Source organism: Actinomadura sp. 9N215 (assembly GCF_044326345.1).
Lineage (GTDB): Bacteria > Actinomycetota > Actinomycetes > Streptosporangiales > Streptosporangiaceae > Spirillospora.
This window is the reverse complement of the sequence record NZ_JBIRBA010000002.1, coordinates 173,014-287,229: the sequence shown is the minus strand read 5'-3', so window position 1 is coordinate 287,229 and position 114,216 is coordinate 173,014. Positions and strand designations below refer to the sequence as shown.

The window sequence follows — 114,216 nt, the reverse complement described above, 5'->3', positions numbered from 1 at the left end:
TCGGCCGACAGCCGCTCGGGGGCGCTGAGCTTGACCCACACGTCGCCGGTGTCGAGCAGCCGCCGCAGCGCCCGCACCTGCGGGCCGTCGAGCCCGGTGGCGAGGTCGACCCGCGCCATGTGGTCGACGACCGCGGGCAGCCCGGTGAGGCGGATCGTGTCGAACATGTCGACGACCGCGTCGCCGCCGATGTGGAACGCCACGTGCCAGGCGTACGGCCGGACGAGGTCCACCACCGCGCGCAGCTCGTCGGGCGTCGGCCCGGGCCCGAGATGCGGCATGAACTGCACGCGCACGCCGCGCACTCCCGCCGCGTGCAGCGCGGCGACCTCGGCGGGCGTGCTGCGCGGGGTCAGCAGCGCCACGCCCCGGTACCGGTCGGGGTAGGTGCGCAGCGCGTCGAGCAGCGCCGAGTGGTCGTGGCCGTGCGCGGCGGACTGGACGATGATGGCGCGGTCCAGGCCGAGCAGGTCGTGCCGGCGGCGCAGGTCGTCCTTGGAGACGTCGGGCGGGTCGTACGCGCGGTCCTCGGGATAGGGAAAGACGTCGCCCGGGCCGAAGATGTGGCAGTGCGCGTCGCAGCTTCGCGGCGGCAGCCGCAGGTCGGGGACCTTCGGGTCCGGGTGGGGTGGGGCGGCGACCCTCCGGCCGCCCCGCGTCGCGCCTTGGGATGCCATGGAACTCGATTCGCGTGGACAGGTGTCAGGGAAATCGGGAAGGTAGAAAAGAAGGGGTGGACTATCGAATATAGTTCGCCCGTCGCACAATTGTGCGCTGGTTGAAGCGAGTCTGCACGACCGGGCATGGCTGGTCAAGGGGTGAATCGGCCGCCGGAGACGAACGAAGGGCCCGGCCGCGCCACGGCCGAGCCCTGTTCCCCGTCCCGCGTACGCGCCGCGTCAGTCCAGCTTCGCGAGGATTCCGGCGACCTGGTCGGGCATCGACAGGAACGGCGAATGCGAGGAGTCGAGCGTCACGACCGACGTCGGATTCCCGGGGAACGCGGCGTCGGCCTCGGCGATGAGCCTCCGCTGGACCGCCGGCCGGAGCGCCCAGTCCTGCTCGCAGACGACGAACGTGCGGGGCACCGAGCCCCAGCCGTCTCGGGTCAGCCGGGTGGCGTCGGTCTGCATCGCGAGCGGGCTGTCGGGCGTCAGCAGCCCGATGGCCGCCTCTGCCGCGTCCGGGGCGATGTCGTCGAAGAACGCGGCCCGCAGCAGGCGGCGGTAGCCGGCGTCGGCGGAGGCGAGATCGAGCCGCAGCGCGCCGATCACGGCCGGATCGGCGCGCATGGCCTCCGCGACGCGGCTGTCCGCGTTCTCGGGCGACTGGGCGTACTCGGCGGACGGGACGTCAGAGGCCGGCATGAACGCGGCCAGGTAGACCGCGTGCGCCACCAGCTCCGGCACCTCCTGCACCGCGCGCGTCAGCACCGCCCCGCCCATGCTGTGCGCCACCGCCGTGACCGGCCCGTCCTGGGCGAGCCGCCGGATCTGGGACACCAGCAGGTCCCCCGCCTGGTCGAGGCCCACGTCCGCCACCGGCGAGACTTCGGTGGCCACCTCGCCGGGGTCGAACGGACGCTTGCTGAGACACGCGGGCCGGCGGGCGCGCAGCCCGTGGCCCGCCAGATCGACCGGCTGCGCCACGCGGCCCGCGGCGGCCACCCGCGCGATGACCTCGCTCCAGCACCAGGAACCGAACCAGAATCCGTGCACCAGCAACAGCGGCGTAGGGCGTGGGGGCATGGTCACTCCTCGTGACATTCGGGGGGATGCCGCCCTGACGATCTCACGACCGCGACCAGAACACGCCGACGGACCGGCGCCCCCGGGCCGGCTGAATGCGGTCTTCGACGCCGCGGCGGCGGTGCCGCCGCCGGGGCTTGATAGCTTGACCGGCGTGAAGGTGGCATTGATCGACTCGGGGCTCGGGCTCCTCTCCACCGCCGGTTGGCTGCGGCACCTCGCCCCGCAGCTCGATCTGCTCCTCCTCATGGACCCCGAGGGCGCGCCCTGGGGCCCGCGAACCACGTCCTTCATCACCGACCGGCTGCTCAGCGCCGCCCGCGCCGCGGTCGAGCGGGACGCGGAGGCGATCGTGGTGCCCTGCAACACCGCCACGGTCACCGCGATCGACGTCCTGCGCGCGGAGTTCGAGCCCGGCGTTCCGGTGGTCGGGACCGTTCCCGCGGTGAAACCGGCCGCGGCGGCGGGCCGGAGCATCGCGGTGTGGGCGACCGTCCGGACGACGGCGAGCAGCTACCAGACCCGCCTCATCGCCGACTTCGCGAACGGCAAGCCGGTCGAGCGGGTCGCCTGCCCCGGCCTGGCCGAGGCGATCGACCACGGAGACGTGGCCGCCGCGTCCGCGGCGATCGGCGACGCGGCCGAGCGGACCCCGCACCACTGCGACGCCGTCGTCCTCGGCTGCACGCACTACCCGCTGGTGGCGCCGGAGATCCTGCGGCGCCTGCCCGCGGGCACCGTCCTGTACGACAGCGCGGAGGCGGTCGCCCGCCAGACGCTGCGGCGCTTGCACCGGCCCACCGTCCCGGACGGCACCGTGGGCGCCGTCGACGTCATGCTCAGCGGACGCGGCGGAGACCTCCCGGCGAGCGCCCATGCCTACCCCGTCGGCCACGCCCTCGCCGCCGCGGGACGGGTGTCCCGCGAGGCCCTCCTGCCCGAGGCGAGCCAGGCGCCGCCCGTGGAGGAACGGGCCTAGGCCCGCACGTACCGCAGGAACATGGTCCCCGAGGCGAAGGAACGGTGCTCGACCAGGCGCAGCGGCAGCTCCTTCCCCACGGGCAGGAACGGCTTGCCGCCGCCGACGATCACGGGGAACGCGTACACCCAGAACTCGTCGATCAGGTCCAGCAGGGACGCGGCCAGCTCGGGACCGCCGATCTCCAGGGTGCCGTCGATTTCCCGCTTGAGGCGCGTCACCACGGACACGGCGTCCTCGCGGCGGACGAGCGTGACCCCCTCAGGGACGGTCTGGAGGGTGTCGGAGAAGACGTAGCGCGGCGTCTCCTTGTAGAGCCGGGCGAACTCCCGCTCGACGGCCGGGGCGCCCTCCTTGCCGAGCTGCCGCGTCCAGGGCTCTTCCATCATCTCGTACAGCCGCCGCCCGAACAGGAACGCCGCCGCCCGGCGGGCCTGGTCGTTCGCCGCCTGGTGAACGTCCTCGGCCGGGTCGAGGAAGCCGATGCCGCCGTCGAGGTCCTCGATGTAGCCGTCGATCGAGGTGTGCATCCCGTAGATGACCTTGCCCATGGATCTCCTCCTAAGCCGTAGAGCCGCAGCCTGCCATTGTCGTGTCCTAGGGCCTCTTCCGCGGGGTGGTGAAGTGTTCGACCAGGCGTGAGTAGTTGTCGCCCGCGTGGCCCTGGTCGATGGCCTCGGCCACCAGGGACAGGGTGTAGCCGGGGAGTTCGTCGTCGATGCCCCGCGCACGGCTCTCCTGGAGGAGATCCTGCACCGAGGGGAGGTGGTGCTTGAGCGCCCCGTACTCCACGGCGTGCTCGTCCCGGTCGACCGCTTCGGCGATCGACGGGAGGAAGGACAGCAGGGCGGAGACCGGCGCGGTGGCGTCCTCCAAGAAGCGGCTCACCTGGATGCCCTCGCTCGACAGCAGTGCGGCCGCGTGCAGGAAGCCGTTCAGCGTGCCCCACATGGTGCCGTGCACGGCCATCCCGTACAGCACGGGCGCGCGCGGGTCGTCGGCGATCAGGCTTCCCCGGCCGCCCAGGAGCCGCAGAGCCGGATGGAAGCGGTCGTAGACGGCCTTCGCGCCGCCGTAGAACACGACGGCGTCCGGGTGGCCGATGCCTGGGGCGATCGTCATGATCTGCCCGTGCAGGTACTGCGCGCCCTGTCGGGCGGCCCAGCCGGCGAGCGCGCCGACCTCCGCGGACGTCCCGTCGGTGAGATTGACCACGGCGCGTTCTGCGAGAGCGTCGCCCGCGGGCTCCAGGATCTCGCGGGCGGCGGTGTTGCCCTTCACGTTGACGACCACCAGCGGGCTGGCTGCGACGGCCTCGCGGACGGTCGCGGCGCGCACCGCTCCCTTGGCCACCAGGGCGTCGGCCTTCTCCGGCGTCCGGTTCCAGACCGTGGTGGGGTGCCCGCCGTCCAGGAAGGCGCCCGCCAGCGCGGAGCCCATCTCTCCCAGACCGATCACGGTCACGGCCGGTCGGATGTCGTCGTTCTCGGAAGTCGTGGCCATCGTCGTCCTCCCCCCTAAGGCGGCGGCCGGGCCGCCGCGGCTTGTCGATCGCCGACCACGCTAGAAACTCGACCGGGCTTGAGGTCAAACGAGCGTCCCGAACGCCCTGGAACAGGGCGTTGACGGGGCGGGCCGACCGCTGGATCCTGGCGATCATGAAACGGGGGCCGGTCGGCGGCGACCGTCCTGACCAGTGGTGGTCGGTGGCTCCCCGCGCTGGATCGGACTGAGGAGGGCGCCCTGTGAGGGTCTGCGTGTTCGGGCTCGGCGCGATCGGCGGGCTGGTCGCCGCGCGGCTCGGCCGCGCGGGCGTCGACGTGGTGGCGGTGGCGCGCGGGGCGACGTCGAGGGCCGTCCGGGAGCGGGGCGGGCTGGTCCTGGTGGAGGCGGCCGGAGGGTCCGAGCGGATCCCCCTGGACGTGGTCGAGGACGCCGCCGAGCTGGGCGGCCCGCCGGACGTGGTGGTGATCGCGGTCAAGGCGACCGCGCTGCCCGGCGCCGCCGCCGCGATCGGACGCGCCGTCGGGCCGCGCAGCGTGATCGTCCCCGCCATGAACGGCGTCCCGTGGTGGTTCTTCCATGGCCTCGGGCGGGACGTCCGGCTGGAGTCGACGGACCCCGGACGGTCGGTGTCGAGCGTGCTGCCCCCTGGGCAGGTCGTCGGGAGCGTGCTGCATCTGGCGGCGTCGTGTCCCGGGCCCGGCGTCGTCCGGCACACGGCGGGCGAGCGGATCATCCTGGGCGAGCCGCTCGGGGGCGGGTCGGAGCGGGTCGAGGCGATCGCCGGGCCGCTGCGGCGGGCCGGGTTCGACGTGGAGGTCGCGGAGCGGATCCAGCGCGCCGTGTGGTTCAAGCTGTGGGGCAACATGACCATGAACCCGCTGTCGGTGCTGACCGGCGCGACCATGGACCGGATCCTGGACGATCCGCTCGTGCGCGCGTTCGCGACCGCGTGCATGCGGGAGGCGGCGGACGTCGGGGCGCGGATCGGCCTGCCGATCGACACCGACCCCGAGGACAGGCACGCGATCAGCCGCGGGCTCGGCGCCGTCCGGACGTCGATGCTCCAGGACGCCGAGGCGGGCCGTCCCGTGGAGCTGGACGCGCTGGTGACGTCGGTGACCGAGCTGGGCCGCGCGGTCGGCGTCCCGACGCCGTCCATCGACGCGCTGCTGGGCCTCGCCCGGCTGAACGCGCAGGTACGCGGGCTCTACCCCGCCGGGTGACCTACCGTTGGAGGCGTGACCGAACGTCCCGAGAACAGCGAGCTGGTGGCCGCGCTGCGGCGGGCCGGGGTCGGCCGGGTGGACGACTCCGCGCTCGCCCGGTCGATGTACTCGTCCGACGCCTCGCTGTACCGCGTCCCGCCGCGGGTGGTGGTGACGCCGCGGGAGGCGGGCGAGCTGCCGGCCGTGCTCGGCGTGTGCCGGGACGCGGGGGTGCCGCTGACGATGCGGGGCGGCGGGACGTCCATCGCGGGCAACGCGGTCGGACCCGGCGTGGTCGTGGACGTCAGCCGGCACCTGAACCGCGTCCTGGAGATCGACCCGGAGGCCGGGACGGCGCTGGTCGAGCCGGGGATCGTCCAGGCGCGGCTGCATGCGGTCGCGGCGGTGCACGGGCTGCGGTTCGGGCCCGATCCGTCGACGCGGACGCGGGCGACGCTCGGCGGGATGATCGGCAACAACGCGTGCGGGTCGCGGGCGCTCGGCTACGGGCGGACCAGCGACAACGTGCTCGGGCTCGACGTCGTCGCCGGGTCCGGGGAGCGGCTGCGGCTGGGGGACGTGCCCGGCGCGGGCGCGCAGAGCGCGGTTCTCGACCGGCTCCGGGGGCTGGTGGGCGAGCGGCTGGCGGTGGTCCGGACGGAGTTCGGGCGGTTCGGACGGCAGGTGTCCGGCTACTCGCTTGAGCATCTGCTGCCCGAGAACGGGTTCGACGTCGCGCGGGCCCTCGTGGGGAGCGAGGGGACGCTGGCGCTGACGCTGGCGGCGCGGATCCGGATGGTCCGGGAGCCCGCGTGCCGGCTGCTGGCCGTCCTCGGGTACGGGTCGATGGCGGAGGCGGCCGACGCCGTCCCGGCGATCCTGCCGTTCGGGCCGGTGGCGTGCGAGGGGCTCGACTCGCGGATCACCGGGGTCGTGCGGGAGCGGCGCGGGCCCGACGCGGTGCCGCCGCTGCCGCGCGGGTCCGGGTGGATGCTCGTGGAGCTCGCCGGGACGGAGATCGGGGCCCTGCGCGCCACCGCCCAGCGGGTGGTCAAGGAATCCGGCTGCGTCGACTCGATGTTCGTCGAGGACATGGCGCTCGGCGACGCGCTGTGGCGGATCCGGGAGGACGGCTCCGGGCTCGTGGCCCGGACGCCCGGCGGCGAGCAGGCTCATGCCGGATGGGAGGATTCGGCGGTTCCGCCCGAGCGGCTCGGCGAATACCTGCGGGAACTTGAGGCGCTGCTGAGCGGGCATGGCCTTTTCGGAGTCCCGTACGGGCATTTCGGGGACGGCTGCATCCACGTCCGCATCGACTTCCCGTTCGGGCGGGCGGACGGCACGCGCGTCTTCCGCAATTTCCTGAACGAGGCGGCGACGCTGGCGGCACGGCACGGCGGCACGATGTCGGGTGAGCACGGCGATGGACGCGCCCGGAGCGAATTGCTGCCGCACATGTATTCGGCCGAGGCATTGGCCTTGTGCTCGGCCGTCAAGGACGTCTTCGACCCGGATGACGTGCTCAATCCCGGCATCATCGTCCGTCCGGCCGCGGTGGACGCCGATCTGCGCCCGCCGCAGGTCGTCCCTTTGAAACGCGGCCCAGGCCTCGCCTTCCGGGACGATCGCGGCGACCTTTCCCGGGCCGTGCATCGCTGCACGGGAGTGGGCAAATGCCGCGCCGACAACACCGGGGCGGGCGGCGTCATGTGCCCGTCCTATCTGGCGACGAGAGAGGAAAAGGACTCCACGCGCGGACGGGCCCGGGTATTGCAGGAGGTCGTCAGCGGGAAACTCGGCCCGGACGGCTGGAGGTCCGAGGCCCTGCACGACGTGCTCGACCTGTGCCTCTCCTGCAAGGGCTGCGCGTCCGACTGCCCGACCGGCATCGACATGGCGTCGTACAAGGCGGAGGCGCTGCACCGGCGGTACCGGCGGAAGATCCGGCCGCGCTCCCACTACGCGCTCGGCCGGCTCCCCCGCTGGACGCGCCTCGCCGCCAGGACCCCCGCCGCGATCAAGATCATAAATGCGGCGATGCGGTCGCGGGCGCTGAAACCCCTGGTCGCATGGGGCGCGGGCATCGACCGCCGCCGCACGCTGCCCGCGTTCGCTCCGGTGACGTTCCGGCGCTGGTTCGCGTCCCGCAACGGCGTCGGGGGGCGCAGCGGCGACGTCGTCCTGTTCGTCGACAGCTTCACCGACGCGTTCTCCCCCGAGGTCGGCAAGGCGACCGTGCAGGTCCTGGAACACGCGGGATACCGCGTGTCCGTCACCGAACGTCCCGTGTGCTGCGGGATCACCTGGATCTCGACCGGGCAGCTGGACGGGGCGCGCGCTCAGGCCAGGCGCACCGTCCGGGCACTGCTCCCCCACGTGCGGCGCGGCGCCAGGGTCGTCGGCATGGAGCCGTCGTGCACGGGCGTGCTGCGCTCCGACGCCGAGGAGCTGCTGAGCGGGGTGGACGCGGCCGCCGCCCGCGAGGTCGCCGCCGCGACCCGCACCCTCGCCGAGCTGCTCGCCGAGACCCCCGGCTGGACGCCGCCCGACCTGTCCGGCGTCGCCGGGATCGCGCAGCCGCACTGCCACCACCACGCCGTCATGGGCTGGACGAAGGACGCCGCCCTGCTCAAGGAGGCGGGCGCCGACGTCGACCGGCTCGGGAACTGCTGCGGGCTCGCCGGGAACTTCGGCGTCGAGAAGGGCCACCACGACGTGTCGGTCGCGGTCGCCGAACAGCAATTGCTCCCGGCCGTAAGGAGAACAGGGGAAAAAGACGTCGTCCTGGCCGACGGGTTCAGCTGCCGCACCCAGCTCCGCGAGCTCGCCGGCCGCGAAGGCGAGCACCTCGCGCAGCTCCTCGCCCGCCACCTACCGGACAAGGAAGGTTAAGGCTCGCCGCCCAGCGTGCGCGACAGGGTGAGCGCGGCGGTGTGGACGGCCGGGGCGACCACCGCCAGCCGCATCTTCGTCGACCAGCCCGACACTGACAGCGCGCCGAGCGCCAGGCCGTCCGGGCCGAGGACGGGGCTGGCCGCGCACACGATCCCCTTGCCCGACTCCTCCCGGTCGTAGGCGACGCCCTCCCGCCGGATCCGCTCCAGCTCCTTCGCGAGCAGCCCCGGCGCGGTGACGCTCCGCTCGCTGGTCTTGACGAGATCCGCCTCCAGGACGCCTTTCACCACGTCCGGCGGGGAGAACGCCAGGATCGCCTTGCCGACGCCCGTCACGTGCGCGGGCAGCCGCCCGCCGACCTGCGACGGCAGCCGCGGCCCGCCCGACGACCCGAGGATCTCCACGTAGACGACCTCGCCGCCCTCCAGCACCGCCAGATGGACGGTCTGCCGCGTCGCCTCCCGCAGGTCGGACATGTACGGGACGGCGGCGTCGCGCAGCACCCGCTGCCGCGGCACCCGCTGCCCGATCTCGAACAGCTTCAGGCCGAGCCGCACCCGCGTGCCCCGCCGCTCCAGCAGCCCCGCCTCCACCAGGTCGAGCGCGATCCGGTGCGCCGTCGACTTCGGCAGGCCGCTGCGGCGGGCGAGCTCGGCGGCGCCGAGTCCGTCGTCGTCCGCGCGGAACGCGGCCAGCACGGCGACGGCACGGCGCAGGAACGAGTCGCCGGACGTCATCGAAGGCCCCATGGAAGAAGTGTCCCACCACGCGGGACGGCCGCGTTGCCCGCGTCGGCCCAGGCGGGAGAGGCTCGCCGTGCGCCGGTAACCGACGCGCGCCGACGACGAAAGGACGGTCCATGGACCCGGGTTCCGTGGAGAAGGCCGCGGCCGCGCTGCTCGACGCGTACGCGACCCGCACCCCCATCGCCCCGCTGACGGCGGGCCATCCGGACATGTCGGTGGCCGACGCCTACGCGGTCCAGCTCGCCCAAGTCGAGGCGTGGATGGCGGCGGGCGCCCGGATCAAGGGCCACAAGGTCGGGCTGACGTCGGCCGCGATGCAGCGCCAGATGGGCGTGGACCAGCCGGACTTCGGCGTCCTGCTCGACACGATGTTCTTCCAGGACAGCGCCCCGATCGACACCGGCCGGTTCCTGCAGCCGCGGATCGAGCCGGAGATCGCGTTCGTGCTGGGGCGTCCGCTGGCCGGGCCCGGCGCGACGGCCGCGGATGCGGTCGCCGCCGTGGAGTACGTGCTGCCCGCGCTGGAGGTCATCGACTCCCGCATCGCCGACTGGAAGATCACCCTGCCGGACACGATCGCGGACAACGCGTCCAGCGGCGGGGTGGTGCTCGGGACCCGTCCCGTCCGGCTGGACGGCCTGGACCTCTCGCTGATGGGCTGCCTGCTCCGCCGCGACGGCGACCTGATCGACACGGGCGCGGGCGGCGCGGTGCTCGGCTCGCCGATCAACGCGCTGGTGTGGCTGGCGAACGTCCTCGGCGAGCGCGGCGCGGCCCTTGAGGCGGGGCACGTGGTGCTGCCCGGCTCGATCACGGCGGCCGTCCCGGTCGCGCCCGGCGAGACGCTCACCGCGGAGTTCGCCGGGATCGGCACCGTCACCGCCCGCTTCGGAAGTTCCGGAATCGGAAAGAGGGAAGCGTCATGACCAGGCTGACCGCCGCGATCGTCGGGCCCGGCAACATCGGCACCGACCTGCTGGTCAAGCTGATGCGCAGCGAGCTGATCGACGTCCACTCGATGGTCGGGGTCGTCCCGGAGTCGGACGGCCTGGAGCGCGCCCGCAAGCTGGGCGTCCCGGCGTCGGCGGAGGGCGTGGACTGGCTGCTGAGCCGGCCCACGCTCCCCGACATCGTGTTCGAGGCGACGTCCGCGAAGGCGCACCTGGCGAACGCGCCGCGCTACGAGGAGGCCGGGGTCACCGCGATCGACCTGACGCCCGCCGCGACCGGGCCGCTCGTGTGCCCGCCGGTGAACCTGGACACGCTGTCGGACGCCCCCAACCTCAACATGATCACGTGCGGCGGGCAGGCGACGATCCCGATCGTGCACGCCGTGTCGTCGGTGGTGCCGGTGCCGTACGCGGAGATCGTCGCGTCGATCGCGTCCCGGTCCGCCGGGCCGGGCACCCGCGCGAACATCGACGAGTTCACGCAGACCACGGCCCGCGCGATCGAGCGGGTCGGCGGCGCCGGACGCGGCAAGGCGATCATCATCCTGAACCCGGTCACGCCGCCGATGATCATGCGGGACACGGTGTTCTGCGCGATCCCGGCCGACGCCGACACGACGGCCGTCGCCGAGTCGGTCGAGAAGATGGTCGCCGAGGTGCAGACCTACGTCGCCGGTTACTCACTGCGCGCGGAGCCGCAGTTCGACGAGCCCCGCGACATCTGGAACGGGATGGCGCGCGTCGCCGTGTTCCTGGAGGTGCGCGGCAACGGCGACCATCTGCCGGAGTGGGCCGGGAACCTCGACATCATGACCGCGGCCGCCGCCCGCGTCGGCGAGCAGCTCGCGCGCAGGAAGGCGACCACATGACCGACGCCCAGAAGATCAGGATCACCGACTCGACGCTGCGGGACGGCAGCCACGCGATGGCGCACCGCTTCACCGAGGAGCAGGTCCGCGGGGTCGTGCACGCGCTGGACGGCGCCGGGGTCGAGGTCATCGAGGTCACGCACGGCGACGGGCTCGGCGGCTCGTCGTTCAACTACGGCTTCTCGCTGGAGGACGACGTCAAGCTCGTCGCCGCCGCCGTGGACGAGGCGACCCGCGCGAAGATCGCCGTCCTGCTGCTGCCGGGCCTCGGCACGGTCGAGGACCTGAGGCTCGCGCACGACGCGGGCGCGTCCGTCGCGCGGATCGCGACGCACTGCACCGAGGCGGACGTGTCGCTGCAGCACTTCGCCGCCGCCCGCGACCTCGGCATGGAGACGGTCGGCTTCCTGATGCTGTCGCACCGCGTCGGCCCGGACGAGCTGGCGAAGCAGGCGCGGATCATGGTGGACGGCGGCGCGCAGTGCGTCTACGTCGTCGACTCGGCGGGGGCGCTCGTCCTCGGCGACGCGCAGGAGCGGATCAGCGCGCTGGTGAAGGAGATCGGGCACGAGGCGCAGGTCGGGTTCCACGGGCACCAGAACCTGTCGCTGGGCGTCGCGAACTCCGTCCTGGCGCAGCAGAACGGCGCGCTGCAGATCGACGGGGCGCTGTGCGCGCTCGGCGCGGGCGCGGGCAACTCGCCGACCGAGGTGCTCGTCCCGACGTTCGAGCGGCTCGGCGTCCCGACGGGCGTGGACGTGCAGGGCGTGATGGCCGCCGCCGACGAGGTGGTGAAGCCGTTCCTGCACCGGCTGCCGTTCGCCGACCGGGGCGCGATCACGCAGGGCTACGCGGGCGTGTACTCCAGCTTCCTGCTGCACGCCGAGCGGGCCGCGGAGCGCTACGGCGTCCCGGCGCACGAGATCCTGCAGAAGGTCGGCGAGGCCGGGTACGTCGGCGGCCAGGAGGACATGATCATCGACGTGGCGCTGCAGCTCGCCGCCGAACGCGACCGCGCCTCGTGACCGGCCGCCGGGCCCGGGCCGCGGGCCGGGCCCCGGCCGGGGCTAGGTGAGCCAGGAGTGCAGCTCGTCGATGGCGTCGTGGACGGTGGCGCGGGTCTCCAGGACGGCCCGTCCGGCGAACGCCTCGCAGGCGTCGGGATAGTGGGCGGCGATGAGGAAGCCGCCCGACTTGCGGATGCGTCCGGCGCCGTCGACGAGCGCGTCGACGCCCGTGGAGTCGCAGCCGACGACGCCGTGCAGGTCCATGGCGACCAGGACGCGGCCCTCCAGCCGTCCGATGCGGTTGATCCACCGGTTCAGCCGGGGCACGTTGCCGATCACGAGGTGGCCGCCCAGCCGCACGACGAGGCAGCCGCGCTCGATCGTGATGTCGATCGACATGGGCAGACCGGCGGCCGCGTCGTCGCTCACCTCATGCCTCCGAGCGGGACCGCGCGCCAGATCTTGGGGGCCTCATCCTTGCACAGTGCAATGAGGCCCCGCCCGCGCAACCGGCCAACTCACCGGCGACGATCTTTGCACCCTGCAACCGTTGGGATAGCTTGGGCGGCATGACCCACGAGGACCAGGCCGGCGCGCGGCGCCCGGCGACTCCTCGCGGGCGGGCCCGCCGCGACCAGCTGGTGCGGATCGGCCTCGATCTGCTCGCCGAGGGCGGCTGGCCCGCGATCACGGCCCGGGCCGTCGCGGACCGCGCCCGGATCAAGCCGGGCCTCCTGCACCACTACTTCAACGGCCTGCCCGGGCTGCACGTCGCGGTGGCGCAGCGGGCCGGCGAGATGATCATCGAGCCGGTGGTGGACGCGCTGCTCGCCGCGCCGGACACCCCGGCCGCGGTGCAGGCGCTGCGCGATGTCGTCCCGGACATGATCGCCGGCGAGCGCAAGCTGCGGCTGGCGGCGGAGCTGCTGGTCAGGGCGCTGCGCGATCCGCGGATGGGCGCGGAGCGGCGGGACTGGGCGCGCGCCGTCCGCGGGCGGGTCGCCGCGCGGCTGGCGGAGGTCTGCCCGGACTGGGCCGCGGAGCGCCGCGAGGGAACCGCCATGCTCGTCACCGCGCTGCTGGACGGCCTGATGTTGCAGCTGATCCTCGACCCCGGCCTGCCCGCCGACCCGGCCCTGGACGCGACCGCCGCGCTCGTCGGCAAGCCATGATCGTTTCTTATCGGTTATCCGGTGGAACGAGCCATGGACCGATATCCTGAGATGCTGGATAAATCCGCTTTTCCGGAACGCTCAGGAGGGCGCTGTGGCCGCGGACGAGGACTTCCCCGTCGAGATCCCCTACGACGTGCCCACGCCTGCCCGCATCTACGGCTGGGCCCTGGGCGGCAAGGACAACTACGAGGCCGACCGGCGGTTCATGCTGCAGAACCTGCCGGAGTTCCCCGAATTCATCGACCTCGCCCGGCACAATCGGCTTTTCCTTTACAGAGCCGTCCGGTACCTGGCGGAGGAGGCCGGCATCCGGCAGTTCCTCGACATGGGGTGCGGGCTGCCGACCAACGACAACGTGCACCAGGTCGCGCGGCGGTTCGCGCCCGACGCCCGCGTCGTCTACGTCGACATCGACCCGATCGTGCTCGTGCACGCCCGCGCGCTGCTGGCCGGCGACGGCTCCACCGCCGTGATCACCGCCGACATGTGCGACCAGGAGGCCATCCTCGCCCACCCGGACGTGGAACGCCTCATCGACTTCGGCGAACCTCTCGCCGTGCTGTTCCTGTCCATCGGGCATCACCTGCTCGACGACGACGACCCGCGCAGCGTCCTGAGCGCCGCCATCGGCCGCGCCGTCCCCGGCAGCCACCTGGCGTTCACGCAGATCGTCTGCTCCGACCGCGAGCGCGCCGCCGACATCGACGCCCGCTCGAACGGCGCCGGGCTGCGCTGGCGGACCCGCGACCGCGCCGAGGTCGACGCGCTCCTCCCGGACGGTCTTGACGCCGTCGAGCCGGGCCTGGTCGACGTCGTCGACTGGCGTCCCGACCCGGCGCAGCCGCCGCTCGCGCCCGTCCCCGCCGAACTGCGGCAGTACGCGGGCGCGTCGCGGCTGGGACGCGACCTCACCGAGTACGGCGGCGTCCTCCGCAGGCCCTAGCCGCACGGCGAGCGGCCTGCGGTCCTGTCAGCCGGGCGGCCTGCAGCCCTGTCAGCCGGGCGGCCTGCGGCCGGGGACGATCGCGACCGGGCACGGGGCGCGGCGGAGCATCCCGCTGCTGGTCGCGCCCAGCGGGTCCAGGCCGGTGCCGCGGTCGCCGAGGACCAGCAGCCCGGCCTCCTCGACCGCCTCCCGCAGCGCCTCGCACGGGCGCTCCAGCAGCAGCGACACCGTCACGCCGATCTTCGGGTGGCGCTCCCGCCACGGCGCGACGGCCTCCTCAAGCTCGGCGGCGCGCGTCTTCTCCAGGAGCTCCCGGTCGTTGAACAGCGCCAGCTCGGAGTCGATCACCGCACCGGGCTCCCAGCAGCCGTAGACCACGTGCAGGTCCCAGTCGCGCAGGGCCGCCTCGTCGAAGGCGAAGCCGAGCGCCGCGCCGCAGCGGGCCGTCCCGTCGACGCCCGCCACGACCAGCTCCGGCGGACGGCCCGTCCGGCCCGGTCCGTTCCCGTCCCGGACGACGACCACCGGGCGGTCCGCCCGCGCCGGGACCTCCAGGGCCGTCGCCCCGGCGTCCAGGTCCTCGTGCGCGCCGATCACGATCAGCTCCGCCGTGCCGGACGCGCCCAGCAGCGCCTCGGCCACGGGACCGCGCAGCAGGCGCGCGTGCACCGCGCCCGGCGCGCCGAGCTCCCGTGCCCGGCGGACGCCCCGCTCCAGCAGGTTCTCCCCCGCCCGCTTCATGATCGTCTCGGCGTCCCGGTCCACGTGGCCGCTCGCGTAGGGCCAGTGCCAGCAGTGGCACATCACCAGGTCGAGGCCGCGCCGCGCCGTCTCGTCGACCGCCCAGCGCAGCGCGGCGTCGTTCTCCGCCGTCCCGTCGTAGCCGAACAGGACGTGCGATCGCTGAATCCTTTCTGCGTCGTCCATGTGCCTGCCCTCCTTCTGCCAAGTCTGCGCGCTCTCCGCGCGCAGTAGAAGAGGGGGCCCTAGACTCCGGCGACATGATCATCCGCAACCTCGGGGTGGCCGTGCTCCTCGCCGGGTGCATGGTCGCCGGCGGCGCGGGCGCGCTCCCCGCCGGCGCCGCACCGCCCGCCGATCTCGCCGCTGACCTGGACGGAAGACCGGCCAGGAGCCTGGACGGAGACCTGGCGGAGGACCTGGACGCCATCCTCAAGGACGGGCGCCTCAGGGGCGCGGCCGTCGGCGTGGTCGTCCGCGACGCGGAGTCCGGCGAGGTCCTGTTCGACCGCGACGGCGACGGCCAGGTCATGCCGGCGTCGAACAACAAGTTGCCGACCTCCGCGGCCGCCTTCGGCATCCTCGGCGCCGGGTACCGGTTCCGGACGACGGTCAGCGCCAAGGGCGGAAATCTTTACCTCAAGGGTACCGGCGACACCACCATGCGGGCGGCCGACTACGACCGCCTCGCCGCGGCCGTCGCCGGGAAGGGCGTCACGGAGGTCGAGGGCGACCTCGTCGCCGACGACACCTGGTTCGACGCCGACCGCGTCCCCGGCGGCTGGGACCTGGCGGACCTGCAGTACGCGTACGCGGGGCAGACGTCCGCGCTCACCGTCTCGCCCAACGCCGACTTCGACGCGGGCTCGATCGACGTCACGGTGGCCGCCACCCGGCCGGGCAGGCCGGTCAGGGCCCGTCTCCGCCCGGCCACCGGCGTCGTGAAGATCGACAACAGGGCGGCGACCGGACGGGCCGGTTCGCCGTCCACCCTCGCGGTGAAGCGGCGGAACGGCTCCAACACGATGGTGATCACGGGCTCGCATCCGGCGGGCGCGCCCGCGGCGAGCGTCCTGCGGGCCGTGGAGCGGCCCACCCTCTACGCGGCGGACGTGTTCCGCCGGGCGTTGAAGGCGCACGGCGTCCGCGTGGCGGGCGCGACCGAGCGGGGCAGGACGCCCGCGGGCGCCAAGACGATCGCCACACGCACGTCCATGCCGCTGTCGCGGCTCGCCAAGCCGTTCATGAAGCTGAGCAACAACGTCATGGCCGAGACCCTCGTCAAGGCGATCGGCCGGAAGGCGCGCGGCGAGGGCTCCTGGGCTGCCGGGCTGCCCGCCGTCACCGCCTACGCCGAGCGGCTCGGCGTCGACGCCGAGCAGGTGACCATGACGGACGGCTCGGGCCTCGCCCGCTCGAACCGGACGACGGCCAGGCAGCTCAGCATCCTGCTCAGGCACGCGCGGAAGCAGGCGTGGTTCCCGGCCTGGTACGCGTCGCTGCCCGTCGCCGGGCGGTCCGATCGGCTGGTCGGCGGGACGCTCGCGAAACGGATGAGGGGCACGGCCGCGGCGGGGAACGTCCACGCGAAGACGGGGACGCTGACCGGCGTCACGGCCCTGTCCGGCTACGTCAGGTCCCCGGACGGCCGCACGCTGATCTTCTCCAGCGTCTTCAACGGCTACTCCGGGGGCGCGCCCAAGGACGTCGAGGACAGGATCGCCGTCCGGCTCGCCGCCGGTGACGGGGCCGGGGGCGGGGCCGCCCCGCGCAGCGGGACGCCGGTCGACGGCGGCGGCCTCGAATCGACCTGGAGGCGGAGCCGCTAGGGGCCGCGGCCGGTCGCGGTCCGGAGCGCGCGGTAGAGGAGGCCCGGGTCGCCGAGGCGGTGGCGGAGCAGCTTCTCCAGGCCGCCGATCGGGACGAGGTTCTGCGGCGCCCGCGGGTCCTTGTAGTCGACCCCGGCCAGCCCGGGGATGATCGCCGCGCTGTGGTCGGCGAGGTCCACGACGGCGTCGCGGGGCAGGTCGGGCGCCGCCTCGCAGCGGGCGATGCCCGCCCATGGCGCGGCGGACGGCGTCGGCAGCCGCAGGTACCAGGAATGCCGCGCCCAGCCCGTCGTCATCAGGAAGACGGGCGTGCGCTGGCCCGGCCGCAGCGCCGTGAGGACGGCCAACTCGTCGCCGGTCAGGTAGGCGGCGTGGTGGGTCTTCACGTAGCCGATGGTGCGCGGGAGGTGGGCGCGGCCCCGGAGCGGGCCGTCCACGATGAGCAGGTCGTCGTCGTGGCCGGACGCCGTCCGGTAGCGGGTCGCCAGGCCGACCTCGACGTCGCTGAGCTGCCGCTGGAGCGCCAGCGACAGCTGCTCGGCCGTGCCGCCTCCCGCCCGGACCGCGGCGTACGTGCCCGCCCACGTGGACAGGTCGGCGGCGTGCCGGGACGGCGTGAACAGCGAGCGGCGCACGTCCACCTCGGCCAGCTCGGCGGGGCCTCCGGGCGTGCAGCGCACGAGCCCGGCGGCGCAGGACGCGGCGATGCCGGGGTGGGGCATGTCGTCGTCCGGGTGCTGGACCCAGACGCGGGCCTCGACGCGGCGCACCCCGTCGGCGACGATCAGCCCGGCGGGCGGGAGGCCCTCGGCGGCCGGGGTGATCGGGCGCCACTCCCCGGCCGGCAGTTCCACGCCGAGGTCGAGCCGGACGGACGTGGCGTCCAGCTCGCCGATCGCCTCCGCGGTCAGCGAGGTCGCGTACCCCGGGTCCCAGGGGTCGACGGTGATGGCGGCGGCGGTCCCGGCCGGCGGTGCCGTGGTCACGTGGTCTTCTTCTCCAGATGCGAGCCGGTGTGGTCGCGTGACACGTCGAACCGGACGGGGACGCGCTCGGCGAGCGCCGGAACGTGCGTCACGATGCCGACCATACGGTCACCCCCCGACGTCAGCCGCTCCAGCGTCGTCGCGACCGTGTCGAGCGTCGCCGGGTCGAGGGTGCCGAAGCCCTCGTCCAGGAAGATCGAGTCCAGGCCGCGTACCCCGCGCCCGCCACCGAGCCGGGCGATCTGGTCGGAGAGCGCCAGCGCGAGCGCGAGGGACGCCTGGAACGTCTCCCCGCCGGACAGCGTCCGCACGCTCCGCCGCAGCCCCGCCTCGGTGTGGTCGGTCACCTCGATCGCGTTCCTCTCGTCGAGGACGAACTCGAACTGCCCGCCCGACAGCTGCCGCAGCGTCTCGGACGCGGCGTCGACGAGCAGCGCCAGCGCCTCGCCGCACAGCCAGTTCTCGAAGTTGTTGGCACGCAGGTGCCGGGCCAGTTCCTGCGCGACCGCGGCGTCCTGCCGGTGCGTGCGGATCTCGTCCGCCAGCTCTTCGGCGCGCTTCCGGTCGCGCTGGACGTCCGCCAGCCGGTTCTCCGCCTGGTTCCGGGCGTTCAGGACGGCTTCGCGGACGGTCTCCGGGTCGGCGGACGCGGGCACGGCGATCTCGTGGCCGTCCAGCTCGGCGGCGAGCGCGCGGCGCCGGTCGTCCCGCCGGGCCCGCAGGTCGCTCAGCTCGTTCGCCAGGGTCTCGGCGGCTTCGCCGCGGCGCGCCGCCTCCTGGTCGCGCCAGGCGAGCAGGGTCGTCCAGGCGGCGTGCGGGTCGGCCCGGTCGACCGCCGGCGCGCCGAAGGCGACGACGGTGTCGCGGGCCTCGTCCAGCTTGCGCCGCGCTCCGCTCGCCTCGTCGTTCAGGCCGGCGAGGAGCCGCTCGGCCTTGGCCAGGTCGTCGCGGGCGGCGCGCAGGTCCCGCCGTGCCTGTTCGGCGTCCTCTTCGGCCGTGCGGATCGCGTCGAGGCGTCGGCGCACATCGTCCGCGTCCGGATGCGCGCGGATGTGCTCGTCCTGCGTGCCGAGCTGCCGCCGCAGCCCGTCCAGCTTCTCGTCGAGCCGGGACGTCTCGCGGTCGAGTCTCCGGTGCGCGTGCTGCACGGTTTCGAGGTCGCGGGTGCGGGCCTTCACGTTGCGGTCGGCCGCGCCGAGGGCGGGCGGGGCGTGCGGCTCCGGCGGTTCGGTGACCTCGCGCAGGCACACCGGGCACGGTTCGCCGACGGCGAGCCGCTGGACGAGATCGGCGGCGGTGTGGGCGTCGCGCGTGCGCTGCAGCTCGTCCTGGGCCTGCTGGAGATTCGCCTGGGCGACGGCGGCGTCCGCTTCGGCGTCGGCCGCCGCCCTGCGCGCCTCGTCCGCCTCGGCGTGGACGGTCTCGATCTCGGCAGTGAGCCGGGCGTGCTCGCGGTGCGCCCTGGCCGCCAGGTCCAGGACGGCCTTGTCGCCGAGCCCGGCGAGCCGCTCGCGCGCGGCCGACTCCGCCTCCTCGTACCGGGCCGCCTCGCGCGCCGCCCGTTCCGCCGTGCCGGTCGCGGCCTTGAGGTCGTCCGCCAGGGTCGGGACGTCCGCGGGCATGGCGAGGGCGGTCAGCGCGCCGAGTGAACGCGCGGCGTCGGCGGCCTCCGCGTTCCGGTCGCGGATCGCGTCGTCCGTGCGCCGCAGGTCGTCCAGTGCCGAACGGACCTGGTCACCGAGGGTTTCCAGCCGTTCCACACGCTGCCGCGCCGCCGTCTCGGCGGCCTCGTCCGCGCCGCCGACCTTCGCCAGCTGGGCCTCGGACGCCTGCGCCCGGGCCTCGGCGGCCTTCGCCTCCTCCCCCGCCCGCCGCATGACGACCTCGAAGGTCCCGGCGTCGAGGAGCTGGACGAGGAGGTCCTGCCGCTTCCTCGGCTCGGCCTGCAGGAAGTCCGCGAACCGGCCCTGCGGCAGGACGACGCACTGCGTGAAGTAGCGGAACTCCAGGCCGGTGACGCGCTCGACGGCGGCGGTCACGCGGTCGCCGTCGGCGATCGTCCTGACCTGCGCGGCCAGCATCTCCTCGATGCCGTCCGCCGGGTCGACGGACGGGTCGAGCTCGTCCAGCCGCGCCTCCTTCGTCGTCACCGACTGCTTGGTGCGGGCCAGCGCCCGGACGACCCCGTACCGGCGGCCCGCGGCCTCGAACACCAGCGCCACCCTGCCGGAATTGGCGGACGGCGCCAGCGCCAGCCGGATCACGTTCTCCTTCCCCCACCGGGGAACCGACCCGTACAGGGCGAAGCAGATCGCGTCGATGACCGTGCTCTTCCCCGACCCCGTGGGCCCGACCAGGACGAAGTAGTCGACGTCGTGCAGGCCGACGGAGGTCGGCTCGCGGTAGCTGCAGAAGTCGTCCATGTGGACGCAGAGCGGACGCATCGGCTCAGCCCTCCCGCGTGTCGTGCTCGTGGCGCCCGTCCAGCTCGTCGTACAGGCGGTCGAACAGCGCCACGACGCGTTCGTCCTCGTGGCCCTTGTGGTCGAGGTAGGCGCGGAACAGCTGCCGCGGCGTCGGGGCCTCCCCGCCGGCGCCGGTCGTGCGGCGCCGCGCGGCCGTGGGCCGGAACGCGTCGGCGATGTCCACGGTCAGCGCGTTCGGGAGGACCTCGCGGACGGCGTCGGCGAGCCCGGCGCGCGGCTTCTCCGCGACGACGACGCGCAGCCAGGCGTCGCCGAGCCCGTCCGCCATCGCCTCCAGCTCCCCGAGCGTGCCGGTGACGGTGCGCAGGACGCGGGCGCTCCGCAGCGTCACCTCGCGGACCTCTGCGGGACGGCCGGGCGACGCGTCCACCACCAGCGCGCCCGGCGTGTTCTGCTCCTCCCCGAAGTCGACGGCGATCGGCGAGCCGCTGTACCAGATGGGGCACGGGCCGGGCATCCGCTGCCGCCGGTGCAGGTGGCCCAGCGCCGCGTAGTGCGCGGACGGCGGGAACGCCGCCGGCTCGAAGTAGTACGAGAAGATCGTCTGCGCCTCCCGCTCGCCGCCGCCGAGCCGGCCGCCCGGGAGCGTGCCGTGCGCCGCGATCAGGTTCACGGTGTCGGCCCCGAACCCCTCCGTCAGCGCCTCGGCGAGCCGCGCGAACCGGTGGGCGTACTCGCGGTTGTGCTGGTCGGGCGTGCCGGTGAGGGCCTCCAGCGCCCGGACGACGTACCGCTGCGACAGGAAGGGCATGGCGGCGAGCCTGACGGGCTCGCCGGTCCTGGCCGTCCAGGACAGGAGGCCGCCCGCGTCCGGCCGCCGGAACCTCCCGATCACCTGGACGCCGAGCTGCCGCAGGACCGGGCGGTACACGTCGTCCAGCAGGCGGGGGTCGTCGTGGTTCCCGGCGAGGACGACCACCTCCCGGCCGCCCTCCTGGAGCGCCAGCAGCGTCCTCATCACCAGCGCCTGCGACGGCGGCGTCGGGACGGCGCCGTCGAAGACGTCCCCGGCGACGACGACCGCGTCGACGTCCTCCTCGCGGGCGACGCCGACCAGCTCGTCCAGCACCTTCGCGTGCTCCTCGGCCCGTGAGCGGCCCCGGAGCACCTTGCCGACGTGCCAGTCGGCGGTGTGCAGGAACTTCATGTCCGCTCCCTATGGATCAGAAGGGGGGTACTTCGTCGTCGTCGGGCGCGCCGGCGAGCCCCTCGAACGGGTCGCGCGACGCCCGCGCCGACGGCCGCGACGCCGAGCGCGACGGCTCGCGCGGCTCGGCCTCCGCCGGGCGGGTCGCCCACGCGGGGAACGGGAACTCGACGGCGAGCGGCACCGGGATCTCCGGCTGGCCGACGAACATCGTCCCGGGCCTGGCGATCGTGGCCCGCGCCCGCGCCGCCGGAGGCAGCCACCCGTACTCGCCGCGCGCCGCCTCCGCCGCGTCCAGGCGTCCCGCCACGCGCACCGCGCAGTTCGCGACGATGCGGCGCTCGACCTCCGACGCGGTCTGCTGCGCGCCGATGAGGATCACGCCGAGCGACCTGCCCCGCTCGGCGACGTCCAGCAGGATCTCCTTGATCGGGGAGCCGCCCTCGCGGGGCGCGTACTTGTTCAGCTCGTCCAGCACCACGAACAGCAGCGGCCGGGCGCTGCCCGTGCTCTCCTTGCGCGCGAACTCGCCGCGCAGCACCACCCCGACGACGAACCGCTGCGCGCGGTCCGGCAGATTGTGCAGGTCGACGACGGTGACCTGCGCGCCCGTGTCGATCGACGCCCTGGCCGACAGGTCGCCCCGCACGATCGGCGACAGCGGCCTGACCGACGACCGCAGCCGCCGCAGGAACGCGTTGACGGTCCCGAGGCCCATCAGCCCGGCGCCCCAGGCGTGGCGCGTGCCCTCGTCCGTCAGGGTCTCCTCGATGAACCGCACCAGGTCGTCGAAGGTGCGGCAGACCTGCGGCTCCGCGTCGTCGGAGATCCGCAGCGCGACGGCGCCGCCGACCGGCTCCGCGACCCGCGCCAGCCGGGCCGCGACCTGCCCGATCAGCATCGTGTACTGGGCGCGCTCGTCCTCGGCGTCGGCGAAGACGAACCGCAGCAGCTCCGCCTGGCAGAACTCGGCCAGCGTCCAGTAGAACGGGCTCACGTCCTGCGTGCGCGCGGACACGTGGGGCGTCCCGTTCGGGTCGCCGGGGCGCGGCGGCGCGAACACGTGCACGCTGCCGAACGGTCCCGGCTCCAGCCCAAGCTTGCGGTACGCCGCCCTGGCGTTCTCGTCCAGCCGGTTGTTGGCGTGATCGAGGAAAAGCAGGTCCTCGCCCTTCACCGAGAAGATCAGCGCCTTCGTGTTGTGCGCCTCGGCGCCCAGCGCCCCCGAATTGAAGATCGAGTAGAGGAGGAAGGTCGCGAACGACGTCTTGGTCGCCACCCCGGAGATCCCGGAGATCGACACGTGCGCGCCGCGCGTCCCGTCGAGGAAGTCCAGGTTGACGTGGATCGGCTCGCCGTCCCGTCCCAGCCCGACCGGTATCCGCCGCTCCATCACGTCGAAGTACAGCGCCCGTTCCCGCTCGTGCTCGACCGCCCTGCGCGCGACCGTGCCGGGCAGCGGCGGCACGTACACCTCCGGCTCGACGCGCGTCACCGTGACCTCGGCCGACTCCACCACCGCCGCGGGCAGCACGCCCTGCACGATCAGGAACACGTCCGAGTCGTACGCGGCGCCCTCGTGCCTGGCCTCGACGTTCGTGACGACCCCGGCGATGAGGACCGCGCCGCGTCCCGGCACCTCCCGGGTCGCCGCGATCACCTCGTCCAGCTGGACGACGGTCCCCGGCTCAAGCCCGACCCAGAACGACAGCGGCGTGGCCGACTGCGTCCCCAGCACCCGCCCGACGGGCCGTCCCGTCCCCTCCTCGGCCATGCACCCCACCCCGACCACACGTGAACCACCAGATCACGGCAGGGTAACCACACACCCGGACAAACTCGCACCACTCCCGCCAACTTGGCCCGTCGGTCACCGGTCGATCAGCGACTCGAAGGCGGCGCGCACATCGCCCTTCGACGGCTTCACGTACCGGTCGGGGTCGGGACTGGCAAAGGCCGGGGATCTGATGACGGAGGGGCAGCTCCTGCCGCCGATCTGCACCTTGCCACTGGACACGAGTTTCCCGGTCCGCAGCTCGTACGCCTTCACCGGTAGCGCGACCTTGTGGAAGGTCACTTGGCTCAGCTTGCCGGTGCGCTCAGCCCGGTAGGTGCACGTCTGCACCGCGCTTCCCAGTTTCTGTTCGCCCACGCAGACGACGAGGACGGCGCCGGCCGCGTCCTTGGCCCGCCACCGGCCGGGGAGCCTGTCCGTGTACTCGTCGTTCCCGTAGTACAGCGCCCGATTGGTTCCCTTGCCGTAGCGGGCGGCGCCGCTGTACTTCGCGGGTGACTCGCAGTATTCGGGCTGCTCGTCGTCGGACGCCCCTTCCAAAAGGGTCCGGACGTTAGCCAGCTCGATCGACAGCGTGGCCTGCCTGACGCCCTTCTTCGCCGCGTCGGTGCGTCCGTCCTGGGGGAACTGGTCGAGCAGTTGCTGGTATCTCGCGCGGGCGCCCTCCCAGTCGTCGGCCTTCATCAGGGTGTCGCCGCAGCCGACGAGCGCCGCGGGCGCGGTCCGCGCGACGGCGGTCGCCGACCGGTCCAGGTCGTTGCGGGTGGGCGGCCGCAGGCGGAGCCAGTCGGTGACCGTGACCGTGCGGCACGCGTCCTGAGTGGGCAGGCGGCCGAGGAACCGGTCGAGGACCGTCGCGACCGTCCTCCCCTGGCCGGGTTCGGCGAGCACCGACGCGAGAGTGCCGAACCCTGTCCGCAGCGATCCGGTGTCACCGGTGGCCAGCGCGGCGATGAGCTTGGCCTCGGCCGTCCGCAGCCGGCGGCACGCGTCGACGGCCTCGTCGCTGCGCCTGACGTCCGGCGCGCCCGCGACGCGGTGGCCGAACCACACGTCCTCCCCGCCGCTCAGCACCCGCGCGCAGGCGCCGTCCTCGCGGGCCTCGGCGACGCGCCGCTCGATCCTGGACGCGTCGAACCGCAGTAACCCCACCGCCAGCAGCACCAGCGCGGTGACGGCGAGCGCGGTTATTCGCTGGCTGCGCACCGCGACGCCGCCGGTGCGTCCACCCGCCGCGCGCCACCCGTGCGCGATGACGGCCGCCCACCAGAGGAGCACGACGACCTCGCACCACCATCGGCCCACCGAGACGAGGACGGAGACGAGGGCGATCGTCACCGCTCCGGCGGCCACGGCGGTCCTGCGCCGTCCGAGCATCAGGTAGCCGATGCCCAGCAGGGAGGCGTTGCCGAGGGCGACGGCCAGCGGATCGCGAACCGGCGGCGGGGGCGGCGGGGGCGGGGGCTCCGGCACGGCGAACATCGGGTGATCCATCTTGGGCTCTCCCAGCACGGCATTCGGCGCGGACGTTCGCCATTGTTCGTCGCAGCCCCCGGGAGGGGTCCCGCGTCGTCCCGTGACCCGGCGTTCCCCGTCCGCTCAGCCGCTAGACGAAGGCCGTGACGCCCTCGTACTCCCCCACGGCGGCGGCGCCCGCGCGCTCGTACTGGAGCAGCAGCAGGCCGTTCGCCGTCACCTCGTGGTGGACGAGCCGCAGCCCGACGGGCCCGCCCGGGTGCTCAAGCAGCCGGCGCCCGGACCCGATCACGGTCGGCGCGACGGCGAGCCGGAGCGTGTCCACGAGCCCCGCCGCCAGCAGCGAGTTCCCGAGCCGCGCGCTCCCGTGGATCTGGAGCTCCCGTCCAGGCCGCGCCTTGAGCTCCCCCACGGTCTCGACCGGGTCGCCGCGCAGCACGGTCGTCGGTTTCCAGGTCCCCTCGGTGAGGGTGCTGGTCACCACGTACTTCGGGAGCGAGTTCATCCGCTCGGTGAACGGGTCGTCCGGGTCGGTGATCTGCGGCCAGTCGCGGGCGAACGCCTCGTAGGTCCGCCGCCCGAGCAGCAGGCCGTCGGCGAGATCCAGCCATTCGGAGGTGCGCCGGACGAACTGCTCGTCCAGATGCGGCACGAGCCAGCCGCCCCTCCCGAAGCCGTCGCTCGTGTCCTCGGACGGCGAGCCGGGCCCCTGGCTGACGCCGTCCAGCGTGACGAACTCGGTGAGAACGATCTTCATCGGGCTCCCTTCTCCGCGAGCTCGGCGAGCTGCTCGGTGACCGAGCCCCAGCCCTCGGCGAAGCCGAGCTCCGCGTGGCGCGCCCGCGCGTCCGGGTCCCCGTGCCGGACGATCACCCGGTAGTCGGTGCCGTCCGGATGGTCGCCCAGCGTGATCTCGGCCGTCATGGGCACCGGCGCCGGGTCGGCGGGCCGCCAGGCGCTGTCGACCGCGTTCGTGAACACGATCCGCTCCAGCTCCTCGACGACGAGGAAGCTCGCGTCGACATGCGGGACGAACGCGGCCCCGTCGTCGCTCATCCGGGTCACGAACGCGCCGCCGGGCCGGACGTCCAGCCGCTCGACGCGGCACAGGGTAGGCGCCGGCAGCCACCACTTCTCCAGGCGGACCGGATCGGTCCACGCGTTCCACACGGTCGCGCGGGGCGCACGGATGACGCGCTCCAGCGCCAGGTCGAGGTCAGGATTCATCGGTCTTCTCCTTCGCATCGGTGACGAGCCGTTCGAGCCGGTCGGTGCGGCCTTCCCAGATCCGGCGCTGCTCGGCGAGCCAGTCGTCGACGAGGGCGAGACGGTCGCGGTTGAGCACGCAGGTGCGCACCCGGCCGACCTTGACCGTGCGGATCAGCCCGTTCGCCTCCAGCGTCCGCACGTGCTTCATGAACGACGGAAGGGTCATCGGGAAGTCGCGGGCCAGCTCGCCCACGCTCGTCGGCCCGCGTCCGAGGCGCCGGATGACGCCGCGCCGCGTCGGGTCGGCGAGCGCGACGAACACGCCGTCGACCTCCGCCGAATACTGTGCCATGGAGCTAAGTATTACTCGCCAAGACACTTAGCGCAAGGGCAAAGTATTGGGCTCCGCCCAGCTCAGCCGCGGTGCCGGCGGCGAATGCGGAACCTTCGCCGGCCGGTGCTCGGCTTGTCGCCGCCTCGCGCCGTCGCGTCCTGTGGACCGTCGCCGTCCTGCTCGCGGGCCTCGCGCCACGCCGCCACGACCGCGTCGACGTCGATCAGCCGGTACCCGAGCGGAGGGCCGGGCGGCGGCATGCGCAGGTTGGCGGCGATCTTCTCGTTGACCGGTTCCAGCATCCGCCGGACGCTCCGCTCGGACGGCGCCTCGGCCGCCGCCGCCAGGACGTCCTCGATCTCCTTGCGCAGCGCCAGCGTCGGATGGACCATCGCGATGAGGCCCTCACTGGCCAGCTTCTGCTTGATCCACCAGTTCTCGTCCAGCGGCCGGTTCGCGTCGGGCAGGGGCTTGCCCGCGCCCGGCAGGTCGTCGAACTCGCCGCGCTCCTCCGCCTCGCGGATCTGCCCGTCGATCCAAGACTCGAAGCTGAGCCCCGCGGGCTTTCGCTCAGTCATGACCCCATTGTCCCATTCCCGGTTCCGGCCGCGAGGACGACCCGGCTCCCCTCGCGCGCCAGCGGGGCGGACCGGCGGAGGAGGAGGACCGTGTGCCGGTCGGGCGCCCGCACCCTCCGTTCGTGGTTGCGTCCGGTGGGCTCGTGCGTTAGTCAGGGTGGTCATGGATCTGAAGTCGCTGGCGCGGGACGAGCGGGCCGAGCTCGCCGCGTTCCTGGAGACGCTGACGCCCGAGCAGTGGGAGGCTCCGTCGCTCTGCGCGGAATGGCGGGTGCGCGACGTCGTCGCCCACATGATCAGCTACGAGGATCTGCGCGCACGGGACGTGGCGGCGCGGCTGGCCAAGGGCCGGTTCAGCCTGAACCGGACGAACGCCGTCGGCGTCGACGACGCCGGCGCGCGGACGCCCGACGAGCTCCTGGCGATGCTCCGGGAGCGCCTCAGGCCGAGGGGCCTGACCGCCGGGTTCGGCGGCTTGATCGCGCTGACCGACGGCGTCATCCACCACCAGGACATCCGGCGCCCGCTGGGGGTCGCCCGGGAGATTCCGGCGGAGCGGCTCCTGCCCGCGCTGCGCGGCGCGCTGAACACCCCGGTGATCGCCGGCTTCTGGCGGGTCCGGGGGCTGCGCCTCGTGGCGACCGATCTGGACTGGTCGCGGGGGTCGGGGCCGGAGGTGCGGGGGCCCGCCGAAGCGCTGCTGATGGTCGTCGCGGGACGGCGCGGCATCATCCAGGAGCTCTCGGGGCCAGGACGGAAGCGCCTCGCCGAGCGCGTCGAATAGAGCCGGGCAGCGGCGGACGACGGGGAACGCCGCCTCAGCCGCAGTAGGGCGGGGCCTTGTCCGCGTTCTCCCTGGTGATGACGGTTTCAGGCACGTTCTCGATCTTCTTGGCGGACGGGTCCCTGCGGAGCAGCGCGACGACGTTGTCCACCGCCATCTCCCCCACGTCCTTCGGCGTGTTGCTGACCGTCACGGCGAACCGCCCGGTCTTGACCGCCTGGACGCCCTCGGCCGTCCCGCCGTTCGTGAGGATCTTGATGCGGGTGTGGCCCGCCGCCCGGAACGCCGCCTCGACGCCGAACGCCATGTCCTCGTTCTGGACGAGGACGTACCGCACGTCCGGTTCGGCCTGGAGGAGGTTCTCCGCCACGTCCTGCGCCTTGGACCGCTGCCAGAACGCGGGCTGCTCGAACACCACCCTGGCCTTCGTCCCCATGCTCTTCTTGAACGCGCCGGTCATCAGGTCGGCGGCGGCGCCCGGCGCGCCCCCGATGATCGCGACGTCGGCGGGCCGGCCGCCGCTGTCCTTGGCCAGCCACGCGCCGAGCGAGCGTCCGACCTGCTCGACGTCGGCGACCACCGCGCCGAGGATCTTCGACCGGTCGACGCCGGAGGCGACCCCGGTGAGGAAGATCGGGATCCCGGCCCGGCCGGCGCGGGCGACGCCGCCCTGGAGCGCGTCGATGTTCACGGTCTGCACGACGATGACGTCGACCTTCTTGACGATCATGTCGTCGATGTTCGACAGCTCCTTGCCCGGGTCCATCGCCGAGTTGGCCGTCAGGACGTCGACGCCCTTCGCGGCGGCCCGGGCCTTCAGCGCCTTCTGCAGGCACGTGTGGAACTGGATGCTGTTCCCGTTGACGAAACCGATCGTGATCTTCTCGCCGGACGGGGCGGCCTTCTTCCCGCCCTCGTCCACCGAGCAGCCGGCGGTGAGCCCCAGCGAGACCGCGAGCCCGAGGCAGACGGCGAGCGCCGTGCCCGGACGCGCCGAACGGAGGCGTCCGCGCGAGGAATCGGACATGACAGAGCCTTTCAGCGGGCGCGTCCGCGCAGATGGTTGGTGATGGCCGCGACCAGCAGGACGCCGCCGACCGCGACGTCCTGGAAATGCGCGTCCACCTGGAGGAGGTTGAGCGAGTTGGCGACGACGCCGAGCAGCACGACGCCGAGGACGGTCCCGGCGACCGTGCCGCTGCCGCCGTGCAGCGCGGTCCCGCCGATGACGACGGCCGCGACCACGGTCAGCTCCAGCTGCAGCCCGCCGGTGCCGGGGCTCGCCGCGCCGAGCCTGGCCACGAGCATGACGCCGCCGAGCCCGGCGAGCAGGCCGCCGAGCGTGTAGAGCAGCAGTTTGGTGCGCGCCACCGGGATGCCCGCGAGGCGCGCCGCGTCCTCGTTGCCGCCGATGGCGAAGGCGTTGCGGCCGAACGCCGTCCAGCGCATGACCAGCCCCGCCGCCAGGCAGACGGCCGCCGCGACGACGACCGGCGCTGGCACGACCCCGAGCACCTCGCCGAACCCGAGTTCCACGAGGTGGTCGCCGATCGAGACGCTCTGCCCGTCGATGATCAGCAGCGCCGCGCCGCCGAGGACGGTCGACGTCGCCAGCGTCGCCACGAACGGCGCGACGCGGAACACTGTCACGACCGCGCCGTTGCCGAAGCCGATCGCCGCGCCGACCGCCGGGCCCGCGAGCGCGGCCGCCCACCCGTCGGCGCCGGCGGCGATCAGCTGGGCGACGACGCCGCTGGACACGGCCGCGATCGAGCCCAGCGAGAAGTCGATCCCGCCCGCCGTCATCAGCAGGGTGAGCCCCGCGGCCAGGACGGCGGTGACGGCCACCTGCTGCGAGACGTTCAGCACGTTCGCCCCGGTCAGGAACGCCGGGCTCCTCAGCGCCGTGATCAGGCCGATGAGCAGCAAGACGGCCAGCAGCCCCAGATGCCGCGTCAGCCCGGCCGGGAGACTCACGCCGGCGCGGCCGCGGACGGTGCCGGCAGTGGTCATGGCGCCTGTCCTCTCGCGGTCAGCGAGACGAGCTCGTCGCGGGTGGCCTTGGCGGCGGGCAGGTCCGCGACCGTCCGGCCGTGCCGGACGACCACGACCCGGTCGGCGATCCCGACGACCTCGTCGACGTCGCCGGACGCGAGCAGCACCGCCGCCCCGCGGGCGGCCAGCCCGCCGACCAGCCGGTGGATGTCGGCCTTCGCCGCCACGTCGACGCCGCCCGTCGGCTCCTCCAGCAGGCACGCGGTCACCTCGGTGCCGAGCCACGCGGCGAGCAGCACCTTCTGCTGGTTGCCGCCGGACAGCGCGGCGACAGGCGGGTTCGCGTGGATGGCGGTGATGCCGTACCGGTCGCGGGCGGCGCGCCCGTGCCCGCGCATCCGGTTCCACCGCACCAGCCAGGGCCGCCGGAGCCCGCGCCGGACGAGGTCGAGGTTCTCGTCCACCGTCAGCCCCGGGACGAGGCCGAAGGCGAGCCGGTCGCCGGTGACGCAGCGCAGGCCCGCCGCCAGCGCCGCGCCGACGCTCCCGGACGGCACGTCGCGGCCGCCGATCCGCACCCGTCCCGACTCCGCCCGGCGGAGCCCGCTGAGCAGCGGGAACAGCTCGGACTGGCCGTCACCGGCCGGACCGAGCACCGCCGTGACCTGCCCCCCGCGGACCTTCAGATCGAACCCGCGCAGCCGTCCGCCGGTCAGGGCCCGGAGCTCCAGCACCGGTTCGCCGACGCTTCGAGCACGGCCGACGCCGTCGTACGGAAGCTCATTGCTGGACTGGGCGTGCCGGTCGGATTGGACGTGGCGGTCGCCGGTCATGGCGTGGATCAGGGCGGGCAGGTCGGCGTCCGCGGCCGCTACGGTCACGACCCGGCGGCCGTCCCGCAGCACCGTGATCCGGTCGGCGAGGCCGAGGACCTCGTCCAGGTCGTGCGAGATGTAGACGACGCCCGTGCCGCGGGAGCGCAGGGCGCGCACCAGCCGGTGGATCCGCAGGGCGTCGGCACCGCCCAGCGACGCGGTGGGCTCGTCCAGGATGAGGACGCGCCCGCCCAGCCGCGCCTCCCGCGCGATCTCGACGAGGGTCCGCTCGGCCGGGCCGAGGTCGGCGGCGATCCGGCCGGTGGGGAGGTCGATGCCCAGTTCGGCGAGGGCGCGGGCCGCCTCCCGGTGCGCGCTCCGCCAGGACACCGCGCCGAGGCGGGTGGGCAGGCGGCCGAGGAGCAGGTTCTCGGCGACGGTCAGCCCGGGGACCAGGGACCGCTTCTGGTGGACGATGCTCACACCGGCCGCGCGGGCGCGCCTCGGATTCAGCGCCGGGTGGCGGCGTCCCGAGATGTGGACGGCGCCGCGGTCGGGGACGATCGCGCCGCACATCGTCTCCACGAGGGTGGATTTGCCGGCGCCGTTCATGCCGACGACGGCATGGACCTCCCCGGCCGATAACGAGAAGTCGACGTCGGTCAGCGCGCGGGCGCCGCCGAACGCCTTGCACACCCCGCGCAGCTCCAGCACCGTGTCCCGGTGGGCGACGATGCTCACGACGCGGCCTCCGTGACCTCTGCGACGTGGAACCCGGTGATTCCGCCGCCGACCAATGCCCGCGATGTCAAAGATGTGATTGTCGCCCCATTCTAGGGCGATCTGCTCACGTCTCTGGGCCGAAAATCGCGATCGGACGGCCGTCGCTCAGCCTTCGCGCCGCCCGGCGGGCGAGCCGAGAAGGGCGCGGCAGAGGCGCCGGATCTCCTGGACGACCCGTCCGTGCAGGTCGGCGTCGCCGACGTGGATGAGATGGTCGGCGGCGCCGTGCACCGCCTGGAAGATCACGACGGCCGTCGCGTCCGGATCCGGAAGGGCGAACGCGCCGGCGTCCACGCCCTCGGTCAGGAGCCGGGCGAGCGCGTCGATGGAGGTGTGCTCGTCCGGAGCGTCGGGCGGCGGCTCGCGGTGGCGGAAGACGACGTCGTGGAGGCGGTGGTCGCGGACGTAGTCCTCCAGGCCGGCGATCGCCCAGGCCTCGACGCGCGCGACCGGGTCGCCGGGGCCGGCGAGCGCGGCGGCCTCGTCCTGGCGGGCGGCGAAGGCGGCGAGATAGCGATCGCGCAGCGCGTCCAGGACGTCGTCCTTGGAGCGGAAGTACAGGTAGAAGGTGCCCTTGGAGATGCCGGCGCCCGCCGTCACCAGGTCGACGGTCACGCCGTCGATGCCGCGCTCCAGGGCTAGCTTCTCGGCCGCGTCCAGAAGGTCGGCGCGCCGCTCCTCGACGGGCTTGTCGCGTGGACGCACCGTCACCCTCCGTCATGTCCGGCGGCTGTCTCACCGGTCATCCTAGGCGGGCCCCTTGCCTGCCACCGCGACGCCATGATAATCGTTTTCGAGTTAATGACCGCCGGTCATTAACTCGCGGAGGCCCGCGGAGGCTCGGAGAGGTGAGACGACATGGTGCTGCTCAACCGCCCGCTGATCGCGCTGGCGTGGGCCGTGCGCGGCCACATCGGGGCCGCCGCGCTGCTCGGCTTCCTGGTCACCGCGACGCGGGTCGCGCAGGCGCTCGCGCTCGCGCACGTCGTGGCGGACGCCGTCGAAGGGCGCACCGCCACCGCCGGCTACGTCTGGCTCGGCGCCGCGATCGCCGTCCGCGCGGCGGCGCTGTGGCTCGCCGAGGTGGCGGCCGACCGGACGGCCGCGGTCACCAAGGAACGGCTGCGCGTGCGGCTCTACGAGCGCCTCCTCGCGCTCGGGCCGGGGCACCTGATGCTGACCCGCAGCGGCGAGATCAGATCGACGCTGGTCGAGGGCGTGGAGGCGATGGAACCGTACTTCGGCCGCTACCTGCCCGCACTGGCCAACGCGGTCGCCGGTCCGCTGACCGTGCTGGTGATCCTGCTCACCGTCGACCCGTGGCTCTCGGTGATCGTGCTCGCGGGCGGGGCGCTCGCGATCCTCGGCACGATGGCGTGGCAGGCCGCGTTCGCCAAGAGCAGCGACGACGTCTGGGCGGCGATCGGCGACACGGACGCGGAGTTCGTCGACACCGTCCAGGGCCTGCCGACGCTCAAGGCGTTCGACGCCGCCGCGCGGCGCCGCGTCCTCGTCGCGGAGAGCGCCCAGCGGCTCCGGAAGGTCTGCATGGACCAGCTCCGGTACAGCCTGATGCAGCTCGGCGTGCACCGGATCTGCACGCTCGGCGCCGGCGCCGCCGCGACGATCTACGTCGCGTACCGGTTCACCCGCGGCGACGTGGAGGCCGCGTCGTTGCTGACCGTCGTGTTCCTGGTGCCTGAGGTGTTCCGCCCGCTGGACGATCTCGGGCAGCGCGCGCACGACGGCATGGCGGCGGTCAGCGCGTCCAAGGGCATCGGCGAGCTGCTCACCGCGCGAGCCCCCGCACCGGAGCCCGCCGAGCCGGATGCGCCGGGGGCGCTGGCGCCGAGCGTCGCCTTCGAGGACGTGACCTTCCGCTATCCGGGACGCGACCGTCCCGCCCTGCGCTCGGTGTCGTTCACCGTGCGGCCGGGCGAGACGGTGGCGATCGTCGGCGAGTCCGGGGCGGGCAAGAGCACCCTCACGGCGCTCCTGCTCCGGTTCCTCGATCCGCAGAGCGGGACGATCAAGCTCGGCGGCCGGGACCTGCGCACGATCCCCGGCGCCCGGCTCAGGGGCATGATCGGCCTCGTCCCGCAGGACACCTACCTGTTCCACGGCACCGTCGAGGAGAACATCGCGTTCGGCGCGCCGGACGGCGACGCCGGCCGGGTCCGCGCCGCCGCCCGCGCGGCGGGGCTGGAGGGGCTCGGCGGGCTGGAGCTCGGCGCGTCGGCGGGCGAGCGCGGGCAGCAGCTGTCCGGCGGCCAGCGCCAGCGGGTCGCGCTGGCCCGCGCCCTGCTGAAGGACGCGCCCGTCCTGGTGCTCGACGAGGCGACGTCCGCGGTGGACGCCGCGACCGAGGCCCTGATCCAGGACACCCTCCGGGACGCCACCCGGGACCGGACCACGCTGGTGATCGCGCACCGGCTGTCCACCGTCCGCGACGCCGACCGGATCATCGTCCTGGACGGCGGCGAGATCGCGGAGACCGGCACGCATGACGAGCTGCGCCGCCGCGGCGGCGCCTACGCGCGGCTGATCGCCGCGCAGGAGGAGATGACGGGAGTCACACCATGACCCACGGACACGGCCACACCACCGGCGTGCCGGCCGAGGCCGACGCCCGGCACCCCCGCCCGCTGCGCGGACTGCTCCCCTACCTGCTGGAGGACCCGGTCGCGTTCGCGCTCGTCGTCCTGTCGGGGATCGCGTTCGCCGCGCTGCTCATCGCCACGTCGGCGCTCGGCGCGTGGCTCGTCGGCGCCGTCCTGACCGGCCGGACGTTCGCGGACGAGGCGCCGGTCGCCTGGGCGCTCGCCGCGTCCGCCGTCCTCACCGGCGTCGCCGCGTGGTGGCAGTCCTACATCGGGCACGACTGGGCGTTCCGGATCCTGGCCGGGCTGCGCGTCAGGCTCTACGACGGGCTGGAGCGAGCCACGCCCGGCAGGATCCTCGGGAAGCGGACGGGCGACCTCACCGCGTCGGCGATGGCGGACGTGGAGAAGACCGAGATGTTCTTCGCGCACACCGCGGGCGACTACCTCGGCGCGGTGCTGGTCTCGCTCGCGTCCGTCGGGCTGATCGCCGCGCTGGACTGGCGGACGGCGCTGGTCGCGCTCGCGCTGATGGTGCTGGTCGCGGTCGTCCCGTTCGTCCTCGCCGGGCGGGCCGCCGCGCAGGGCCGGGCGCTGCGCGGCGAGCTGGGCACCCTGAACGCCGAGGCGCTCGACGGCGTCCAGGGCCTGCGCGAGCTGGTGACGTTCGGGCGCGGAGGCTGGTACCTGGACCGGCTCGTCCGCCGCACCCGCGCGACCGCGCGGCACACCGCCGCGTACGCGCGCCGGTCAGGGCTGGAGCAGGCCGTCACCGACCTGCTGCTGGCCCTCGGCGTCATCGTCGTGCCGCTGACCGCCGCGCACCAGGTCCGGGCGGGCGGCCTGGACGCGCGCTGGCTGCCCGTGCTGATCGTGCTGGCGCTGGCGTCCGTCGGCCCGATCGCCACGGTGTCGGCGACCGCGCGGACGCTCGGCGAGGTCCGCGCCGCCGCGGGCCGCGTGCTGACGATCATCGGCTACCCGCCCCAGGTCGCGGACGTCCCCGCCTCGACCGCCCCGGAGATCCGGGAGCCGGACGTGCGGTTCGAGGACGTCCGCTTCCGCTACACGGCCGATGGCCCCGACGTGCTGGACGGCGTCGACCTGCACGTCCGTCCCGGCGAGACCGTCGCGCTCGTCGGCCGGTCGGGCGCGGGCAAGACCACCTGCGCGAACCTGCTCCTGCGGTTCTGGGACGTCGCGTCCGGACGGGTCCTGATCGGCGGGCACGACGTCCGGGACGTGCCGCTGCCGGCGGTGCGGGCGGCGGTGACGCTCGTCCCGCAGGAGGTGTACCTGTTCAACCTGACGGTGCGGGAGAACATCCGGCTGGCGCGCCCGTCCGCCACCGACGCGGAGGTCGAGGCCGCCGCCCGCGCGGCGATCGCGCACACGTTCATCGCCGCGCTCCCGCAGGGCTACGACACGGCCTGCGGGGAGCGGGGCGCGCAGCTGTCCGGCGGCCAGCGGCAGCGGATCGCCATCGCCCGCGCGCTGCTCAACGACGCCCCGGTCATCGTGATGGACGAGGCGGTGTCCAGCCTGGACGCCGAGAACGAGAAGGCCGTGCAGGAGGCCGTCGCGGCCGCCCGCGCCGGCCACACGATGATCACCATCGCGCACCGGCTGTCCACGATCCGCGCCGCCGACCGCGTGATCTTCCTGGACGCCGGCCGCGTCGCCGCCACCGGCACGCACGAGGAGCTCCTCGCGACCAACACCGCCTACCGCGCCCTCCTCGCCGCCCAGGCGACGTCCGCACAGGCGGCCTCACCCTGAGCATCGGCGACGGCGACCTCACCGGATCCCCCGTCCTGACCGCCTTCGCGGTTCTTCAGCCTGCCATCAGATCCGCGAAGGCGCGGGCGGCGGCGTCCGAGGTGAACAGCCGGCCGAGGCGAGCCCGGGCCAGCTCGCGGCGGAACGTCCCGGCCAGCGCGGCGTTGCCGGCCTCATGCGTCATTTCCGTCAGCCAGCGGGAGAACTCCTGGTGGCTCCACACCTTCCTGAGGCAGGTGGCGGAGTAGGCGGCGAGCCGGTCCTCATCACCGTCGTGCACGGCCGCGCGAAGCGCATGGGCGAGCACGTTCGCGTCGGCGACCGCGAGGTTCATCCCCTTGCCGCCCATGGGGGTGATGATGTGCGCGGCGTCGCCGACCAGGAAAAGCCTGCCGTACCGCATCGGGTCGACGACGAAGCTGCGCATCTCCACAACGGTTCTCTCACCGATCGGCCCGGCGGGCAGGGCCTCGTCGCCGAGGCGGAGCCGCAGTTGCGTCCAGATCCGCTCGTCGCTCCACTCGTCCAGCGCCTCGTCGGGCGCGCATTCGAGGTAGAAGCGGCTGGCCGCCGGTCCCCGCGGAAACTGCGCGGCGAAGCCGTGCGAACTCACCGCCAGAAGCGGATGGCGGGGAGGCGGGACATCGGCGAGAACAGTGAACCAGCCGATGCCGTGGTCGTAGGAGAAGACGGTCATGGCCTCTGCGGGCACGCTGGTCCTGCTGACGCCGTGGTAACCGTCACACCCCGCCACGTAGTCGCAGGCGATTTCGTGCACGGCCCCGTCCGGGCCGCGATAGGTGACCTTGGGACGAGCGCCGTCGAGCCCGTGCAGGGCCACCTCGTCCGCGTCGAACCGCAGATCGCCTCCGCCTTTCACAAAGATGTCGATGAGGCGCGCGACAAGCACCTGCTGCGGAATGATCCGCCCCGCCCGCCCGTCCGACAGGGCGGGGACGTCGAGGAAATGCGGTTCCCCGTCGACGCGGATCTCAAGCATCCTGTCGGCGGGCATTCCGGCCAGCAGCGCGTCCGCGAGCCCCCATTCCTCGAAGACCCGGGTGCCGGCGTAGTCGAGCACACCCGCACGTTGCCGCCCCTCCACATGGGACCGGCCCTGCCGCTCCACCACCACACAGTCGACATCGGCCCGCCTGAGCAGGTTGGCCAAGCTCAGCCCCGCCGGACCGGCCCCGACAACGACGACCTGGGTGCTAATGCGCATGTAAGACAACTACCGCACCGAACCCGCCCGGCATAAGCCACCAGCCCCCACCCCACACGCGGAGTCCGAGCCGCGAGGCCGGTCGAAGCCCCAACACGGTTCAGGCAGATCGCCAGAGCGTCGGAGTGTCCTGGGGCTGCCAGTCGGCTTGCGCAGTGTGCGCTTGCCTGCAGACATACTGCGCACCGCGATGGGAAACCCTGTCGCCCGGACGGTAGCTGACACCGGCCGTCCACGCGGAAGAGCCGGGCCTCCTCTGGGGCGGCGTCGTCCGCGGCGGGACGCGTCCACTAGTGGACGGCGTAGGCGCGGCCGTGGACGGCGAGGGCGTAGAGGTCTCCGGCGTTGGGGACGGCGAAATGCTGTTCCGTCCCACCCCGACCGAATCCGGCGACACCGGCGCCCGCGTGCTGGCCTCGACCTCCGGCCCCGCATCGGTCACGGCCGGGCCGGCGGACGGCCTCGTCCGCCCGGACGGCCGAACCGCGTACCCCACGCCCGCGAGAAGCACGATCACGAGCACGAGCACGACGCCGAGCACAACGTACCGCCGCCGTGCGGGGGGCCCTGCGGGAGGACGCGCATGGGCCATCAGTCATCCCGTCCTCGCCCGCGCACACCCGCGACAACCGTCCGGCGCACCCGACCTCCCCTGCCCCGTCGCCCGGACACAGGCCGCCGGTACCGGCCGCCGAGCGCCGCCAATAGTGACACAGCCCCGCGAACCGTGTCACCTGGACATACCGCCAGCGCGCCGGGTTCCCGCCCGCCCCGAAGCGGCAAGCTCATCTCCGACCTCATGGCATGTGCTGGGAGGCTCATCCCCCACCGCGCGCGCCCAATCGCGCGGCATTGACCGCCATCGCGGCGTGGAACTGCGAGTTCTGCACGCCGTAGGTCTGCAGCTTCGCCTGGAGTGCGGGATCGTAGCGGCCGAGCTTGACGAATCCGTCGGCGATCCAGCCGTTGTCGACGCCGGTGCCGTCGACGTACATCGGGTAGCGGGGCCCGGAGCCGGCGACCAGGTGAGTGAGGGTACGGGCGAACCGGGCGACCTCCCTGGCGGACCAGCCGGCGTTGGTGTCGCGGGCCTCGACGACGTAGGCGATGACGCCGTTGCCGTGGCCGACGTCCTGGCCGTGCCCGCCCGTTTCGCCCCACACGTCGCTCCACCAGTAGGCGGCCGGATCAGGACGGCCGGGACGGAGCTGCTGACGCAGCGAGGACCGATGGTTGGGCAGGTGGTCGTCGATGTTGCGCACGATCTCGGCGCAGGCGGCCCGCCGCGCCGCGTCGGCGGTGAGCATGGAGACGTCCAGCGCGATCGAGGCCCAGTGCGCGGCCATGTGTGTGCGGGAGCGGTAGATATGGGCGTCAGCCCCGCGGACGCGCCACTTGTCCACGATATTGGTCTCGGTGAACGCCAGGATTCGGGTGTAATCGGCCCGCACGTCGTGTGGCGCGCTCCTGATCCCGGGTCGCAGCAGCCGCAGCAGGCGGGTCACGTAGCGCCACACATAGCTCTCGTACAGCGGAATCTCGTCCCCGCCGCCACCCGGCGACACCCAGCCCAGAAAGGCGTCCTTGAAAGTGCTGGTCGGCAGCGACGCGGACGGCCGGGCGGACCCGATCATGTTGCCGGTGTACCGCAACGCCCTCCGGGCATAGCGAAGGTCCCCTGTCGCCTCGAACATGCCGGCGAGCTCGTCGATCGAATAAGCGAGCGGGTAGAAGTCGGAACTGTCCCGGGATTGGCTGAGCCGCTCAGACTCCGCATGGCTCGCACTCGCCCCGGCATCGAACACGCCGCGCCAGTACTTCACCGACAACAACCGCACGGACTGCGAAGGCGGCACCGGATCAGGATCGGCACGCCTGCAACTGACGGAGCCCCCCACCAGCACCGAAATCACCAAACACGCCACGACCGTCCAAGGCCAGCTGAGCCCACCCCTCATATCTCCAACAAAGCGGTGGTCCCGAGAGACCCCTCCCCGCGCAACAGGGCTATGTCGTGGTGAATCGGATCGGGTCGGTGAGGGCGGTCAGGGCGCCGTCCAGGTCGGCGAGACGGGCGGCGAGGGTGGCGGCGGCGAGGCGGGTCGGAAGGGCCTCGTTGAACTTGAGGCCGCGCAACGCGCGTTCGTCGATGTCGGGGAGGCAGAGCCGGTCGGCCGCGTCGGCCGTGCCGGCCTTCCACATGTCGCGGGTGAGGTCGGGGCGGAGGCGTACCCATTCGTCCTCGAAGCGCTGTTTCTCGTCGGTCAGTCCGGAGAGGGTCGCGGTGAGGACGGCGTTGGCCCGGTGCCCGGCCCAGTTCCACCAGCGGACGTCGTCGCCGTCACGGGTGATGACGGTGCCGCCGGGATGCACGGTGTGGGTGGCGGCGTCGCGCGCCTTCGCGAGGTAGCGGACAGCCCGTTCCGTCATGGTCACCGGCGGGCCGGTGCCGAGCAGGACGTCCCGGCACGCACGGGTGAGCGCGAAACTGGAGCCGGTGAAGGCCGTCCCGTACCAGCGGGCCTTCCCAGGACGGTCGGACGGTTCGACGAAGCAGCGACGGCGTTTCCAGTCGATCCAGGTGACCTGCCAGCTGCGCCCGGCGAGGAGGAGGACGCGAGGGCCTTCCACGCGTTCGGTGAGGAGCATCGGGTCGGTCCGGCCGATCTCCTGGCGGCCGGACAGGACGGTGAACTCGGGGGGCGCGGTGAAGACGGCGGTCATGTCCATGAAATGGCGGCGGCCGAACTTCTCTTCGGCGGCGGGGCCGATGAAGAGGAATTCGCCGTCCTGCTCGACGTATCCGTGCTCGACGAGGTGGCGGACGATCGGCTCGGCGCCGCGATCGAAGGGCGGCAGTCCATTCCAGTGTTCGGCCCACAGCCGGTTTCCGACTTTGTGCTCTTGCAGGCAGAGAGCGAGGAACTGCTGCGCGACGATGTGGCGTGGTTCCGGGGGCGCCTGCACCGGTTCGACGTACCCGCGGCTCCACAGCAGGGTCAGGGCGGCCGCGGAGACGAGCGAGTCCTGGCCGAGGGCCAGGAACAGGCAGTTCCGCGTGGTTCCCGCGCGTCTTCCGCTGCGACCGAGACGCTGCAGGAATGCGGCGACGGTACCGCCCGATTCAGCGCTGCCACCGCCTGGGGGTCCCGGGAGGCCAGCGGAGCATGTGGCCGCGCATGCGAGTCCACGTCGGCCAGCGGATGAACACCCCGTCCGTCAGGCCCAAGCGCATGTACATGAATAACGCGAGGCTGCCCCCGAGTAGCAGGAAAAAGTACAAGACCCACCGCAGCCCGTCCCCGGCGGGGATCATCAGCGGCAAGCAGAGCACGGCGATCGCCAGGCTCACCTTCCACGCCCACTCCAACATCTTTTGTCGCTGCCTGGCCCTCGCCAACGAGGACACTCGCACGGTGAACGTTCTGCCGCAGACGGGACACTCCATCCGCACGTCCTCAAAGCCACGCTCCGGGCGCTCGACGGGGATGGGATGAACGAGCCACTCGTGCTTGGTAACGAGGACACCGGGATTGGTGGACAGTAAATGCCCGTACCCGATTCCTGGATAGGGCCCCAGGGGCAGTCTGCTCATATCCGCTCCTTCCGGCAGGTGCATCAACGGTAGCCGCGCCGGCACGCGTGTCCACTGCTGCGAGTAGCCGAATCCGGCCAGAAAAGCGGGTTTGCAGCTCGCACCCATTGAGCCCTTTAAATGTGCGCGGAGCTCGCGGTTCTGGAGGACATGAACGACCTCGGCCGGATGACCCGGAATGGCGCTTGTCGACCGGCGTCAGGGGCCTGGAGGCGGCCGGTTCATGAACCAGGCCCCAGCTCGGCGCCGACCCGGTCCTCGGACCTGCGGGGTCGCCGTTCCGCGACCACCGCCGACGCGACGGCGCCCACGGTCCCCGCTCCGCCGAGCAGGCCCGCGACCGGGTTCACGAATCCGGACACCACCGAGGTGGCATAGCTCCCGCCGCCGGTCAGGCGGCACTCGAAACGCAACGGGACAAGGCCCACCCGATAGTCGACGACCCGCGCCACCGTCGCGGGGTCGGCCTCTCCACGGCACGGCCTGAGCGGCGAGGAGTCCGTCCCGCCGTCCTCGGCTTCCAGGGCCGCCGCCCCCGCCTGCGCCGCGCCCCAGGCGTACGCGCCGATGGCCGCTCCGAGGGCGAGAAGCGCGCCCCCTCGCAGCAGCCCGGCTCGCGCGCGCCGTCCATGCCGGACCACCGCCACGATGCCGCACACGGCCACCGCCACGGCGACGACCATCCCGACCAGGGAACCCAACAGCAGGACGAGCGCGATCACGATGGCTCCCTGGGCGGACGGTCTCGGAACGAAACGGCTACGCGATCAAGGATAGAGCGCCCCGCCCACCAAGATCAGTGGATGACGCCGCCCGGCCTGCCCCAGCTCAAGGCCGACCAGACGCGCTCCTGATCCGTTGCGGCATTACCGGGAGGCGAGAAGCACCCCACAGACCGTTCCGCGAATGGCGGCGCGATCCGCGGAGGAAACCCTCTCCTATCCATCCTTCTGGTGAAACGCTGGGAATCTTCACGTGCGTCTCACAGGCGATGGAGCCGTCTGCGGGCGGTCGCACGAGAGTTCGCGGCAGCAGGAGTGGATCGATGTCGGAACAGCCGGGACCTGACCGTCCTCGCTGGAGGGAGTGGCTGGACTTCGTGGAGCGGCACACGCTCCTCGTCCAGGTGCTCGGCGGCATCGCCGCCAGCACGGGATTCTCGGTCGTCACGTACCTGTTTCGCTACGGGACGAGGATCAACCTCAGTACCGAGGCGACCGTCACCGTTCTGAGCACGATCGGATTCACGGTCGGATGCCTCGTGCTGGTATGCCTCCGATCCAGTCCTAGGACGTGGCAGTTCGTCAGCGCCTTCGCCGTCACGATCTTCGCCGCGATGCTCGGCGTGACAATACTTCTCGGCTGGGCCGAGTCCTCGTCCCGGCGTACTGCTGAGCCGACCCCCGGCGTTCCAACTCGCCCGTCGCGCAGCGCCCCGCACCTGTCGATCCCTGCCCCTCCACTCCTGCCTTCTCGCGCCAGGACGGAATGGTCGTGCGGGTGACCAGCCTACGGAAAGGCGAGTACGTCAATGTCGGTGGCCCGAAAAGCCCTCCTATTATTCTCCACTCTATGCGGAGATCACCTCTTGCGCGAAGGGCCACGTTGGAGAAGTGTTCTACGCAGGTAACCTCTGGCCAGCGTCCACCCCCTTTCCGGGCCAGGACGAGGTCGAGAACATGACCGCCGTCAAGTGCCAAACCGAGTTTCACAAATATACGGGCATTTCCCATCTCGATTCCGAGCTGAAAGGCCACGTATGGCACCCTAATGCGACTTTGTGGGCACGCGGCGACCGGCGGGTGGTATGCCTCGGCTATCACCCTAAGCAATCGCTAAATTACTCAATCAAGGGTCTACGGCGTTAGCGCGGACGCATCCGTTCTCGATCTGGTCGATGGAACGGGCCTGCTCGCGCGGCTCCGGCACCTGGCCCGTGTCCTCCGTCCCTGGCTGGACGGGACCTTCCCCGACATCCTCCATGCCATCCGATCCCGACCGGGCCGACAAGTGCCGGCTGCCCCGCGTCATGGACGGTCCGCGTCGTCGAGCTTCGACTTGATGACGGACGGGGTCGTCGCCGGTTCCTGTCACGCGAGGCTTCACCACCGGCCGGGACTCTTGGCCGGTTCGGCTCAGGTCGGGTTGCGGACCCGCCCTTGACCCGGCCCGCGACCCCTCGCCCGGCGGCACCGGGAGGAACCACCCGCAGCCGGGCCGGACGCACAGAGAGCCCCGGCCCGCCTGCTCGACGGGCCGGGGCTCCCGGTTGACCGGTCTCAGCTCAGGTCGAGGGCACCTGACTTGGCCTCGGCCGCGAACACCTGCCACGCGGCCGGACCGAACACCAACTTGGCCCCGTCCGGATCCTTGGAATCCCGCACGGCCACCGCCGCCACCAGGTCCGCCACCTCGACGCACGCACCACCGGTGTCCGTGCTACGGCTGCTCTTCTTCCACTCGGCAGCGGAGATCGGCACCATGGGCGCTACCTCGACGCACTGCCCACCGGTATTGGTGCTGTAGCTGCTCTTCTGCCACCCCGACGGCACCAAAGCGACCTCAATGCACTGGTCACCGGTGTTTGTACTGTGGCGGCTCTTGCGCCATTGCACAGCCCAGGGGTGCTGCGTGGTCATAGGCTCTCCAAGATCGTCCGGAGGAAGTCCAGTGATTCCTCGGCGCTCATCGCCGAGGCTCTGATCAAATCGAAACCTACCCCATACTTCCGGACGATCGCAGTGTGATCAACGAGCTGTGCACCCACATGACCTTCGACCTGCACAACATCTGCCTCATCCGCCTCGTCCGGAAAACTCAGGATCGTGAATGGACCAGGCAAACCCGCGTAGGCTCCTTTGGCGGTCGGAACGATCTGGAGCGTGACATAAGGTAGCTCCATCAGATCAATGAGGTGCTGGATCTGCCCCTTCAGCACTTCCGGGTTTCCGATCGGACGGCGGATGGCGAATTCGTCGAAGATCGCGAACACGTGAGGCGGGTCTTCTCGCTTGAGGATCTCCTGTCGCTCCATCCGGGTCCCGACGAGTTGGTCCACCGCGTCGGAGGTCCTCCCCACCTTAAGCACCTCGTGCGCGTACTCAGGCGTCTGGAACAACCCGGTGATGACCATGGTCTCGAAGACGTAGATCACCTCGGCCTTCCCCTCCCGTTCGATGAAGTCAGGGAAGCCCGGCGGTAGGAGCTGCAGCTTGCCGAGCTCCTGCATCCACTCCCAGATACGGCGGAACGTCCCGTTCGCCTGGAAGAAGGCGTCGCAGTCGTTGGCGAAGTCCTCGGACGGGGCGCCCACGCCAGATTCGATTTGTCCGATCCATTGGGGTGAGTAGCCGAGCCTCTCGGCGAGCTGCGGTCGCGACAAGTTGGACAATTCTCGCCTAGCGCGCAACTCCGCACCGAAGTATTCGGACGGCGAGGACGGGACACCGGGGTCACGAGGGCGGCGAGGCATGGGAACTCCAAGATCCGAAAGTGGCGCGACTTTCTAACCGCAGCCGGGGGCTTTCTTTCGACGGCCTTCTTGCTCTTCCCGAAGATAACCCGACTACGGGAAGGTGGGAAGCGGTAACGGAGAGAAATCGCGACGAAAGCGCAACCGATCATGGAAACGTCCTTCAACCCAGCCGACCATGCCTTGGCCCGGCTACGCGCGGACTACCAAGGACACCGAATCTGGCGTGCAAAACGCCATGACGGTCTACCGGGAGATTGGGTCGCCACTCTGCATGACCCTAGGGCCGGTATAGACGCGACCGTCATACGCAGTAACGCGCAAGAGCTTCGTATGGCTCTTGCCATGGAACGCAGTCGCGCAACCGGCCGACCCACGGGCCAGCCCAGTAAGTGGGTGCGCTGGTGATTATGTGGATCGAACCGAAGCCCTCACCCCGCACCGTTCCCGCTTCGTCCATAACCGTCCATCTTGACCGGCTTTCCGAAGAGATCGCCCGGGAAGGATGGCAGTTCGCGCGACGCTACGACGGGCCGCGTCCGCTCATCCACGTCTTCGACCGCGACATCCCGCAATTCGGCGAGAGCATCACGCTCGTCCCTGGCCAGACCCCCGACGTGTGGTGGTTCAGGTCGAGCACAGGCGAGGACCTTGCACCGCACACCAAGCCGATCCAGGCGGCCAAGCAGGTAACCCGCATCCTCATCCCGTACGTGACGGCCGCGCGCGCCGCCCGCTCACACCAGACCCAGACAACCAGGCCACCACGCGCTACTCCCCCGGCCGTGCCGGACCCGTCCCACGAAACGACGATCGCCGGACTACAGGAACGGTTCGCCGGTGTCGTCTTCTGGTGGGGCACCTACACCTACGAATGGTGGGCGATCGTCCCCGGCGGCACACAGTGGACGATCGTCAACGCCGAAGACCCGGACGCCCTCGTCCAGCAGATCCTCAAGGCCCGCAACTACCGCTAACCCACCCCCGCCGCGCGGCCAGGAGACTTCCTCGCACCTCCCGGCCGCGCGGCTTCCTCAACTCAAGCCTTCTTGCGTCCACGCCCTTTGGCAGGCGGACGCCACCCCTTGAGATCCCGCTCCGCCAGCTCATACCGCCCGAGCTGCTCGCGAAGGAACGCGTCAAACTCGTCGGCCGGAACGCCACCCCACTCGGTGTCAGCTTCTCCACATCCCAGGCCCCAACCTCAGCCCGATCGTTCACAAGGTTGGCAAGCGCCTGCGCCTGATCCTTGTGATCCCACCCGGCCCACCCCGTAACCGGCCTGCAGTGACCGGATAAGGACGCTGGTCCTCAACGCTCGTCCCACCCCCGCGATTCTCATGGTGCACCCCGGCAGGGGCGGGACGAGCCCGACGGTCAAGAAGAAGGGGTAGCTGCGATGCCCACCGAAACGATCTTCCCCGAGTACAACCGGTTCCTCATCGGGCCGCCCGGCTGCATGCCGGGCTCAGCCGACCCACCTGTAGCCAACGGGGTGGCGGAGGCCGCTCGCGACCCCGCCGGGGCCGCCCTGATCGACACCGGAGTAAAGGACGATCCCATCACCGTCACCGCCGAACTAGCCGACCAGCAGCCCGCCATCGACGCCCAAGCGTGGGAGGACATCGCCATCATCGGGATCGACTGGCCCGGCGGTCCCATGCAGGTCATCGGTGCCGACGACGTACCGCCTTCGCTGATGTCGTTCACCCCCGACCTGCCACCAGGCCGGATGATGATCCTCGTCGCCGGGCGGAACAGGGACCACGGAGAAGCGCGCGGCGACCTCGGGCCCGCCGAGGAGTACCTGATCATCGCGTGGCCTGGTGATGAACCAGACCAGGTGATCAAACAGGAGAGCCTCCAGGGGGCGCGCATCCGCCAATACCGTCAGAAGCGCGACGCCAAGGCCGCCGAAGGCAGGAGCTGAGCGGCCGACCCTCCAGGCGTTCCTCGACATACCGGCGCGCGCCCGCAGCCCCGAACCGCTCCGGGCGATGGTCTATGACGATCGCCGAATCTGCCACTGATGCGAACGCCCCCGCCGAGAGTGCCCACCCTCGAAGGGCGCTGGAAAGTGGCGGAGGATCGGGGATTTGAACCCCGGATGGGCGTGAACCAAACCGCATTAGCAGTGCGTGCAACGCCCATCCGGGGACGTCCATGAACGTTCGCGACCTGCAACGCAGGACGTCAGTGCTTTGGATCACCATGCACTGCAACGAGAAATGCAACAGTGACGCCTCTCTAAGGGGCCTGTGACAGCCGCTTGTTCAGTGGGGGTCGCGGCGCGGGCGGGCAGGTGGGTCGGCCGTGCCCGCACGACCACGATCGCGGTGATCGGGGTGGTGGACGGTTCTCATGGTTCGGTCGGTCGTGGCTGAACTGGAAGAGACCGAGGCTGTCCTCAGAACCGGGTAGCCGCGTCAGTCCGCGCAACGCGGCGCACCTCCTCCGCCGACTTCCCCGTGATGTTCCGCAGGTCCACGCCGCGCAGGTCCACGCCGCGCAGTTCCGCGCCACGCAGGTCCGCGCCCGGTCAGGTTCGCGCCCGGTCAGGTTCGCGCCGCGCAGGCTCGCGCGGGTGAGTCGGATTCCAGGAACGCGGATACCGTGCAGGTCGAGGACCCGGTACACCGTCGCGCGCCCGACGGAGAAGACCTCCATCAACTCGGCGATGGTGTACTCGCCGGTGCCGTGCATCCGCACCAGGTCGGCCTGCTGGCGGGCGCTCAACTTGGGCCGCTTGCCTTTGAGCCTGCCCCGGGAGCGGGCGACGGCCATGCCCTCGCGGGTGCGCATCTTCAAAAGGTCGGCTTCGAACTCGGCGAACACGGCCAGCATGTTGAAGAACGTCTTGGACATGGGGTCGGCGGGGTCGTAGACGTTCCCGCCGAGCGAGAGGCGGACGCCGCGGACGACCAGGGTGCCGCCGATATCGCGGGCGTCGGGGACCGAGCGGGCGCGCCGGTCGACCTTGGGGACCACCATGGTGTCACCGGCACGCACGGCCGCCAGAGCCTGGTCCAGGCCAGGCCGGGCGCGGTTGGTGCCGGTAAGACCCTTGTCGAGGTAGATCCGGTCCTCTTGCACGCCGAAGTCGATCAGGGCCTGGCGCTGGGCGGTGAGGTCTTGCAGGACGGTGAAGCATCTGGCGTACCCGATGAGTTCTCCCACAAGACGTGGGTACCGTTTAGCCCCCGGTCACCGGACAGTTTCGCGGACTACCTTTGTGAGACGGCGTCGGCCCAGGTCGCGATCGGATGCCGCGCGATCTCGGAGTGTCCCGGTGAGCGTTCCCCTACGGACACGCTCGACCCACTCTGCCCCGACCGGTGACACAGCCACTGTCACGGCGAGCTGATTGGCGGTCGGGCGTCGTCGACGCCATGGGTCCCGATGATCGTTCCTAAGATCGAAACGGGTCCTTGAGCTGGGAGCCGCCTGTCGGAATCGAACCGACGACCTATTCATTACGAGTGAAGATCAACATGGAGTGATCCAGTCGACGGCCATGCGCAGGAGTACCTATGACGCTCCGGCCGTCCACCGACGTCCACCACGATTGTCACTCAGTTGGTCACTCACCGAAGGCCCGGTTCAAAGGCCGGTCGGCGGTCGGGTGTAGACGCGTTCGAGGAAGGCGTCGCGGGTGGTGGCAACCGGCCGTCACGGCAGGACCGCAGGAGGGGCCGCTGGAGCGCGCTCATCGCCAGTGGACGGACTCGCTTTCAAGTACCAGATCTCGGTAACTCCGGCTCATGGCTGGACTTGAATCGGTAGGCTCTCGCTCGGCAGATCACGCCTGCCGGTCTGAGCACCGAGCGCCTACGCCGCTGGTGCGCCGACGACAAAGCGTCCAGGACGACGCGTGGTTCCCCCCGAGTTCATGCCGTCCGGCGGCGTGCGTAGGACTCCGCCCGAGGACGCCATGACCGCCGACCCGTGCCGTCGCCCTTCCCGCGACCTGCAACGCCGTATCCGCTACCGCAAGGCTGTGACCGGCGAAAGCTACATGGCTGCCGCCGCCGACGTGGAGGCCGAATGGGCCAGGGGGCAGCGCTACCTGTCCGACCCCTCGGTGCCCGCCGAGGTGGCCGCCGCAGCCCGCAAGGCCGGGCTCATTCCCCTTGAACCGTTGGACCCGGATCTGAGCTGGCACTGGTGGTGCCGCTGTCGCCGGTGCGGCGAGGTCGTGGCGGCGAGGCCGTGGGGCCACGAGTATCAGCCTGAAGGACGCTCCCCGCGCTTTGATGCGGGTCACGAGCCTCAGGATTGCCAACATCGGTACAACCTCGCCTGGGCCGAAATCGCCGCTCGGCGTGGAGGCCCGGCGGCATGAGTCGCAGCGACGTCCTGGTGCTCTTGCTTGGCGTGTCGATCACTCTGCATGCCGCCACCGCATCGGCGCTGCTCAGCCGACGGTCCGGACGCGGCCACCCCGAATCGGCCCTGGCGGCTGGCGGCGCCGGTCAGGTCCAGGAAGATGTTGTCCCAGCGGACGTCGGCGTCGGGTTGCAGGTGGGTGTGCAGGAGGCGTTGGGCGGTGAGGCGGACCTGGTGCTCTTCGTGGACGTGCGGCTTGGCACCGCATCCTGCTCAAGCAAGCCGCGAGGGCGTTGCAGCCTGGCCGGCGCGCTGAGCGAGGTGGATCCTTTCTACCGCTACGAGGTCCAGATACGGTCGGGCCGCGGAGACGAGCAGCCATGGGACGGAGACCTGCACACTGCCTCACCCGTGGCGTGGGTGCACTACCGGCAGTTGGACCAGAATTCCTATCTGATGCTGCGGTTGCTGCCCGCTGCGCAGAGTCGCTGCGCCTCCGGCCGATCACTGCCTCGGTCGAACTGGAGGTCGCGGTTGGTTCCCCGGAGCACAGGGCGGTGGAGGATTGGCTGCGCTACGGCGCGCCATTCCACGACGTGCCCGGCACCATTACCAGTGTCACCGGGCCAGCGGGGCCTCTCCCCTCCGGCGGGCCTGGCCGGTTCACCTTCATGGTCACCGCCGAGTCGAACGGCGATCGGCCCGATCTGGAGGTCCGGCTCTTGACCGCGGACGAGACCGTGGCCCAAATCCTGGAGCTCACCGACGTGCGCGTCTCCCGCGACGTGGACGGCCTGGGCCTGTGGGTGTCCGGTACCGACCGCTCCGGCACCCTGGAGTTCCGGTCCATGGACGGAAGGGGTGGCCGGATCGCTCCGGCCACCCCGTACCGTTCCAGGACGTCACACGCCGTGTCCCAGATCGTTGTCGAGGGTGTTGAGCAGCCAGCCGCCGAACCGCGTCCCGTTGGCCGCCATCATGGGAGCACCCATGGTGGACCCGGCCTGTTCGAGGATGCCCAGACCCCACGGGCTGCTCACGAGCAGTTCGGCTTGGCGGTCACCGTCGTAGTCCGCGGACGTGCCGAGCCGGTTGTCGGCGGTGTTGAGGAGCCAGCCGCCGAACCGGGTTCCGTTGGGTGCCATCATCGGCACTGAGAACGTCCCGCCCGACAGTTTCAGGACCGCGATGCCCCATGGGCTGGTGACCAGGATTTCCGCGTTCCCGTCGCCGTCGAAGTCGCCCACCGGGCCGAACGAGTTGTCGGCGGTGTTCAGCAGCCAGCCGCCGAACCGGGTTCCGTTGGGTGCCAGCAAGGGGGCAGCCATGGTGGCTCCGGCCTGCTCTAGGATGCCGATGCCCCATGGGCTGGTGACCAGCACTTCGGCCCGTCCATCGCCGTCGAAGTCGGCGCTGCGTGAGGCGAACTTGACCGCTGCTGGAATGAGCTCGCGCAGGTTGGGACGATTGCCGATGCGCTGGCTTGACGGCCGGTCGGGCGCGTCCTGCTGGGGCGAGCCGGTGGCGCGTACCAGCCACCGGGCGTGGCCGGAGGTCAGCCGGCGATGCCCGCGGGCGGCGAGCACCCCCTGCGTGGCGGCCAGGGCGCCGACCACGATGGGCGACGCGCTCGACGTACCGTTGAAGCTGTTGGTGTACCAGAGGTCAGGGTCGCTGCCGCCCTGCAGATCACCGTAGCCGGTGGTCGTCACCTCACTGCCCCAGCCTTGGGCGTCGACGCGCGCCCCGAAGTTGGAGAAGCCCAGCCGCGAACGATCCGGTCCCCAGTCGACGCCGTGCGTGCCCGGCGGCGGCGCGCCCGCACCCACCAGGACCGCGCCCGAGGACGGGTTGGCGGGGTCCGAGCGGCCGCGCGCAGAACTGTCCACCCTGCCCGCGCACGCGTCCGCCTGCGCGGGCAGCCACCGCGGTCGCAGACTGGCCGAGATCGTCGCGACCGTCACCTAGGAAAGAGACTCGGTGGACATCACGCCGCTGACCGACGACCAGATCGCCGAGCGCCTCACCCCTCTGCCAGGCTGGGAGCGCACCGGAGACGCGATCACGCGGACGTTCAAGCACACGTACCACGAGACGGTCCACCTTGCGATGTACGTCGCAGCCAAAGTCCGCGAGGTCGGACACCACCCGGACATCCGCATCACCTGGCAGCGGATCCAGTTCGAGATCACGACCCACGACGCTGACCACCGGCTCACCAACGCCGACTTCGAGCTTGCGCGCCACATCGATGCGATTGCGGCGGCACACGGAGCCGACCCGGCCTAAGCTGTGAGCACGTGCACCAACGCGCCTGGCGCCCGTCCTCTACGCGAGGCGGGCGCCAGTTTCCGTTAGGCCACCTGCGCGCGGGCCGCCTCGCCGAACAGTTCGTTGGTCATCGCGACGACCTTCGGTGTGAACTTGCCCTTGGCGCACACCACGCCCTTGGCGTTCTCGCCCGGCGCGAGCGCGGTCGTCGGCATCTCGTTCTCGTAGGTCCCCATCGCCGAGCCCGCGTCGTGCTTGGTGTCCTTGGTGTCGGTCAGGCTGAAGTACAGCGGGTTGACCTCAACGTTCTTCTTGGACTGGTTGGTGACGGCGACGCGGGCGCATGACAGGGGGCTGCCGTCGGACAGGATGCTCGCCTTCGCGGTCGTCCGCTTGGCGACGAGCTTGACCGGGACCGTCTTCTTCTTCGCCTTGCCCGTGGCCTTTCCGGCCTTCGCGCCGCCGGAGGACTGGACGGCGACGGGCTCCTCGGCCGGCACGGCGCAGCCCGCCAAGACGACGCCGACGGCGAGGGTGATGGTCGCCGCGATCTTCTTCATGGAGAAGTTCCTCTCGAAGGTTCCGCGGCGGGGGACGGCAGTACGACGCGCGCCCTTGCCGTGCCGGTTCACCGCGAGAGGCTGCTGTCACCATCCGGCCACGGCGCGCACGCCTCACGCACGGCGCGCCCCTAGTAAATGATCACGCACCGGGCACGCACGGAATAGGAACGGCCCCCTTCTCCGACTCGGAGAGGGGGCCGTGACCAGCGGGTGGGCGATACTGGGTTCGAACCAGTGACCTCTTCGGTGTGAACGAAGCGCTCTCCCACTGAGCTAATCGCCCTGGACGTCGGAAACTCTAGCGCATGTCGGGGGCTGCGCGCGCCGCCGGTCAGGTCCAGAAGGTGGGGTCGTCGATGTTCCAGGGGACGACGAAGCCGTAGACGACCAGGTAGGCAGTGAGGGCGGCGGCCGCGAGGACGGCGGTGAGGGTGCCGAGGACGAGGTTGCGGCGGCGGGCGCGGGGGTCGAGGGCCTTCTCCTTGGCGCGGTCGGCGGCGGCCTTGGCGCGGTGGAGGGCGCGCTGGGCCCAGGCGAACTCGGTGGCGAGGATCGCGAGGCCGACGACGATGCCGAGGATGCCGGGGCCTGGGGTGACCATCATGACGAGGCCGCCGAGGAGGACGGCGGAGCCGACCACGAAGACGCCGAGGCGCCAGGCCGTGTTGAGGAGCGGGTTGCGCCGGACGCGTTCGCGGAACCGGTGAATGCGGCGCGGCGCCGCGGGTGGGGCTTCCTTTTCGTTCTTGATTGCCACGGTTTTACCTTACGGCAGGTGGGGGGCGCCGCGGGCCGGGCAAAGGGCGGGAAGATCCGTCTTTGCGCAGGTCAGATGCGGTGAGATGGGTCACAAAGGCCCGGGACGCCGGAATGTTCGGGGGAGATCAGGCAGTTAGGCGTCATAGATCGCGGGGATGTCCGTGGGGAGGAGAACCACTCACCGGGGAGCCCCGCCTGCGGGACACGACGTTAGAGGGAATGGCCTATGAACACCACCGTCTCAGCGCAGCTGGGCCTTCGACTCGTCGTCCCCGACCGTACGACCGTGCCCCTGCTCGCCGGGCTGGACTACGCGGCCGACGATCCGTACGCGATCCGGATGGCCTTCTATGTGGGCGATGACGAGCCGGTGGAGTGGATCTTCGCCAGGGAGCTCCTGACGGTCGGCATCGTGCGGAAGGTCGGGGACGGGGACGTGCAGGTCTGGCCGGGCTCCGACGACGCCACGCTGAACATCGCGCTGTCGTCCCCGTTCGGGGACGCGCTGTTCGAGGTGCCGCTGTCGCCGCTGGCGGACTTCCTGCACCGGACGTACCAGGCCGTCCCGGCGGGCGAGGAGACCGAGTTCATCGACATCGACGCGGAGCTGGAGAACCTGCTCTGGCCGTCCTAGCCGGAGAGGCGGGCGATGTGGCGCATCTTGTTCGTCGCGTCCAGGGCGGCGACCTTGTACGACTCGGCCAGGGTCGGGTAGTTGAAGACGGCGTTGACGAGGTAGTCGACGGTGCCGCCGCAGCCCATGACCGTTTGGCCGATATGGACGAGCTCGGTCGCGCCGGTGCCAAAGACGTGGACGCCGAGGAGCCGCCGGTCCTCGGGTGAGACGAGGAGTTTCAGCATCCCGTAGGAGTCGCCGATGATCTGGCCGCGGGCGAGTTCGCGGTAGCGGGAGACGCCGACCTCGAAGGGGACCTTGGCCTCGGTGAGGGCGTCCTCGGTGCGTCCGACGAAGCTGATCTCGGGGATCGTGTAGATGCCGATCGGCTGGGTCTCGTGGATCTCCGCGACGGGCTCGCCGCAGGCGTGATGGGCGGCGAGGCGGCCCTGTTCCATGGACGTGGCGGCGAGGGACGGGAAGCCGATCACGTCGCCGACGGCGTAGATGTGCGGGACCTCGGTGCGGTAGTGCTCGTCGACCTTGATCCGGCCGCGGTGGTCGGCGGTGAGGCCGGCGGCGTCCAGGCCGAGGTCGTCGGTCATGCCGTACCGTCCGGCGGAGTACATGACGGTGTCGGCGGGGATGCGTTTGCCGCTTTCGAGGACGGTGATCGCGCCCTCCGGCAGCCGTTCGACGGACGCGACGCTCTCCCGGAACCGGAACGTGACGGCCAGGTCGCGCAGATGGTATTTGAGCGCCTCGACGATCTCCAGGTCGCAGAAGTCCAGCATCCGCTCGCGCCGCTCGACGACGGTGACCTTGGTGCCGAGCGCGGCGAACATCGAGGCGTACTCGATGCCGATGACGCCGGCGCCGACGACGACCATGGTCTCGGGGATGCGGTCCATGTTGATGATGCCGTCGGAGTCGATGATCGTCCGGTCGTCGAAGGCGACGGTGTCGGGGCGGGCCGGGCGGGTGCCGGTGGCGACGACGACGCGGTCGGCGGTGACCTTCTGCTCGCGGTCGCCGTTGCCGGTGATCCCGACGACGTTCGGTTCCAGGAACCGGCCGCGGCCGGGCAGGACGGCGACGCGGTTGCGGGCGAGCTGGCTGCGGACGACGTCGGTCTCCCGGCCGATCACGTGCTGGGTCCGCATCCCGAGGTCGGCGACCGTGATGTCGTCCTTGACCCGGTAGCTCTGGCCGTAGAGTTCGCGCTGGTTGAGGCCGGTGAGGTACAGCACGGCCTCGCGGAGGGTCTTGGACGGGATCGTCCCGGTGTTGATGCAGACGCCGCCGATCATGTCGCGGCGGTCGACGATGCCGACCTTGCGGCCCAGTTTGGCGGCGGCGATGGCGGCGCGCTGCCCGCCGGGGCCCGAACCGAGGACGAGGAGATCGAAGTCATTCACTCCCCCAGTCTGACGGGCGGCGGCCGCTCGGTTAAAGGGTTCCCCGGATCAGGCAAAAGGTTCATGGGAGCAGACGACGGCGTCTAGGGGAGCAGGGCGTCGGCGAGCGCGTCCAGGCCGGCCTTGATCCGGTCGAGGGGCATGCCGCGGGTGCGGCGCTGGTAGAGGAACAGGTTCGCGGCGAACGGCGCGAGGAGCGCGTCGGCGAGGTAGGCGGTGTCGGCGCCGGGGCGGATCTGGCGCAGGAGCATCGCCAGGTGCCGGTGGTAGAGGCCGTAGGAGCCGTCCCTGAACCTGGCGTCGGACGGGCCCGACTCGGCCATGAGGAGGAGGTCCGCCTGAGCGTCGGTGCGGTCGGCCAGGGCGTGCAGGAACGCGCGGAGGCGGCCGGACGGGTCCGCGCCGGGGCCGAGCGGCGGCGGGCCCTGGATGAACGCGGCCTGGAAGTCGCGCTCCCGCTCGTCGATCACGGCGTAGACGAGGCGGGCGCGGTCGCCGAAGCGGCGGTAGACGGTGCCGACGCCGACCCCGGCGGCGCGGGCGACCTCGTCCATGGAGACGGCCTCGGGGCCGCGGGTGGCGATCAGCTCGGCGGCGGCGCGGAGGATGCGGCGCCGGTTGAGCGCGGCGTCCGCGCGTTCGGCGGGCGGGCTTCCCACGACCGGCAGCTCGCGCATTCCGTCCCCTCTCGGCACAGCACAGCAGACTAACCGGACTTGTATCCGGAGAACTCTCCAGTTAACCTCGCTAAGCGGAAACTTCTCCTATTAGTGCCGGAGGATAGAGATGACGACGGAGCTTGCGGGACGGGCGGCCCTGGTGACCGGGGGCGGACGCGGCATCGGCGCCGCGATCGCGCTGCGGCTGGCCCAGGAGGGCGCGGACGTCGCGGTCACGTACGTGCGGGCGCCCGAGCGGGCGGCCGAGGTCGTGCGCGGGATCGAGGCGGCCGGACGGCGCGGCCTGGCCATCGCGGCGGACGCGTCCGACCCAGTGGCCGCCGCGGGGGCCGTGGACCGGGCGGCGGCGGAGCTCGGACGGCTCGACATCCTGGTCAACAACGCCGGGATCGCGCCGTACGGGCCGCTGGAGGACGTCACGGCCGAGGAGCTCGACCTGACCCTCGCCCTCCATGTGCGGGCGGCGTTCGTCGCGGCGCAGGCGGCGGCCCGGCATCTCGGGCCGGGCGGCCGGATCGTCAACATCGGCAGCAGCATGGCCGAGCGCGTCCCCTACCCGGGCTGGACGCTGTACGCGATGAGCAAGTCGGCGCTGACCGGCCTGACGCGCGGCCTGGCCCGCGATCTCGGGCCGCGCGGGATCACCGCGAACGTCGTGCAGCCGGGTTCGACCGACACCGAGATGAATCCGGCCGACTCGCCCGACGCCGAGTACGAGCGGGGGTTCACGGCGCTCGGCCGGTACGGTCGCGCGGAGGAGGTCGCCGCGATGGTCGCGCATCTGGCGGGCCCGGGCGGCGACTACGTGACGGGGGCGGCGATCGCCGTGGACGGGGGGTACGCGGCCTGATGGCATGGGTGCTGCTCATCGTCGCCTCGCTGATGGAGCTGGTGTGGGCGACGGCGTTGAAGGAATCGGACGGCCTGACGAAGCTCTGGCCGACGGTCATCGGGCTCACGGTCGCGGTGCTCAGCGTGGTCGTGCTGTCGCTGTCGCTGCGGACGCTGCCGGTCGGCACGGCCTACGCGATCTTCGTCGGGCTGGGCGCGGTGGGCGTCGCGGCGGCCGGGATGGTCGCGTTCAGCGAGAGCACGTCGCCGGTCCGGCTGGGGTTCCTCGCGCTCATCCTCGTCGGCGTCGTCGGGCTCCAGCTCGTCGAGGACTCGTGAGCGCGGGCTCGTAGGCCGGGTGTGCATCGGGCACAGTGAGACCATGGCCACGGAGATGCTGGGGATCGACATCGGCGGGTCGGGGATCAAGGGCGCGCCGGTCGACCTGTCGGACGGCTCGTTCACGCGCGAGCGGTTCCGGGTGGGCACGCCGCACCCGTCCAAGCCGAAGGCGGTGGTGAGGGTCCTCGCCGAGATCGTGGCGCATTTCGGGTGGGAGGGACCGGTCGGCGTCACCTATCCAGGCGTGGTGATCGGCGGCGTGACGCTGTCGGCGGCGAACGTGTCCAAGCACTGGATCGGCCTGGACGCGGCGTCCATGATCGCGGAGGCGACCGGCCGGGAGGTGACGCTGCTCAACGACGCCGACGCGGCCGGGCTCGCGGAGATGCGGCTCGGCGCGGGACGCGGACGGCGCGGCACGGTCGTGGTGCTCACGCTGGGGACCGGCATCGGCAGCGCGCTGTTCAGCGAGGGCGTCCTCGTCCCGAACACCGAGTTCGGGCACCTGGAGATCGGCGGCCACGACGCGGAGTCGCGGGCGTCCGCCAAGGCCAGGGAGGACGAGGGGCTGAGCTGGGACAGGTGGGCGAAGCGGCTCGGCGTGTACATGCGGCATCTGGAGGCGCTGATCTCCCCGTCGCTGATCATCGTGGGCGGCGGGGTGAGCAGGCGGTCCGCGCACTTCGTCCCGCTGATCACGGGGGTGCGGGCGGAGATCGTCCCGGCGCGGCTGGTGAACAACGCGGGCATCGTGGGCGCCGCCATGGCCGCGGCCGCCGCGCACGACGCGCATGCAGCGCACGACGGGCACACCGGGCATCCGGAGGAGCGCGCGAGCCGCGGCTAGCGCGACGGTCTGAGGCGGACGGTCGCGATCTCCCACGGGCGCAGCGCGAGCGCGGCCGTCCCGTCGTGGACTTCGATGGGCAGTCCGGGCCGTCCGCGCAGGTCGACGCGGGTGGCCTCGGTGAACGGGCCGCGCAGGACGGCGGTCGCCGGCGCGGCGCACTGGGCGACCATCCGGATCTCGATCCAACCGTCGCGGGCCCGGAGCGAGGTCATGACGACGCCGTCGCCCGAGATCGCGACGCCCTCCCGCGGGGGCGGGGGCGACGCGGCGGCGGGGCCGTACCCGGCGGCGGTGAGCAGGTCGTGCCGGTACTCCTCGGCCGCCCGGAGGACGTCGGAGCCGGGCCGCTCGCCGCCGTACGGCATGATCGCCAGGCCGACCGTCCGGACGCCGCGGCACTGGGCCCGCGGGGTCGGGAGCTGCGGACCGGCGGGCTGGTCGCGGTAGGCGTTGCGGTCCCGCGACAGGCGGCCGATCGAGCGGAGGAGGGTCAGCGCCAGCTCCCGTCCGCCGCCGGTGACCTCGTACTCGGTGACGTGCTCCAGCAGGACGGCGAGCCCGCCCGCTGCGACGAACCCGGACGCGGGGAACGTCGGCACGGGACGCTCCCCGAACCCGCCCTCCGCCGTCAGCCCGCGCTCGGTGATCGCGAACTGGCCTTCGGCGAACGACGACCCGGCGCGGCGCGGCAGCGGCAGGTGCAGCCGGACCCGATGGTCTTCGCAGCGGTTGTCGAACGTGACGCGCAGCCGCAGGAACGGCTCACCGGCGCGGAGTTCGGCCCTGGTCGTGACGGTCACGTCCTCCTCGGCCTCTGATCGCGCGTCGCCGTCGAAATCTCCGGACGCGGGCCACCTGTACGTCCGGACGATGTCGTAGGCGGCAAGCAAAAGGCCGTTCCGGGGGGCGTGGGGGGTCGTCCCCCCACAGGAAACCGGCCCGCTCCAGACCGGCTCGACGCGGACGGTCAGCGGGGCGTCGACGAGCCGGTCGGCGGCGGGTGGCGCGTAGTTGTAGGAGTCGCCGAGGTCGCCGCCGTCCATGATCCGGCCGACGCCGTCGACGGCCTGGCCGGACGGGGTGCGCAGCCCCAGCGTTCCGTCGTCGTTGATCTCGACGCGCAGCAGCCCGTTGTCCAGGACGTTCTGCGCCGCCGTGACCGGGTGGTCCGTGGCGGGGGCGTTCGTGGCGGACGGGCCTGGGACGGGGGTCACGGTCGTCAGGCCCAGGGCGGGGACGTCGACGAGCGCGGCGACGGTGCGGCGCGGGTCGGCGAGGATGCGGACGCGCCACTCCCCCTCCGCGTCGCGCAGGGCCGCGCGGACGTCGCCGATGTCGAACGGGACGTCGGCGCGGGACGTCACGTGGAAGGTGAGCGTGCGGTCGTCCCGGGACACCGACCAGTCGCGGATCTCCTGCCCGAACAGCACCCGCCCGTACACGCGCTCCAGCACGATCGGCAGGTCGGAGGCCGGGTGGACGGCGTCGTCCAGCACGGTCGGCGCGATGTCGAGGGTCTGCGCGGGCACGGGACGCCCGTCGCCCGTCATCAGCCCCGGCTCCCCGTCGGAGGGAACCTCCACCACGATCAGGCCGGTCCGGGGAGCGGGGGTCGGGTTGAACACCAGGTGCGAGCCGAGCGGAACGGACGCGGCGCGCTCGGCGGTGACGAGGTCGCAGACGGCGCGTCCGAGCTGCTCGCCCTCCGCCATGTGCGCGGCGACCTGCTCGGCGGTCTCGTCGCTGCCGCAGCCGGTCACGGAGTCGTGGCAGCTGGTCTCGATGAGCCGCCGCCACGCCAGGTCTAGGAACGTCCGGGCGTCGCCCGCGTACCAGAGCGCGGTCAGCGGCTCGGCGTACCGTTCGACGAGCCGCTCGGCGCGTCCGAGCAGCTGCTTGAGCCGGACGCGGGCGGAGAGCACGCCCGGCAGGATGTTCGCGCGGGCGTGCGACCGCAGCTCGCCCCGGACGTGGAGCAGCCCGTCCACGGACGTCTCCTCCCCCGCGAAGTACCCGGCGAGGGTGTCGAGGCGCATGCCGGGCCCGGCGCCGGAGATCCGGTCGGCGAGGTCGGCGGCGGGCGCGGTGTGGTCGGCGCCGTACATGGCCAGCAGCGGCCCGCCGCGCGGGTACCAGCGGCCCATCGCCGCGGCGAATCCGGCGGCGCGGCCCGGCAGCAGTGACGCACCGTCCTCCAGCCCCCGCCCACCACCATCCAACGGACGAGTTCCGCTCGACGGCCCGTGCCCGAACTCCTCGAACATCGACGCGGCGTTGCCGTAGCCGCCCTCGGGCAGGTACTGGGTGCGGATCGCCGTCCCGTCCGGCGCCTCCCAGGCGAACGCGCGCTCGCGGACGCGGTCGGGCACGCCGCGCCACACGCACGCGTGCTCGATCCCCGCGAGCTTCAGGATCTGCGGCGTCTGCGCGCAATGCCCGAACTGGTCGGGCAGGTAGCCGACCATCATCGCGGCGCCCAGCTCGTCCGCGCGGCGCATCCCGAGCTCCAGGTTGCGGACGATGTTCTCCCCCGAGCACAGGAACTCGTCGTGCAGGATCTGCCAGGGCCCGACGGCGAGCCGTCCGTCCGCGACCAGCGCGGCCAGGCGCGCACGCCGTTCGGGACGGATCTCCAGGTAGTCGTCGACCGCCGCCATCTGCCCGTCGAGTGTGAAACGCCAGCGCGGGTCGGCCTCCATGCGGTCGAGGACGCCGTCCAGCAGCGACACGAGCCGGAGCCGGAAGCGCTGGAACGGCAGGTACCACTCGCGGTCCCAGTGGGTGTGGGGGACGACGACGATCTCCGGTGCGCTCGCTTCCCGCTCTACCCGCACAGTGCGATCACCTCGTTCTCGTGGGTCTCCAGGCGGTGCATTCCCGGGCCGTCCGCCGGTATCCGGACGCGGTCGCCCCGGACGGCGGCGCGCCGTCCGTCCGGCCGGACGAGCACGGTGCCGTCCGCGCCGATCGCGATCAGCTCGCCGTCGACGCGCAGCAGGACGGGCGCGTCAGGACCGGCGGAGATCGACGTCCGGCCCGCGGCGAGGCCCCCGAGCACGTCGCCGTCCTCCGCGAGGACCCAGGTGACGGGCTCGCCGAGGTTCTTGAACTGGTCCGGGTCGTGGAAGTCGCTGCCGCCGAGCGGGACGACGCCGCCGGGGCGCCATACGTCCGCCCAGGCCAGCGGCGCGCCCCAGCGCCGGTCCCACCAGGTCGGATGCCAGATCTCGGCGAAGCGGGGCCGGGCCGCCGCGGCGAGGGGGTGCCGCCAGGCGCAGTCGCCGCTCAGCGGATGGTTGATCGACATGAGCCCGCCGCGCGCGTCGGCGAACGCGGCCCAGTCGGCGCTCGGGCGCCGGAAGTCGACCCAGCCGGTGTCGCCGAACACGTTCGCGTGCCCGAGGTCGGTGGTGACCTCCTGGCCGGGCAGCAGCGTGATCCCGGCGTAGGCCCCCGCGGCGGGCAGGACGGCGTGGTGGCTGACGGTGTTGTGGTCGGTGACGGCGAGGTAGTCCAGCCCCCGCGACGCGGCGAGACACGCCAGTTCGTGGACGGTGAGCGCCCCGTCGCTGTGGACGGTGTGCGAGTGCAGGTCACCGGCGAGCCAGCGCATCCCGTCCGATGCGGGCAGATCGCGGCGCGGCGGACGTTCCGGTCGTGGCGGCAGCGTCTCGTCCGGGCGCGGCGTGGACGAGGTAGACGTCGTGACCCTGACCTCGTACGGGACACCGTCAGGCGGTATCCGGTGTAGGCCGAGCCAGACGTGCCACGTGCCGGGCTCAAGTTCCCCTGGCAGGTACCCGGGCGTCGCCCACTCGGCGCCCACCGTGTACTGGAGGCGCGCTCCGCCGGACCAGCCCCGGAACCCGTCCGGCCCGTGGCAGCCCAGGTCGATGACGCCTCCCTCGTAGGACAGCTCGACCGTGATCGACGCCGTGCCGGGCGGCACGTCGAAGGGCAGTTCGCGGAGCCCTCGCTCTAGGCGGTCCTCCAGGCTCCAGCGCCCTCGATGCACCGTCATCCGTGTCCTCCGTCCTTGCTCGATGGAGCCATGGCGGGCTCCGATGCCGTCACCAGTTCGCCGTCCCGGTAGAGCAGGACGCGGCCGGGCCGCGGTACCGCCCAGCCCTCGGCGCCCGGCTCGGGCTCCCGGCCCTCCGCCACGACGACGCGCACCGGTCCATCCTCCCCGTCCAGGGTCACGAGCGAGGATCCGCCCAGGTGCTCGATGACGGACACCGTTCCAACGAACGCGCTGTCCACCGGGTCCCCGCTGTAGTCCAAGTATTCGGGTCGTACACCGCAAACGACGTCGGCTCCGTCGGGGATTCCGTCGCGCGCGTCGGCCGGGACGGGCAGCTCCGCCCCGGCGACGGCGACGGACGCGCCCCGGACGGTCCCGTCGAGCAGGTTCATCGGCGTGGAGCCGATGAACGCGGCCACGAACAGGTTCGCGGGCCGCCGGAACACCTCGACCGGCGTGCCGAGCTGCCGGATCCGCCCGGCCTCCATGACCGCGATCCGGTCGGCGAGCGCGAGCGCCTCCGCCTGGTCGTGGGTGACGAACACCGTGGTGATCCCGAGGTGCAGCTGGAGCCGTTTGAGCTGCGTGCGAGCCTCCAGGCGGAGCCGCGCGTCCAGGTTGGACAGCGGCTCGTCGAGCAGGAAGATCCGCGGCTCGGCGACCAGCGCGCGGGCCAGCGCGACCCGCTGCTGCTGCCCGCCGGACAGCTCGGCGGGACGGCGCCCGTCCAGGCCCACCAGGCCGAGGAGGTCGGCGGCGTCCTTGGCGCGGCGGCGGCGGTCCGCCCGGCCGGCCTTCTTGACGCGCAGCGGGTAGGCGATGTTGTCCAGGACGGTCATGTGCGGGAAGAGCGCGTAGTCCTGGAAGACCATGCCGACGTCGCGGCGGCCCGGCGGGAACCTCGTCACGTCGGTCCCGTCGAGGCGGATCGTCCCGTCCGTCGCCCTCTCCAGCCCGGCGATCGTGCGGAGCAGCGTCGTCTTCCCGCACCCGGACGGGCCGAGCAGCGCGAAGAACTCGCCCTCCGCCACGTCGAGGTCGAGCGCGTCCAGGGCCCGGACGCCGCCCGGATACACCTTCGTCAGCCCCCGGATCGCGATGTCGGCCATCAGCGCTTGATCCCTCCGTGGAAGCGGAACCCGTAGCGGCGGCTCACGAACAGGTACATGAGCACGACCGGCAGCGAGTAGAGCAGCGAGAACGTGGAGATCAGCGGCAGGTCCGGCTGGCCGCCCTCGGTGTAGAACGTGTACATGATCACCGAGGCGGGGGCCTTGTCCGGGTCGCGGAGCAGCAGGAACGGCATCAGGAAGTCGCCCCAGACCTGCGCGACCGTCCACACCGTGACGGTGGCGAGCCCCGGCCTGATCAGCGGGACGACCACGTGCCGCAGCACCTGCAGCGGCGACGCCCCGAACACCCGCGCGGCCTCCTCGTACGACGTGGGCGTCGCGTCGGTGAAGTCCTTCAGCAGGAAGATCGCCGCCGGGAGCAGCCCGCCGGTCAGCACCAGGATCACGCCGAGCCGCGAGTCGATCAGGTGCAGGTTGAAGGCCAGCAGGAAGATCGGCACCATCGCCGCCGTCCCGGTGATGATCGACGACAGGAGCAGCAGGACGTACAGGAGCGCGTCCCGTCCGGGCACGCGGACGCGGCTCAGCGCGTACGCCGCCAGGGCCGCCGCCGTGACGACGACCGCGGCCGTCCCGGCGGCGAGCAGCACCGAGTTGCGCAGCGAGGCGAGCGCGTACGGGTTGTCCATCAGGACCCGGAAGTTGTGCAGGGTGAACTCGGGCAGCGACGCCGAGACGCCGGGATCGGCGTCGAACGGCGCGAACGCCAGCCAGAGCAGCGGCAGCGAGAAGAACCCGAGGACGGCCGAGACGAACGTGGCCAGCCCGATCCTCCGCAGCGCCTCCCGGACGGTCTCGTTCACGCCGCCACGCTCCTCCGGGAACGGTCGCGCAGCGCCCGCAGGTACAGCAGCGCGATCACCAGGTTGATCAGGATCATGATCAGCGAGATGGCGGCGCCGAAGCCGAGCCGCCCGTCGCCGAGCGCCGTCCGGTACACGTAGACCGACATGATCTCCGACCGTCCGTCCGGGCCGCCGGCCGTGATCAGGAACGGGGTGAAGTCGTTGAACGTCCACAGGCTGACCAGCAGCAGGCTCGTCAGGACGTGCCCGCGGATGCGCGGCAGCACCGCGTCCCGCAGCGTCTGCCACGTGGACGCGCCCGCGAGCCGCGCCGTCTCCAGCTGGGACGGCGGGACGTTCCCGATCGCCGCGCCGTACAGCATCATCGAGAACGCGGTGCCGCGCCAGACGTTGAACACGACGACGCAGGCCATCGGGTGGTCGAGCAGCCAGGCCGTGCCCGGCGTGCCGAGCAGCGCGTTGAGGGTGCCGCCGTCGCGGTCGAGCAGCGCGATCCACAGGAACGCGATGACCGAGCCCGGCAGGATCCACGCGAGCAGCACCAGGCCCTCCACCAGGCGGCGCAGCGGGCCCCGGCGGTCGCGCATCACCCACGCGATCGCGAACCCCAGGACGGTCTGCCCCAGCACCGCCGACCCGACGACGAACTGGAGCGTCAGCCACAGCGACCGGTGGAAGTCACCGTCGGCGAGGACGTCGCCGTAGTTGTCCGCGCCGACGAACCTCGGGTCGCTCGCCGCGACGCCGGTGAGCCGGTAGTCGGTCGTGCCGAGGTAGAGCGTCCAGAGCGCGGGGAACACGAGGAACACCGCGATGAGGACCAGCGCGGGCGCGACGAAGGCCGCGGCCCGGGCCCGTCCCAGCCCGGCCGCGTCGTCCCCGGCGTCCCGCGACGCCGCGACTCCAAGATCAGCGCGGGGTGACGTTGGCGGCGCCACCGACGATCCCTTCCAGCTTCTTGGAGTACTCGGCGGCGGCCTGGTCGGGGCTCTTGCCCGACACGACGCTTGCCGTGGCCTCCTGCAGCGCCGTCGACACCTGCGGATAGACGGCCAGGCCCGGACGGTACGACGTCACCGGCAGGACCTTCTCCGACACGAACGTCAGGAACGGGTCGCCCGCGAGGATCTCCTTGTTCACGTCCGTGCGGGACGTGAGCTCGGGCGTGCCCGCCGTCCGCGCCTTGGTCATCTCCGCGGAGTTCATGAAGGCCAGCAGCTCGAACGCCTGCTGCGGGTACTTCGTGCCCGGGTTCAGGACGGTGACCGCGCCGCCCGACATGCTCACGAACGACCGCCCCCCGACGCCCCTGCCCGGGGAGACCGCGGGGATCAGCGCGTAGCCGACGTCCTGGTCGCGGGTCCTCATCTTCGCGACGCCGGACTTCGGGTTGATGACGTCGCGCCAGAAGTAGTCGCCCTCGGCGAGGATGCCGATCTCGCCGTCCGCGAACTCCTCGAACGACTTGTCGCGTCCCTTCGCCTCCTGCTGGAGCTTCGGGTCGCCGAGCCCCTCGGGGCCGTAGATCTGCGCGTACAGGCCGAGGACCTGCTTGACCGCCGGGCCGGCGGCCGTCCACTTGCCGTCCGCGTGGATCTCGGCGCCCGCGCCGGCCAGCAGGGGCAGGGCGCCCTGCATGCTGGTCGCCTCGCCCATCGCGGTGCCCGCGTTGAGCTGGATCGGGGTGACGCCGGGGAGCCTCTTCAGGGCCCGGCCCGCCGTGAGGATGTCCTGCCAGCTCTTCGGCTGCCAGCCGTCAGGGAGCCCGGCCCGCGCGAACAGCCTCTTGTTGTAGAACAGGACGCGCCCGTCGGTGGCGGGCGGGACGCCGTAGCGCTTCCCCTCGAACATGGCCAGCTTCTGGACCGTTCCAGGGATTGTCGGCCAGCCGTCCCAGGCGTCCGCCGGCGGGCCCACCGCCTCCGCCAGCGGCCGCAGGTAGCCGGCCTGCGCGAACTCGCCGACCCAGATGCCGTCGACGTCCATGATGTCGGCGCCCGACCCGGACTTCAGGTCGAGCGCCAGCTTCGTCTTGTACGACTCGTCGTCCACGCCCTGGCCGCGGAACGTCACCTTCGCGGTGACGCCCTTCGCCTTCTGCGCAGCGACGAACCCCGGGATCACCGTCCTGGTGATCCACTCCGCCTCCTCGGTGTTCTTGCCGCCCTCGATGGCGTTGCGGGTGATCGTCAGGGAGTAGCTCCTGGCGTCCTTGCCCCGGTTCGGATCGGTCGAGGATCCGCCGCCGCCGCACCCGGCGAGAACCGTGCCCGCCATCGCGAGCGCGGCCGCCGCGCCGATCCGCGTCGTGGATAAGTCCCTGCCGCCGTAGACCATGGGTGACCTCCTGCAAGCGTCACCACATACCGTGAACGAATAAGCCGATCGCGTAAAGGCGTGGGCGATCGCGACTTGGTCAGGGATCCATGAGCTCCGCGGACCGGGCGGCGAACGCGGCCATGGCCTTCGCGGTGATCGGGCCCGGCGCGGACGGCAGGACCGTCCCGTCCACCGCCCGGACCGGCTGGACGTCCCGCGTCGTGGACGTCAGGAACGCCTCGTCGGCGCGGTACAGGTCGTCCAGCGCGACGTCCTCCTCCTCGCCGCCGCACCACTCCAGCGCCAGCGCGCGCGTCACCCCCGCCAGGCAGCCGGACGACAGCGGCGGCGTGACGAGCCGGCCGCCGATGACGACGAACACGTTGGTGCCCGTCCCCTCGCACAGGTTCCCCGCCGTGTTCCCGAAGATCGCCTCGCCGCCGCCGCGCTCCCTGGCGTACGCGAGGGCCAGCGCGTTCTCCGCGTAGGACGTGGTCTTGAGGCCGGACAGCGCGCCGCGCTCGTTGCGCGGCCACGGCACGACGGTCACGTCCGCCGTCGCGGGGAACGGGTCCTGCGGCCCCGCGATGATCGACAGCGTCGGCCCCGCGTCGCCGCGCGCCGACCCGAGCGGGCCCGGACCGCTGGTGTAGGTGATGCGGACACGGGCCAGCGGCCACTTCGGCGCCGCCGCGAGCACTTCGAGCGTCCCCTGGGCGAGGGCGTCGTGGTCGGGCTCGGGCAGGCCGAGCCCGGCCGCGGACACGGCCAGCCGCCGCAGGTGCCGGGTCAGCGCGAACGGCTCCCCGCCCGCCGCCTTCACCGTCTCGAAGACCCCGTCGCCGACGAGCATGCCGTGATCGAAGACCGACACCACCGCGTGCTCAGGGTCGACGAGTTCGCCGTTCAGCCAGATCGGGACCTGCGCCGTCACCGGAAGCCACCTCCAAAAGCCGAGCCGCCTTCAGCTCGGTCTCGCGCCATTCGCGAAGCGGATCGGACCCCCAGGTGATGCCCGCGCCGGTGCCGAACCGGAGCAGGCCGCCCGCCGCCCAGAAGCTCCGGATCCCCACCGCGAGGGCGCCGCGCCTGGCGTCCGCGTCCACCCAGCCGATGGCCCCACAGTACGGGCCCCGCGGGACCGGTTCGAGTACCCCGAGCAGGTCGAGCGCGCTCGCCTTCGGGGCGCCGGTCACCGAACCGGGAGGAAACGTCGCGGCGATCAGCTCCGGCCACCCTCCCCCGGCCAGCCGCGCCCGGACGGTCGACACCAGATGGACGAGCCCCGGATGCTCCTCCAGGTCGCACAGGCCAGGCACCTCCACCGAGCCGACCTCGGCGACGCGTCCCAGATCGTTCCTGACCAGGTCGACGATCATGATGTTCTCGGCGTCGTCCTTGGCCGTCATGCCGTCCGCGGTCCTCGCCGTCCCCTTGATCGGACGGGACTCGACCACGTCCCCGTCCCGGGACAGGTACAGCTCGGGCGACGCGCACGCGACCTCCAGCCCCGGCGCCTTCACCGTCATCGCGTACGGCGCCGGATTCCCCCTGGCGAGCCGTGCCCCCAACCCCTCGATGCTCCACTCCGCGGGCAGCTCCGCCGACATCACCCGGCACAGATTGGCCTGGTAGACGACGCCATCGGCGATCGCGCTCCGGATCCTCTCGACGCCCGCCATGTACGCGGCCTGGTCCAGCGAACTGCTCCACTCCCCCGGACGCGCCCACACACCCCCCGGATGCTCCGCCGGCCTCACATGCTCGAACCGCGCGCACGTGGCCTTCCCCTCAAAGGTGACCACCACGGCCCACCAGCCCTGCGAATCCAGCGCTGCCAGGTCGTCCGTCACATCGACGAGACCCGTCGCCAGCAGACCGCCCGCGTACGCGAAACTCACGGCAGCACGCACCCGAACGAGTCGGCGAGCCCCTCCAGCCCGGCCTCCGTCACGACCAGCGCCCGGCGCGTCGTCCCCCGCTCGAACCAGCCCAGCTCGATCATCCGCGCCGTCAGCGCCGCGCCCAGCGCCCCGTTCAGATGCGGGCGGCGCTCCGTCCAGTCCAGGCACTGCCACGCGAACCTGCGCCGCGCCCTCCGCAGCGCGGCCACGTCCAGGCCCAGCGCACCGAACCGCTCCTCACCCTTCGCCGTCACCTCGAAGGCGTCGCCGCCATCGGCCTCGATGAGGCCGCCGTCCACCAGCGCCGCGAACAGCGCGACCCCCGCCTCCCCGGCCAGATGGTCGTAACACGTCCGCGCCGCGTGCAGCCGCCGCGCGTCCCTCGACTGCCGCAGGCTCCGCGCCTCCACCGGAGGGCTGATCCGCGACAGCGCCTCGATCACCTGCGCGACCTCGCTCCCCCGCAGCCGGTAGTACCGGTGCCGCCCCTGCTTGACCACCGTGACGAACCCGCCGTCCAGCAGCCGCGCCAGATGCGCGCTCGCCGTCGGCGCACCGACCCCCGCCGCCCGCGCCAGCTCCCCGGCCGCCAGCGGCCGCCCGTCCAGCAGCGCCGTCAGCATCGCCGCCCGCGCCCGGTCCGCCAGCAACGCCGCGACCGGCGCGAAGTCCACACTCAGGACATGCTCCGAGCCCATGCCCCCGACCCTAAGCGACCTACACTTCGCCCCCGGCCGAAGCGTCCCGCCGCGAAACCGGTTTGGGGAACCGCGGAGGACGCGCTAAGGTTTCCCCGTCGCCGAGAGGCGCAAGCGGAAGTGGCTCAGGGGTAGAGCATCACCTTGCCAAGGTGAGGGTCGCGGGTTCAAATCCCGTCTTCCGCTCTGAGGGGCCTTTCCGGCTACAACCCAGAAGGTCTCCTTCTGGTGGAGTGGCCGAGAGGCGAGGCAACGGCCTGCAAAGCCGTCTACACGGGTTCAAATCCCGTCTCCACCTCGCAAGGGCGATTAGCTCAGTGGGAGAGCGCTACCTTGACACGGTAGAGGCCACTGGTTCAATCCCAGTATCGCCCACCACACTCCTGCGCAGGTCAGCGGCCATGCTCGTGTTGTTGACGAGGGATGCCTCAGGCCTGGCTGGGCGATATCTGGGCGATGATCTTGTTCTCGCCCACTGCCGCCGCTCCGGCCTGCTTCCTCGTCTGCAGTCTAGCGAGCGCCTTCCCCATCTGGGGTGCGGCAGCGATGAGCCGGTCCCGCTCATCGGCCCGCATAGCTAGCAGCGAGGTCTCCCAGCGCTTTTGCAGGACCCGGAGGACCTGCTCCTTCATCACTGGGGTCACATGCTCGTAGACATCGGCCATCCCAGGCAGCTTGTGCCCGAGCCGGGCGGCGCGGGCCACATCCGGGACGCCGTCTTCGGCCAGCCAGGTCCGCTGGGTGTGCCGACCCTCGTGAAAGGTGAAACCCCGCAGCACCGGTGCACAGCGCTGGTTCGGGTCGGGGTGGTCGGGGTCACCGTTCCAGGCGGGCCGCCAAAACCGGCGGGCGAAGTGGCTGCGGCGTAGTCGGCCGCCCTTGTCCCCCACGAACACTTGGGGGTGCTCGGCCTGCTCGAGCAGGGGCTCGTAAAGGTCGGCCAGGAACGACGGTAGCTGCACCCAGCGTTTGCTGGTCGGGGTCTTGGGGCGCTCGGCCTTGACCAGCCGTCCGCGGGCCTCGGCGAGGGGTTCGGCGATCCGGATGGCCTTGTTGATCTCGTCGTACTCGTGCGGCTGCTGCCCGACCAGTTCCGACCAGCGGGCGCCGGTGTAGCCGTCCAGCAGCGCCAGCACGAACCCGCGGTAACCGAAGCTGTCGTAGAGCCGCAGTGCCGCCCGCAGGACCTGGACCGGGGTGGCGACCTGATGCCCGGGCCCGCCCTGCCCGGTGGTGACGCGGATGCCCTGGCACGGGCTGGCCGGGATCTTGCGTGCCCGTACCGCCACGTTCATGATCGTGGAGAACGAGGCGAACACCGAGGCCACCGTGGACTCGGCCAGCTCGTCATGGAGTTCGTTGACCCAGCTCTGGATCTCCAGGTGGTGGTTGAAGATCACCACCAATGGCCAGTCCTCCCACTGCGGCAGCAGATGGGTGTCCAGGTGAGATCGGTACTTGGCCTGGGTAGTGATGGCCAGCCGGTGATTGCGCAGCCAGGCCTCGGCGAAGGCCCCGAACGGCCTCTCGGCCTCGGCGGGGTCGATCCACAGGTGGCGCCGGATCAGCGCTTCCTATTCCTGCCCCCACTCCAGCGCTGCGGTCTTGGTTTCGAACCCCGACTGGGATCCCCAGGTGCCGTCCGGTTTCTTGTACCGGCTCCTCCACCCCTTGCCGTGTCGTTGCGCGTACGCCACTACCTCACCTCATCCATAAATGATTCTGCGAGCAGATTGCTGTTCCGGACTCCCAGTACGCACGAAAATCAGGTTGCAGGCTTGGCCTACAGGCCCCTGCCGCGGCGTGCCGGAGGACGACGCCTCCCCGTCACTGGCTGCGGGGAGCCGGAGCGGATGATTTCTTCGAGGTCGCCTTCACTGAAACGCAGGTGCCGTCCCACGAACGTGCACGGGATCACCCGGGCCGCAGCCTTCTTCCGCAACCACGACTCGCGTACCTGCAAAACCCGCGCCGCCTCCGCCGGGGTGTACAGGTGCAACCCGCTCACGCCGAGCCACCCAACAAGAAGACAGAAACAGCTGCAGCACTCGGCATCATCGTCGTCTTCAGAACGACAGCGTAAAGGATCCCACGGACGTCCGCGAGTCTGACAAGCAAATCCCCGTAGTGGCAACTATTTTGCCGGTATCCGGCAACGGCCCGACGACACAGCGGCAATTTCGTTGCCGCTGCTGCCGCCGCGGCAAACGTGGTGCCGCGCACGCGGCATTCAGCGCCAAGGGACCAGGGCGACCAAGCGGCAGCCTGCGCGCCACCGGTCGTGACGACCGATCGGCCAGCCGCCTGGGGTCCTGCGCGATGCCTACCGCGGCCCATGCGCTGTGCCGTGAACCGCCGGTTGATACACCTGCGGTGTCGTGCATGAGGTCGGAGTCCTTCCTGACGTCAGGTAGACGTTGCGTCAGGTCAGATTGTTGACCGCGACATCATAGAAATCTCATAGCAACTTCCCTACCTGCATTATTGTCTAGCGGCAGCCCGCGGCAGCGGATCCATCACCTCCCGAGGATCCCGCCGCAGTGGCAAGAAAAGGTCTCATAGGAAGCTCATAGGCGCATCTTGATCACGGCGCTTGCTTGATGACGGGCTTGCCCCCTGCCAACGACCCCATGGGTGCCCGTAAGCACAGATGCCATCAATCTCTGGACGTCAGATTCGCTATCCGGCTGTGCGTCCCGGCGGCTCGAACGGTTCTCCGTACTCACCGCGTGGATAGTTCCCCTTGAGCACAGCAAGCAGGTTCTGCAGGTAAATCTCCGGGCCCCAGCCTCGAATCATCTGGGCGTTAGCAACAATCCAGTGCTCCTCAGAAACCGGCTTGCCATGCGGGATCGCCAGCATCGGATCGATGTCGATCGCAAAATAGGTATTGATCAAGATCGCCGCGCTGTCTGCCGGAGTCCATTCATCAAAGTCGCTCATACCAACACCCTCGACCTGTCATGCAGCCAGCACATACGAAGCTCCAACTCGAAGATCGCGTTCGACGATCCAAACCTGAGCCGACACAGAACCCGCGTCCATGGGAGTACAAGTCTCTCCTCGGACACGAACCATTTCCCCATATGGTGCGGGATCGAGATGTGCCTCGGCCCGCACTTTTTGCTGTTCGGGGTGGTAGGTGAGCTGCAGGCCGAGCTTGCCGTACAGGTCGGCCTTGTTTGTGGGATCGGCGGTGGCCAGTGCCTGGGTGTAGTCGGCGATCTCCTCAATGAGGGCGGCGATGTCGGCTTCGGTGAGGTGTTCCTGGCTCTGGGTAGGGCGCAGTTGCGCTTGGGCGGCCGTGCGCTGCTGCTGGACCTGGGTGATCCATCCGGCGATCATCGCCGGGTCGGTGCCCTCATCCAGGGCGTCCAGGGCGGCGCGGTAGCGGGCGAGTTTGCGATCGCACTCGTCGATGGTCTGCCGCGCGAGCGCCGTGCCGGGGTCTTCGCTGACGCCACCGCCTTGCGCGGCTGCGATCGCCGCGATGGTGTCGGCGCGGCGGTGGGGAGCGAAGTAGCGGCCCAGCCACCGGTCCAGACGGGGCAGCAGGACGCTTTCGCGAAGATAGACGTTGCGTGGATGCGTGATCTTGTTGGCCAGGGCGTACTCCTCGGGGAAACGGCAGCGATAGTAGGGCGCGCCGTTGTTCCAGGAGCCTTCCATTTTGCGGTGGCAGATGCCGCAATGCAGGATGCCCCGCAGCACGTACAGATGACGGGCACGGTGTGGCTTGTGCCGGGCTGGTCCGTGTCCTCGGGCGGCCAGCAACTCCTGGGCGGCCTTGAAGGTCTCCTCGTCAATGATCGGTGGATTGACGATGTCGTTGGACCACACCCACTGGTCCGGGGTGTTCCAGGTCAGCTTGGTCTCGTGGCCGAGGGTGACGTCGTGGACGTCGATGAGGACTTCACGTTTGCGCTGCTTGTTCCACACCTGACGGCCGGTGTAGCGAGGGTTGTTCACGATAACGCGGACAGCGCTCTTGGACCAGGCCAGGCCGCATCGGTGCCGGTTACGCGCCCGATCGTAGGCCGACGGCGACAGAATTCCTTCGGCGGTGAGTCCTTCGGCGATGGCGAAGAAGCCCTTGCCCGCCAGGAACTCGGCGAAGATCCGCTGGACCACCTCGGCGGCGTAGGGGTCGATCTCCAGCACGTGCAGCCGCTTGCCGTCAGCCGCCTTGCTCAGATTGGGGTGCGGCCCCGCGTCAGCCAGCCGGTATCCGTAGGTGGGCGCCCGCCGATGTGCCGGTTGGAGGTCTGTGCCAGCGCCGCCATGGTCGCCCGCACCCGGGTTTTGATCCGGGATCGCTCGCCTTTACTGATGGATCCGAACGTCGACATGATCATGTCGTGGGCTTCGACGGCCGGGTCGATCGGTCCGCCGATCTCCGGCACCCACAACGGCACGCCGTAGTGCTCGAACAACGGGAAGGTGTTGCCGAACTGGTTGCCGTAGAAGGCCCGCTGTGGCTCTCCTCCTGCTCGCACGCCGGGGCGGCCGAAGGTCAGGGCCTTTTGCGTCGGCTCATCCAGTCGGTCAACCGTCCGAGTTCGGCTTCGACGTCGTAGCCGGGGGGATAGCGCTGTGCCTGCTCCAGGGCCCGCTGGTACAGATCCGCGCCTGGGTCATCGGAGGGCCCGCCGCCGTTCGCCGGGTCCGTGGGCGCCCGGGCCGTCAGCAGGTCGCTGACCCTGCCGGGGTCATAGATGTGGCCTTGATAGACGGCTCCCTTGATCGTCATGCGGATGGATCGGAAGTACGACGGAGGGAGCGCGCAGAACCCGCTGCAGACCACCTCGCGGAAGATCGGCTCGGACACAACCAGCGCGACGTGCCGCTCCCGGTGGAGGGCTAGGTACCTGCGCAGGGGACGGGCGTCGAGCAGCCGTGTCGCCACCACGGGCGCGTCCCCGGCCGGGCCGAAGGCGGTCCGCGGCTCCATGATCAGCGCGCCGTAGTGGACCGCGAGCCGCACACGCAGCAGGGGGACCTCGCCAGCGCCCTTGCGGCGCATCGCCGCGAGGGCTCGTTCGAGGGCGGGAGCCAATTGGCCGACGACGGCGACAATGTCGACGTCGTCCGGCAGCACTATCAGTTCGCCGTCACCGCTGGCCTGGCGCAGCCACCTGTCCCCGTCGAGCCCGGCGTCCCTGGCCGCGATCTCCATCGCGTGCCGCAGATCCCGTTGCGCCTGGAACTGCATCGGTGGCGTCCTGGCGCTGTACCCCTCGATGTCCACGGCAAGCAGCAGCCGGAAGATCGTCTGCATTGGCGGGGCGGCAAGCTCAATCCGGGGTTCAAACTCAATGCGGGGTTCAAAGATGCTCATGATGCCGTCCCCCTTCCCCATCTCTGTTCTCCAGGATCATCGATGAACGGGACTTGTGGCCCCACCCTCAACAGCAACTCGCTGCGCGCCTTCATTATGTGACCGCGGACCGTGCTCGCGGCGATGCCCAGCCGTTCGGCGATCTCGCCAGTGCTCCAGTCTTCACCCCAGCGCAGGTGCGCGACACGGGCACGATCTGGCGGCATCTTGGCGATGACGTTCCAGCACTCTTGTAACGCCGCCGCACACAGCACCTGACGGCCGACGTCCAGGGTGCCGTGATCGATGAGATCGTCGGCCTCGACCTCATCCACCGAGCAGACCCGCCGTTGTTTGCGCCACTCGTCGATCGCCTTGTTCTTGAGCACCCGAAACAGCCATCTGCGTTGTCCTTCGGCGTCCCGCACCTCTAGCTCAGCCCAGGCCAGGACCGCTGCCTGAAACGTCTGCTGGACCAGGTCCCTGGCCGCCTCGTCATCGCCCTGGGTCAGCGCAGCCCACGCGAAGGCGAATAGGCCCTCCGCCTCCGCACGAAACAGCGCAGCGACGTCGGTCTTCTGCTCTGGGCTGATCACTCGCCCAGACCCGCACGCGCTGGCCGTCGGGGCCGTCCTCGTACACCACCACGGCCTCAGCCGAGGCGCGCGACAGCACCTCCCGCAGCGCCGCCTGCCGTTGCCGCTGGACACTCAGCCGCCATCCACCGAAGCTGACCAGGGCGCCCAGCGCCATGAGCCCCACCTGCCAAGATATGACGAACGTCGCGTTCGACGCTATCGCCGCAAGGATCTCGGGCAGCGCCCCACGCAATTTTCTCCATGCCCTCACGCACCAACGTCGCGCCACCCCGCCGAAGCGTTTGCGGAGTTCCCCGGGTCCGCCCCGTGCAGGAGGCGAGAAGGCCGGTCAGGGGTTACGGTCGCGAACCATCTGGGCGCTGCGGCCCCCGCACGCCACCGCCCCGATACGCCCGCGGGCCCGTCACCGCAGGTTCAGAGAGCCGAGCCGCGCACCCCTCGCGTCGCTCGCGCACCAGCCGGAATACCGCGCACTTCGAACAGGTGTTCTGCCCCGGTAACCGAGCAAAGTTACATCAGACGCGCTCGGCCCTTTCGCCTTGGCGGTTGCGGAAACGTGAAACGAACATCTGTTAGGAGACGTGGTTGCCCGAGGGGCCATCGGTCTCAGCTTTGATGATCTGGTTGAGCAACCCGATCGCGCCGCCAAGGGCGCCTCCGGCGACGAGCAGGGCTTCGGGAACCGATCCGGTGGCCCAGAAGGTGAGTGCTGCTGCACCGCATCCCACGACGAACGCGGTGAGGAAGATGACTGCGGCCCGGGTAGTGAGCAGGGGTCGGTGCTGCGGACAAGACATTCCGTCTCCACAGGGGATCATGAGCCAGCCTTCGGCGAGGGCTCCCAGGGCGTGAGCTGTTGCCTCTTAGCCAGCCAGAGCGCAGGGTGGTTGAACCACGCCGCAACGGGGGTGTTGCACGGGTTGGCAACACCTTCGGCGGTTGCGATCAGGTGGCGGCCACCGGGGAAACCGCCGATGATGTTCAGGGTGACGGATATCGTTCCCGCGCCACAGGATCGCTGGGCCCCGTTGAACCCAAAACTCAACCGTGAGATTCGGACATGGGTGATTGAGCTGCGGCGCTTGTTCGACGCGACCGGGTTGTCGATCAACCAGTTCGCGCGGCTTCATCCGATCACCGACAAAGGAACGGTCTCTCGATATCTGAACGGTAAGCGAGTACCGCGGCAACGGTGGCTCCTTGATCAGCTTTTGGCTTATCTGACGACGGTGGACAAGGCGGTGACCCCGCAGGTGCGCGAGCACCTGATCGACCTTCACCGGCGCGCGTTGGAAACGGCGCATCCTCACGGGTACCGGCTGCATCTGATCGAAGACGAACTGCAGGTCACGATCACCCGGTGGAAGGAGGCCGAACGCTACGCCAACGATCTTGAACAGCAGCTCACCGAACGATCTCGCCAGGTCGAGGTCCTCCATGCCGAGCAGGAGCGCATACGGGCGGCCTGGAACGACGACCGTTCTCGCATGCACGCCGAGTACCGGCGCCTCGGCGAACAGATCGCGCACCTGCAGTTGGAGATCGCAGCACTACGCGACGAGCTGTCTCTAGCCCGCGAGCGCGCAGCCCAGGCCGAAGTCCAGTACCAGCACCTTGAGGCGCGCTTGGAGCAAATGGAAGCGAAGGCTCCCGACCAGTTGGGCGAACGTGCTGCAAACCTGTTGACCGAGCTCACTCGCCGGTACGCCTTCGGGGACGTGGTGAACCTGATATCGGTGGAGACGCTCGCCTCGGACGGGCGTGCTGCGTCGGTGGAGTCGTTGTGCGCGTTCGGGCAGCGCGTCCTTGACCTCGACGCCGAGGACTTCGGCGTGCCCGAGGACGCCGGCGAGGTTCCGCCGGACCTGCTCGGCCGGGCCAGCGCCAGCCGGATGCCGCAGACGCCGCGGGAACGCCCGCGCGGGGCGCTCGCCAGCCTGCGCCCCACCTACTCCCTCCTACTGGAGGTCATCGCGATCCGCTGGCACCGGCGTGAAATGAGCGCGCTGCTGGCCGCAGCGCACGTCGCCGCCAGGCATCTTCCCTTCCTGGCGTGGGAGCCGGTGCTCGGTCACGCCGGGGACCCGGCCCTGATCGCCGCGTCCGTGGCGGGCGAGCGCAGTCGCTTCGGCGTGCCGATCGAACCGGAGGCGCCGCGGGTGTGCGACCACACTCGTCCGGAGCGGGCCGCCTGCGAGCGCGCGCTCCGCGTGTCCCGCGAGCCAGGGCCGGGCTGGCGCGCCTACCTGGACCGCCAGCACAGCCAGGTCGCGGCGGCCCTCGGCGACTGCGCGGCCCGCTGCCGCACCCCCTGCACGGTCATGACGCGCCTGGACGACCCCGTCCGTGCCGACCTCATCGACCGGTGCAAACTCGCCGCCGACTTCACCGACGGCGCGCTCGTTGGCTTGCGGCACGCCGCACCGGTGGGCCACGGGTTCGGGGTCCCGTCGCCGGAAGAGGTCCAGAACGCCTGGAGGCGCACTCGCACATCGGTCAGACGTCACCCGCTGGGTCAAAGGGCATTTGCGGGCACAGACGACGACCCCTATCCGCTCCCGGGGTTGCCCGCCCTGTTCTCCGCGATCGCCGCCGCTCCGATCGTTCCTGACACGCTGCTGCACGACGCAACCACCCGGATCACCGGCCTCCTTGCTGACGAGACCCTCACGCTGACCGGCTTGAAGTAGCTCCGGGCAGCAAACCCGAGAGTTGATCGTCGCCCGACGCCGGAGAATACGCGCGCCCCGAATAAGTACCGTCTGCCCCTGGACGCCATCCAGGTGGCGCGTGGCAGGCCGGGAACCACAGCGCCCGTGGCGCTTGACGGTGGTTTCCATTGCGGCGCCGTCTAGGGCTGTGCCCGGCAGGATGGCCCCGCCCCCGGCACGACACCCCGCACGGCCTCCTGCGGTGGCTGACGCCGGTGACGCGCGCGGCCAGACCGCTGTGGCGACTGGACGGCGTCCGCCTCGCCAACGCTCAGGACCGGTGGGTCTGCCAGGTGTGCGGAGGACCCCAATGACCGCGACATCTGGACAGGAACCTCATGCGAGCGACCGTGCCGCGATCTTCTACGACGGGCACTGGTTTGCGCGAGTGTCCGACCACGTGGCCAGTTCCCATTCCCAATGGAACGCCCGCGTGAGCCTGCAGGGGCTGCACACCGCGTTCAGGTGGTACCTCGCCCCGGGCGAGCTCGACCGCGTCGAACTCGTCGAGGTTCACTATGTCCGCGGCAGGCCCGCCGGTACTAGATCCTCCGACCTTGAGCGCGTGACGAACGCCCGGCTCCGTACGGGAACGCGCTGCCCAGGAGCCGGTCGGTCAACCCTCGGCCGGAGATCGTCGCACCATGCGCATGGTCGTCGCCAACCCGGTATACCTGCGGTACGAGGACGAGTCCTTTGAGTGATGCCTGAAGTCCGGCAAGATCGGCTCCACCGTCAGTGGTAGGCGGCGACGGCGGCGAAGTACAGGCCGAGGAGTGTGGCTGCCGCGCCCGCGCCGGTGAGGATCGCGTGGGGGGTGCTGGCGTCGGCGCTGCGGGCGAGCAGGCCGGCGGTGATCGCGATGTTTAGTGCGGTGGACAGCGCGAGCAGCAGGGCCAGGGTCTGTTGCGGGCTCATCTGAGTGGCTCCCGTCGACGTCGTGGTGAGTGGCCCGTGGTGAAGGGGCCGGTGGGTGAGGTCGACGCTGGCCGTCCAGGGGGCCGTCCGGCAGGAGTCCGGTCGCAGATCGGACACATCCAGAGAAAGCGGCCGGTGGGCGCTCTAGGGTGCCAGGCAGGGCGAGGCCGGGGCACCGCAGTGTCCACGGGGAGGATGGACACCCTGGTCCGGTTGCGGCGAGCCAGAAAAAGGGGGCACGGTGGTGGGTTCAGCGGGCGGAGAGCGGGAGTTCGCCGCGTTGATCGCTGAGCTGGCCGGGTTCTGGGAGCACCGGTTGGGGCGGGAGCCCTCAGCCCGGGCCCTGGCCGAGATCGCCGGGGTCTCTCCGACGACGGTCGGGGAATGGCTGCGTGGTGACCGGTTCCCTCAAGTTCTCGACAAGCTGCTGAGGGTGGTGCAGGCCGTCGGTGCCCAGGCCGACCGGACCGCGCTGTCGCCGGCGGACCGGGCCAGGGCCGCCGAACTGGTGGATCCCCGGCGGTGGAAGGACGCTTACCGGGCCGAGGCACTGCGGCGGGCGGAGGGGACGCGTATCGCGGTGCTGGCCGAGCAGTCCCGCGCCGGGCTGGAGCGGATCCGGCCGGGCCGGGTCCTGTCGCAGGTCACCGATCCGTTCGCGTTGGAGGTGCACCGGCCGATCGCCCTGGACCAGACCGGCGGGTTACCGCCGCTGCCGCCACTGCCGCCGTACGTGCGGCGCGCGCATGACGATCAGCTCGCCCGGGTGGTGGCCCGGGCAGCCGCCGGGCACAGCGCGATGGCGGTGCTGGTGGCCGGATCGTCGGCGGGCAAGACCCGGGCCCTGTGGGAAGCCCTGCGCCCGTTGCGAGACCGCCCCGAGCAGTGGCGGGTGTGGCACCCGTTCGACCCGACCCGGCCCGACGCCGCGGTGCAGGATTTGGACCAGGTGGGGCCGCGGACGGTGGTGTGGCTGAACGAGACCCAGGAGTACCTGGGCGGTGAGGCCGGGGAGCGGGTCGCGGCCAAGCTGCGGAGCCTGCTGGCCGACCCCGGCCGGGCACCAGTGCTGGTGCTGGGCACCCTATGGCCCAACCACCACGCCGTGCTGACCGGCCGCCCCGGCTCGCAGGTGTGCCAGGTGCTGGACGGCACGGTGATCGGGCTTCCCGAGACGTTCGCCGGAGCCGACCCGGCCGCCCTGCGGCAGGCCGCCGAAACCAACGCGCAGCTGGCCCAGGCGGTCGAGTACGCCGAGGACGGGCAGATCACCCAGTACCTGGCCGGCGGGCCGGTGCTGGTGGAACGGTTAGGTGCCGCGCCGCCGGCGGCCAAGGCGGTCATCTGCGCGGTGATGGACGCCCGCCGGATGGGGCACCGCAACGCCCTGCCCTTGGAACTGCTGGAACAGGCCGCACCGGCGTACCTGACCGGCATCCAGTACGAGCAGCTGGGCGAGGACTGGCTAGAACAGGCCCTGGCCTACACCGCCCGGCCGTGCAAAGGCGCCCGCGGACCGCTCACCCGCATCCACCCCGACCGTCCCGGCCGCACCCGGGACCGCCGCACCACCACCACGGCCGCCGAGCCCTGCCAGGGCCCGGTGTACCGGCTGGCCGACTACCTCGACCAGTACGGCCGCACCACCCGCGCCACCCCACATCCCGCCCATCGGCTTTTGGAGCGCGGCCGCCGCCCACACCCACCCCGGCGACCTGGACCGGCTGAGTAGCGCCGCCTGGAATCGCGGCCTGTACCGCGACGCCACTCAACTGCACAAGAACGCCACCAGCCACGGCAATCCGTCAGCTGCGCTTTCTCTCATCAAGCACCTCCACCAACTGCACCCCACCGACCACCGGCCCGCCACCTGGGCCGCCGCCCATGTCGCCCTCGACAACCCGATCGACATCGCCGACCTGGTGGGCGGGTTGCGGGAGGCCGGGGCCCTCGATCAGGTCGCCGCGCTGCTGGCCCGTGACCCCGCCACCCAGGTCACCCTCGACGACCCGGGTGACGTCGCCGACCTGGTGGGCGGGTTGCGGGAGGCCGGGGCCCTCGATCAGGTCGCCGCGCTGGGCGATCGGGTCGCCACCCAGGTCACCCTCGACGACCCGTTCGGCGTCGTCTACCTGCTGGGCGAGTTGCGGAAGGCCGGAGCCGACGACCAGGTCGCCGCGTTGCTGACCCGTGACCCCGACACCAAGATCGCCCTCGACGACCCGGGCGGCGTCGCCTCCCCTACTGATCGAGTTGCGGGAGGCCGGAGCCGACGACCAGGTAACCGCGCTGGCCGACCGATTCCCGGGCGTCGGTATGTTCGGCCTTTTCTTGCAGATCGGTGATCACACGAGGCGGTATTGGTTTGGCCGGGAACCTGATGGACGTCCCGCCGACCGGTGGGGGTGAGAGGATCTGCGGTGACCTGCACCGGCCCTACCAGTGGCGGGACCGTTGTCGCCCCGCGCTCCACTGCCGTACGCAATGAAGACGGTGCCGCCATTATCGTCGGTGGCGACCATGTCGCCGAGCATGGACCCTTCGCCGGTCAGGCGCAGTCCTCCAGCCTGGTCGCGGGAGCGGGCCAGCAGTTCGTCCAGCAGCTGGTCATCGAGCAGTTCCCGGATCGGACGTTGGTGAATGGTGTCTGGGCTCGCTCACCTCTGACATGGTGACCGAAAGGTCACTTACGGTAGTTGAGGTGGTGCCGGCGACACGGTCGATCACGGACATGACGTGTTTCGCCCGCGAAGAAGTGGGCGTTGACCTACTGATCACTTGCTTCCCAGCAAGATCACTTTTTCACACCTAGAGAGATACTCCTGGAGAACAAACGGCAAGCCGGCTTTGCAGGCCGGACTGCCTGTTCTAGGCAGTGCTGGGTGGTGTCAGGGGGTGTTGAGTTGGCGTAGGTGTGCTTGGAGGGGTGTTGGGGTGAATCCGTAGCGGCGTTTGAAGTCGGGGTTGCGGCGGCCAAGGTAGATCCATTGCCGCTGTCGATGGATGGTTTCGAGGACCATGTGGGCGACCAGGACGTAGAAGGGGCTGAAGCCCGGGCAGGCGTTGAGGTCGAAACCGCAGAAGGGGAAATGGGTCCTGCTGGCGTCGGACAGCATAGGGGCGGAACCGGCGAGTTCGCCGTGGGGAGAGCGGAGTTCGAGCATGTGGACGTGCTCGCTGAGGTGGCGTAGGAACCGAGGAAAGATGCCTTCTTTGTAGTAGTCGGCGTTGTTGTGTTTGGCGGCGGTGCGCCGCGCCAGCCACATGAAGCCGTCTATGTCGGCGTCGCAGATGGGGATCCAGCGCGTGGTGAAGCCGGCTTCGATGGCGCGGCGTACTTGGCTGCGCATGGTCCGGCGGTGATTGTGGCGCAGGGTGGCCAGCCAGTCGTCCAGGTCGTGAAAGCCGTCCACGCGCATGCACCAGCCGGTTTCGATCGTGAACCCCCGATAGCCCTGAGCAGTGAGCATTGCGGACAGAGGGTCGGTCTGGACCACGTTGATCAGGCCGCATACCGCGGCTTGCCAGGTGGCGGCGAACGCGGCCAGCGCGGCACCAGCGGCGCTGGGGTAGTGGTCCGGGCGCGTGGGCAGGGTCGATTCGTAGGAGTGCCAGATGTGGCTGAGCAGCACTGGCTGGTCGAGGCTGTGGGGAAAATGGGTGGCGAGCACGCGCATCGGGTCGGTGCCGCGTTGGAGGTAGGCCGGAAGCACGGCCACCGCGTTCCCGCTGGGCGCTCGCACGGTCAGGTAAGCGACGCGTTGGAGTGGGTGCAGCGGGTTCTGCTCGAACGCCTCCAGGAAGCGGCGGTAGTAGAACAAGGGCGCATCGGTGTCGTGCACTACTGTGTCCCATACCTCGCCGACTTCGGCGATGTGCTCGGCGATCTCGACCGTGTAGGTCATGCGAGCACCTTCCGGTTGTGCCAGGTCGGGGTTCAGGAAGAGCCGGGTTTGCTCCAGGTGAGGATGACCTTCCCGGCGTAGGTGGAGCCGGCCAGGTCGAACGCGGTCGCATGGTCGGTGTAAGGGAAGTGGTGAGTCACCACTGACGCGGGGTTCACTCCGGCGTCGAGCAGTGATGCCACTTGGTGCCAGGTATGAAAGATCCGCCGTCCGGACACGCCCTGAACAGTGAGCATCCGGACCACGATCTCCGCCCAGTCGGTGTGCACGGGGTGGGCGGGCAGCCCGAGCACCCCGACCCGCCCCCGTTGGTCATATTCGCCAGCAGCGCGCCGAGAGCGTCTGAGTGCCCGGACATCTCCAGGCCGACGTCGAATCCGTCGGCGCAGTCCAGCTTCTTAGCTGCGGCGGCGAGCGGTTCGCGCCCTGCCTCACAGGCGGATGTGGCCCCCAGTTCTTTGGCGAGGGTGCGGCGGAACTGGCTGGGGTCGGCGACCACGACCGCACGAGCGTGCAGGTGCTGAAGCACGGGGATGGCCATCAGCCCGATCGGACCGGCCCCGGTGATCGCCACGACCTGGTCGCGAACTGGGAACTGGGTGGCGGCGTGGACGGCGTTGCCGAACGGGTCGAACAGGGTCGCGGTGTCCAGTTCGATGCCCGGGCGGGTGATGCCACACGGTGACGGCGGGCAGCGTGGCGTATTCGGTGAACACGCCGTCCCGGTCCACACCGATCCTGCGGGTCTCAGCACAGAGATGACCATGCGCTGCGCGGCAGTGACGGCATCGCCCGCACACGACGTGCCCCTCGGCGCTGATGAGCTGCCCTGGCACGAACCCGCCGGTCTCCGGTCCGGCCGCAACGATCTCGCCCACGAACTCGTGCCCCAAGGTTAACGGAGGGAAAATGGTGCGCTCAGCCCACGGCGACCAACGGGTGATCTGAAGATCAGTGCCACAGACGCCGGTCTGCAAGATCTTCACTAGCACCTCGCCGGTCACCGGCCGTGGCACGGGCATCTCCTGGAGCTCTAGACCGGGGCCGGCGTGGTCTTTGCGGAGTGCTGCCATGCTGGTGGGAATGATGCTCACCGGCCCGCCTCCGCTGATTCTTGCGGCTGTTGCTGCGATGCGGCCAGGCGTTGATCGTTCTTGGTGGCCAGCCATGTCGGCGGCGGCCGCCACTGGGCACGGACCTGCTCGTCGGGGAAGTTGCGTGTGTTGTACTGCTTCGCGCGTTCGGCCAGTTCGTCGGCATTCTCGATGGCCCGGACGGCACCGGTGAACTGCGCACCGTCGAGTCCCACCTCGTTGGGCAGGTCGGTGCGGAAGATGCTTGCCGCCACCTCCGGCGTGGTGGCGATATTGCAGGAATGCCGGGCGCGTCGCGGTGAATACCACAGCAGCCGCAAGGGTTCCCACAGCGGAAGGAAGTTGATGGTGGACACCCAGACACCACCGGGGGTGTGGGTTGCGTGCGTGGCGAACCGGCCATGCTCAATCAACACGGCTAATGTCTCCGGCGGCACCATGAGGTCTCCCATTATAGATAAATCGACTGCCCGGACACGGCTCCGTTCCCCTGGGGCGCGACTTGTTCTTTCGCGCCCCAGGCGAGCGGGTCTGATCAGCCATAGTCGACAGCCACCAGCGGGCCGTAATTCAGGCCAGGCCTGGAGGGTACGGAACATCCGTGGCACCACCAGGCACGCCGACCATAATTCGAGCTCGTCGGGTCAGTAACCGGCGAGAATCGGGCGAAAATCGCCTGCATAATCGGACTCCATCTTCAAGTAGCCACCTCGGGGCCCGTAGGTGGTGTAGAAGAAGAAATCTCTCTTCTCCCCCGGGAACGGCGCCTCTCTCGCGAAAGCACCGGCCAAGGGATGCCAGTGCGCGGGAAATCGCTCCAACGGAGCATTTATAGGAAACAAAGCCGACAAACGCCAGGGTAATCCCAGCTAAACGTATAGTAAGCGGCAAGGGCCTCGGTATCCCGAAGCAATTCCTCATCGGAGGGTACGGCAAAGGAGAGGCTTTCGATCAACTCCTTCACATCGTACTTGGTGAGTTGATTCGGACGAAGCAAACCCGAGTAAAGGTTGACCGATTGATTCCAGAAGTCCAGGGCAATGAGGGACACTTTGTCCATCCAATACCTAGTGAAGTGTGAATGGTGTTTTCGTGCGGCTTCAGGCAGGTGCGGCAGCCCGAGAATGTCCTCTACAGGTACGCTCTCGGGCAGAAGTGCCCAGATCTTTTGGCAGCCATGACTGACCGTGAAGTCGGCGCCCCAGTGCACTGAATACCTCGCGATGATGTCGGAGTGAAGATCTTCCACGGGATGCCCCCTGAAGTTGACCATCCCGTTTTCGCGGAGGCGCTCAACCACATCATGCTCGGTTGAACGATTCAAATAGCGGAAGTTGACATCACGCTTACCCGTCGGCTCAGTCGTTGTTCTGACACCCACCCAAGACTTGGGATCCGCGTAGACGTCACCAAAAACTGTGAGAACCTGATCTACCATCTTGCAATTGAAATTTACTCCGGCAATTTCCGCATACCGCTCCAAATCGTTTCGTAGCGCTGACGTGTCGTTGGTCGAACGAGGCACAGGGCCACTCCCATCGATGTCTTGAGGCCATGGATGCATTGCGCTTGCTTTTAGCCTGCCCGGTCAGAGCGCTTCCAGTAGGCCCCGTCCGCAGGCTGCGCGAAAGAGAGATCCCCCCCGGCGCAATATGTTGCGCTTCGGGGGCATGTTGCGCTTCGCGGGCATGCCGTGGTCTCGACATCCTCACCGCGTCTTTGTTGCCCGGCAATCTACGGGCAACAGGCGGGCGCACGCCATGGGTAGGCCTCCGCGGGATTGCGGCTAGTGTCGGTGCGCGTAGAACTGCTGGCCGGTGACCTTTGGCCGAGCCCCGGCCGGGTATTCGCGGTGTTCCGCGCACACCTTCCACCTGTTCGCCGAGGCCATCTACGGCGCCTCCGCGCGGTAGGACAGTTGCCATCTGCGCGAGTTCATCGGCCAGGCCGCACTTCGCTGCTGGACACCTACAAGCCCGAGCGGCGCGCCGCCGCGGACGCCGCTCTGGCCCGCTCCCGTGGCATGCACGAGGCCTACCAGTCGTCGCGGGGCGACCCGAACGACCTCTACGAGAAGATCGCCGTCGGCTAATTGCGCGGGATGATGTTCTCCGGCTACCGGTCCGCCGCGGTGCTCGACGGAGGCGACAACCCCCAGCCGGACGTATTCGAAGCCGAGGTCCGCCCCGGATACCGGCTGCCGCATCGCTGGATCACCGTGGTAGGCCGTCGCGTGTCTACGCTCGATGTCGCCGGTTCGGACTGGACGGTGCGGCCATTCTCTCTCGCAATCGTCTGTTTTGTGCGTTTTCCAATGAAGACGGTAAGGAGGGGAGCGCACGCGACAAGAGGACCCGTGGTGACCGATGACGGGCCGCGCATGACACATCGCTGCTGATTTCCGAGGGCATCATCGCCGTTACTGGCGCGGAGATAAGTGACATGCGATGACCTCAGGCCGACTCAGCGACGAGTCCGGCTGGAGATCCTGACGATGTTGATCAAGCGCCGCCCCTCGGCCCGAGGCACGTTCGACGGCGGGCCCGGACGCAGCCGCTGGATCCCGTGGGACAACCGGTCCTCAGGGCGGCGGGATCATCACGGTCGCCGCCGTGATGGCCTTCCGCCCGTCTACCACGCCGAGAGTCGTAGGCAGTCAGTGGTGTGGTCGATGACATGGGGCGGCTGCCCTCGTGATGGCACGGGCCGATGGAGGACGGCGGTGGCGCGGGTCAGCAGGTGGTGCGCGGCGCAGCTGGCGGTGTATGGGCGGAGTTGCGCCCTGAGGGTGTTCAGTGCGGCGGTGGCGCGGCCAGAGGTCAGGTACGGGTAGTCGTCGAGGAAGGAGTGCCAGGTGTGGATCGCTTCTTCCAAGTGGCCCTGGGTGAGGTGGAGTTCGGCGAGGCGGGCTGTGGCGATGGCGCGGGAGCGGCGTTCGTGGGCCGGTCGCATGCGCAAGGATCGGGTGAGGGCGGCGATGGCACCGTCACGGTCACCGAGGAGCATGAGGACGGCGGCCTGCTGGTGCGCCAGCACGGCTGTGTGGAGATCTGCGACGTGATCGCCGGCGCGGGCGCCGGGGTGTTGGGTGGTGTGTGTGAGGTGTCGTTCGGCGGCTCGCAAGGCTGAGATGGCGCTGCCGCGCTGGCCATTGGCGGCCGCGGTGACTGCGACCTGGCCGAGAAAGAACGCTCGCCGGGGGGTGGGGAGGGCGGTCTTGCTGATCGCGGCGGCGATCTCGGCGAGTCGTGCCGCTTGCCGGTGATGGCCCAGCATGCTGGCCTGTTCGGACATGGCCCGCACGGTGATGGCGTAGGCCGCCTGGTCGTCGTTTTCGACGGCGAGTTGGAGTGTCACCTGGTAGTACCGCTGTGCCAGGCCGTGTTCCTGGTCGTCGAAACACATGAAGCCTGCCAGGTAGGCCAGGGCGGTGGCGGCCGACACCATCCGCGACCGCAGGGCGGGGCTGGTGGGTGCGCGGAGGCAGGGCGCGGTGTCGTGGGCGAGATAGGCGGCGAGAACGCGGCGGGCGTACCCGCCGCCGAAGGCGGCGTCGGCGTCGGCGAACACGGTCAGCATCTGTTCGGCGGCCGATACCTGCCCGGGTCGCAGCCGCTGTCCGGATGAGCCGTGGACCTGATACAGGCGATGCCGGGGGGCGGCCTGTGTCCAGGGCGGGACAGCCAGCGCCGCCAGCGAGTACACCTGCGCCGACGGCGCATGCCGTCGGCTGGCTGCGGAGTCGCCTGCTCCTTCGGAGTTGGCGGCCAGCAGCCTCAGGGTCGACGGGGGATCCTCTGGCCCGGCCGCGCCCGCGGGCGGTCGCCGGTTCTTGCGCGCGGCCATGCCGAGATCGGCTGGCGTGATCGCCCTGCCGAGTCGGCGCGTCAGCGCCTCGGCCAGGAACGCCGGAGTGGGGTGGCGCGGTATCCGCCCTGCCAGCCAGTGCGACACCGCGCTGCGGTCAAGCCGCAACACCAGCCCTGCCTCGGCGGCAACGGTGTTGACCTCCTGGGCCAGCCGCTGCTCTGTCCAGCCGGTCTCGGCCAGCAATCGCCGCAGCGCTCGGTTCGGCGTCGCCATGGGTGACCCTCCGACTCAGCACGTGGGGTATCACCCGAACGGACATTTCTGCGCGGATCTCTCCGTTGTCGGTGCGGATCTCTCCGTTGTCGTAAGCCGTTGGGGATTCACTTACCGACAGAATATCCGACGACTACTTCACGCAGCTGAAACATCCTCACCACCCCTCGCACTCGGTGCCAAGTGTGCTCAACAAAGCGCAACCCGACCCAAAGCGCAACACATCCGGGGGCCGAGGGCCCTTGGCGTTTCCGTGAGGTTGAGAGGTACTGGAGATGCCTTTGATCTCTGCCAGCACCGGATTTTCAGGCTTGGACAATGACCAGTGTCGAGCACAATCAGGATGCATCGGGCCCTCGCCGGTCGGGCAGTGTGCGCCGGTCGCCTTCGTCCGCAGACCGTGAGTTCTGGGGGGAGGCGCTGGAAGGCCTACCTCAGGCGTCTGGTCTGCCGTGTGACGGGACACCAGGTGACAGAACACCGTCCCGGTCGGTGCCGTTACGGGAAGCGGCCTTGGGTGAGAAGGTCGGAGCCGCACCTGAAGTCCTTGCCGTCGCGGCGACGGTGCTCACCCTCGGTCATTACGGCCAAGGACGTTATGATGTCCTGATCGGTGTTCGTACCATGCGGATGCCGGAGATCCTGCCGTTGCGCATACGGATATCCAATAGATCGGACATCCGGGCATTTCTTGACGAAGTGGCGACCAGAATCGCCGGCGTCGAAGACCACCCGGTGCCCCTCGGGTGGCTGCTCGATCATTACCCGGCGCTCGCGGCTCGGCGACCGCTCTATGACGTAGCCGTCGAGTTCTCCGATAGCCGCGTCCAGGTTCCACCGGCCGCGGTCGTGGCGCGGGTGACCGCCACATCCATCGATTTCCACCGGGGCGAACAGTCGGCCATGGCGGGTACGGCGAGCCGATTTCCCGACCATGTCGGTGTCGTACTGACAGCGCTGTCCGCTGATGACCGTGTGCCGGTCGGCGACATTTCGCCGCTGACGGCGGACGAGCGCGCCGAGATCCTGGTCAGGCGCAACAAGACGGCCACGGTCTACCGGCGCGATTCGACGATCCACGAGTTGGTGGACGAGCAGGCCCGGGCGAGGCCTGACGCGGTGGCCGTTTCCTTCGATGGCGCCCGTGTCACCTACGGGGAACTCCTCATGCGCGCGAACCGGCTCGCCCACCAGATCGCCGTGGCCGGAGCGGGACCTGGTGAGCCCGTGGGGGTGTGCGTCCCACGGGACGCCGACATGGTGGTCGCGAAGTTGGCCGTGCTGAAGATCGGCGCCGCCTACGTCCCCCTCGATCCCGACGAACCAGACTCCCGCCTTGAGAGCTTCCTGCGCCTGGGCGGTGTCAGGATCGCTGTCGTTTCGGCGACCACCGCGGCGCGCCTGGGCCCGCTGGTCACGACCGTTGATATGTCTCGCCGGGACGAGTGGCCTGAAGCGTACGCGCCGCCTAGGGGAACGGCCACCGATCCGGCCATGGTGCTGTTCACGTCGGGATCAACTGGAGAACCGAAGGCGGTCGAGCTCACCCATCGCGCCATTACGAGAATCGCCGATAACCCGTTATGGCTTTCGATCCGAGACACAGACGTCGTATCACAGTCGTCGCATTCAGCCTTCGATTGGTGCGCGTACCAGATCTGGGCCACGCTCATCAACGGCGCCAGCCTGGTCATTGTGCCGCGGCGGCGCTTGCTGTCCCCGCGCGGACTGTCCGCCCTGGTCCGGACTGAAAGAATCAACACCCTGTGCCTGACGACGGCGCTGTTCCACGAACTGGCCGGCCGCAGCCCCACGATGTTCGCCGGCATGGACCGGCTGTTGATCGCCGGTGAGCGGCTCCGCGGCACCGAGTTGCGGCGCGTCCTGGAGCAGGGGCCTCCTCGGCACGTCTACAACCTGTACGGGCCGACCGAGAACGGCGTGTTCACAACCTTTCACGAATGCTCGATGTCTGATGTCGACACGGTTCCGATCGGACGCCCGGTGCCTAATACCACCGTTTACATCCTCGACCACCGCCGTTCCCCGGTCGCGGACGGTGTCGTGGGTGACCTGTACGTCGGTGGAGACGGGCTCTCCCCCGGATACCGAGGCCGCCCGGACCTCACCGATGCACGGTTCGTCCCCAATCCATTCGACTCGGACGCCGACCGGACGCTTTTCGACACCGGCGATCGGGCTTCCTACCGGCCGGATGGTGTCATCGAGTTCCACGGCCGCCGCGATTTCCAGATCAAGATACGGGGCTTTCGGATCGAGCCCGAAGAAGTCGAGTCCCAACTGGCGCGTTGCCCGAATGTCCGGCAGGCGGCGGTGATCCCTTCCCCGGATTCCGGCACGAATCGACACCTGATCGCCTTCATCGTTCCCACTGACCCCGGCGAGATCGAGGTCCACGAAATCCGCCATCGGCTGAGAAAACGCCTGCAGCCGGCCGCTGTGCCGGGCAGGTTCGTTGTAGTGGAGGAACTCCCCTTGAACGCTCGTGGAAAGGTCGACCGGACTCGCCTGACCGAGCTCGCCGACACGTCTCCGACCGGTGCGGCACCGCCGGGCCAGGACGATATCGAGACCGCGGTGACGGCCCTATGGCGAGACGTGCTTCAGATTCCAGATGTCGAGCCGGACGACGACTTCTTCTCCATCGGCGGAGACTCGCGCCTGGTGACGCAGCTCGTGCACCGTGTCAACGCCCTGTTCGCCACAGAGATCGAACCGGTCGTGCTCTTCGAGTCGCCCACGATCGCGGGTTTCGCGGAGGTGATCCGTGGGCTGCGCAGCAGTGCTCCCCAGTCCGGCGACAATGCGGCGCCGTCAACCCAAGCGCCGCTGAGCTGGCCGCAGGAAGCACTCTGGGACACCTGCGCGCTCGCGAGCGGTACCCCTTTGTACAACGAGGCGTTCACACTGACGATTCGCGAGGCCCTCGACACGGACGCGCTGGTCGAAGCCCTGAACGGGCTGACCCGCAGGCACCCCGCCTTGAGAACCGGGTTCATCGAGACCGGCGGCCGGACGGTCCAGCAGGTCGCGGACGTCAGCGCCCTGCCCCTGACCCGGACCGACCTGTCCGCCATCCCGGCCGAGGAGCAGAACAGCCAGGGGGACCTGCTCGGCGCCCACCAGGCGCGGCTTCCGTTCGCCCTCGACCGGCCTCCGCTGGCCCGTGCCCAGTTGATCCGGTTCGCCCCGGATCACTACCAGTTGCACCTGGTCGCGCACCACCTGGTGAGCGACGGCATCTCGTTCAGCCACGCGCTCGTCCCGGACCTGTACGCGCTTTACAGGCGGCGCATCGGCCGGGCGACCTCCGTGCCTCCCCCGGTTTCGGCCGACTACCTGGACCACGCCAGGGAAGAGCGTGAGCAGGTCACGGCGGCCTCGTGTGCGCCCGAGCTGCGTCGCGTGGCGGACGAACTGCACGGCGCACGTCCCACCGAACTGCCGCTGCTCCAAACACGGCCGCCGATCTCGTCGTTCCGTGGCGCGCGCCGGACCTGTCAGCTCCCGCCCGGCGCCCTTGAGGGGCTCAAGAACCTGAGCCGCCAGCACGGAGTCACCCCCGCGCTGGCGCTTTTCTCGATATTCCAGATCGCGCTGTACTTCGTCACGGAGGAAACGGACCTGGTCACCGGCCTCGCGCAGGATACGCGGTCGCGTCAAGAGCTGGACGGCGTGTGCGGGACGTTCGTCAACACCACTCCCCTGCGGTGCGACCTGTCCGGGGATCCGACCTACAGCGACCTTCTCGCCCGCACCCACCGGGCATATGTCGCCGGCCAGGCACTGCGCGGAACGCCGCTTCCTCTGGTCGAACAGCACCTCGCAGGTGAACTGCCCGTCCCCCTGTTCCGGATCGCGTTCTCCGTGCAACCAGGCTCGCAGACCCTCGGGCCCAGTTGGTCCGTGCGCTTCAACACGCTCGACAACGGGACCTCGCGGTTCGACTTGACGCTCTTCGCCGACATCGAGGAAACCACGCTCGGCCTGGTCTTCGAGTACGCGACCGACATTGTGTCCGAGGGGGTGGTCGCCCGTCTGGACAACCTTGTTCGCGCCACGATCGACGCCATTGCGGCGCGGCCGGAGGTGCGCCTTTCCGAGCTCGCCCGTGCGCGGTCGGTGAAAGCCGGCGGCACGGCTTCGTCCGAGACCTTGCAGGCCGCGACGGAAGCGTGGACCAGGCAACTCGGTGCCATGCCTCCGTCCGCGGACAGTGACTTCTTCGACGCCGGCGGGAACTCGGTGCGCGCCTCGCGGCTCATCGCGACCGCCCGGCACCGGTTCGGCATCGACATCGCGCACACCAGCGCACTGACGCGGATGTTCCTCAACGAGTCGACCGTCAACGGCCTGGCCAAGGGGTTGACCGTCCTGCTCGGCGACCATGGCGAGAAGCTATCCGGGCAGGCCGGCCCGTCGGCGCACATCGACTTCACTGCGGAATCCACTCTGCCGGCCGACGTGGAGTTCCCGTCCCCGTCGCCGACGCCACGACACGAACCCGAGTGGATCCTGCTGACCGGCGCCAACGGATTCCTCGGCAGCAGCCTCCTCAAAGAGGCGCTCACCCAGACGGACGCCACGATCTACTGCTTCGTCCGGGCGAAGTCCCGGCAAGACGCCGAGGGCCGAATCAAGGCGGGCCTGCGCGACTACGGGGCCATGGCGATGGACGAGGTGGACTTCGACCGGATCGTCGCCATGCCCGGCGACCTCGCGGCTCCCAGGCTCGGCCTGGCCGAAGCCGACTACGACGAGCTTGCTCGCAAAGTCGACACCATCCTCCACAACGGCGCGTGGGTGAACTTCATCTACCCGTACGAGACGCTGAAGGGCCCGAACGTCGACGGAACTACGAGGGTGCTGAGGCTTGCCGCTGCGGGACGGCCCAAGAGGCTGCACTACATCTCCAGCCAGGGCGTGTTCTCATCGCAGGGATTCTTCGGGGTCACGCAGGTCGACGAGAGCACCCGCCCCGCCAATCCGCACCACCTCCTCATGGGATACGTCGAAAGCAAATGGGTCGCCGAAGCGCTCCTACGACAGGCACGGGAACGCGGTCTGGACGTCAGCGTTTACCGTCCGCACGACATCGGCGGACACTCGAAGACCGGAGACTGGAAGACCAACGGATTCGTATGCTCGCTGATCCGCAGCTTTGTGGAGATCGGCGCGATTCCCGACTACCGGCTGCCGCTGGACCTCACCCCCGTCGACATCACAGCGCGAGCGGTGGTCGACCTGGCGCTGCGCCCGCAGTCGGCCGGGTCTGTCTTCCATCTGAACAACCCGCGCTATGCGGTGGTCGGCGACCTCGAAGAACAGTTGAACGACGCGGGCCACCCGGTGCGGACGGTTTCCGCGCGTGACTGGGACGGCCTTCTCCTGAGGCACACCCGCGAGCACCCGGATTCGGTCATCGCACCCTTCGCCCATCTGTTCACCGAACGCTGGACGGATCAGAACCTCAGCGTCGTCGACCTCTACCTCGAAGACCGGATGCCCAGGATCGAGTGCTCGGCGACGTGGAACTCGGTCACCGACTCCGGCATCGCCTGCCCGCCGGGGCGTCGACTACTTCCGCTGTACACCGAATACCTGGACCGGATCGGCTTTCTCGGTCCCAGGCGCTCCTAGTCCGGCCGCGGCGGCCAGGCGGATCGACTCGTCCGCCCGCCCAGGCGCCCAGGGCTCAGAGAGCCCGACCAGGAAAGAGTCATCGTCGAAGAAGGTAGGACCGCACAATGAGTGAGTACCAGGAGCGTCACCCGCTCACTTCGGACGAGCTCCAGCTATTCCATCAGCTCGGCTACGCGGGGCCGTTCAAGGTCTACGAACCGGAAGAGATAGACCGGCTGTGGCGCCGCGAGCGAATCCGCCTCATGGATCGCAGCAACGCCGTTTACAGGCTTCCGAGCGATCAGTACGAGATCACCAACATCGCGAACTACGACCGTCACCTCGACAACGACTTCCTCGCTGACCACGTGTGCCGGCCGGAGATCGCCGACCGGGTGTCGAGCATCCTCGGGCCGGACGTCCTGTGCTGGCGGACCGAGTTCTTCCCCAAATATCCCGGCGACGAGGGCACGGACTGGCACCAGGCCGACACCTTCGCCCACGCGTCGGGTGCGCCGCAGATCGTCTGGCCGAACGACGACGACTTCGGCGGCACCATCACGGCGTGGTGCGCGTTCACCGAGGCGAAGTCCGACACCGCCTGCCTCCAGTTCATTCCGGGCACCCACCGGACCAAGTACTACGACGAAAGCAAGGGCTTCACCTACGCGCCCGAAAGGTTCAACAAGACCGACAAGGAGGGGGTTCGGCGGGGCTTCTTCGGCTACGACTACCGGGAACTCCAGATCGACCCCGACTGGTCGCCGGACGAATCCAAAGCGGTTTCGCTGGAGATGAACCCCGGTGAGGCCATCCTGTTCTGGTCCACCCTCATGCACGCGTCACGTCCTCACGAGGGCAGGACGAGCCAGATGCGTCTCGGCTTCGCCAGCAGGTACGTCCCCACGTCGGTCCGCGTCTATCCAGGAGCGGACACGCTCAGCGAGTACGACACCGACATCAGCCTGGAACGTTACGGCGCGGTGGTAGTCAGCGGCTCCGACACCTACGGCCATAACCGCATCGCCACCACGACGACTACCGGCCGGCCGCTCCGCGCCCTGTCCGCACTCTCATGACAGCGCCGACCGGGGCAAGCGGAACCGGTCGCCTCCTGCACGAATGGTTTCGCGAAGGTGCGGAGCGGAACCCAGGCGGCGGCGCATTGCTGCTCAACGGCAGAATCTGGCCGTACGAGGAAGTCGGGAACACCGCCCTGCGGTGGGCAGGCGCGATCCTGTCCCGCCTGCCGCGACCACGGAGGGTCGGGCTGCTCGCCGCGCACAGCGAAGAGTCCTACATCGGGCTCCTCGCGGTGTTGATGAGCGGCGCAGCGGTGATCCTGCTGAATCCGGCTTCGCCGGCCGCGCGCAACGCGGACCTGGCACGACGCGCCGAGCTCGACGCGCTCGTCGTTGACGCCACGGGATTGCCACACGTCTCGGCGATCGCCGAAACGCTGCCGTCGCTGATCGTCGTCGCACCGCGCATCGCGCGGCCGACCGCCTACACCGGCAAAGCCTGGATCGGCCCGCGGGATACCGCACCGGTGCCGCGAGACCGGCTTCCGCGTCCCGCCTACCACGACACCGCCTACGTACTCTTCACCTCCGGGTCGACCGGCCGACCGAAAGGGGTGCCCATCACCCACGCCAACATCGACCACTTTCTTTCGGTGAATCACGACCGATACAGGCTCGGCCACGTGGACCGGGTGAGCCAAACATTCGAGCAGACCTTCGACGTCGCCATGATGAACCTGTTCTTGGCGTGGGGAAGCGGAGCCTTGCTCTGCCCGGCTTCCGGCCGGGACCGCCTCCAGCCGGTCTCCTTTATCAACACGCGCAACATCACCGTGTGGTCCTCGGTGCCAGGGGCGATCTCGTTCGCGCTGTCCCAAGGCATGCTGCCGCACAGCTGTATGAACGCCCTGAAGTGGAGCTTCTTCGCAGGCGAGAAACTTCACCGTGAACACGTTGAAGCCTGGCAGGCGGCGGCCCCGAACTCCATCGTGGAGAACCTCTATGGCCCCACCGAGGCCACCATTACCTGCACCGCGTACCGGTGGGATCCGGCACTATCCGCCGCGCACTGCATCAACGGCGCCGTGCCCATCGGACTGCCATCGCCAGGACTACTGCACCACGTCCTCCGCGGTTCCACCGACGCCCCATACGGGGAGCTGTGCGTATCCGGGCCGCAGATGTTCGGCGGCTATCTCGACCCGTCCGACGACATCGGCCGGTTCATCCGGCACGAAGGGCGACGCTGGTTCCGCACCGGCGACCTCGTCCAGACGGACCCAGAAGCTGGCCTGGTCTTCCTCGGGCGCGTGGACGACCAGGTCAAGGTCCGGGGCCACCGAGTCGAGCCGGGCGAGGTCGAAGCCGTCTTCCGCGAACTTCACCGGGTGGACGAGGCCGTCGCCGTCCTGCCTTCCCCAGGCGACGATTCGCTGGTGATGTTCTACTCGGGCGCTGTCGTCGCCGAAGAACCGGCGCGCTCTCAGCTCCGCGACAGGGTCCCCGAATACATGGTTCCGGCCCGGATCATCCGGTTGCCCCGAATTCCACGCTCGGCGCACGGCAAGGTCGACCGGGCGCGACTGCGCAACCTGGGCCGGGAATTCACCGGATCGCCCGGCCCCGCGGAACGGTCGACCAACCCTTCACCGAACGGGTGATCCCCATGAGTGAATTCGACGATCTCGGCGAACTGTACGAGCAGACCTTCGAGCTTCCGTGGAGGCGTCACCTGGAAGTGCCCACCGTCCTCGACCTGCTCGGAAACCTCACCGACCACGCCGTGCTGGACATCGGCTCCGGCTCGGGCTGGTACTGCCGGACGCTGGCACAGCACGGCGCACGCGAGGTGGTCGGCCTGGACGTGTCGAACGGGATGCTGGACTACGCCAGACAACACAACTCCCATCCAAAGGTCGAATACCTCCTGGACCCGCTACCGGACGAACTCCACGGACACTTCGACACAGCCCTCACCGTCTACGTGTTCGGCTACGCCAAGACCCGCGAGCAACTCAATGACCTGTGCCGGACGGCGGCAGCGTCACTTCGCCCCACCGGGCGGTTCCTGGTGCTGACGCTCAACCCCGACTACCAGGACGATCCCGAATACTACGCACCCTACGGATTCCGCCTGACCTCGTCGCACCCGAAATCGGACGGCGCGCCGGCCACGCTCGACCTCCAGTTCGGCGCACACAACGCGACCCTCACCATCACCTATTGGTCCCGCGAGACGTTGGCCGCAGCACTCCACTCCGCAGGATTCTCCGATATCACCTACCACGACCATCAGCTCGCACCAGAATGCATCAAAAAGCAGGGCATGGAGTACTGGAAGGACTACCTGGATCGGCCCCACGTCGCCATCCTGGACTGCCGGCTCTCCGACACCTGACGACAACCGGGCCAAAGCATCGGCCACCTTCGGCGCACACCAGCCCGCATGCCCACCGCCCCAGCCCCAAACACCAGCGAGAACCCTGATCGGAGCAGCGCATGCCAGCACACGAAACGCTTATCGATCGGAGCAACACGCTGATCGAGCACACGCGGTTCTTTACCCTGGCCAGCCGCGGCCCGGATGGTGTGTGGGCGTCCACCGTCAACTTCATTCCGCTGCGGCAGCCCCTGCGATTCCTCTGGTACTCGCTCCGGGACGCTCGACACTCCCGCAACATCGACGCCGACCCCCGGGTGGCGGGCACCGTTTTCCGCACCGACCTGCCTACCGAACTCGGCCTGGACGGCGCGCAACTGACCGGTACCGCCCATGAAATGAACACCGAGAACGTAGGTGATCTATACAACCTGTTCTACGAGCGGAACTTTCCCGACGAACAGGTCAGGCAACAATGGCAGCTCCCCCTGGAAGAGTTCCGCGGCGAAGGACCACGCCGCTTCTACCTGCTCACAATCACCAAGTGGTGGCTCGTTGACCTCGACCTGTGGCTCCAGACCAAGAACGATCGGCGAATCGCTGTCGACCTCGACGCGCTGTCGACCAACCGACCCTCACACCGGTGAGGCAAAGCTTCAACGAATGGCTCCACGCCTGGCCCTTTTTGCTACCGGTGCCTGACCATCCGCCACGAACGCCGCGGTCACCTGTTCACCACTTTCCTCTCCTCGCAGCAGCCATCACCTGCTCTGGCATTCTCGTCACCCATCCACATGAGACGCTCTATTCGAAGAACGGTGCGTCGGACACGGGGGCGAAGCGAGCTTGGAAGAATCGCAGGGTCGGGGGTTCGTGGACGAAGCTCAGGCCACAGATGATCTGGGCACGCTGGCGGAAGACATGGATCAGGCTGTCGGCGACGAGGTCCATGTGGCTTTGGGTGTATGTGCGCCGTGGCACGGTGAGGCGGACCAGTTCGAGGGCCGGGAAGCGGTCGAGGCCGGTAGCCGGGTCACGGCCAGCGGAGACCGCGCCGCGTTCGGTGGAGCGGACCCCGGAATCGAGGTAGAGCACGGCGGCGAGCGTCTGGGCCGGGAACTGTTCGCGGGGCAGGTGAGGAAGGAACGCTGCGGCGTCGACGCAGACGGCGTGGCCGCCCACCGGGCGGACGATCGGCACACCGGCGACGGCCAGCCGTTGACCGAGATAAGCCACCTGCTGGACACGCGTACGGATGTTGTCTTCCTGGACTGATTCGGCGATGCCCTGGGCCACCGCCTCCATGTCACGCCCGGCCATGCCGCCATAGGTGTGCAGCCCTTCGTAGAGGACGACGAGGTTCCGTGCCCGCTCAGCCAGGTCGGGGGCACGGAAGGCGAGCCAGCCACCGATATTGGCGTAACTGTCCTTCTTTGCGGACATCGCCGCGCCGTCCGTGAGGTCACATATCGCACGCAAGATGTCGGCGATGGCCCGACCATCCCAGCCCGGTTCACGCTGCTTGATGAACCAGGCGTTCTCCACGGCGCGTGCGGCGTCCAAGATGATGGGGATGCCATGGCGCTGGGTGAGGTCTCGAAGAGCAGTGAGGCCGGCCATGCTGATCGGCTGCCCGCCGGCCATGTTGACGGTCGCCGCCAGCGATACGTAGGGGATGAGGTCGGCGCCGACTTCGTGGATCAGTCGTTCCAATTTGGCGAGGTCGATGTCTCCCTTGAAGGGGTGATCGGAGACCGGATCGTGGGCCTGGTCGATGATGACGTCGTGGAAGACGGCGCCGTTGAGTTCCTGGTGGGCGCGGGTCGTGGTGAAGTACATGTTGCCTGGGACATGGGTGCCGGGCCGAACCAGACACCGGGAAAGGATGTTCTCCGCGCCGCGTCCCTGGTGGGTGGGAATGACGTGCTCATAGCCGTAGTACCGGTGCACGGCCTCTTCAAGACGATAGAAGCTGCGAGCCCCGGCGTACGCCTCGTCACCAATCATCAGGGCGGCCCATTGGCGGTCGGACATCGCACTGGTCCCCGAGTCGGTGTACAGGTCGATGTAGACATCCTCGGACCGGAGCAGGCTGATGTTGTACCCGGCTTCTCGCAACGCCTGCGCGCGCTGATCGCGGGTGGTGGAACGCAGCGGTTCCACCATCTTGATCCGCCACGGTTCTGCGGGATGCGATGCGGACATGGCCAACTCCCGAATATGTTTTGATCAAGGCTTACGCGCGATCAGAACGCCGTTGGCGCCTGGCCCCTCGAAAGCGGTGACCCCTTCCGGGTGTAGACCCGCTTCGCTGAGCCACGTGGAATATTCGGCGGCGGTGTAATTGCGCCCCCAGGTTTCGACGAGCATGTTGAAGCTCATCAATGCCGCGAGTGGCGGGCCCGCCTTGTCATCGGCGACGAAGGACTCGCAGATGAGAAGGCGGCCTCCGGGGGGAATCGCGTCGGCGCACACCCGGATGATCCGCAGCACATCGGCCTCATCCCAGTCGTGCAGGATGTTCGACAGCAGCAGGGCGTCGTGGCCGGTCGGCAGGGTGTCGGCGAAGAAGTCCCCGCCGGCCAGGCCGATCCGGCCTTCCAGCCCGGCCCGGGCGATGCGCGGCCGGGTGAGGTCGCACACGAAGGGCAGGTCGAAGACGGTCACCTGCAGGTCGAAGTAGCGGCGGCACAGTTCGATCCCGAACGCTGCGCCACCGCCGCCGACATCGAGCAGCCGGTTGATGGCCCGAAAGTCGAAGGCGTCGGCGAGGAGGCGGGCGGTGTTGGCCGACAGAGAGTACATACCCTCCCAGAAGTATTCGGCGACCGCGGGGTCGAACAGCGACTCTTGGAGTTCGACGTCCCAGGTGGCGGGATGGTTGCCGCGCAGCGAATCCGCGAGTTTGAGATAAGCGGGGTATTCGTGACGGTCCACGACCATGACCCAGTCGCCAAAGTAATAGGGTCGACCCCGGACGAGGTACTCCTCGGACATCTGGGTGTTGCTGTAGAAACCCTCGGCGTCCCGGCGCAGTAGCCCCAACGCCGTGCAGGCCGTCAGCAACAATTCGGCAGGCCGTAGCGCGATGCGGTGGCGGTCGGCAAAGGTGGTCGTGGTGGTGCGGCCACCGTTGGACAACTCGGTGAACACATCGAGTTCGGTGGCCATTGCCAGTGCCTTGAAGGCATAGACCCCGGAAGTCAGTTCCATCAGGGTGACCGGGCCAACCGATGGACTCATGTCGAGGCTCCGCTGGTGTCGTCATGCTTGCGGGCGAGAGTCAACCCATCGGCGATGGGCAATAGGACGGCATCCATACGCGAGTCGGCGCGGACATGGTCGTTGAAAGCGCGGATGGCCGCCGCGTTGCCGACTACCCGCGGGTCGGCGACCGTGCCGCCGTAGAGGACGTTGTCGACGGCGAGCACCCCGCCCGGTACCAATCGGGGCACCAGCAGGTCCCAGTAGCCGATGTAGCCGGGTTTGTCGGCGTCGATGAACGCCAGGTCGACGACGGGCTCCTCGGGCAGGGACGCCAGCGTCTCGGCGGCCGGGCGCAGGTGCACCTCGATCCGGTCCGCCAGGTCGGCCTGCCGCCATGCCTGCTGGGCGATACTCGTCCATTCAGCGGAGAGGTCACAGGTCAGGACCCGGCCGCCGGTGGCCAGCCCGCGGGCCAGGCAGAGCGTTGAGTAACCGGTGAACGTCCCAACCTCGACGATCAGCCGGGCACGCACTAACCGGGCGAGCAGGGTGAGCAGTGCGCCCTGCTCGGGCGGGATCTGCATTTCTGCCACGCTGCCGAGTTCCTGGGTACGCCCGATCAACCACTGGGCGACACCGTCGGGCGGCAACCCGTGATCGACTATGTAGGCGTGAAGTTCGTCGGTCAGTTCGACATCTTTGGAAGCGCCCATGGGCTCTCCCTCATCACGATCAAAAGGCGCTTTCTCAGCAGGGCCAGCGCACCTTGCTCAAGGGCGGTGATGTTCTCGCGCTTCGCGCCGGCGACCGCTGCGGACAACGGGGGGCCGTCGTAGTAGAGCCCGCAGGACTCAACATCGGACACCACCTTGAGTAGCCAGTGCATGAACTGCGCCCGGAGAGCGTGCTCGCACACTGGACCTCGCTCGGTGTCGAAGAACCGGTCGTACAGATCGAACTCTTCATAAGAAGGTGCGCGCCCCGCGGGGCGCCCGGTCTGCTGGAGCAGCGACCCGCCCTCCGGTACAAGCCTTTCCGCCACCGCGGCGTGCACATGTACGTTCACTCGTCGAGCCAGTCGCAGGTCCGGACGATCGTCCGCCGCCTGTTTGAGGGCCTGAGGGATTCCCTGATGGTCAGGTGCCCATTCTCCGCTGAAAGCCGGGTGCCAGCGCATCATTCGCGAACGAATCCGCTGTTCGTAGACAGAAGGTGAGCAACTCCCGGTATAGAGGAGGAGAACCGAATACAGGTCCAGCAGCGCGATCAGCTCCGATGTGGGCGCAGCCCGGGCCAGCGCCGAGCGCAGCGCGCGCCAGCCGAGAAAAGCGGTTTGGTGGCCAGTGATCCACCGATACCACGCCAGGTCCGCCAGCCGGACGGGCGGCACCAGTATCTCCACGGGCAGCCCCAGCTCTACCGCCACGGATAGACCTTCTAACCGGGCGGCCCATTCCACGGCCGGACACTCCGGTACGCCCGGCCTGCAATCGGCCTCGCCTTGCCACGGCTCCGGCAACCGCAAGATCTCTAGCCGTCCCCATACGGTGGAGGGTTCCGAGGGGCAGGGAATCTGAACCAATGGCTGCATATGATCACCCCCTAGTGGCACCGCACGCTACATGCTCGACAAGCAACGTCGGACGCGCGGCCAAGTGATCTTCCTGTCAGATTTCGATCATCTGCCAAATTCGTGACACCTCACTTCCTACCCACCTGGACACTATGTTTCCTTACTATTTGGTTATTTTCGTGTTGCGACCCCAAAGGAGCCGGTGCCACCTCTTGCGTGATCGACTATTGCCGATCGCTTCTTGCCTGCAAGAAATTGACCATATTTCGATTCCGTCCAGCCTATTCGTCACCGATTTGCTGCTCGGCGAATCAGGCGCTGGCGCGGAGTCCGCGAAGCGATCACGGAAGGCGCACATCGGTGTGTTCGTACGGGAGCTGACCGAGCGGCCCAGGCCGCCGCGGCGGATCTTGCGGTGGGCGTCAGTGCGGCCTGGTGCCCGGCTGACGAATCTGGCGTGGATCCCCGCCGAGCAGCGGTGAAACGCCGTCCTGGCGTTCGCGGCCGAAGAGCGGATCCGTAACCGCGTCATGCTCGCCCTGGCCTACGACGCCGCGCCGCGAGGAGCCGTGCTCGCTGCGCACTGACGACCTGAATCCCGCGCACCCCTGCGGAGCTGCTCGCGCACGCCGTGGGGTCAGGAGGCGGGACTGATGAGGCGTCAACGACGCCTACTCGCGCCTCGGCGACGAGCCTGGCCGCCGCCATCACCGCGGGCTGCCGCTGGCGCAGACCCTCGCAGTGAGTCACCTCCGCTGCTTGTGCGACCCGCAGAGACCACGTCCGGCAGTTCGGGGTGCGGCAGAGGCTCGCCGCCGCACGGCCCCCGGCGACGAGGGCGGGCGGTGGCCAGGCCACCAGTTCCAGTGGCCGAGGACCTGCATCAGCGCGGGGGTTAGCGCGAGCCTGACCAAGGTGGCCTCGATGGCGATGGCGATGGCCACGCCGAGGCCGAACTGGCGGATCTCGCTGATCCCGGACAGGAGCGTCCCGGACGCGACGACGATCATGATGAGCGCGGCGAGGAGGATTGGCCGCGCGGTGCGCTGCAACGCGGCGGCGACCGCCTGGGTGTTGTCACCGGTCGCCAGGTAGATCTCCTGGACGCGCCGGACCAGGAACATCTGGTAGTCGAGGGACAACGCAAACAAGATCACGAACATCGCCAGTGGCAGGTAGGGCTGGACGTAGCCGTCCCTCCCCCACTGGAAGACCATGACCAGCACGCCGTAAGTGGCGACCACGGTGACCAGGCTCAGCACCACGGTCTTGATCGCGAGCAGGACGCTGCGCAGAGCGATCCCGAGCAGCAATAACGCACCAATGATGACGACGGTGACCACCCAGGGAAGCTTGGCGGCGAACTCGGCGTGGAAGTCGACGAGGACGGCGGTCGGCCCGCCCACGAGGGCCGGGCTTCCCAGCTTCGGGACGATGTCGGCGCGGATGCGCCGAACCAGGTCGGCGGTACGCGCCGAATCGATCGCGGTGCGCGGGACGGCCAGCACCGCGGTGTGGTCCTGGTAGGTGACGTACATCGCGGCGGCCACCTGCGAGTCGGCGCGGAGCGCCGTGAGGGCCGGCCTGGCCGCCGCCGGCCCGGTGACAACGATCACATAACCGGACGCCCCGGCGAAGGAGTCCCGCTCCAGGATCTCCAGCGCCCGGCCGCTGGGGGTGCCGGTGATCGCGGCGCGCTGGAAGTCGGCCCCGGTACGCAGGCCGAGCGCGGGCGCGGCGCAGGCCAGCAGGACGAGCGTGATGATCACGATGTAGGGCCAGGGATGGCGCATCAGGTGGCGAGCCCACCGGGCCCAGCCTCCCGCCTCGCCCATGGCAGCCCCCGACGCCCGGCGGTAACCCGGCATCCGGCCCTTGTCCAGCACTGGGGTGGCGACGACCAGGAGCGCGGGGAGGAGCGTGATGGAGGCCGCCATCGCGACCACCACGACCACGATCACGGTGAGCGCGAATTCGTGGTAGGCCGGGACTCGGACCAGGAACTGGGTCGTGGCCAGCACACCCACGACGCCGCCGGACACGTAAACGGTCTTCCCGGCGGTCGTCACGGCGACCCCGGCCGCGGCCATCCGGTCGCCGCCGTTCCGTAGTTCCTCGCGATACCGGCTGACGATGAGCAACGCGTAGTCGGTCCCGATCGCCAGGCCGATCAAGCTGACGAACATCAGCAGGAAGCCGTCGAACAGGAAGATCGAAGACGCCATGGCGAAGACCCCGAAGGTCGCCAGGAGCGTCGCGCCCGCTGTCAGGAGCGTCACGATGGCCGCTCCCAAGGTGCCGAGACCGAGCGCCAGCACGGCGAGTGCCAGGATGAGGGCCACCGCTTCGATGACTTTCAGCTCGGCGAGTTCCTTCTCGCGCAGGTCGTGGTAGAAGGAGGTTCTGCCGACGAGGTACGCGCTGATCTGACCGTCCGACGCGGCGCGGGCGGCACGTTCGACGGCGGCTCGCTGAGCAGGCAGCCGCTCCATCAGCTCACGATCGGTCCCGTGCAGTGTGACGAAGGCATAGCCGTTGCGCGGGTCACGGTACGGAAAGGAGATCTGGAACAGGTTCTGGCCGGGCGGCGGCAGGGTGAACACCGAGGCCACCCCGTGCCGCCGAGCGAGCGATCTGGTGGTTGCCGAAAGCACCCGCCGATACTCAGGGTCCGTGCGGGGCAGGCCCGCGGATCGAAGGACCAGCAGTGCCTGGTCGTTGCCGAGCATCGGGATCCTCTCGCCGACCGTTCGCTCGACCCGCGCGGACTCCGAGCCGCTGACCCCGACGCTCGACGGTGCCGGCGCGGACAGCAGGCCGGGCAGTATCACCGCGGCCAGCACCAGGATCAGCGACCATCCGGCGATTGTCGTGCGGCGGCGGCGGGCGGCGGCCATGCCGCATCGTGCGAGGAACTGCCCCATGCGCTACTCCAGGGGTCGACGGGCAGCGGGCGGGATCCGGATTGGATCCCGCCCGCTTGGACAAGGCCCTTCACCGCGGCCGGACGGGCGCGGTGATCAGGCCTCCGCCGGGCACTCCGCCTCGCGGTGGCCCGGCCGATACCGCCGGCCGGGTGGGGCGTTGGGTAGAGAGATCACGGAGCTGAGACGATGGCGAAGCTGCCGGTGGCGGTGCCTTCGGTGACTCCGCCCGACAGGCAGTCCGACAGGTCGGCGGCGACGCCGGTGATGAGGGGAACGACCGTCCCGTTGGAGAACAGCCCGCTGCTGACCGATCCGCTGGCGCTGCCGGTGATGCCACCGGTCAGGTCGACCGTGTAGCTGAAAGTCCCGGATATCACGGACGTGCCGACCGTGCCTCCTGCCGTGTTCTTCCAGGTGACGGAGACATCGTCGGACCAAGAGCCCGATCCGCCGTTCGGTGCGCAGCTCGCGCTGCCGTCGGCGGAGTTCACCGTGCCGGACGCCCTGGTAATCGTCGGCTGCGTCGGCGACAAGCACCCGGTGGCCGTTCCGTTGCCGTTCGCGTTGATGTCACGGACCTCGTCGTCGATACCCGGGCTGAAGTCACCGTGCAACGCCATCGCGGTGCAGGTGATGAGGCTGACGTCGGAGTTGGCCGCGGGTTGGTGCAGGGCGGTGGCGCCGACAGCCGCCAGCACCAGGGTCAGCGACGCGAGCACGGGGCGCGGCACCCGGACGCCTCGCCCGGGAAGCAGAAACATTGATTTCCTCCTTTTCTCCGCGGAGGTCCGCGGCACCGGTCGACCGGAACTCGAAACGCCTTCTGTCGGCACCCGAAATGACGCTCGTCATGAGATCGGGCAAGCCGACGTTGACTTACGATCGATCGGCTCCGCGCAGATTAGGCCAATGTTATTCCGGCCTTAGGATGAGGGGTGGTTGTGCCATCTGCTTCCTATCACCCCGACCAAGCCCTGAGAAGGACGCTACGCCACCAATAAGTTCTTTGCATTTTCACATTCACCCTTTGAGCTGCGACGACATGGCCGATCGGCGAATCTGGTTAGTCAATACTAACTGCCGGGTTCACCTCGACTTTCAGCCTCTGCGCCGAATTTTGATTCTTTGTGACGACACTCTTGACATCCCCTGCACGCTGAGCTTCTGTTGGATTCTGCCGCCGAACGAAAGGAGGCGCGACATGTTCGTCATGTCGCGTTTCGCCTGACTTCCTCGGTCGCGGCTGGAGATCGATTAATTTTGGAGATCGATAAATGCGGGTCGCTTCGAACCTCGATCTGCGTGCCGGCGACGTTGACCGGCTGACAAAGTGGGCCGCCGCGGACGACGCGCTGGCGAAACGCGCGCGCATCATCCTGCTGGCCGCGAACGGCCTGCCCAACAAGGAAATCGCCGAACGGACCGGTGTGACGCAGCCGACCGTACGGCACTGGCGCAGGCGTTACGAGACCGCCGGACTCGCCGGCCTGGCGGACACGCCGCGCAGCGGCCGGCCGCTGTCGGTGGACGAGATCCAGGTTCTGCTGTCAACACTCGCGGCTGCGGACGCGGCGCCGGTCACGGCCCGGTCGATCGCCGCTGACCTGGGCTATTGCCCGACCACGGTGCGCAACGTGTGGCGCAGGTGGGAGCTGCGGCCCCATGACGGCCGGGCATCGCGGCTCGTCGTGGCGGGGCTGTGTCTCGGGCTGCCGGTGGCCATGATCGTGCTGGCGGTGGATCCGCCGGCGAGAACCGACGTGTGGCCGTACGACCCGATGCACGCGATACCAGCGGTACGACGGGCGGTCGATGGCGGATGGTGGCCAGGGCCGGTGCTGTCGTTTCTCACCAACGTCGTCTGCACCCAGAGCGGGCTGCGGCTGCATGCGGTGTGGAACGGCGACCCCGGCTGGCACACGCCCGAACTGCGGAACTGGCTGTCCGGACCGGAAGGCGATGCGGTGGTGCCGCATCCCGCCCTGGCCGCCTACTCATGTCTGGATCTGGTCCGGGCGTTCTCATCGTTCATCGATGCCCACCCGGAACGGTTGGCGGGGCCGGTCGACGCACCGATCCATACGATGCACGGGTTCATCGCCAAGCCGGAGCGGGTGCCAGGCTCGATCACCTGGATCGGCATCGAGCCGGCCAGCCGGATGCGCGGAGCGGACTGATGGCCGGCCGCACCTCCGCCAGAGCACCGGTACTCGCCGGGGCCGGTCTGGTGAAACGCATCCAGCCGGTGAGCGGTGCGGCGCCGCGCACTTCCGCGTTCGCGTTCGAGGACTCGCCCCCCGCTGTCGTCCGCTGCTCGGCCAGCGGTCTGCACGCCGGACCTGATGGCCGACTGGCACGGCGGACGCCCCGGGACGAGGCGGTGCTGACCGCCCGGGTCCCGGTGGCGGACGACGTCACGGTGGACGCCGACAGCGATGGTCACCCCGAAAACCGCCCGCTCGGGTCCGTGCTCCCGGCAATTCTCACGCTGGGTGACGAGCTCGCGGGCCACCCGGCAGCTTGGAGCCGCCGCGCATCGGTGCCACAGGCGGGATCGGCACCCCGGCGTCGGCGGCGCACCGACGTCACCGAGATGCGCCTTCGGCGGACATTGTTCGGACTCGGAGTCAAGGTTCAGGTTTCTGGGTCGGAGCTCTGGGCCCCCGACCATTGGAAGGGAATGGGTATGCACGCGGACGGGTTCGGAGAGCGGGCGGTCGCGATCGTCGGCGTCGGGTTGCGGCTGCCGGGCGGGATCACCGACCTGGAGCGGCTGTGGACGGCCCTGGAAGCGGGTCGTCATCTGGTGGGGCGGGTGCCGCCGGACCGCTTCGAGGTAGGGCGGTTCGTCGATGAGGCTATGCCGCGGCCGGGCAAGAGCTATTCCGCCGCCGGCGGGTTCCTGGAGGACCTGACGGGTTTCGACGCCGACTATTTCGGGATCTCCCCGAAGGAGGCGGCGCATGTGGACCCGCAGCAGCGGCTGCTGCTGGAGATGGCCGTCGAGGCCCTGGACGACGCGGGGATCGACCCGGCCCTCCTGGCCGGATCCGAGGCAGGGGTGTTCGTCGGGGTCTCCGACGGTTCCTACGGCGTGCTGGGCACGAAGACGCCGGGCTCGATGAACGCCTACTCGATGACCGGTGGCACGCTGTCAATCGCGGCGAACCGCCTGTCATACGTCTTCGACCTGCACGGGCCGAGCATGGCGATCGATACGGCGTGCTCGTCATCGCTGACGGCACTGGAGCGGGCCTGTCAGGAGCTGGCCTCGGGCGGCCGCAGCCGGGTGATGCTGGCGGGCGGGGTGCACGTCCTGCTGAATCCTTACGGGTACGTAGGGTTCTCGCAGGCGGCGATGTTGTCACGGTCGGGCCGGTGCGCGGCCTTCTCGGCCGGGGCCGACGGGTTCGTCCGGGCCGAGGGCGGCGCGGTCGTGGTGCTGAAGCGGCTGGCCGACGCGATCGCCGACGGGGACCGGGTGCACGGCGTGCTGGCCGGGTGGGGCGCCAACTGCGACGGCCGCACCAGAGGGCTGGCGCTGCCGAGTTCCGCGGCCCAGGAGGCGCTGCTGCGGCGGGTCTACCAGGAGGCCGGGGTCAATCCGGACCTGCTGGTGTACCTGGAGGCGCACGGGACCGGCACCCAGGCCGGTGACCCGGCCGAGTGCCGGGCGATCGGCCGGGCCCTCGGCCTGCGGCGCACCGGTGCAGGGCTGCCGATCGGATCGGTGAAGTCCAACCTGGGGCACCTGGAGCCCGCCTCGGGGATGGCGGGGCTGCTCAAGGCGCTCCTGGTGCTGCGGCACCGGCGGATCCCGGCGTCCCTGCACGCCGACCCACCCAACCCCGGCATCGACTTCGCGGGGCTGCGGCTGGACGTGGTCACCGTTCCCCGCCCCGTCGACGCCGGGTACGTCGGCGTGAGCTCGGCCGGGTTCGGCGGCGCCAACGCGCACGTCATCGTGGCGCCCCCGCCGGGTCGGCCCGAACCGGCGCAGCCGCGGGACGGCCTCCTGCCGGTGATGGTGTCGGCGCGATCGCCGGAGGCGCTGACCGCGGCGGCCCGGCGAATGGCCGAGCGGCTTGACGGCACGCCGCCGGAGGAGTTCTACGACGTCGCCTACACCTCCTGCATGCGGCGGGGCGGGCATCCCTACAGGCGCGCCGTTCTGGCCCGCGACCCCGCCCGCGCCGCCGAGCGGCTGGCCGCCGACACCGCCGTCCCCCGGCGGGCGGCCGACCGCGGCCGGGTGGGGCTGGTGTTCAGCGGCAACGGTTCACAGTGGGCCGGGATGGGGACCGACCTGCTGAGCGCCGATGAGGTGTTCCGTGACGCGGTGACGCGCGTGGACGCCGCGCTCGTCCCCTGCCTGGGTTGGTCGGTGGCCGATCAGATGGCGGCACCCGCCGGGCAATGGCGGTTGTCGGCCACGGAGGTGGCCCAGCCGCTGCTGTTCGCAGTACAGGTCGGCCTGACCGAGATGTTGCGCGTCCGCGGTGTCCGGCCTGCCGCAGCCGTGGGGCACAGCGTCGGTGAGATCGCCGCGGCCTGGGCGACCGGTGCGCTGACCTTGGAGGACGCGGCCCGGGTCGTCGCAGCGCGCAGCCGGGCGCAGGCGCCGACGGCCGGGGCGGGCCGGATGGCCGCGGTCGGCCTGCCTCGCGTCGAGGCCGAGCGCCTTCTGGCCGGATACAAGGGGCTGGAGTTGGCCGCGGTCAACAGCGACCGCGACGTCACGGTCGCCGGGCCCCAGGACCAGCTTCTGCGCTTCGCCGAGGACCTGGTGCAGGAGAAGGCGCACGTCAGGGCGCTGGAGCTGGATTACGCCTTCCACACCGCTGCGATGGACCCGATCGAGGAGCCACTGATGGAGGCGCTGGCCGGGCTGCGCGCCTCGACGCCGCGGATTCCGCTCGCGTCCACGGTCGGCGGTGACCTGGTGACCGGCCCGGACCTGGACGCGGGGCACTGGTGGCGGAATGTGCGCGAGCCGGTCCTGTTCGCCCCCGCTGTCGAACGGCTCCTCGCCGCGGGCGTCGAGGTGCTGGTGGAGGTCGGCCCCGAACCGGTGCTCGGAGGCTACCTGTGCCGCATCGCCGCCGGGCCCGTGGTGACGACCTTGCGTCGCGACGCCGACGGACCGGAGGCCGTGGAGCGGGCCACGGCCGCCGTGATGGCGGCGGGTGCGGAGATCGACTGGACGGCGTTCTTTCCACGTCCGGGCCGGGTCGTGACCCTGCCCGCGTATCCGTGGCAGCGCGAACGGCTATGGGCCAGGAGTCCGCTGTCGTGGGTGTGGTCCAGCGGTGACGGCCGCCTGGATCACCCGCTGCTGGGCGAGCGGCTACCCGCCGCCGGGCCCTCCTGGCAGGGGCCAATCGAGCCCGCGCTGGTGCCATGGCTGGCCGACCACCGCATCGCCGGGGTGGTGGTGTACCCGGGCGCCGCCTACGTGGAGATGGCGCTGGCGGCCGGCCGGCGCGCGCTCGGCGGCCCGGTGGAGATCAACCGGCTGGAGCTGACCCGGATGCTGGTGGTCGACTGGGCCGAAGCGACCGGCGTGCGGCTGCAGACCTGCGTGGCCGAACGGGACGGCGCGGTCGACATCACCAGCACCGACACCGTGGCCGGAGCGCCCCGGCGGCACGCTCGCGGGCGGGTTCGCGCGCTACTGGCCCCCGCTCCCGAGCCGATCGACGTCGCGAGCCTGCGGGAGCGCTGCGGGCGGCACGTTGACCGGCACGAGCACCACCGGATGTGCGAGCGGGGCGGGTTCGGCTACGGCCCGGCATTCCAGGTCCTGGAGGAACTCCGGGTCGGTGCCGGGGAGGTGCTGGCCGGTTACCGGTACGACGGGCCGACCGATGGCTTCGAGGTCCATCCCGCGCTCCTCGACGGCGCCTTGCAGGCAGGGATGCCGCTGGCGGCCGAGAACGCGGAGCCCCACGTGCCGGCGGCGTTCGATGCCGTACGGATCTGGCGGCCCCCCTCACCACGGGGACTGGTGCACGTACGCGACCGCACCCGTACGGCTGACGAGGTGTGCTGGGACGTCACCGTCACCGATCCCGACGGCGCCGTGGCGATCGAGCTGGAGGGGGTACGGCTGCGGCGGACCGGCGGACGGGCGGACGACGCCGTGACCCACTACCACACGGTGATGCGCGCCGCCCCGTACCCCGACCGGCCCGCCGGCCCGAGCCCGCTGCCGGCTCCCGCGCAGATCGAGACGGGCGCGGCCGCACGGATCGACCGGCTCCGGCGAGACTGGCACGGGCAGGGCTATGACGGGATTGCGCACCGTCTCCTTCGGGTGGCCGCCCACTCCGCCACCGAGACGATCATCGCTCGGCTGGACGGCCGGGCGGCCGAGTTCACCGTGGCCGACCTGCTCACCCCCGGAGCGGCGCCCTGGCACGCCAAGTGGTACGAGCTGATGCTGCCGCTGCTGGAACGGCACGGCCTGGCCGTTCCGGCCTCCGGCGGCCGGTGGCGGCTGGTCTCCGCCGACGTGCGCGGGTACGACGCGGACGTCCCGCCTAACGGCGCCTTCCTTGCGCTGAGCGCGCACATGACGCGGAACCTGCCGGCGGTGCTGCGCGGGGAATGCGACCCGGTGCGGATGCTGGTGGAGGGCGGCGGCGAGGAACTGCTGCAGCAGTTCTACGACATCGACCCGGTATGCCGGTTCCACAACCGCATCGCCCAGGCCCTCCTGGAACAGATCGTGGCGGCCTGGCCCGCTGACCGGCCGCTGCGAATCCTGGAGGTAGGGGCGGGCACCGGCGGCATGACCGCGGCCCTCCTGCCGCTGCTCCCCGCCGAGCGCACGCGCTACACCTACACCGATGTCTCCTCGTACTTCTTCACCGGGGCCCGGCAGCGCTTCGCCGTGTACGACTTCGTCGACTACCGCACCTTGGACCTCGACGCCGACCCGGCGGAGCAGGGCCTCCCGCCGGGTGGCTTCGACCTGGTGGTGGCCGGCAACGCCCTGCACACCGGCAAGGACATCCGCGCCACGCTGCGGCACACGGCCGCGCTGCTGGCACCGCGCGGTCACCTGCTGGCGTACGAGCACCACAACCCGTGGCTGCTGGCGCCGATCTTCGGCGCCCTGGACGGCTTCTGGGCCGCGGACAGCGACCCCGACCGGCCCGCCACCATGCTGATCGACCGCGATCGGTGGCCGGGGCTGCTGCGCGAGTGCGGCTTCCCCGAGAGCGTCCAGACCGGCGACGACCGGGAGCCCGGCGCAAGTGACGCGTCGGTATTCCTCGCCCGCACCACACCCGCCGACCCGAGCCCGCCGGACCTGCTTCCGGCAACGCGCGGCCTGCACATCGTCGCGGCGGAGACCGACGCCGAACTGCCACTGGCGGAGGCCACCGCCGCGCTGCTCGCCGCCGCCAGCGCGACGGTGCAAGCGGTGCGGGCCTCCGCTCTGCGGCTCCGCGCCGACGGGCACGAGGATGTGACGGTCACGCTGCTGCTCGGCGAGCCACCCCAGGACGCCGACGCTGCCGCGCTGACCGTGCGGCGTGCAGCGATCCTGCGCACCATCGTCTCGGCCGGCCGCCGGATACCCGAGGCGGTGCGGTGTTCGCTGGTGGTGGTGACCCGTCCCAGCGGCGCTCTGCCCGCGCCCGAGAAACCGCAGGTAACGGCGGACGCGGCGGCGTGGGGAATCGCGCGGACCGTGGCCAACGAGCACACCGCATTGAACGTGCGGCGGATCAGCCTGGAACGCACCGGGACCGGCGACGCCCGGCGGCTTGCGCTGGAGCTGCTCGCCGTAGGCGACGAGGACGAGATCGCCCTGACCGCGGGCGGCCGCTTCGTGCCCCGCGAGGTCCGGCGCCCGGCGGACACGGCCCCGGCGGCGGACGGGGACACCTACCGACTCGACGTGCGCGACAAGGGGCTGTCCTACCGCCTGGCCTGGGTGCCGGCCGATCCACCGCCCGACCCGCCCGCGCCCGGCGGGATCGCCGTCGCCGTGCGCGCCGTCGCGTTGAACTACCGCGACATCGTGCAGGCCACCGGGCGGCTGCCCGCCTGGGCCGTCGAGGGCGGCGGCATCGGGCTCGACTTCGCGGGGGTCGTCACGGCGGTCGGTCCCGGCGTCCGGCAGTTCGCGGCCGGGGATCGGGTGTTCGGCATCGCGCCCGACGCGCTGGCCTCCCATGTCGTCACGGACGCACGGGCGGCCGCCCCGATCCCCGAGGGGATGGGCTTCGCCGAGGCGGCCACGATTCCGCTGGCGTTCGCGACCGTGCACCGCGCCCTGCACACGGTGGCGCGGCTGCGGCGCGGCGAGACGGTGCTGGTGCACGGCGGCGCCGGGGGCGTCGGGCTGGCAACCCTGCAATACGCCCACGACCTCGGCGCCCGCGTCATCGCCACGGCAGGCACTGAGGCCAAGCGCGACCTGCTACGCGCCCTGGGCGCTGAGCACGTGTTCAACTCGCGCACTCTGGATTTCGTCCCCGCCGTCATGAGCGTCACCGAGGGCCGCGGCGTCGACGTGGTGGTCAACTCGCTCGCCGGGCAGGGGCTGATCCGCGGTCTGGACCTGCTGGCCCCCGGCGGCCGGTTCATCGAGCTGGGCAAGCGCGACATCCTCGAAGACACCCCCGTGCCCCTTCGTCCCTTCAGCGGCAACATCACCATGTCCACGGTCGACATCGGTGCGCTGCTGGCCGACCCCGCAATCGCTGCGGACTTGTTAGCCGAGGTCATCGAGCGGGTTCGCGCGGGGAGATATCGGCCCCTTCCCTATGGTGTCTTCCCCGCCGCCCGAGTCGCCGAGGCGTTCGCGCATATGCAGCATTCGCGGCATGTCGGCAAGGTGGTCGTCTCCTTGGACGGACTCGATGGGCCCGTCCAAGTGGAGCGGCGGCCCGCACCGCTCGCCCTGGATCCCAGCGGCACTTACCTGGTCACCGGAGGGCTGAGCGGGTTCGGCGCCGCCACCGCCCGGCACCTGGCCGACCGGGGCGCCCGCCACCTCGCGCTGGTCTCGCGCCGCGGCCCCGACGCCCCCGAGGCGCCCGCGCTGCTGGCCGCGCTGAAGACCGGGGCGTGCGGGCCACCGCGTACGCCGCCGACTGCGCGGACCCGGACGCGATGGCGCGCATCGCCGACCGGCTCGCCGAGGGCGGGCACCCGCTGCGGGGCGTGCTGCACGCGGCCATGCACCTCGACGACGAGGAGCTGACCGAACTGACCGACGAGCGGCTGACCGCCGTGCTGGCGCCCAAGATGGCCGGCGGCATGGTCCTCGACGGTCTGACCCGGGACGTGGACATGTTCTGCATGTACTCATCGGCGACGGCCACCGTCGGCAACATCCGCCAAGCCGGTTACGTCGCCGGGAACCTGTTCTTGGAGGCGCTGGTCCGCCGACGCCGCCGGGAGAGCGCCGCCGGGCTGGCCGTGGCCTGGGGAGTCATCGGCGACGCGGGTTATGTCGCCCGTAACGACCTGGGCGGCCTTCTGGATTCGGTCGGGTTCGAGACGATCGGCTCCGCCGAGGCCCTCGCCGCGCTGGACGAACTGCTGGCAGCCGACGCCGACGTCACCGCCGTCGGCCGCTTCGCCTGGACGCGAGCGGGACGGTTCTACCGCACCGCGAGGGCACCGCGCCTCGGCGCGCTCGTCTCGGCCGGCGAGGACCCCGACCAGACCGCCGACGAACTGCGGACCCTGCTGGCCGCCCTGCCTCCCACCGAGGCACTGACCGTCGTCGCCGAGCAGCTGGCCAAGGAGGTAGCCAAGGTCATGCACATCGACCCGGAACGGCTCGACCACCACCGCCGCCTGGACGACTACGGCCTGGACTCGCTCATGACAGCCGAGCTGATCACCTCGCTGAGCGGCCGCTTCGACGTGGAGATCTCCCCGATGGATCTGCTCAACAGCGGCGGAACCATCGCGGGCCTGGCCGAAGCCCTCCTGCTGTATCTCGGCATCTCCGATCGGAGGCGGTCGTGAGCACCATCCGCACGCGGCTGACGGCGGTCGCCGCCCACCTCCCGGAGCGCACGGTCACCACCGCCGAGCTGGAGGACCAGATAGCCGACCTCAACCCCGGCCTGGAGATCCCCCGCGGGCTGGTCGAACGGTTCAGCGGCGTCCGGCGCCGTCACCTGGCCCCGCTGACCGAGCGCCCCTCCGACCTGGCCGTCACCGCCGCCCGGAAGGTCCTCGACCGCACCGGCACGAGTCCCGACGGGGTCGACCTGCTCCTGTTCACCGGGGTGAGCATGGACGTGATCGAACCCGCCAACGCCAACCCGGTGGCGGCCAAGCTCGGCCTGTCGTGCCCGGTCTTCGACATCCGCAACGCCTGCAACAGCGTGTGCAACGCCATCGAGGTGGCCGACGCGTTCATCACCACCGGCCGCTACCGGACCGTCCTCATCGCCTGCGGCGAGATCAACACCATGTACATGGCACGGATCGTCGCCGACCGACGCGCCTTCGTCGACGTGGCCGCCGGGTACACCCTGTCGGACGCCGGTGCCGCGCTGCTCCTGGAGGCCGGCGCCGAGGCCGGTGTGCTGGCCTGTCGCTTCGCCGCGCACTCGCCCGCCTGGCAGGCCGCGACCATGCCGATCATCCATCGTCCCGGCGACATGCGCGTCGGCAACTTCGCCGTCGACGCGGTGGGGCTGACCGAGGGCGTACGGAGCATCGACCCGGACGGGTTCGTCAAGTTCCTCGCCGATCAGGGACTGACCTGGGACGACTTCGCCGTGATCTGCATTCACCAGGCGGCCCTGCCCGCGCTGTGGGCGGTGTGCGACCTCTACGCCATCCCCCGCGACAAGACCATCGTCACCATCGCCGACCACGGCAACGTCGCCGCCGCCACCCTTCCGCTGCAGCTGGCCATGGCCACCGCGTCCGGCCGCGTACGACGCGGTGACCTGGTCGCGTTCCTGGGACTGGCCAGCGGGTTCAGCGCCGGATTGATCGTGTTCCGATGGTGAGCCCCGGCACCGACGTCACCGCCCTGGTCGAGGGCCGGGTCCGAGACCACCCCGAGGCCATCGCCTGCCTGGACGCCGGGCGGCCGCCCGTCACCTACGCGGAGATGTCCGCGCTGGTCGACCGCGCCGCGTCGGCGCTGCAGCGGGCGGGCCTGGGCCCGGGCATCCGGACCGTCGTCCTGGTCCCGCCGGGGCGGGAACTGCTGACGCTGCTGCTGGCCGTGTTCCGGTTGCGCGCCGTGCCGGTGGTGGTCGATCCCGGGCTGCCGCCCGCCGCCGTCCGGGCCTGCCTGCGGGAGGCGGCTCCCGAGGCGTTCATCGGCGTCCCGCGCGCCCAGGCGGCACGGCTGCTGCTGGGGTGGGGCCGCGGCAGCGTCCGCATCGCGATCACGGCCGGCCGCCGGAAAGGGTTCGGCCGCGAGGGCCCGCCCGAGTGGGAGGCGCCCGGCCCCGGCGAGATGGCGCTGATCGGCTACACCTCCGGCTCGACAGGCGCTCCCAAGGGCGTGCCGCTGCGCTACCGGCACCTGGCCGCACAGTTCGATCTGTTCGAACACCTGGGCGTGTGGCGGCCCGGGGTCCCGGTCATGTCGACGTTCCCGCCGTTCATGCTCGTGGGCGTCGCGTTCGGGGCGACCGCGG

The 114,216-nt window shown here is 70.4% G+C and carries 101 protein-coding genes, 5 tRNA genes and 3 pseudogenes (2 of these 109 cut by a window edge); 40 read left to right on the top strand and 69 right to left on the bottom strand.

Features of this window, described 5'->3' with window-relative positions:
- Together ACH34T_RS04035 and ACH34T_RS04030 are read right to left on the bottom strand one after the other, a co-directional pair.
- Positions 1-677 carry the 5' portion of an amidohydrolase family protein gene (locus ACH34T_RS04035; protein WP_395990561.1) on the bottom strand. 229 nt of this gene lie to the left of the window's left edge, so 677 of the gene's 906 nt are visible here — the first part of the coding sequence; its start codon is at positions 675-677; its stop codon lies beyond the left edge, outside the window.
- 222 nt (positions 678-899) lie between these two features.
- A complete protein-coding gene (locus ACH34T_RS04030; RefSeq protein WP_395990560.1) occupies positions 900-1,748 on the bottom strand; it encodes an alpha/beta fold hydrolase in 849 nt (282 codons plus the stop codon).
- A gap of 154 nt (positions 1,749-1,902) precedes the next feature.
- Between ACH34T_RS04030 and ACH34T_RS04025 the strand changes: the two genes are divergently transcribed.
- On the top strand, positions 1,903-2,727 hold the full coding sequence (locus ACH34T_RS04025) for a glutamate racemase (RefSeq protein ID WP_395990559.1): 825 nt from the start codon (positions 1,903-1,905) through the stop codon (positions 2,725-2,727).
- On the opposite strand, the gene ACH34T_RS04020 is transcribed toward ACH34T_RS04025, so the two are convergent.
- The gene (locus ACH34T_RS04020) at positions 2,724-3,278 is read right to left on the bottom strand and encodes a dihydrofolate reductase family protein (RefSeq protein WP_395990558.1); all 555 of its coding nucleotides are present in this window, start codon (positions 3,276-3,278) and stop codon (positions 2,724-2,726) included. The genes ACH34T_RS04025 and ACH34T_RS04020 overlap by 4 nt on opposite strands.
- Before the next feature lie 46 nt (positions 3,279-3,324).
- On the bottom strand, positions 3,325-4,230 hold the full coding sequence (locus tag ACH34T_RS04015) for an NAD(P)-dependent oxidoreductase (RefSeq protein WP_395990557.1): 906 nt from the start codon (positions 4,228-4,230) through the stop codon (positions 3,325-3,327).
- A gap of 242 nt (positions 4,231-4,472) precedes the next feature.
- On the opposite strand from ACH34T_RS04015, the gene ACH34T_RS04010 reads away from it, so the two are divergent.
- Positions 4,473-5,456: a 2-dehydropantoate 2-reductase gene (locus ACH34T_RS04010; RefSeq protein ID WP_395990556.1), complete on the top strand. Its 984-nt coding sequence runs from the start codon at positions 4,473-4,475 to the stop codon at positions 5,454-5,456.
- 15 nt (positions 5,457-5,471) lie between these two features.
- Complete coding sequence (locus tag ACH34T_RS04005; protein ID WP_395990555.1) at positions 5,472-8,330, top strand: FAD-binding and (Fe-S)-binding domain-containing protein; 2,859 nt, start codon at positions 5,472-5,474, stop codon at positions 8,328-8,330.
- Here the strand turns inward: ACH34T_RS04005 and ACH34T_RS04000 are convergent.
- The gene (locus ACH34T_RS04000; RefSeq protein WP_395990554.1) at positions 8,327-9,082 is read right to left on the bottom strand and encodes an IclR family transcriptional regulator; all 756 of its coding nucleotides are present in this window, start codon (positions 9,080-9,082) and stop codon (positions 8,327-8,329) included. The two genes, ACH34T_RS04005 and ACH34T_RS04000, sit on opposite strands and share 4 nt — an antisense overlap.
- Before the next feature lie 110 nt (positions 9,083-9,192).
- Between ACH34T_RS04000 and ACH34T_RS03995 the strand changes: the two genes are divergently transcribed.
- Genes ACH34T_RS03995 through dmpG form a run of 3 tightly spaced genes read left to right on the top strand, consistent with a single transcriptional unit; the run spans position 9,193 to position 11,923 of the window.
- The gene (locus ACH34T_RS03995) at positions 9,193-10,005 is read left to right on the top strand and encodes a 2-keto-4-pentenoate hydratase (RefSeq protein ID WP_395990553.1); all 813 of its coding nucleotides are present in this window, start codon (positions 9,193-9,195) and stop codon (positions 10,003-10,005) included.
- Positions 10,002-10,898 carry an acetaldehyde dehydrogenase (acetylating) gene (locus ACH34T_RS03990; protein WP_395990552.1) on the top strand — a complete coding sequence of 299 codons (897 nt, stop codon included), beginning with the start codon at positions 10,002-10,004 and terminating at the stop codon, positions 10,896-10,898. Before ACH34T_RS03995 ends, ACH34T_RS03990 begins: the two co-directional genes overlap by 4 nt.
- On the top strand, positions 10,895-11,923 hold the full coding sequence (gene dmpG / locus ACH34T_RS03985) for a 4-hydroxy-2-oxovalerate aldolase (protein WP_395990551.1): 1,029 nt from the start codon (positions 10,895-10,897) through the stop codon (positions 11,921-11,923). The genes ACH34T_RS03990 and dmpG overlap by 4 nt, the downstream gene beginning before the upstream one ends.
- 42 nt (positions 11,924-11,965) lie before the next feature.
- On the opposite strand, the gene ACH34T_RS03980 is transcribed toward dmpG, so the two are convergent.
- The gene (locus ACH34T_RS03980) at positions 11,966-12,334 is read right to left on the bottom strand and encodes an STAS domain-containing protein (RefSeq protein ID WP_395990550.1); all 369 of its coding nucleotides are present in this window, start codon (positions 12,332-12,334) and stop codon (positions 11,966-11,968) included.
- 140 nt (positions 12,335-12,474) lie between these two features.
- Here ACH34T_RS03980 and ACH34T_RS03975 point away from each other — a divergent pair, with 140 nt between their 5' ends.
- Entirely contained in the window at positions 12,475-13,077 is a 603-nt protein-coding gene (locus ACH34T_RS03975) for a TetR/AcrR family transcriptional regulator (protein ID WP_395990549.1), read from the top strand.
- Positions 13,078-13,171: 94 nt separating this feature from the next.
- Positions 13,172-14,023: an SAM-dependent methyltransferase gene (locus ACH34T_RS03970; RefSeq protein WP_395990548.1), complete on the top strand. Its 852-nt coding sequence runs from the start codon at positions 13,172-13,174 to the stop codon at positions 14,021-14,023.
- A gap of 51 nt (positions 14,024-14,074) precedes the next feature.
- Here ACH34T_RS03970 and ACH34T_RS03965 read toward each other — a convergent pair whose 3' ends face one another.
- Complete coding sequence (locus ACH34T_RS03965; protein ID WP_395990547.1) at positions 14,075-14,953, bottom strand: universal stress protein; 879 nt, start codon at positions 14,951-14,953, stop codon at positions 14,075-14,077.
- Between the two features lie 74 nt (positions 14,954-15,027).
- On the opposite strand from ACH34T_RS03965, the gene dacB reads away from it, so the two are divergent.
- Positions 15,028-16,596: a D-alanyl-D-alanine carboxypeptidase/D-alanyl-D-alanine-endopeptidase gene (gene dacB, locus ACH34T_RS03960; RefSeq protein ID WP_395990546.1), complete on the top strand. Its 1,569-nt coding sequence runs from the start codon at positions 15,028-15,030 to the stop codon at positions 16,594-16,596.
- Here the strand turns inward: dacB and ACH34T_RS03955 are convergent.
- The 9 genes from ACH34T_RS03955 to ACH34T_RS03915 all read right to left on the bottom strand — a co-directional run bounded on the left by ACH34T_RS03955 (position 16,593) and on the right by ACH34T_RS03915 (position 26,607).
- A complete protein-coding gene (locus ACH34T_RS03955; protein WP_395990545.1) occupies positions 16,593-17,582 on the bottom strand; it encodes a hypothetical protein in 990 nt (329 codons plus the stop codon). The two genes, dacB and ACH34T_RS03955, sit on opposite strands and share 4 nt — an antisense overlap.
- Entirely contained in the window at positions 17,579-20,026 is a 2,448-nt protein-coding gene (locus tag ACH34T_RS03950; protein WP_395990544.1) for an AAA family ATPase, read from the bottom strand. The genes ACH34T_RS03955 and ACH34T_RS03950 overlap by 4 nt, the downstream gene beginning before the upstream one ends.
- A gap of 4 nt (positions 20,027-20,030) precedes the next feature.
- Positions 20,031-21,215: an exonuclease SbcCD subunit D gene (locus tag ACH34T_RS03945; RefSeq protein ID WP_395990543.1), complete on the bottom strand. Its 1,185-nt coding sequence runs from the start codon at positions 21,213-21,215 to the stop codon at positions 20,031-20,033.
- A gap of 16 nt (positions 21,216-21,231) precedes the next feature.
- Positions 21,232-22,989: an ATP-binding protein gene (locus ACH34T_RS03940; protein ID WP_395990542.1), complete on the bottom strand. Its 1,758-nt coding sequence runs from the start codon at positions 22,987-22,989 to the stop codon at positions 21,232-21,234.
- A 96-nt stretch (positions 22,990-23,085) separates the two neighbouring features.
- A complete protein-coding gene (locus ACH34T_RS03935) occupies positions 23,086-24,504 on the bottom strand; it encodes a hypothetical protein (protein ID WP_395990541.1) in 1,419 nt (472 codons plus the stop codon).
- A gap of 112 nt (positions 24,505-24,616) precedes the next feature.
- On the bottom strand, positions 24,617-25,243 hold the full coding sequence (locus ACH34T_RS03930; RefSeq protein ID WP_395990540.1) for a dihydrofolate reductase family protein: 627 nt from the start codon (positions 25,241-25,243) through the stop codon (positions 24,617-24,619).
- Positions 25,240-25,713 (bottom strand): SRPBCC domain-containing protein, encoded by a 474-nt coding sequence (locus tag ACH34T_RS03925; protein ID WP_395990539.1) that lies wholly within the window; start codon positions 25,711-25,713, stop codon positions 25,240-25,242. Before ACH34T_RS03925 ends, ACH34T_RS03930 begins: the two co-directional genes overlap by 4 nt.
- Complete coding sequence (locus ACH34T_RS03920) at positions 25,703-26,047, bottom strand: ArsR/SmtB family transcription factor (protein ID WP_395990538.1); 345 nt, start codon at positions 26,045-26,047, stop codon at positions 25,703-25,705. The genes ACH34T_RS03925 and ACH34T_RS03920 overlap by 11 nt, the downstream gene beginning before the upstream one ends.
- Positions 26,048-26,109: 62 nt before the next feature.
- On the bottom strand, positions 26,110-26,607 hold the full coding sequence (locus ACH34T_RS03915) for a DUF1992 domain-containing protein (RefSeq protein ID WP_395990537.1): 498 nt from the start codon (positions 26,605-26,607) through the stop codon (positions 26,110-26,112).
- A 163-nt stretch (positions 26,608-26,770) separates the two neighbouring features.
- On the opposite strand from ACH34T_RS03915, the gene ACH34T_RS03910 reads away from it, so the two are divergent.
- Entirely contained in the window at positions 26,771-27,391 is a 621-nt protein-coding gene (locus ACH34T_RS03910) for a maleylpyruvate isomerase family mycothiol-dependent enzyme (protein WP_395990536.1), read from the top strand.
- 34 nt (positions 27,392-27,425) lie between these two features.
- Here the strand turns inward: ACH34T_RS03910 and ACH34T_RS03905 are convergent, their stop codons facing one another.
- From ACH34T_RS03905 to ACH34T_RS03890, 4 genes are all read right to left on the bottom strand, one after another.
- Positions 27,426-28,418: a sugar ABC transporter substrate-binding protein gene (locus tag ACH34T_RS03905; protein ID WP_395990535.1), complete on the bottom strand. Its 993-nt coding sequence runs from the start codon at positions 28,416-28,418 to the stop codon at positions 27,426-27,428.
- Positions 28,419-28,429: 11 nt separating this feature from the next.
- A complete protein-coding gene (locus tag ACH34T_RS03900) occupies positions 28,430-29,404 on the bottom strand; it encodes an ABC transporter permease (RefSeq protein ID WP_395990534.1) in 975 nt (324 codons plus the stop codon).
- On the bottom strand, positions 29,401-30,942 hold the full coding sequence (locus ACH34T_RS03895; protein ID WP_395990533.1) for a sugar ABC transporter ATP-binding protein: 1,542 nt from the start codon (positions 30,940-30,942) through the stop codon (positions 29,401-29,403). The genes ACH34T_RS03900 and ACH34T_RS03895 overlap by 4 nt, the downstream gene beginning before the upstream one ends.
- A gap of 147 nt (positions 30,943-31,089) precedes the next feature.
- The gene (locus ACH34T_RS03890) at positions 31,090-31,689 is read right to left on the bottom strand and encodes a TetR/AcrR family transcriptional regulator (RefSeq protein WP_395990532.1); all 600 of its coding nucleotides are present in this window, start codon (positions 31,687-31,689) and stop codon (positions 31,090-31,092) included.
- Positions 31,690-31,842: 153 nt separating this feature from the next.
- On the opposite strand from ACH34T_RS03890, the gene ACH34T_RS03885 reads away from it, so the two are divergent.
- Both ACH34T_RS03885 and cydC read left to right on the top strand, forming a co-directional pair.
- Entirely contained in the window at positions 31,843-33,567 is a 1,725-nt protein-coding gene (locus ACH34T_RS03885) for an ABC transporter ATP-binding protein/permease (RefSeq protein WP_395990531.1), read from the top strand.
- Entirely contained in the window at positions 33,564-35,363 is a 1,800-nt protein-coding gene (cydC, locus tag ACH34T_RS03880; protein ID WP_395990530.1) for a thiol reductant ABC exporter subunit CydC, read from the top strand. Before ACH34T_RS03885 ends, cydC begins: the two co-directional genes overlap by 4 nt.
- Before the next feature lie 55 nt (positions 35,364-35,418).
- Here cydC and ACH34T_RS03875 read toward each other — a convergent pair whose 3' ends face one another.
- From ACH34T_RS03875 to ACH34T_RS03850, 6 genes are all read right to left on the bottom strand, one after another.
- Positions 35,419-36,588, bottom strand: a complete 1,170-nt coding sequence (locus tag ACH34T_RS03875; RefSeq protein WP_395990529.1) for a 4-hydroxybenzoate 3-monooxygenase — start codon at positions 36,586-36,588, stop codon at positions 35,419-35,421.
- A 100-nt stretch (positions 36,589-36,688) separates the two neighbouring features.
- Positions 36,689-37,180, bottom strand: coding sequence for a carbohydrate-binding protein (locus ACH34T_RS03870; protein WP_395990528.1), 492 nt, complete (start codon positions 37,178-37,180; stop codon positions 36,689-36,691).
- A gap of 226 nt (positions 37,181-37,406) precedes the next feature.
- Positions 37,407-38,444: a hypothetical protein gene (locus ACH34T_RS03865; protein WP_395990527.1), complete on the bottom strand. Its 1,038-nt coding sequence runs from the start codon at positions 38,442-38,444 to the stop codon at positions 37,407-37,409.
- Positions 38,445-38,595: 151 nt separating this feature from the next.
- On the bottom strand, positions 38,596-39,555 hold the full coding sequence (locus ACH34T_RS03860) for a hypothetical protein (protein WP_395990526.1): 960 nt from the start codon (positions 39,553-39,555) through the stop codon (positions 38,596-38,598).
- A gap of 157 nt (positions 39,556-39,712) precedes the next feature.
- A complete protein-coding gene (locus tag ACH34T_RS03855) occupies positions 39,713-40,183 on the bottom strand; it encodes a hypothetical protein (RefSeq protein ID WP_395990525.1) in 471 nt (156 codons plus the stop codon).
- Between the two features lie 221 nt (positions 40,184-40,404).
- Positions 40,405-40,905, bottom strand: a complete 501-nt coding sequence (locus ACH34T_RS03850) for a hypothetical protein (RefSeq protein WP_395990524.1) — start codon at positions 40,903-40,905, stop codon at positions 40,405-40,407.
- 323 nt (positions 40,906-41,228) lie between these two features.
- Between ACH34T_RS03850 and ACH34T_RS03845 the strand changes: the two genes are divergently transcribed.
- Together ACH34T_RS03845 and ACH34T_RS03840 are read left to right on the top strand one after the other, a co-directional pair.
- Positions 41,229-41,687, top strand: a complete 459-nt coding sequence (locus ACH34T_RS03845; RefSeq protein WP_395990523.1) for a hypothetical protein — start codon at positions 41,229-41,231, stop codon at positions 41,685-41,687.
- A complete protein-coding gene (locus tag ACH34T_RS03840; protein ID WP_395990857.1) occupies positions 41,572-42,051 on the top strand; it encodes a septum formation family protein in 480 nt (159 codons plus the stop codon). The genes ACH34T_RS03845 and ACH34T_RS03840 overlap by 116 nt, the downstream gene beginning before the upstream one ends.
- A gap of 411 nt (positions 42,052-42,462) precedes the next feature.
- Here ACH34T_RS03840 and ACH34T_RS03835 read toward each other — a convergent pair whose 3' ends face one another.
- Entirely contained in the window at positions 42,463-42,822 is a 360-nt protein-coding gene (locus ACH34T_RS03835; protein ID WP_395990522.1) for a DUF397 domain-containing protein, read from the bottom strand.
- Positions 42,819-43,655 carry a helix-turn-helix domain-containing protein gene (locus tag ACH34T_RS03830; RefSeq protein ID WP_395990521.1) on the bottom strand — a complete coding sequence of 279 codons (837 nt, stop codon included), beginning with the start codon at positions 43,653-43,655 and terminating at the stop codon, positions 42,819-42,821. Before ACH34T_RS03830 ends, ACH34T_RS03835 begins: the two co-directional genes overlap by 4 nt.
- Positions 43,656-44,065: 410 nt before the next feature.
- Between ACH34T_RS03830 and ACH34T_RS03825 the strand changes: the two genes are divergently transcribed.
- Both ACH34T_RS03825 and ACH34T_RS03820 read left to right on the top strand, forming a co-directional pair.
- Complete coding sequence (locus ACH34T_RS03825; protein ID WP_395990520.1) at positions 44,066-44,632, top strand: hypothetical protein; 567 nt, start codon at positions 44,066-44,068, stop codon at positions 44,630-44,632.
- Positions 44,633-45,054: 422 nt separating this feature from the next.
- Positions 45,055-45,585 (top strand): hypothetical protein, encoded by a 531-nt coding sequence (locus tag ACH34T_RS03820; RefSeq protein ID WP_395990519.1) that lies wholly within the window; start codon positions 45,055-45,057, stop codon positions 45,583-45,585.
- Positions 45,586-46,062: 477 nt separating this feature from the next.
- Here ACH34T_RS03820 and ACH34T_RS03815 read toward each other — a convergent pair whose 3' ends face one another.
- The 3 genes and pseudogenes from ACH34T_RS03815 to ACH34T_RS03805 all read right to left on the bottom strand — a co-directional run bounded on the left by ACH34T_RS03815 (position 46,063) and on the right by ACH34T_RS03805 (position 47,169).
- Positions 46,063-46,167: a hypothetical protein gene (locus ACH34T_RS03815; protein ID WP_395990856.1), complete on the bottom strand. Its 105-nt coding sequence runs from the start codon at positions 46,165-46,167 to the stop codon at positions 46,063-46,065.
- A 122-nt stretch (positions 46,168-46,289) separates the two neighbouring features.
- Positions 46,290-46,832: pseudogene (locus tag ACH34T_RS03810) on the bottom strand (recombinase family protein); the annotation flags it as partial.
- A 257-nt stretch (positions 46,833-47,089) separates the two neighbouring features.
- Positions 47,090-47,169: transfer RNA gene (locus tag ACH34T_RS03805), tRNA-Thr, on the bottom strand.
- Between the two features lie 417 nt (positions 47,170-47,586).
- On the opposite strand from ACH34T_RS03805, the gene ACH34T_RS03800 reads away from it, so the two are divergent.
- The gene (locus tag ACH34T_RS03800) at positions 47,587-47,997 is read left to right on the top strand and encodes a hypothetical protein (RefSeq protein WP_395990518.1); all 411 of its coding nucleotides are present in this window, start codon (positions 47,587-47,589) and stop codon (positions 47,995-47,997) included.
- Positions 47,998-48,883: 886 nt separating this feature from the next.
- On the opposite strand, the gene ACH34T_RS03795 is transcribed toward ACH34T_RS03800, so the two are convergent.
- Positions 48,884-49,945, bottom strand: coding sequence for an FG-GAP-like repeat-containing protein (locus tag ACH34T_RS03795; RefSeq protein WP_395990517.1), 1,062 nt, complete (start codon positions 49,943-49,945; stop codon positions 48,884-48,886).
- Positions 49,946-49,961: 16 nt separating this feature from the next.
- On the opposite strand from ACH34T_RS03795, the gene ACH34T_RS03790 reads away from it, so the two are divergent.
- A complete protein-coding gene (locus ACH34T_RS03790; RefSeq protein ID WP_395990516.1) occupies positions 49,962-50,270 on the top strand; it encodes a 4a-hydroxytetrahydrobiopterin dehydratase in 309 nt (102 codons plus the stop codon).
- Between the two features lie 65 nt (positions 50,271-50,335).
- Here the strand turns inward: ACH34T_RS03790 and ACH34T_RS03785 are convergent, their stop codons facing one another.
- The 3 genes from ACH34T_RS03785 to ACH34T_RS03775 form a co-directional block, all read right to left on the bottom strand.
- Positions 50,336-50,812: a DUF4352 domain-containing protein gene (locus ACH34T_RS03785; RefSeq protein WP_395990515.1), complete on the bottom strand. Its 477-nt coding sequence runs from the start codon at positions 50,810-50,812 to the stop codon at positions 50,336-50,338.
- 214 nt (positions 50,813-51,026) lie between these two features.
- Positions 51,027-51,098 (bottom strand) — tRNA-Val (locus tag ACH34T_RS03780).
- Between the two features lie 48 nt (positions 51,099-51,146).
- On the bottom strand, positions 51,147-51,572 hold the full coding sequence (locus tag ACH34T_RS03775) for a TIGR02611 family protein (RefSeq protein ID WP_395990514.1): 426 nt from the start codon (positions 51,570-51,572) through the stop codon (positions 51,147-51,149).
- A 228-nt stretch (positions 51,573-51,800) separates the two neighbouring features.
- Here ACH34T_RS03775 and ACH34T_RS03770 point away from each other — a divergent pair, with 228 nt between their 5' ends.
- A complete protein-coding gene (locus ACH34T_RS03770) occupies positions 51,801-52,208 on the top strand; it encodes an SsgA family sporulation/cell division regulator (RefSeq protein ID WP_395990513.1) in 408 nt (135 codons plus the stop codon).
- Here the strand turns inward: ACH34T_RS03770 and sthA are convergent.
- Both sthA and ACH34T_RS03760 read right to left on the bottom strand, forming a co-directional pair.
- A complete protein-coding gene (gene sthA / locus ACH34T_RS03765) occupies positions 52,205-53,608 on the bottom strand; it encodes a Si-specific NAD(P)(+) transhydrogenase (RefSeq protein ID WP_395990512.1) in 1,404 nt (467 codons plus the stop codon). The genes ACH34T_RS03770 and sthA overlap by 4 nt on opposite strands.
- 83 nt (positions 53,609-53,691) lie before the next feature.
- The gene (locus tag ACH34T_RS03760) at positions 53,692-54,285 is read right to left on the bottom strand and encodes a TetR/AcrR family transcriptional regulator (protein ID WP_395990511.1); all 594 of its coding nucleotides are present in this window, start codon (positions 54,283-54,285) and stop codon (positions 53,692-53,694) included.
- A gap of 109 nt (positions 54,286-54,394) precedes the next feature.
- Between ACH34T_RS03760 and ACH34T_RS03755 the strand changes: the two genes are divergently transcribed.
- From ACH34T_RS03755 to ppgK, 3 genes are read left to right on the top strand one after another with little or no spacing between them, the layout of a single operon-like run.
- Positions 54,395-55,138: an SDR family NAD(P)-dependent oxidoreductase gene (locus ACH34T_RS03755; RefSeq protein ID WP_395990510.1), complete on the top strand. Its 744-nt coding sequence runs from the start codon at positions 54,395-54,397 to the stop codon at positions 55,136-55,138.
- Positions 55,138-55,458: a DMT family transporter gene (locus ACH34T_RS03750; RefSeq protein ID WP_395990509.1), complete on the top strand. Its 321-nt coding sequence runs from the start codon at positions 55,138-55,140 to the stop codon at positions 55,456-55,458. The genes ACH34T_RS03755 and ACH34T_RS03750 overlap by 1 nt, the downstream gene beginning before the upstream one ends.
- 43 nt (positions 55,459-55,501) lie before the next feature.
- Entirely contained in the window at positions 55,502-56,308 is an 807-nt protein-coding gene (gene ppgK, locus ACH34T_RS03745; RefSeq protein WP_395990508.1) for a polyphosphate--glucose phosphotransferase, read from the top strand.
- Here the strand turns inward: ppgK and ACH34T_RS03740 are convergent.
- From ACH34T_RS03740 to ACH34T_RS03700, 9 genes are all read right to left on the bottom strand, one after another.
- Complete coding sequence (locus ACH34T_RS03740) at positions 56,305-59,145, bottom strand: alpha-mannosidase (RefSeq protein WP_395990507.1); 2,841 nt, start codon at positions 59,143-59,145, stop codon at positions 56,305-56,307. The genes ppgK and ACH34T_RS03740 overlap by 4 nt on opposite strands.
- Positions 59,136-60,332 (bottom strand): CehA/McbA family metallohydrolase, encoded by a 1,197-nt coding sequence (locus ACH34T_RS03735; RefSeq protein WP_395990506.1) that lies wholly within the window; start codon positions 60,330-60,332, stop codon positions 59,136-59,138. The genes ACH34T_RS03740 and ACH34T_RS03735 overlap by 10 nt, the downstream gene beginning before the upstream one ends.
- A complete protein-coding gene (locus ACH34T_RS03730) occupies positions 60,329-61,444 on the bottom strand; it encodes an ABC transporter ATP-binding protein (RefSeq protein WP_395990505.1) in 1,116 nt (371 codons plus the stop codon). The genes ACH34T_RS03735 and ACH34T_RS03730 overlap by 4 nt, the downstream gene beginning before the upstream one ends.
- Positions 61,444-62,271, bottom strand: coding sequence for a carbohydrate ABC transporter permease (locus ACH34T_RS03725; RefSeq protein WP_395990504.1), 828 nt, complete (start codon positions 62,269-62,271; stop codon positions 61,444-61,446). Before ACH34T_RS03725 ends, ACH34T_RS03730 begins: the two co-directional genes overlap by 1 nt.
- Positions 62,268-63,212: a carbohydrate ABC transporter permease gene (locus ACH34T_RS03720; protein ID WP_395990503.1), complete on the bottom strand. Its 945-nt coding sequence runs from the start codon at positions 63,210-63,212 to the stop codon at positions 62,268-62,270. The genes ACH34T_RS03725 and ACH34T_RS03720 overlap by 4 nt, the downstream gene beginning before the upstream one ends.
- Complete coding sequence (locus ACH34T_RS03715) at positions 63,184-64,611, bottom strand: extracellular solute-binding protein (RefSeq protein WP_395990502.1); 1,428 nt, start codon at positions 64,609-64,611, stop codon at positions 63,184-63,186. Before ACH34T_RS03715 ends, ACH34T_RS03720 begins: the two co-directional genes overlap by 29 nt.
- A gap of 79 nt (positions 64,612-64,690) precedes the next feature.
- Positions 64,691-65,527: an aminotransferase class IV gene (locus tag ACH34T_RS03710; RefSeq protein ID WP_395990501.1), complete on the bottom strand. Its 837-nt coding sequence runs from the start codon at positions 65,525-65,527 to the stop codon at positions 64,691-64,693.
- Entirely contained in the window at positions 65,478-66,494 is a 1,017-nt protein-coding gene (locus tag ACH34T_RS03705; protein ID WP_395990500.1) for a chorismate-binding protein, read from the bottom strand. Before ACH34T_RS03705 ends, ACH34T_RS03710 begins: the two co-directional genes overlap by 50 nt.
- A complete protein-coding gene (locus tag ACH34T_RS03700) occupies positions 66,491-67,195 on the bottom strand; it encodes a winged helix-turn-helix domain-containing protein (RefSeq protein ID WP_395990499.1) in 705 nt (234 codons plus the stop codon). Before ACH34T_RS03700 ends, ACH34T_RS03705 begins: the two co-directional genes overlap by 4 nt.
- Before the next feature lie 114 nt (positions 67,196-67,309).
- Between ACH34T_RS03700 and ACH34T_RS03695 the strand changes: the two genes are divergently transcribed.
- The 3 genes from ACH34T_RS03695 to ACH34T_RS03685 all read left to right on the top strand — a co-directional run bounded on the left by ACH34T_RS03695 (position 67,310) and on the right by ACH34T_RS03685 (position 67,573).
- Positions 67,310-67,381, top strand: a tRNA-Gly gene (locus ACH34T_RS03695).
- A 41-nt stretch (positions 67,382-67,422) separates the two neighbouring features.
- Positions 67,423-67,493: transfer RNA gene (locus ACH34T_RS03690), tRNA-Cys, on the top strand.
- A 5-nt stretch (positions 67,494-67,498) separates the two neighbouring features.
- Positions 67,499-67,573: transfer RNA gene (locus ACH34T_RS03685), tRNA-Val, on the top strand.
- A gap of 50 nt (positions 67,574-67,623) precedes the next feature.
- On the opposite strand, the gene ACH34T_RS03680 is transcribed toward ACH34T_RS03685, so the two are convergent.
- From ACH34T_RS03680 to ACH34T_RS03645, 8 genes are all read right to left on the bottom strand, one after another.
- Entirely contained in the window at positions 67,624-68,598 is a 975-nt protein-coding gene (locus tag ACH34T_RS03680; RefSeq protein WP_395990498.1) for a tyrosine-type recombinase/integrase, read from the bottom strand.
- Positions 68,599-68,978: 380 nt separating this feature from the next.
- A complete protein-coding gene (locus ACH34T_RS03675; RefSeq protein WP_395990497.1) occupies positions 68,979-69,203 on the bottom strand; it encodes a helix-turn-helix domain-containing protein in 225 nt (74 codons plus the stop codon).
- A 671-nt stretch (positions 69,204-69,874) separates the two neighbouring features.
- On the bottom strand, positions 69,875-70,138 hold the full coding sequence (locus ACH34T_RS03670) for a hypothetical protein (protein ID WP_395990496.1): 264 nt from the start codon (positions 70,136-70,138) through the stop codon (positions 69,875-69,877).
- A gap of 18 nt (positions 70,139-70,156) precedes the next feature.
- The gene (locus ACH34T_RS03665) at positions 70,157-71,356 is read right to left on the bottom strand and encodes a recombinase family protein (RefSeq protein WP_395990495.1); all 1,200 of its coding nucleotides are present in this window, start codon (positions 71,354-71,356) and stop codon (positions 70,157-70,159) included.
- 29 nt (positions 71,357-71,385) lie between these two features.
- The gene (locus tag ACH34T_RS03660) at positions 71,386-71,691 is read right to left on the bottom strand and encodes a hypothetical protein (RefSeq protein WP_395990494.1); all 306 of its coding nucleotides are present in this window, start codon (positions 71,689-71,691) and stop codon (positions 71,386-71,388) included.
- A 17-nt stretch (positions 71,692-71,708) separates the two neighbouring features.
- Positions 71,709-72,473: a hypothetical protein gene (locus ACH34T_RS03655; protein ID WP_395990493.1), complete on the bottom strand. Its 765-nt coding sequence runs from the start codon at positions 72,471-72,473 to the stop codon at positions 71,709-71,711.
- Between the two features lie 56 nt (positions 72,474-72,529).
- Entirely contained in the window at positions 72,530-73,108 is a 579-nt protein-coding gene (locus ACH34T_RS03650) for an RNA polymerase sigma factor (protein ID WP_395990492.1), read from the bottom strand.
- 575 nt (positions 73,109-73,683) lie between these two features.
- Entirely contained in the window at positions 73,684-73,908 is a 225-nt protein-coding gene (locus tag ACH34T_RS03645; protein ID WP_395990491.1) for a hypothetical protein, read from the bottom strand.
- Positions 73,909-74,097: 189 nt separating this feature from the next.
- Here ACH34T_RS03645 and ACH34T_RS03640 point away from each other — a divergent pair, with 189 nt between their 5' ends.
- Positions 74,098-75,801, top strand: coding sequence for a hypothetical protein (locus tag ACH34T_RS03640; RefSeq protein ID WP_395990490.1), 1,704 nt, complete (start codon positions 74,098-74,100; stop codon positions 75,799-75,801).
- Positions 75,802-76,557: 756 nt separating this feature from the next.
- Here the strand turns inward: ACH34T_RS03640 and ACH34T_RS03635 are convergent.
- Positions 76,558-76,740, bottom strand: a complete 183-nt coding sequence (locus ACH34T_RS03635) for a hypothetical protein (RefSeq protein ID WP_395990489.1) — start codon at positions 76,738-76,740, stop codon at positions 76,558-76,560.
- A 241-nt stretch (positions 76,741-76,981) separates the two neighbouring features.
- Between ACH34T_RS03635 and ACH34T_RS03630 the strand changes: the two genes are divergently transcribed.
- The 3 genes from ACH34T_RS03630 (at position 76,982) to ACH34T_RS03620 (ending at position 79,415) form a co-directional block, all read left to right on the top strand.
- Positions 76,982-78,472, top strand: a complete 1,491-nt coding sequence (locus ACH34T_RS03630) for a hypothetical protein (RefSeq protein ID WP_395990488.1) — start codon at positions 76,982-76,984, stop codon at positions 78,470-78,472.
- Positions 78,473-78,662: 190 nt separating this feature from the next.
- A complete protein-coding gene (locus ACH34T_RS03625; protein ID WP_395990487.1) occupies positions 78,663-79,085 on the top strand; it encodes a hypothetical protein in 423 nt (140 codons plus the stop codon).
- Positions 79,086-79,160: 75 nt separating this feature from the next.
- On the top strand, positions 79,161-79,415 hold the full coding sequence (locus ACH34T_RS03620) for a hypothetical protein (protein ID WP_395990486.1): 255 nt from the start codon (positions 79,161-79,163) through the stop codon (positions 79,413-79,415).
- A 213-nt stretch (positions 79,416-79,628) separates the two neighbouring features.
- Here ACH34T_RS03620 and ACH34T_RS03615 read toward each other — a convergent pair whose 3' ends face one another.
- The 7 genes and pseudogenes from ACH34T_RS03615 to ACH34T_RS03585 all read right to left on the bottom strand — a co-directional run bounded on the left by ACH34T_RS03615 (position 79,629) and on the right by ACH34T_RS03585 (position 83,264).
- Positions 79,629-80,645, bottom strand: a complete 1,017-nt coding sequence (locus ACH34T_RS03615) for a GNAT family N-acetyltransferase (protein ID WP_395990485.1) — start codon at positions 80,643-80,645, stop codon at positions 79,629-79,631.
- A 32-nt stretch (positions 80,646-80,677) separates the two neighbouring features.
- Complete coding sequence (locus tag ACH34T_RS03610; RefSeq protein ID WP_395990868.1) at positions 80,678-80,938, bottom strand: hypothetical protein; 261 nt, start codon at positions 80,936-80,938, stop codon at positions 80,678-80,680.
- 44 nt (positions 80,939-80,982) lie between these two features.
- Positions 80,983-81,144: pseudogene (gene tdh, locus ACH34T_RS03605) on the bottom strand (L-threonine 3-dehydrogenase); the annotation flags it as partial.
- Positions 81,077-81,667, bottom strand: a complete 591-nt coding sequence (locus ACH34T_RS03600; RefSeq protein ID WP_395990855.1) for an alcohol dehydrogenase catalytic domain-containing protein — start codon at positions 81,665-81,667, stop codon at positions 81,077-81,079. The pseudogene tdh and the gene ACH34T_RS03600, both read right to left, overlap by 68 nt.
- Before the next feature lie 68 nt (positions 81,668-81,735).
- Positions 81,736-82,179 carry a pyridoxamine 5'-phosphate oxidase family protein gene (locus ACH34T_RS03595; protein WP_395990484.1) on the bottom strand — a complete coding sequence of 148 codons (444 nt, stop codon included), beginning with the start codon at positions 82,177-82,179 and terminating at the stop codon, positions 81,736-81,738.
- 204 nt (positions 82,180-82,383) lie between these two features.
- Positions 82,384-82,560, bottom strand: coding sequence for an aromatic prenyltransferase (locus ACH34T_RS03590; protein ID WP_395990483.1), 177 nt, complete (start codon positions 82,558-82,560; stop codon positions 82,384-82,386).
- An 8-nt stretch (positions 82,561-82,568) separates the two neighbouring features.
- Entirely contained in the window at positions 82,569-83,264 is a 696-nt protein-coding gene (locus tag ACH34T_RS03585) for an aromatic prenyltransferase (protein WP_395990482.1), read from the bottom strand.
- Positions 83,265-83,657: 393 nt separating this feature from the next.
- Here ACH34T_RS03585 and ACH34T_RS03580 point away from each other — a divergent pair, with 393 nt between their 5' ends.
- Complete coding sequence (locus tag ACH34T_RS03580) at positions 83,658-83,831, top strand: hypothetical protein (RefSeq protein ID WP_395990481.1); 174 nt, start codon at positions 83,658-83,660, stop codon at positions 83,829-83,831.
- A 539-nt stretch (positions 83,832-84,370) separates the two neighbouring features.
- Here the strand turns inward: ACH34T_RS03580 and ACH34T_RS03575 are convergent.
- The gene (locus ACH34T_RS03575) at positions 84,371-85,822 is read right to left on the bottom strand and encodes a hypothetical protein (protein WP_395990480.1); all 1,452 of its coding nucleotides are present in this window, start codon (positions 85,820-85,822) and stop codon (positions 84,371-84,373) included.
- A gap of 513 nt (positions 85,823-86,335) precedes the next feature.
- On the opposite strand from ACH34T_RS03575, the gene ACH34T_RS03570 reads away from it, so the two are divergent.
- The 5 genes from ACH34T_RS03570 to ACH34T_RS03550 all read left to right on the top strand — a co-directional run bounded on the left by ACH34T_RS03570 (position 86,336) and on the right by ACH34T_RS03550 (position 95,514).
- Positions 86,336-91,483 (top strand): amino acid adenylation domain-containing protein, encoded by a 5,148-nt coding sequence (locus tag ACH34T_RS03570; RefSeq protein WP_395990479.1) that lies wholly within the window; start codon positions 86,336-86,338, stop codon positions 91,481-91,483.
- Between the two features lie 107 nt (positions 91,484-91,590).
- A complete protein-coding gene (locus ACH34T_RS03565) occupies positions 91,591-92,544 on the top strand; it encodes a chlorinating enzyme (protein WP_395990478.1) in 954 nt (317 codons plus the stop codon).
- Positions 92,541-94,148 (top strand): AMP-binding protein, encoded by a 1,608-nt coding sequence (locus tag ACH34T_RS03560; protein WP_395990477.1) that lies wholly within the window; start codon positions 92,541-92,543, stop codon positions 94,146-94,148. The genes ACH34T_RS03565 and ACH34T_RS03560 overlap by 4 nt, the downstream gene beginning before the upstream one ends.
- Before the next feature lie 5 nt (positions 94,149-94,153).
- Positions 94,154-94,885, top strand: a complete 732-nt coding sequence (locus tag ACH34T_RS03555) for a class I SAM-dependent methyltransferase (RefSeq protein WP_395990476.1) — start codon at positions 94,154-94,156, stop codon at positions 94,883-94,885.
- A 101-nt stretch (positions 94,886-94,986) separates the two neighbouring features.
- Entirely contained in the window at positions 94,987-95,514 is a 528-nt protein-coding gene (locus tag ACH34T_RS03550) for a pyridoxamine 5'-phosphate oxidase family protein (RefSeq protein ID WP_395990475.1), read from the top strand.
- A 157-nt stretch (positions 95,515-95,671) separates the two neighbouring features.
- On the opposite strand, the gene ACH34T_RS03545 is transcribed toward ACH34T_RS03550, so the two are convergent.
- From ACH34T_RS03545 to ACH34T_RS03520, 6 genes are all read right to left on the bottom strand, one after another.
- On the bottom strand, positions 95,672-97,072 hold the full coding sequence (locus ACH34T_RS03545) for a tryptophanase (protein ID WP_395990474.1): 1,401 nt from the start codon (positions 97,070-97,072) through the stop codon (positions 95,672-95,674).
- A gap of 24 nt (positions 97,073-97,096) precedes the next feature.
- Complete coding sequence (locus ACH34T_RS03540; RefSeq protein ID WP_395990473.1) at positions 97,097-98,110, bottom strand: methyltransferase; 1,014 nt, start codon at positions 98,108-98,110, stop codon at positions 97,097-97,099.
- Positions 98,107-98,787 (bottom strand): O-methyltransferase, encoded by a 681-nt coding sequence (locus ACH34T_RS03535; RefSeq protein WP_395990472.1) that lies wholly within the window; start codon positions 98,785-98,787, stop codon positions 98,107-98,109. Before ACH34T_RS03535 ends, ACH34T_RS03540 begins: the two co-directional genes overlap by 4 nt.
- Complete coding sequence (locus ACH34T_RS03530; protein WP_395990471.1) at positions 98,760-99,500, bottom strand: hypothetical protein; 741 nt, start codon at positions 99,498-99,500, stop codon at positions 98,760-98,762. The genes ACH34T_RS03535 and ACH34T_RS03530 overlap by 28 nt, the downstream gene beginning before the upstream one ends.
- Before the next feature lie 893 nt (positions 99,501-100,393).
- Positions 100,394-102,571, bottom strand: coding sequence for an MMPL family transporter (locus ACH34T_RS03525; RefSeq protein WP_395990470.1), 2,178 nt, complete (start codon positions 102,569-102,571; stop codon positions 100,394-100,396).
- A gap of 173 nt (positions 102,572-102,744) precedes the next feature.
- Positions 102,745-103,293: a hypothetical protein gene (locus ACH34T_RS03520; RefSeq protein WP_395990469.1), complete on the bottom strand. Its 549-nt coding sequence runs from the start codon at positions 103,291-103,293 to the stop codon at positions 102,745-102,747.
- Between the two features lie 555 nt (positions 103,294-103,848).
- Here ACH34T_RS03520 and ACH34T_RS03515 point away from each other — a divergent pair.
- The 5 genes and pseudogenes from ACH34T_RS03515 to ACH34T_RS03495 form a co-directional block, all read left to right on the top strand.
- Complete coding sequence (locus ACH34T_RS03515; RefSeq protein ID WP_395990468.1) at positions 103,849-104,751, top strand: helix-turn-helix domain-containing protein; 903 nt, start codon at positions 103,849-103,851, stop codon at positions 104,749-104,751.
- Positions 104,751-111,973: pseudogene (locus tag ACH34T_RS03510) on the top strand (SDR family NAD(P)-dependent oxidoreductase); the annotation flags it as partial. The gene ACH34T_RS03515 and the pseudogene ACH34T_RS03510, both read left to right, overlap by 1 nt.
- A gap of 42 nt (positions 111,974-112,015) precedes the next feature.
- Positions 112,016-112,573 (top strand): acyl carrier protein, encoded by a 558-nt coding sequence (locus ACH34T_RS03505; protein WP_395990854.1) that lies wholly within the window; start codon positions 112,016-112,018, stop codon positions 112,571-112,573.
- A complete protein-coding gene (locus ACH34T_RS03500) occupies positions 112,570-113,574 on the top strand; it encodes a 3-oxoacyl-ACP synthase III family protein (RefSeq protein WP_395990467.1) in 1,005 nt (334 codons plus the stop codon). The genes ACH34T_RS03505 and ACH34T_RS03500 overlap by 4 nt, the downstream gene beginning before the upstream one ends.
- Positions 113,568-114,216: the 5' end (the start) of a fatty acid CoA ligase family protein gene (locus ACH34T_RS03495; RefSeq protein ID WP_395990466.1), read on the top strand. Its footprint extends 905 nt past the window's final position; 649 of the gene's 1,554 nt are visible here — the first part of the coding sequence; it begins with the start codon at positions 113,568-113,570; its stop codon lies off the right edge, out of view. Before ACH34T_RS03500 ends, ACH34T_RS03495 begins: the two co-directional genes overlap by 7 nt.

What these genes read in the sequence shown, in the direction of transcription:
- ACH34T_RS04030 (WP_395990560.1), bottom strand. Translation starts at nt 1,748, where the DNA reads ATGCCCCCACGCCCTACGCCGCTGTTGCTGGTGCACGGATTCTGGTTC.
- ACH34T_RS04020 (WP_395990558.1), bottom strand. Translation starts at nt 3,278, where the DNA reads ATGGGCAAGGTCATCTACGGGATGCACACCTCGATCGACGGCTACATC.
- ACH34T_RS04015 (WP_395990557.1), bottom strand. Translation starts at nt 4,230, where the DNA reads ATGGCCACGACTTCCGAGAACGACGACATCCGACCGGCCGTGACCGTG.
- ACH34T_RS04000 (WP_395990554.1), bottom strand. Translation starts at nt 9,082, where the DNA reads ATGGGGCCTTCGATGACGTCCGGCGACTCGTTCCTGCGCCGTGCCGTC.
- ACH34T_RS03995 (WP_395990553.1), top strand. Translation starts at nt 9,193, where the DNA reads ATGGACCCGGGTTCCGTGGAGAAGGCCGCGGCCGCGCTGCTCGACGCG.
- ACH34T_RS03990 (WP_395990552.1), top strand. Translation starts at nt 10,002, where the DNA reads ATGACCAGGCTGACCGCCGCGATCGTCGGGCCCGGCAACATCGGCACC.
- dmpG (WP_395990551.1), top strand. Translation starts at nt 10,895, where the DNA reads ATGACCGACGCCCAGAAGATCAGGATCACCGACTCGACGCTGCGGGAC.
- ACH34T_RS03975 (WP_395990549.1), top strand. Translation starts at nt 12,475, where the DNA reads ATGACCCACGAGGACCAGGCCGGCGCGCGGCGCCCGGCGACTCCTCGC.
- ACH34T_RS03965 (WP_395990547.1), bottom strand. Translation starts at nt 14,953, where the DNA reads ATGGACGACGCAGAAAGGATTCAGCGATCGCACGTCCTGTTCGGCTAC.
- dacB (WP_395990546.1), top strand. Translation starts at nt 15,028, where the DNA reads ATGATCATCCGCAACCTCGGGGTGGCCGTGCTCCTCGCCGGGTGCATG.
- ACH34T_RS03950 (WP_395990544.1), bottom strand. Translation starts at nt 20,026, where the DNA reads ATGCGTCCGCTCTGCGTCCACATGGACGACTTCTGCAGCTACCGCGAG.
- ACH34T_RS03945 (WP_395990543.1), bottom strand. Translation starts at nt 21,215, where the DNA reads ATGAAGTTCCTGCACACCGCCGACTGGCACGTCGGCAAGGTGCTCCGG.
- ACH34T_RS03940 (WP_395990542.1), bottom strand. Translation starts at nt 22,989, where the DNA reads ATGGCCGAGGAGGGGACGGGACGGCCCGTCGGGCGGGTGCTGGGGACG.
- ACH34T_RS03935 (WP_395990541.1), bottom strand. Translation starts at nt 24,504, where the DNA reads ATGGATCACCCGATGTTCGCCGTGCCGGAGCCCCCGCCCCCGCCGCCC.
- ACH34T_RS03930 (WP_395990540.1), bottom strand. Translation starts at nt 25,243, where the DNA reads ATGAAGATCGTTCTCACCGAGTTCGTCACGCTGGACGGCGTCAGCCAG.
- ACH34T_RS03925 (WP_395990539.1), bottom strand. Translation starts at nt 25,713, where the DNA reads ATGAATCCTGACCTCGACCTGGCGCTGGAGCGCGTCATCCGTGCGCCC.
- ACH34T_RS03920 (WP_395990538.1), bottom strand. Translation starts at nt 26,047, where the DNA reads ATGGCACAGTATTCGGCGGAGGTCGACGGCGTGTTCGTCGCGCTCGCC.
- ACH34T_RS03915 (WP_395990537.1), bottom strand. Translation starts at nt 26,607, where the DNA reads ATGACTGAGCGAAAGCCCGCGGGGCTCAGCTTCGAGTCTTGGATCGAC.
- ACH34T_RS03910 (WP_395990536.1), top strand. Translation starts at nt 26,771, where the DNA reads ATGGATCTGAAGTCGCTGGCGCGGGACGAGCGGGCCGAGCTCGCCGCG.
- ACH34T_RS03905 (WP_395990535.1), bottom strand. Translation starts at nt 28,418, where the DNA reads ATGTCCGATTCCTCGCGCGGACGCCTCCGTTCGGCGCGTCCGGGCACG.
- ACH34T_RS03900 (WP_395990534.1), bottom strand. Translation starts at nt 29,404, where the DNA reads ATGACCACTGCCGGCACCGTCCGCGGCCGCGCCGGCGTGAGTCTCCCG.
- ACH34T_RS03885 (WP_395990531.1), top strand. Translation starts at nt 31,843, where the DNA reads ATGGTGCTGCTCAACCGCCCGCTGATCGCGCTGGCGTGGGCCGTGCGC.
- cydC (WP_395990530.1), top strand. Translation starts at nt 33,564, where the DNA reads ATGACCCACGGACACGGCCACACCACCGGCGTGCCGGCCGAGGCCGAC.
- ACH34T_RS03875 (WP_395990529.1), bottom strand. Translation starts at nt 36,588, where the DNA reads ATGCGCATTAGCACCCAGGTCGTCGTTGTCGGGGCCGGTCCGGCGGGG.
- ACH34T_RS03870 (WP_395990528.1), bottom strand. Translation starts at nt 37,180, where the DNA reads ATGGCCCATGCGCGTCCTCCCGCAGGGCCCCCCGCACGGCGGCGGTAC.
- ACH34T_RS03855 (WP_395990525.1), bottom strand. Translation starts at nt 40,183, where the DNA reads ATGAGCAGACTGCCCCTGGGGCCCTATCCAGGAATCGGGTACGGGCAT.
- ACH34T_RS03845 (WP_395990523.1), top strand. Translation starts at nt 41,229, where the DNA reads ATGTCGGAACAGCCGGGACCTGACCGTCCTCGCTGGAGGGAGTGGCTG.
- ACH34T_RS03835 (WP_395990522.1), bottom strand. Translation starts at nt 42,822, where the DNA reads ATGACCACGCAGCACCCCTGGGCTGTGCAATGGCGCAAGAGCCGCCAC.
- ACH34T_RS03830 (WP_395990521.1), bottom strand. Translation starts at nt 43,655, where the DNA reads ATGCCTCGCCGCCCTCGTGACCCCGGTGTCCCGTCCTCGCCGTCCGAA.
- ACH34T_RS03825 (WP_395990520.1), top strand. Translation starts at nt 44,066, where the DNA reads ATGTGGATCGAACCGAAGCCCTCACCCCGCACCGTTCCCGCTTCGTCC.
- ACH34T_RS03820 (WP_395990519.1), top strand. Translation starts at nt 45,055, where the DNA reads ATGCCCACCGAAACGATCTTCCCCGAGTACAACCGGTTCCTCATCGGG.
- ACH34T_RS03800 (WP_395990518.1), top strand. Translation starts at nt 47,587, where the DNA reads ATGACCGCCGACCCGTGCCGTCGCCCTTCCCGCGACCTGCAACGCCGT.
- ACH34T_RS03785 (WP_395990515.1), bottom strand. Translation starts at nt 50,812, where the DNA reads ATGAAGAAGATCGCGGCGACCATCACCCTCGCCGTCGGCGTCGTCTTG.
- ACH34T_RS03770 (WP_395990513.1), top strand. Translation starts at nt 51,801, where the DNA reads ATGAACACCACCGTCTCAGCGCAGCTGGGCCTTCGACTCGTCGTCCCC.
- ACH34T_RS03760 (WP_395990511.1), bottom strand. Translation starts at nt 54,285, where the DNA reads ATGCGCGAGCTGCCGGTCGTGGGAAGCCCGCCCGCCGAACGCGCGGAC.
- ACH34T_RS03755 (WP_395990510.1), top strand. Translation starts at nt 54,395, where the DNA reads ATGACGACGGAGCTTGCGGGACGGGCGGCCCTGGTGACCGGGGGCGGA.
- ACH34T_RS03750 (WP_395990509.1), top strand. Translation starts at nt 55,138, where the DNA reads ATGGCATGGGTGCTGCTCATCGTCGCCTCGCTGATGGAGCTGGTGTGG.
- ppgK (WP_395990508.1), top strand. Translation starts at nt 55,502, where the DNA reads ATGGCCACGGAGATGCTGGGGATCGACATCGGCGGGTCGGGGATCAAG.
- ACH34T_RS03735 (WP_395990506.1), bottom strand. Translation starts at nt 60,332, where the DNA reads ATGACGGTGCATCGAGGGCGCTGGAGCCTGGAGGACCGCCTAGAGCGA.
- ACH34T_RS03730 (WP_395990505.1), bottom strand. Translation starts at nt 61,444, where the DNA reads ATGGCCGACATCGCGATCCGGGGGCTGACGAAGGTGTATCCGGGCGGC.
- ACH34T_RS03715 (WP_395990502.1), bottom strand. Translation starts at nt 64,611, where the DNA reads ATGGTCTACGGCGGCAGGGACTTATCCACGACGCGGATCGGCGCGGCG.
- ACH34T_RS03700 (WP_395990499.1), bottom strand. Translation starts at nt 67,195, where the DNA reads ATGGGCTCGGAGCATGTCCTGAGTGTGGACTTCGCGCCGGTCGCGGCG.
- ACH34T_RS03670 (WP_395990496.1), bottom strand. Translation starts at nt 70,138, where the DNA reads ATGAGCGACTTTGATGAATGGACTCCGGCAGACAGCGCGGCGATCTTG.
- ACH34T_RS03655 (WP_395990493.1), bottom strand. Translation starts at nt 72,473, where the DNA reads ATGCAGACGATCTTCCGGCTGCTGCTTGCCGTGGACATCGAGGGGTAC.
- ACH34T_RS03645 (WP_395990491.1), bottom strand. Translation starts at nt 73,908, where the DNA reads ATGTCTTGTCCGCAGCACCGACCCCTGCTCACTACCCGGGCCGCAGTC.
- ACH34T_RS03635 (WP_395990489.1), bottom strand. Translation starts at nt 76,740, where the DNA reads ATGAGCCCGCAACAGACCCTGGCCCTGCTGCTCGCGCTGTCCACCGCA.
- ACH34T_RS03615 (WP_395990485.1), bottom strand. Translation starts at nt 80,645, where the DNA reads ATGACCTACACGGTCGAGATCGCCGAGCACATCGCCGAAGTCGGCGAG.
- ACH34T_RS03600 (WP_395990855.1), bottom strand. Translation starts at nt 81,667, where the DNA reads ATGCCCGTGCCACGGCCGGTGACCGGCGAGGTGCTAGTGAAGATCTTG.
- ACH34T_RS03595 (WP_395990484.1), bottom strand. Translation starts at nt 82,179, where the DNA reads ATGGTGCCGCCGGAGACATTAGCCGTGTTGATTGAGCATGGCCGGTTC.
- ACH34T_RS03575 (WP_395990480.1), bottom strand. Translation starts at nt 85,822, where the DNA reads ATGGCGACGCCGAACCGAGCGCTGCGGCGATTGCTGGCCGAGACCGGC.
- ACH34T_RS03565 (WP_395990478.1), top strand. Translation starts at nt 91,591, where the DNA reads ATGAGTGAGTACCAGGAGCGTCACCCGCTCACTTCGGACGAGCTCCAG.
- ACH34T_RS03560 (WP_395990477.1), top strand. Translation starts at nt 92,541, where the DNA reads ATGACAGCGCCGACCGGGGCAAGCGGAACCGGTCGCCTCCTGCACGAA.
- ACH34T_RS03555 (WP_395990476.1), top strand. Translation starts at nt 94,154, where the DNA reads ATGAGTGAATTCGACGATCTCGGCGAACTGTACGAGCAGACCTTCGAG.
- ACH34T_RS03550 (WP_395990475.1), top strand. Translation starts at nt 94,987, where the DNA reads ATGCCAGCACACGAAACGCTTATCGATCGGAGCAACACGCTGATCGAG.
- ACH34T_RS03545 (WP_395990474.1), bottom strand. Translation starts at nt 97,072, where the DNA reads ATGTCCGCATCGCATCCCGCAGAACCGTGGCGGATCAAGATGGTGGAA.
- ACH34T_RS03540 (WP_395990473.1), bottom strand. Translation starts at nt 98,110, where the DNA reads ATGAGTCCATCGGTTGGCCCGGTCACCCTGATGGAACTGACTTCCGGG.
- ACH34T_RS03535 (WP_395990472.1), bottom strand. Translation starts at nt 98,787, where the DNA reads ATGGGCGCTTCCAAAGATGTCGAACTGACCGACGAACTTCACGCCTAC.
- ACH34T_RS03525 (WP_395990470.1), bottom strand. Translation starts at nt 102,571, where the DNA reads ATGGGGCAGTTCCTCGCACGATGCGGCATGGCCGCCGCCCGCCGCCGC.
- ACH34T_RS03515 (WP_395990468.1), top strand. Translation starts at nt 103,849, where the DNA reads ATGCGGGTCGCTTCGAACCTCGATCTGCGTGCCGGCGACGTTGACCGG.